Here is a 115,343-nt window from a genome sequence, read left to right on the forward strand (position 1 = left end):
GTCGTAGTCGGCGTCCGCGCCCAGGCTCCGCAACAGTTCCGCGCAGACGTGCGTGTCGATGATGTCCGGGGCGTTGGACAGCTCGACCACGTCCGGTATGAGGAGTGACGCTGCGTAGAGGTGCAGGGCGATGTTCTTGGACCCCTGCACCAGGCATCGGCCGTGCAGCGGCCGGCCGCCGTTTACCAGGAGTCGGTTCATGGCGCTCACCTGATTCTCGAGTCGGCGGGCAGAACGCCGCCGATCTGGTTCCTGGGATAGATCACGGTGCGTGGTCCGATCAGCGTGCCCGGCGACGTAGAGATCAGCGCGGGCAGTTGCGCGTGGTCACCGATCACCGCACCGAACTTCGTGTAGCCGGTCGGCACCGGGTGCCCATCGACGTTCACCGAAATCTCGTCCACGGCAGGCTCCTGGACCGGCCGGTCGACTCTGAGGTTGGTGGTGACGCACGAGCTCCCGATGTTCACGTGGTTGCCGACCACCGAATCGCCGATGAACACCATGTGCGTCGCCTGTGATTCGGACATGACTATTGTTCGGGTTACCTCGGTGCAATGACCGATTTTGCAGCGCGGTCCGATAATGACGTTATCGCGTATATAGGCATGCGATCGGACGACGGAACCAGCGCAGATGAGCGCCGGCCCTTCGATGTAGGCGCCGGCCTCGACAACGGCGCCGCGCTGCACGATCACGTCGCCCTCCACATGCGCGGCGTGGTGCACGGAGCCGCGAATGTCGCGCCGCGCGCGGTCGCCCAGCCAATCCGTCATCGCCTGCTTGATGTGCAGCACGGAAGTGCAACTCTCGAAGAGATCGGCGAAGGGCAGATGCTTGACGTCGAAGTAGTACGAGATCTGGAGCTTCTCGAATACGAGATTCTCGGTAGTGTGTTGAGTCGTTCCAGGTAAATTCCCGCTCACGTGGCGCTCCATGGAGAAGAGGTTCTGCTATGCGGCAGGTCGGACTGGTCGCGGAGGACGGCGTTCTGCTGGACGCTGTGTTGCATGAGCCGGCCGGTGAGCCGAGGGGAATGGTGGTCGCCCTTCACGGCATAACGGGGGACATGGAGGCGCGAGGAAAGTTCCCCCGGCTGGCGGACATTCTCGTGGCGGCAGGCTGCGCAATGCTGAGGTTCTCCTTTCGCGGGCATGGAAGGAGCGGCGGAACGCCGGCGAACGTGACGATCGCGGGGGAGGTCCTGGATCTGCAGGCGGCGCTTGCCTACGTGAGATCCCTGGGCGATCTGCCCTTGTCCCTCGTCGCGACCAGCTTCGGCGCAGTGAGCGCGACACTCTCGTTGCCCGATCTCGAAGGCCGGCTGACCGGACTGGTGCTCTGGTGCCCGGTCCTGGACCTTCGCCACACGTTTCTTGAGCCACAACTGCCGTGGGGACGGGCCAACTTCGGCCCTCAGCAGCAGCAACGCATGCTCGCGGACGGCGAGTTGCTGATTGATGGGAGATTCGCGATCGGACGTGCGTTGTGGGAGGAATTCGCGCTCCGCCGTCCGCTCGATCATCTGTTGAGCAGCTCGGTCCCTGCCCTCATCATCCACGGGGACCAGGACAGCTATGTTTCCTACGAGGTTGCGAGGGCCGCGTCCCGAGGCCGCGCCGCGTGTGAGTTCCGGACCATCTCCGGCGCGGAGCACGGTTTCGACACCCGCGAACGCGAGGATGAGGCGATCCTGGTGACAGCGGACTGGCTGCTGGGAAGGCACAACGCCTCATGAGGCCGGTGCGTCGTCCTGCTCGATCAGGAGGTTGCCCAGGGCCAGGTAACGCAGGCCCGACAGGTCGAAAACCCGCAACGCCTGGGCCGGCGATTCCACGATCGGATAGCCGTGCAGGTTGAAGGAGGTGTTGAGAACGGCGCCGATCCCCGTGCGCTCTTCGAACAGCTTGATGAGCCGGTGGTAGCGGGGGTTCGCCTCGGCCGAGAGGATCTGCGGCCTGCACGTGTGGTCCTGCGGGTGCACGGCGGCTCTCAGCTCGTGAAATTTCTCCTCGTTCAAGGAGAATGCCTGAGCCATGTACTCACCGCCGAACTCCCGCCAGTCGGTGAGGTAGTCGTGCGCTCTCTCACGTAGGACGGTGGGTGCGAAAGGCATCCAGAAGTCCCGCTTCTTGACCATCTGATTGATGATCAGGGTGGCATCCGGGTCACTGGGATTGGCCAGGATGGAGCGGTTTCCCAGGGCCCGCGCGCCGAATTCCATGCGGCCGGCGAAGCGTGCGACGATCTTCTTGTCCGCGAGCAGAGCGGCGCATCGGTCTTCGATGTCGTCGACCTCGTGCACGCGTACGCTCTTGAGGAAGGTGTGCTGGTCGACCGCCGCCGCCACGTCGGCGTCGGTGTACTCGGACCCCAGATACAGGCCGGGAAGCGGGCGGCGGCCGGAATCCGTAGGGGAAGGCGCGGTGTCCGCCGCGACCCAGGCCGCGCCGAGCGAGTTGCTCTCGTCCCCGCCGGAAGGGCAGAAGAAGGCCGAGGTGACCTCGGGCAGCGCGGCGATGCGCTGGTTGATCTTGACATTCATGAAGAGCCCGCCGCCGAAGGCCAGATCGGTGATGCCCAGCGAACGAACGACGTTCGTCACCCACTGCGTGGTGACGCGCTCCGCGAACATCTGCAAGCCGGCCATCACCGTGTCGAAGCGGCGGAAGCGCAGCAGGTCGAGGAGCATCGGAGCCATCTCGGTCACCGGCGGCGTGCCCTGTCGCCTCTTCCAGATCAGTGGCTCGGCCGGGTCCATTTCGAACATGGACTCGAAGAGGGCGCAAATCTCGCTTGCCGCCTTCGTGTTCTCCGCGTAGGGTGCCATGCCCATGAGCTTGTATTCATGCTCAAGTGGTACAAACCCCAGCAAGTACGTCACGTAGCCATAGATGGCCGCGATCGAGTCGTCCCGAGGGACGGCGGCCAAGCGTGTCAGCTTGCCATTGCTGCCGACTGAGACCGAGGCGCACAGGTCGTCTCCATGGCCGTCGCTGGTGAGGACGAGGACCTCTTGGTCGAACGTCCCCCTGGCGAAGTAGGCGGTCGCTGCATGGCAGGTGTGGTGATCGATGAACTGGATCCGCTCCTCGGGATATCCCGCGTCCCGCAGAAACTCCGCTCTCCGGCGCTGCTGCTCCACCGCGCCGCCTCGTGACTCGAGCGCCAGTTGTTCGGCCGGTGCGGTAAATGTGCGACCGAAGACCGTCATGACGTCGGCTGTGGTGTGCAATCCGGGATTGCGGAACTCAAGCGTGCTGAACGCAACTTGATCGATTTCATGCAGCGACGTTCCAGTGAGTTCGAGAATGCGCTGAACTGCCGCCTTGGGAGCTCCTCCGCGATTCTTTTCCCGCGTTAATCGCTCTTCTTGAATAGCGGCAACGACCTGGTCGTCGTCGATTATGCACGCGGACGCAGAATGACCATCGTGCACACCGAGAACCTTCACACTGCTCCTTCGTCGGCTTGACCGTCATGTCAGATCGGACGAGTCCAAACCATATGTACGACAATCCGCAATGTCAAGTGTCCGGCATTCTCGATGAATTGTCACAGAATGCTGCGAACCGAATACGCGCGCATCTGAAATATGGCCATCTTTTCGCGCAGGTTTCGGTCGCCTCCTTTTCGGCTTCCCCTGGTCGCGCCCTCGGAGTGGTGTGAATAAACACGACGGGGTGGTTGCCGTGGGCGATCCTAAACGCCGCGATAGCGGCTGCCAAGGCCGGAGCAGCGCCGGATGAAAGACTCGCGGGTATGCGAGTCTTTGCCTCCGGCGGTGCGTTCGGCGGCTGCGCTGGTGCCGTTCGATCGGCAGGCGTGGAAGGACGTCGGGCTGTAGCGGCCGGTCAGCGGGGTACGACGTGTCGTGCTCGGGCGACGACGCCCTCTGGGAGCCGTACCCTTCACTGGCAGCGCACGGCGGCGACGCAGATGACGAGATCATTCTGGTGGGTGAGCGAAAGGTCGATCGCGCCGACTCCCGCGGCCGCTGCGATGCGGGAGGCTCCACTGTGGAGGAAAACGGAGGGGGCACCCCAGTCGTCGGTAAGGATCTCTATGTCGCGCCATTCCAGGCCTTGGCCGAATCCACGGCCCAGCACTTTGGCGACGGCCTCCTTGCCGCAGAAGCGCCCGGCGAGATACTCGCCGAGCCGGGGCTGACGCATGTGCCGAGCCGCCTGGAGCTCCTTCGCGGAGAACAGCATCCGACGGAAACGCGGGCGCTCCGCGATGCGGTTGAACCGCGAGATGTGAAGAAGGTCGACGCCTATTCTCATGACATACCTCCAGGCATCCGTCCCTGCGGTTGCGGAAGTTCCGTGTCCCGTACGGGAGATGGCATGCGCTTCTGACCAGGTGCTCCGGCGGTGTGCGCAGGATAGTTTAGAAAGGTGCGCGCGATATGCAGCCGCTGGATGTTGCTGGTGCCGTCCATGAACTCGAACCCGGCCACGTCCCTGGTCCATTTCTCCAGCAGCGGATGCTCCAGCAATGACGCCGGCCCGAGAGCCTTCGCCGCCCATCTGGCGGTTCTCATGGCCTGCCGTGTCGCGAGCAGTTTCACGACCGAGGAACGGTGTCCTCGCTCGGTGCCGGCGTCCAAGCCTGCGGCGGCCTGCCAAACGAGGTCCTGGCAAGCCTCATTGGCGGCCTGCACGTGCGACAGGCCGGGGGCTTGCGGACGATGAGCTCGTACGTGGTCGAGGATGCCCGCGGAGGTTCCCATCGCCATCGCGGCCACCTGGATCCGCATGTTGTGAAAGACCTTGATCGCAGCCCAGAGCCCTCGGCGAGTGACGGTCAGATGGTCGCCCAGCAGATCGATGACGGGCACTCCTTCGAGCCGGATCTCGGCCAGGCACGCGCCACGCAGACCGATCATGTCCAGGGATTCCGCCGTCCAGCCTGGTGCCGGTACCTCGACAAGCGCGGCTCTGATGGACAGGAGATGCGGGCCCGTCCTTCCGAAAACCACGCCGATTCGACCGCGGGCGCCGTTGCCGATGTACCGTTTGACCCCGTACAGCTGTCCGTCTTCGATGCGTGTCTCCATCGAGGTGGCGTTGCTCCCGAGGTCCGGCTCGCTCATCGCGAAGAACGTCCAGGTCCTTCCGTCGGCGATCCGCGAGTAGAAGAGGTGACGCTGCGCTTCGGTGCCCAGCAGATCGACGATTAGTCCGGCAACGTCGGGCATCGGGCACGCGAGCAGGCTGCTCGCGTCGCCGCGTGACAGTTCGGTGACGGCTATGACCCACTCGAGCGCCGAATCCGCACGGAAGGTCCAGGAGCCGATGCGGAAAGGCTCACCATACGGGCAGGGCGTGCTCCACTGCCGGATTCGGGAGAAGACCTCCCTCCCGAGGTGAGGCTTCATGTCGTAAGGGTCCCGGTCGATCGGCGGTGCGAGATCGCGTAACTCGGCCGCGGTCTCGGCGCAGACTATGCGCCACGCTTGCAGACGTCGGTCCAGATCGATCACCGAGTCGCTCCCCAGACATTCGCGATCATGGCGGAGACATAGAGGGCGCGGGTAGGCTGATCGGTGATGTAGCCGGCGCCACCGAAGAGCATGATGATCCCTTCATCGAGCTCCGTGATCAGATCGTGGGCTTCATACGGCGCATTCAGCATGGCTCGGGCGAGCTCGATGCCGGCAACAGTGTCGGCGACGCTGCCGGTCACGAGCTGGCGCCGCAGGAGCGGTTCACCAGAGGACTGGCGGTTGCCCAGACGGTGGACGACCGCGTCGAAGGCCCGCCTTGTCGCGCCCAGCCGGGCGGCGGCGAGCCGGGAGCCGAGCTGCTGGTCAGGTGAGCCGGGAGGTGTGTCGCGAAGAAAGACGATCCCTTCTGCGGCGGCCAGCCGATGGTGCACCACCTCACCCACTGCCTGGCCGGCGGGGACCGCTGCACAGCTGCCCGGCCTCGACCCGGCCAACGCCGTCCTCAGCCCTTCGGCCAGCCCTCCTTCGTAGCCACACGTCTCGCAGGCATGAACCGCCATGACGTCTCGCCGACCTGAGTCGTGCCGGAGCATCGGCTAGGCCGTCTTCCTGGCCAGGCACTTATCGACATAATCGGTCAGTGAACCGATGGTGGCGAACACCTCGGCACTGATCTCATCGGGGTCGACCTCGATTCCCACATTGTCCTCCAGGTTCATCAGCAGCTCGAGGAGGCTGGTCGAATCCAGGGCGAGGTCTTCGAACAGTCGCACATCGGGAGAGGGGCTGGCGATCTCGTGACCGAGAAGAGACTCCAGTTCGATCCGGACGGATGCCGATGCCTCACGCATAAGGACTCCTTCTCAATAGAGACCAGGTGCTCGGAGCGATGCTCCGTCGCTGGGCATATCTCACGGTCCAGGGGTTCCTGAACACTCAGGGCTTCACCGAGACGGGGGCGGAACTGATCATTATGGAAGTCTCTGCCGGTGAACCTCGGTGACTGATCAGCTGATCGGCGCTGTCGAGCTTCCACAGCAATCCGTCGAGGCACCGGTCCGCCGGCCACTGGTCCGGCGAGATCATGCCCCACCCGCTGAGCGTCCGCAGAAGGAAGGGGTCAGCGGCATGCCGTTCCCCGTTCACTTCCAGCTCCACCCAGGCGTGCCGCACGGGGTAGGGGCGTGCGATGTAATAGCCGGTGGCGGACCGCAGCGGGATCTCCTGCTGCCGGGCGACCGTGGCGAGATGGAGGCTTCCCAAGTGGCAGTCGGCGAGCCCGGAGTCGGTGAAAAAGGTCAAGTCGGAGCCCAGCGGCTCCGGAAGGATGTGATAAGTCATCTCTCCTGCTGCCTTGACGATTGGTTCGAATACTGACCCCAGGCACAATCGAGTGCCGCTCACGGACGCCTGCACAGAATAACTCTGGGCATTGTGTTTGGTCAGGGAACCGACCGCGAAATCTGCCAGTTTCCGCTTGTCGAAGGCGAATTGGCATTGACCTGGGTGGCCGGGCTCAGAGCATCGAGCTGTGATGCGCACCGACATGACCAGGCGCCCGTGCCGATCCGTCTCCTCAAGGATTCGTGCCCACGAGCGCATTCCCATCCACACGAAACTGGGTAACCGCAGATCGAGGCTGACGTTCTGGAGATCCAGGGAGTCGAACATGCGCTCGCCCGCAACGGAACGGTGAGGTAAGCCCAGGTCCAGGAGCTTCTCCAGGAGGGCGGGCCCGATCCGGTAACCCTTGGTGACCCGGTGATGATTGATCTGGAAATCACGCCATCGATCCGGTACCCGGAGCAGCTTCGCCACCGCCCGTGTGACCTCATCGTCCGCATGGGTCATCGAAACCTCCGTTCTGTCGCCGAGACCCGCACCGCCGCACGTCTGCAATCGCCGAGGCGAAGGCGCCGGTCAGTCCAAGGGCAGGTCTCCCGCGCGGACCGAGCTCCCTTCTGCCATCGCCTGAAGTGCGGACTCCACCCCCGACAGCAGTCTCGTCAACATGTTCCGGCTGAGCAGCCGGGAATTCACGCGGGCCGTGACAAAGATGCGCCCCTCTTCGTCGTAGCCGATCCGGAAAGAGCAGTGACTCGGCATGTAATTCCAACTCGGCAACCATTCGAAAACCGTGTCCTCCATGACCGGTCGATCGTGCGGCTCGAAAACCCGCGCCTCTGTGATGAAGTTGTTGAAGAGAAAACTGGTGACCCGATCATGTATGTCATCGAATCCGCAATCGCGCAGGGAGGCCTGCAGGGAAGAGGGAGGCCAGTAGGCGCTCAGGTAGGCCCGTGGCATATCGGCGTTGATGCTCTGAACCATCTCCGTGAGTGTTCTCGCCGAGGAGCATGGCGCTGCGATGACGCCTCCCTGAGCCAAGGGGCCGGCATATTCGCCGGCTCGGCGGAGGTACCGGTTGGCGAAGACGATCTCCACGGCCGCGTGGCCGTCATGGTCGGTGACGGCGGCGACGGCCGCTGAAACCGCCGCGAGCAGCACGCTTCCCGCAGATGCGTTATGAAGTGTCACCGCGGTCGGCAGGGCCTTCGCCGCTCGGCACGAAGTCATCTTGGCGTGAATGATCGGGGCGTCCTCACCTTTCAGCCGCGGAGCGCCCCACAGATGTGGGCCGGTTCGCCGAAGTGCCTTACTCCACTGGTCGCAGGCGCGCTGGCCCTTGGACCTCGCGAGGCGTGTCTTCTCCAGCTGTACCTGATCGAATGGTTGCCAATACGTCTCGCCGGGGGAGATGTGTTGCCCGTTGACGAACTTCAGGAACGACGTCTCCAAAACCTTAAGCCCTTGGCGGTCGACCGCGAGGTGGGATATGTTGGGAAACACGAATCGTGGCACACCGCGATCGGTGAAGACCGTGAAGGTGAATTGGGGTCCATGCGCGTGGTCGAATACCCTTGCGAGGCTCTCCTGCACCTCACCGTATACTGACTCGCGCCTCTCGCCTGCGATGTCCACTATTTCGACAGGCATTTTGGTCGGCTGGGTCACTTTCTGTGCAGGGCCCTCGGGGGTCTCCTGGAAAACGGTGCGAAGAGTTGCATGCGCGCGTATGAGATTGGCCAATGCGCTCAAAACCGCGGGCATCGTGACTCCCCCGGGAAGTCTCCATTGCAGTCCTACATTGAGCAGGTTCGCATCTTGGCCGAAGCGAACGAGGCCTTGCCACACAGAGTGCTGCCCCCAGGTCTGCGGGAACGAGTAGTCAGCCTCCTGCGGCAGCTCAGAATAGTCGATCTCCACATATTCCGTGTTCTTCTTCATCGACGCGCTCCACTCGTCGGGCGGGAGTGAGTGACCGTACTCGATCCGCGGGCGCGTGGCGCCGAACCTGTATTCTGCGGGCCCTGCCGCTACGCCACTCATTCTTCGGTCAGAGACTCGAGCGCGGTCTCCGTCTCGGGGGTCGAGTCTTATGGAGAATAGGCTGCACCAACCATGCCGCCCCCGCCAAGGGGTGACGCCGGCGCGCGGGCCACGCTGCTCCGTTCCCGGCTTCACGGTGCTCAGGCCTGGGCAGCGCATACAACGCTAGGGTGCGTGTCGACACATCGGCGTGGCGCCCGGCCAGGTTCACGCCGGTGAGTGTGCCGTCCAGCTTGATCAGCTTGTTGCGCTTGATCGGTGCCGGACCTTGGACGACGATGACCGACAGGATCGTTTGTCCGATGTCCACCTCGCGGGCTGTCAACCGCGCCTGAGACCCAGCCTGGTCTGGCGGGTGGAAATCCGCCGCGGCGTCACGTCTCAGTTTTCGTGCTCCGTGACGTCATGGGTGCACCCAGTGGGCTTGACATGCCGCGAACCTCGGTATACCTAACCCCTGCACGTCACCGGGCTGGACCGGGTGCTGTCGGCGCAGCTGGAGCGCTGGCGGCCTGAACACGCGCTGCACGATCCCAGCAAGACCGTGGCCGACCTGGCCGTAGCTCTCGCCCCCGGCGGGGGACTGCCTGGCCGACATCGCCCTGCTGTGCGCCCAGCCCGACCTGTTCGGCCCGGTGGCCTCCGACCCGACCGTCTCCCGCCTGATCGACGGGCTCGCCCGCGACGAGGTCAAAGTGCTCAAGGCCCTGCGCGCGGCCTGGGCCCTCGTCCGCGAACGCGCCTGGGGCCTGGCCGGAATCTTGGCTCGGGCAGCGACGGTGAGCTGATCCCCCCTCGACATCGACGCCACCACCGTCATCGCCCACTCCGACAAACAACACGCCGCCCCAACCTGGAACACACCTTCTGCTTCCACCCCACGAGGGTCTTCGCCGACCGCGCCCCCGGCGGTTCCGGCGAACCGCCGGCCATCCTGCTGCGGCCGGGCAACGCCGGCTCCAATACCGCCGCCGACCACATCGAGGCCACCCGTCTGGCCCTGGCCCAGCTGCCCCGGCACCGCCAGCGGCAGGTGCTCATCCGCACCGACTCCGGCGGCGGCACCCACGAGTTCCTGGCCTGGCTCGTCAAGCCTGGCCGCCGCCTGTCGTACTTGATCGGGTTCACTCTCACCGAAGAGATCCAGCAGGCCATTCTGCGCCTAGGAAAACCGCATGGACGCCCGCCTACGACGCCGACCGGCAGGTACGGCCGGCGCCTGGGTGGCCGAGCTGACCGGACTGCTGGAGTTGTCCGGCTGGCCCAAAGGGATGCGCGTCGTCGCGCGCAAGGAACGCCTGCATCCCGGCGCCCAGCTGTGCTTCACCGACGTCGATGAATGCCGCGTCACCTGCTTCATTACCGATGCCAAGCAAGGTCAGCTCGCCGACCTGGAGTTGCGGCACCGCCGCCGGGCCCGCCGGAGACCGCATCCGCTGCGCCGAGGACACCGGCCTGGCCAACCTGCCGCTGCACCACTTCGCTCGCAACCAGATCTGGTGCGAGCTCGTCGCCTTGGCCTGTGAATTCCTGGCCTGGATGCGGATGCTCGCACTACCGGCACCACCGCCCAAAGCTACGAACCCAAATGCCTGCGCTCGTTCGCCGTGGTCGGCCGGCTGGGGCGCGGCAGTCGGCGGCTACGTCCGCGACTCGCCGCCCGATGACCCTTGGCCCGCGACATCCTCACCGCCCTGACCCGCCTGCAGGCGCCGCCAGCCACACCCTGACCAGCCACAAAAACGACACCACGACCCAGGAAAGGACACCCGCGGGCCCGTGGAACCCCGCCCACCCGACGTGACAGCCGGGCTTACGCGCTGGCCACAGCACGCAATGCAATCCTCAGCCGGGCCGCTCAGCCGACCACATCCTGATCACGAAAGATCGAGGCTAAGACTGCATGATTAGCACCGCTCCCGCGCCCGCAGAACGAGGTCCGTGTTTTCGAACAACGGCTGATCAGAGGGTGAAAGGGTGCCCAAAAGTGGCACGAGAACCTCGGCTGCGATCCATGAACATCCGTTACCTGCGGCGTTGTCAGCAGTTATGTGTTGAGTTAACCTCGACTGGATCAACGAACTGAAGGCACTCCTGAAGGCCGCAACCTGGTGGTCGGCGCAGGATTGTGACGGAGGTGTGCACGGTCAGGTATGTTACTTCGCAGACAATTCCGCGAGCTGCTCATCTATAGCCTGACCCTGAGCGTCCTGTGCGGGATGTCCCCGGAAATGCCATTAAGTTCTGCCGGCTTGCTGCGCTTGGGACGGCGTTGTCGCGCGTCAAGCGAACACTTTGCGTGATGAGAGATTCTCTAAGTCAGATTCTGAAAGGGTCAAGTGGTGCTGGGAAGCCTTGGGCTGGAGAAGAATGCCGACCCCGTGTCGGAAACAGGTTGTGTCAGCTCTCCAGGCTATCCGCCCAATCACTTTAGTCGTGCAACGACACGGGTGGACCGCTCAAGCTGCGACGATGGGCGTCAGGCTGATACTGAACGGGGTGTCCGCGCTGGTCGTGCCACCGCCTTCCTCATTTCTGCGGAGGGAGTGCCCGGCGCGGCGCCTGCGTTATTGTGACCCGGGGAGGACCGATCTCGGGTCCATTGACCGGCTCGAGAGCGCCGAACACCCGAGCCGGACGTCATAGTGACGTCTGCCCTTGTTTTCCTGTCACATGCCTGTCGAACGCGTGTTGGTGCGGCATTGCAGGGGTCATTGATCCGCAACATGAGACATCAGAGGTCAGCGGACTTCGCCTGAAGCAGGCTCACAAAATGGACTGCGGGACGCGTGGATGCGAGGAGAGATTAGTTTGGGTGGACAAGTCGAGAGGTATTTCTCCGAAGGCGAGATCGCGGCCGCCGGGATTCATCCGCTTCCTGTGCGGGAGAACGTCGGTGATCAGTCAGAGGTTAAGTGGATACTCATCGATGAGTTAGTGCCTGGCCACTCTCCGCGACTTGAGGGAGAGGACCCGGGGCATGTGCAGGTTCTCGCGGAGACGCAGGCAGAGTTGCCTCCGATCCTCGTGCACTGGCCGAGCATGCGGGTGATCGACGGAATGCACCGACTGGTTGCCGCGCGGCTCAAGCAAGAACGGACGATCAAGGTCAGATTCTTCGAAGGTGACGAGTGCGAGGCATTCATCGCCGCCGTGAAGGCCAACGTCACCCACGGATTACCGCTCACCGTCGCTGATCGGGAAGCCGCGGCGGTCCAGATCATCGAGATCCACCCTCATGCCTCTGACCGGTCGATCGCCGCGATGGCCGGCCTCGGGCCGCGTAGGGTGGCCGCCCTACGTCAGCGGATGGGTACAGAAGAGGCCCGGTCGCTGGTACGCCTCGGACGTGACGGTCGGCTCCGGCCGTTGAACAGCGCCGACGGCCGGCGCGTGGCCAGCGAGATCATGGCGAAGCGGCCCGACGCCTCATTACGGGAAGTGGCGAAGCTGGCGGGCATCTCCCCGGCGACGGTGCAGGACGTGCGGAGGCGGATGGAGCGTGGAGAAGACCCCGTTCCGGCTAAGCTGCGTACCGAACACGAGGAGCCTCGGCCACACAACGGCACCGGCCATGAGGATTCGCCTTCCGCGCGGAAGAGTCACGTGGATCCTCTTGCCCGAGATTGTGACCGCGGGCCGACGCGGGACCGTGCCTCGATGCTGGAGAGTCTCCGAAAGGATCCATCGCTGCGCCTCAGCGTCAACGGACGTAAGGTGCTGCACTGGCTGTACACGCACACGGCGGGTCCGAGAGGTTGGGAGGACATCGTGCACGAGATCCCCACTCATTCCGCCTATGTTGTCGCTCAAATGGCACGCGACTGTGCGTTCGAATGGTCGGTGTTCGCGCAGCAGCTGGAGCGGCGGCTGCAAACCTCCGAAGAGAGATAGGCGCGCCGCCGAGCCCTTCAGCGGGCGATCGCATGCGGTGCGGGGCCGGACAGCCGGCGGCTTCGCTCCGATGACTGTTCCGGCTCGACCCGCTCAGCTCGGTGAGATGGCCGGACGGGGCGGTCTCCCCTGGGCAGCCTGCAGATCCGGGCGAAGGACGATACGTAGCCCCCGGCAGTGATGGCGGACGACGCCAAGTTCGCCCTTCGCCAACGGCAACGCGCGATTCAGCGTCGAGCCGAAACAGAACGCGGCATATTCCTTGGTGAAGAACCTGGGCGCCAGGCAAGCCAGTGAGAGATCCAGCGTCTTGGTCAAGCCGTCACTGTCCACGACCTCCACCCAGGCATGCCTCTGGGCGCCAAGCCCCGCGACCAGGTAGCCGACTCGCATGTGCGAGTCCCTTTTGATGTCCTTGAGGTGGTCGGCGAGTGCCAAGGAGAGGCCGACGCAATCACCGATGTTCCACCGGGAGGTGTAGGAAACCTCTATGGACAGTTTGGGCGGGGTGTAGTGGTACCGATACCGCTGTAGCGCGTACTGCCATACCTCACCGATCCGGGTGTCCTGGATGGTCGCGTTCGTGCCCTGGCGTGTGATCACTCCATGCCACTCGGCCCGGCCCGCTACGGTGATTCTTTTATCCCATGCGCTGCCACACAGTTCTGGCGCCTCCCAATCGTAGCTCTCGCATGCGGTGGCCTGTGGGCAAGTGGCGCTCATGACGACGTTGAACCACAGCGCGCGGGTTCGATCCGAGTGCACGACAATGCGGCCGAGATGCTTCATCTCGAGCTCCGGCTGGGTGTTGCCCAGACCGGAGTACAAGGCCAGGTTGTACATGTCCCGGGCGTCATAATACGTTCGGCCCTCGACCTGAATGGCACCCGGGATGGAAGCTGGATCAAGACGGGGGCAGCGAAGTATCTGCCGAGTACGATCGAGGTCGATCAGATCGCGATACTCCGGCGGCGTGGGGACCACTTGCCGCCATGCGTGACGCAGGTCCATTTCCAACCTCTCCGGATCATCGGTGGATACGTTGCCTGGGCTCGGTAGTCCATTTCAGCCAGGCGTCATCAGTTGAGCAACACGCGGGTGCTCACCCTATGGGGCTCTTGTCCATGATTCTTGGACGACGGCGAGCAGCGATCCCCGCCCAAATATGTATCATCTCTTGCACCGCGCGCCCCCGCGTGAGCGGTCTGACAACCGTCGGATTCCGTCGAGGGCCCAAGAGCTGTCCATGGGTGCAGTTGTGGGCGAAGAGATTCCCTGTCGATCGTAGGAACGATGCGATCAGTCGCGTTCGGTGATATTCGCGGACGCAGGCCGCCATATGAACAGCTGCCATAGACGATCGGGAACGGTGCCGAAGCCAGGCGGGCCTCCTGTCGATGGCCGTCCCGGGTGAGGAGAGCCAGCCGTGGCCATGGACCTGACTGATGAGCTTGACCGACACATGCGCACCTTGCTGCCGAAGCTCAAGCTCATCCCCGACGAGGCGCGGGCGTTCACGATGTCGATGGACGACGCGATCCGGGGCTACCGCTTCACTCGTGAGCTACTGGAACGCCTGCTGGCTTACGGACTGCCGGCTGCCGGTGGGCCCGACGGGCCGCGCATGGACGATCTGGATCTGCGCAACGTAGCCCTGCGCCTCGGGTTCGGGCCGGTCGCGCTGGCGGCCCGACGGTTCTGGGCGGCCAGCCTCAACCAATCGGGTGGTCAGGCGCGAACCTATGAAATCTTCTATCACGCGACCTGCCCCACGCCCGGCCATGGATCGGTCTGCCGCTACAGATTCGCGCTACCGGGCGGAGGGCACGTCGATTGCGAAATCCCGGCGGACGGCGGCGCCTCGTACAAGACCACGTTTTCCCTCGACACAGAATGGCCGTTGCTTCCCTCAGAAAGCCGGCACATCCTCGAGGTCATGGAGGGACTGGAATTCATGTACCTCCCGGGACCGCTCAAGACCGATCTCGACTTCATCCGGCGGACCGGTCTGTCCGACTGCCGCGGTACGACCGAGTTCCTGGTGCGCGAGGGTCGTCGCCATGGAGTACCGGTGCGGCCATCATTCGGATTCATCGTCGCCCCGCCGTACTCCTCCCGCCACAACTGGGCGGAGTTTCTGGTGGGGGACCGATGGGTGCCGATTGATCCGGTGCTGATCAGGTTGATGGTCGACATGGGGCTGCTTGACGCGCGTGACTGGCCCGGTTTCCGCTCGCCGGGAACAATGCTGGTGCGCATCGGCGATGGACCGACGTGGATAGTCGCGCACGAGGGCGATCCCGTTCCCGCCGAGGTACGGACCAGACGGCTGCGCCGGGACTGATTCCGCACCGTGCGGCCGTTCGACTAGTGCTGCCGAATCAGTCGAACACGATTACCTTCGGGCGGAGCGGTGCACCCTTTTCGTCCGGAGGCGAATACGTGCTTCGAGCCGCGTCGGCGCCTCCCCTAATGGGCTTGGTCTTGCGCTGGCCAAACAGCGCAGAAGGCTGCTTAGGTGGCTGACGTGTTGGAATCGCCCGTCCGTGTAGACCCTGAGCTGCTTTCCCCACACCCGGAGGGCCTGTCTTGGGCGAATTAGGAATGCACACCACCGCTGCTCCCTCCGCGACCGCACGTATGGCTTTCACTCACATGAAACGCCATTTGCCGCCGAAGCAGGCACTCAGCGGCCGGCTGACGGGCAACGGGGCCGTCGAGGTCGGTGCGTCTGGATGCCACGTGGAACTGTCCGACGGGCGGAGCGCGCTCGACTTCGGGTCCTACGCGGTGACGATCCTGGGGCACCGGCACCCCGACGTACTGGAGGCCGTGCACCGCCAGCTCGACCTCATGCCGACAGCCACCCGGCTGCTCACCAACCCGGTGACCGCGGCGGCCGCTGCGGCGCTCGCCGCCTATCTCGGCGGCGCGCTCAACCGCGTCTTCTTCGGAGCGAACGGCGCGGACGCCGTAGAGGCCGCTATCAAGCTCGCGCGCCTGGCGAGTGGACGCGACCGGATCGTGGCGGTGCAAGGAGGCTTCCACGGCAAGTCCCTCGGGGCGCTGGCGCTCACGCACCATGAGCGCTTTCGCGGCGGGCTGCACGACGTGCTGGCACCAGTGGTTCACGTCTCACCGGACGATCCGGACGCCGTGGCGAGGGAGTGCGCCGCAGGGGACGTGGCGGCCCTGGTGTTCGAGCCGTTGCAGGGGGAGAACGGGGTCCGCCCCCTGGACGGTGAGGTGGTGCGCGCGTGGTGTGCGGCAGCGGCCGACCACGACACGTTCGTCGTCGCCGATGAGATCCAGACCGGTCTTCGCCGCTGCGGCGAGCGCTCGCTCGCGCTGGTCACGGGGCTCCCTGTCGACGCCGTCCTGCTGGGGAAGTCGCTGGGAGGCGGCGTGCTGCCGCTGTCGGCCGCTGTGTGTAGCGAGCGCTTGTACGCGCCGTTGCTCGCTGATCCCACCGTTCATTCGACGACGTTCTCCGGGCACCCGCTGGCGTGCGCGGCCCTGCCCGTCGCGCTCGAAGCCATCGAGGCGTCGGCCGTTCAGGGGCGGGTGGTGGCCGCCGCGATGGAACGCGGGCTGGCGCGCATACGGCATGAGCACGCTCACCTCGTCGAGGAGGTGCGGGGGAGAGGCCTGCTATGGGGTCTCGACCTGCCCTCCGAGGATCTCACAGCGAAGCTGATCGTACGGCTCGCGCACGCCGGGCTTCTGGTGTCGCCGTGCATGAGCAGGCCCGCCACGCTGAGACTGATGCCGCCGATGGTGGCGGGCGTCGCCGAGGTCGAACAGGCATTGGAGATCCTCTCGTCGGTCCTGTCCGAACTGCCCGCGCATCCTGGGGCGAAGACCTGAACCGTGCGGCCCGTGCTCAAAGGCGGGCGATCAGGTACGCCGTCCCCAGCGGCCCTCCATGCCGGTCGGCCGGCGGAAGGCCTACATCCAGGAACTGCCCGCGTGACCCGGCGACACGCGGCTGAGGGAAGACAGGGAGTCCTCATGACGGAAAGGATCGGATCGACCGACATCGAATCTCTGGTCATCACGAGATTCAACTGGGACTACGCCGCGAAGCAGCCGAGGCTGCGTGCCCTCTACGAAAAGGGAAAGGCAGCTCAATGGAATGCGGTGACCGACATCGACTGGACGCCGCAGTTGCACTACGGAGCTCCGCTGACGGACAGTCCGTCGACGGGGGCGGCGCAGGCGCGCCGCCCTGACAACTGCCCCGTACCGAGGGAGCTGTGGAACGACTACCGCTGGGAGTACCACGCCTGGATCACCAGCCAGTTCCTCCACGGCGAGCAGGGCGCGCTCCTGGCGACCGCCCGCCTGGTGGAGACCGCCCCTGACCTCGACGACAAGTTCTACGCCGCCAGCCAGGTCACTGACGAGGCGCGGCACGTCGAGGCCTTCTCCATGTACCTTGAGCGGCTCGGGCACGGTTACCCGATCAACCCGGCACTCCACGCGATGCTGTCGAACATCGTGTCCGATAGTCGTTGGGACATCATCTACCTCGGTATGCAGATCATTGTGGAAGGGCTGGCGCTCGCCGTCTTCAGGATGAGCCAGGTCTCGGGGTTCGACCCGATCATCCGGCAGATCACCAGGCTGGTCGCGCGGGACGAGGCCAGGCATGTGGCGTTCGGAGTGCTCGCTCTGGAGGGACTGTCCAACGAGCTGAGCAGCCGGGAGAAGTCCGATCGGGAGGAGTTCATCAAGGAGTCGGCACTGCTCATGTCGCGCCGATTCCGGCTCGAAGAGGTGTGGGAGCGTATGGATATCAATGTGGCGGCCGGGGTGGAGTTCGCGACGACGGATCCGGTGATGTGTGATTTCCGCCGGCTGATGTTCTCGAAAATCATCAGTAGTCTGGCCAAGCTGGAACTGCTCACCGAGGGCGTGCGGGAACACATGGAGCAGTTGTCCCTGCTGCGACGCTCGGTGGGTGGCCGCCGATGACCGATCGGGGCGAGATCGCCTGGCAGCGGTTGATGCGGGACGACATTTGCCGTACCGGGCCATTGAGTGACATCGAGGATTATCTCGCGCAGCCGTCGACGACGGCGATGCTCGACGAGGCGGAACGGCGCGGTGCGTATCCGCGTGCCGTGATCGGTGGCCTCCGCGCTCGGGCCCTGGCCGAGCTGTTCGTGCCGGACCGGGCCAACTGCCTGGAACTGAACACGCTCGACGCGCTCACGGCGCGACGGAGCGGGAGCCTGGCCGTCTCCATCGGAAGCACCGCCTTGGCATTGCTGCCCGTGTACCTGTCGGGCAGCGACGAGCAGTGCGGGTGGGTGGCCCGGCGCCTGCGTGCCGGAGCGTCCGCGGCGATGCTTCTCACCGAGCTGGACCACGGCTCGAACCTGCTGCGCAACGAGGCCGCCGCACGACGTGGCGACGGCGGTTTCACGCTCCAGGGGGAGAAGCATCTCATCAACGGCGGATCAGAGCACGACCTGCTGATGGCGTTCCTGCGTACCCGCCCTGGACCTCCTGCCGAGCAGCGGTTGGCCGGGCTTCGCGATTTCTCCCTCTTCCTGCTGGAACGCGACGCGACCGTCGAGCCGCTGCCCCGGTGGCGGACCATGCCGGTACGGGCGGCGGACATCTCCGGCGTGCGGTTCCGCGACACGTGGGCGCCGGACGACGCAGTGGTCGGGAGACTGGGGGAGGGCTTCGCCATCGTCCAGAAGAGTCTGATGCTGTCGCATGGAGGCGTTGCCGCGTTCGCGTCCGGCGCGGTCTCCGGAGCACTTGAGATCGCGCTGCGCCACGCGAGAACGCGTGATGTGTACGGCGGTCCCATCGTGTCGCTGGGTGCCATCGCCGAGCACCTCGTTCGCATGACAGTCCTTGACGTCGTCATCGCGGCCCTGGCCGTCAAGGCCGCATATGCGAGCAATCGGTTCGGTTCTGGAGCAGGTTATTTTGGCGCGGTCGCCAAGTACGCCTGTTGCCGGCTCGCGGAGGAGGCCGTGGGCGAGGGACGGCACGTCCTGGGGGCACGCGCCTTCCTTGAGTCCCTGCCCTACGCCCGGTTCGTCCGTGACGTGCCGCTGTATGGCGTGTTCGACGGCACCAGTCATGTCATGCTCGACGAGCTCGGCGCGCAGATGATGCGCTTCGCCACCACGGCGCGCACCCGTCCGAGCACGGACGCGCTCCGGAGCGTCTACCTGGCCAAGCCGCAGCCCATCCGTGCGACGCGTCGCACCTGGCGGCCCTACGCCCCCGCTTTGGCCGGTCGGTGCGGCGATCTCGCGTCCGAGTCGGGTAGCGCGCCCGTTGAGGCGCTGGCGGACTTGGCGCTCGCGCTGGACGGAGTGACGCGGGCCGCGCGCGCCACTGGCCGCTGGGCCGCCGAACAAGCCCTCCGGTTCGAGCTGGCGGCCGTGCTGGCCGAGATCGAGGCGCTGCTGGCGGTGTGCGAGCTGGCGTCGCCCGCGTGCCGCGTGACCTTGGGGCTGCCCGACGGGGTGACGGAGACGGATGCCGCCGTTCCCGGCGTCGCTGTGGAGTGGCTCGGCGGCCGGCTGGCAGACCGCCTGCGGGGCCTCAGCCGCGCCGTCGGCTCGCCCGAGGCCGAGAAGGCGGTCGGTGTGTTGTCCACCTACCAGGCTCCGGGCCAGGACAGGGCCCTACTGCGAGAGGCCGTGACGCGGACGGATTAGCCAAGGCCCGGGCTGGCCGGCCGGGGATGGATCAGCCCGAACGCGAGCAGGCCGGCCGGGGCGATCGGGCTTCGGGCTACAGGAAGTCCAGCGCGGCGGCGTCGATGGCGGCCTCGACGGCGCCCATGGCCGGCAGCGTGGCCTCATTCGTGCACACCTTCTCTGTGAGGTACTCGCACAGCTCGCTCACGGTGCCGACCGGAGGAGCCTCGCCCATACTCGCCGGATCCATCATGAAGAGGTCTTCCAGATTGAAGGCGAGCTCCAGCAAACGCATCGAGTCGAACCCCAGGTCCTCCAGAAGCCGGGCGTCGAGGTGAGCGTGCTCGGAAGGCTCCGGTGCGAACATTCCGACCATCCGTTGTACGACATCGTCTACTTTCGGTCGGAGAGCCTCATGGTCGTGACGCGTGCACGCGTGGGTGTCGGACATGCATGGCCTCTCTGCGATTGTCGCTCGTCACTGATGAGCTGACCGTTGCGTGGCGGCAGGCGGTGAGGCGGTCGCGCGGACGCGGGGGCAATGCTCACGTCTTGACCGGACCGACGATCCATCGAGGCGACGTGGGGCCTGCGGCCTTCAGATTATCCCAGTCTGCTCGTCCGGCGAATGATCAGACTCTTGTACGCCCGCAAGCCAGTGCGATGGCGCGCCCGAACGGCATCCCGGTGTTGGGACAGACGTTCGACATGCTCATTGACTGTCTTCACATCCCGTAGGTAGAGACGTACTGACGTGCGCGGTGGCCGCCACGTGGCTGGGGCCGAGGAGGACGAGGGTGGCACTGCTGACATGGTTGGAGAACCCACCGGCTGACCGTGGCATGCGGATCCTCGACCGGGACGGCAGCACGTGGAGCTTCTACTCCTACGCCGACCTGGCCCTGCTGACCAGGCGGGCGGCGAGCCGGTTGCGGGCGGCAGGAGTGTCCGCCGGCGACGTGGTCGTTCTGGTCCGGCGGACCTCGCCCGAGTTCATGGCCGACTTCTTCGCCGCGCTCCTGCTGGGCGCCACACCTTCGCCCGTGGCACAGCCCTCGGTGCTGCGGGACCGGACGGCGTACCTGAACCATCTCGATCGAATCGTCCGGATGGTGTCACCGTCCGCGGTCGCCACCACGGACGATGTGGCGGCGATCATCGAGCCCGTCGTAGGTGCGCATGGATGCGCCGTCGTCACCGACATTCCAGACGACATCGCGCCGTTGGAGACGCGTGCGGCGACACCAGAGATCGGAGTGATCCAGTTCAGTTCGGGGTCTGTAGGACCTCCTCGTGGTGTCGCGGTGCCTTTCGCCTCCCTGCAGTCGAATGTGTCGGCCATGCACACCTGGCTGGAGATCACCGACACCGACTCGTATGCGAGCTGGCTGCCGCTCCACCATGACATGGGGCTGGTCGGCATGTTCCTGCTGCCGATCGAAGGTGTGTCGGATATGTGGCTGATGCAGCCGGAGGACTTCGTGCGGTCGCCGTTGCGCTGGCTCCGGTGTTTCGGGGACAACGGCGCGACGGTGACCGCGATGCCCGCGTTCGGGCTGGCGCACATCGCCGGCCGCGTACGGCAGGACCAGATCACCGAGCTCGACCTCAGCAGATGGCGGGTGGCCGTCGTCGGTGCCGAGCGCATCCATGCCCACGTGGTCCGCCGGTTCCTGGACCTGCTGGCGCCGTGCGGCCTACGGCCCGAGGTGGTCGTCCCGGCGTACGGCATGGCGGAGTCGACCCTTGCTGTCACGGGCAGTCCGTGCGCGGCGGACCTCAGCACCATGACTGTGGACGGGAGAAGGCTGGCGCTCGGCAGCCCCGTCCACGTCGTCACCGGCGAAGGCGAGGGAACGACGCTGGTAGCCTGCGGGGCCCCGATTCGCGGGGTGGAGATGCGAGTGGTGGACGAGGACGGCGGCCCGGTCGCGGAAGGCACGCTCGGTGAGATCGAGGTGCGAGGTGAGTCCCTGGCGGCCGGATATGTGCGAGAGGCCGGCAGCATCGAGAAGTTCGGCGGAGTGCTGAGGACCGGAGACGCCGGCTTCGTGCGAGGCGGGCAGCTGTACGTCGTCGGCCGCCTCGGCGACGGGGTCAAGCGGTACGGCCGGTGGCTCTTCGCCGAGGACGCTGAACAGGTGGCGACCAGGGTCTCGCCACGGCCGCGGCAAACCGTGGCGCTGGTCGGCTCCTTTGAGGGGCGCGACACGGTCGCCGTGCTGGTCGAGGGAGGCATGGAGGCCGGCGCCGAGCACATCGGCCGCACCGTGGCCAGGCACCTGAGCGGCTTGAGGGTGATCGTATTCGTGGTGCCGCGCGGCGTTGTCATGCGGACAACGAGCGGGAAGCCGAGACGCCGGGCCATGTGGGGGCGACTGGTGGAGGGTGCCCTGGCCACGAACCTGGTCTGGGACTCCGACGCGCTCGCCGACGGCGCGCGTGCCTAATCCAGGAGTGACGACAGCGCTGTTCTGTCGATCTTGCCGTTGTGGTTGATCGGCATGTTTGGGAGGACCTCACATCGTTTCGGCACTTTGTACTGCTCCATCTGTGCGCCGAGCTGTTTGAGTACGTCGTAGGCGTCGAGCAGGCCGGACACGAACAGCACGGCCTCTTTCCGGGCCCTGTTGGGGGGAAGCACGGCCGCCATGTCGACTCCCGGAATGCGCAGGCAGGCCGTCTCGATCTCGATGCCGCTCACCCGGAAGCCGTTGGATTTGTAGATGTCGTCACGACGCCCCGAGTAATAGAGATATCCATCGACGTCCACCCGCCCGTAGTCGCCGGTTCTCAGCTCGGGGAGAAGCCCGTCCCTTCTGGGGAAACGTTCGTCGGTCAAACCGGGGCTGCGCCAGTAGCCGGCCATGACGTTCCGCCCTCTGACCGTGATCTCCCCGTAGGTCTCGGGAGGCAGCCGCCGCCCTTGGTCGTCCACTGTGAACACCTCGGTGCCTGGCAGGGCGCGTCCGCACGATCCGGGACGGCGCAGGTCCTCGTCCATCGGCATGATCGTCGCGCGCTTGCACTCCGTGAGGCCGTACATGAGCTGGATGCGGAGCCCGGGCAGGAGTGATCGCAGCCTGGCAGGGACATCTTCCGGCATGGCGGCGCCGGTGTTCGTCAGCAGACGCAGCTTCGGCAGCTCACCGCCGAACCTGTCGAGCATGCGGACCAGGTTCTGGGCCATAGACGGTACGGCCGGTAACACGGTCGCGCTCGATTCTCGCAGGCTGCGTACCAGCACGGGACCGGCCTCGTGCTGTTTTGCCAGGTGGACTGCGGCGCCGCTGAGGGCGGCGAGGAAGAGCTGGTACAACCCGTAGTCGAAGGAGAGCGGAAGACAGACGAAAACGACGTCGCCCGGCCGGTAACACAGCTGGGATTGGATGGCCTGGGCGGCGAAGAGCAACTGGTCGTGGGTCGAGACCACTGCCTTGGGCAGGCTGGTGCTTCCTGAGGTATAGATCAGGCAGACCGGGTCCACGGCCAGGGGCGCCGCCCAGGATCCATCCGTCACTGGCGCGTGGGTCGCCATGACGAGATCGTCGACTCCCACCGCGCGGGCCCCGGCCGCCCGAGCCTGGGTCAGGGCCGCCGGATCGTCGCCGACCAGGAGGAAGGGCTCGGCATCCGACAGGATGTGATCGAGAGCAGGGCCTCGCACCTGTTCGTGCAGGATGATGAACGGCGCCCCGAGGCGGGCGCAGCCGTACAGCAGCGGGACCGTCAGGAGGGACTGGGCGAGCAGGATCGCGACCCTGTCGCCACGCCGCACCCCCTGTTCGTGCAGCCACGTGGCGGCGCCCAGCGCGGCATGATGCAGCTCTCCGTACGTGAGGCGTTGGTCGCCCAGGCCGACGGCCCTGGCATCGCCGTGAACGTGAGCGGCGTTTTCCAGTACATCAAAAAGGCAACTCATGTGCACTCCTCTATGGACGGCTGAACTGCGCCCTCGGCCCGGCAACGCTCGCGCGGGTATTCCCGGTCCGTCCTACCGGACGGCCTGCTCGCTGTGGTATTTCATGATGAGGACGATGTCCGGTGCTCGTCACAGGTCATTATGACGTGGTGACGGTATTTCGCTGTCTTCCGAGAATCGGTTCTTTGCGGCCAGGAGGCTGTGATGGAGATTCCTTATCACGATCTGGTGCTGGAGTTCGGGACGCCCACGTACGTGTATGAGGGTTCCCGCATGACCAGGACGCTTGCTCATGTTCGAAATGTCCTGCATCCTCGTCTGGAGGTCTTCTACTCGCTGAAGGCTAATCCAAATATCAGCGTGTTCGCGCTGCTGCACGCGAACGGGGCGCGGGCCGAGGTTTCGTCTCTCGGCGAGCTGAGAACGGTTCTCGCCGCCGGTGCGGTACCCGAGGACATCATTTTTCTGGGCCCCGGAAAGAGCGATGACGAACTCGCCGCATGTATATCGGCCAATATCTACGCCATTGTCTGCGAGGCCTTCGACGAACTCGACCGGATCGAGCGCCTGGCTGGCGAGCGCGGCGTGCGGCAAAGGGTGCTCCTGCGGATCAACCCGGCCTCGTCCGCCCCGGGCGCGCGATTGGCGATGGGCGGGAAACCGAGGCAGTTCGGCATCGACGAGAAGGCGCTGCTGGCCGAGCCGGGGCTCGCCAACCGGTTCCGGCACGCCGACCTGGCCGGGGTCCAGGTTTACTGCGGCTCGAGGATCCTGGACTGGCAGGCGATCGCAGCCAACACCCGCTATGCGCTCGACCTGGCCGAGGAGGTCGCCGCCGCCACGGGAATACGCCTGGATGCCGTGGACATCGGCGGTGGGTTTGGCGTGCCGTACTTCGAAGGCGAGCACGCACTCGATCTGGATGCGCTGGCGGAGGTCATGAACCCGGCGATCGAGAGGTTCGCCCGCAACCACCCCGACACCAGGATGATCCTGGAGATGGGGCGGTTCCTGGTCGCCGCCGCTGGCGTATACCTCGTCCGGGTGCGCTCGGTGAAGGAATCCCACGGGCAGAGTTTCGTGATCACCGATGGGGGAACCCACCATCATCTGCCCGCCGTGGGCATCGGCTCCATCGCGAGAAGGAACTTCCCCATCAGGCTCTTGGAGGACGCGGCCGGGCCCGATGAAGTCTGCCAGGTCGCGGGCCTCCTCTGTACGCCCAACGATCTGCTCGGCAGGAATGTCCTGCTGCCGAAGCCCCGCATCGGTGACGTCCTCGGCATCTTCCAGTCAGGGGCGTACGGGCTCTCCGCGTCCCCTGGCCTGTTCATCAGCCACGGCTTCCCCGCCGAGGTGCTCGTCCACGAGGGGAGGTCTTACCTCGTACGCGAGAGAGACGACCCGGATGACCTGCTCCGCAAGCAACGTCACCACAATTTCCAGTAGGGCGGCCGGTGCCGACCAGGGGCTCGACCGCTGCGACCGTCCGCGGGACCAGGCGAGGGCCAGTTCACGAACTGTCGTTCGTCATGCTCACCGGCAGGGTTCCCCTCGGGGAATGGTGGCCGGTGAGGATATCCGCCAGCGCATCGACAGAAGGCAGGGACGCCGAGTAGGCGCAGAGGGCGGTGCCGAGGTCGGGTGACAGGTGTGTGATGTCGAAGGGCTCGGCGAGAGAGACATGAATGATCGGGACATTGAGGCCCGCGAGGGCCGACACGAGCTCGCGCTGCCCGAAGCGTTCCCCTATCCAGGCGCGTTCCGTCATCGCGATGATCAAGTCGGTAGGCTCGACGTTCCGCGTCAAGCGCTTGACGTCGTCGAGGGACGGCAGGTGATGCAGGTCGGTAGGAGCCGAGGGGTGGCCGGCGGAAGCCAGTTTGTCGGCCAATCGTTTCGCGACGAGGAAGGCCGGGCTGTCGCAGGTGGCGATCACCCGCACGCGCGTGTATCGACCAGCATGTAGGGGGAGTAGCCCGGCGTCGTCTTTGATCAACGTGACGGAAGCATGTCCGATCGTCCGGGCGATCGTTGTGTGCTCGGGAACGGCCACCGCCTCTGAAATGCCTGCCAGGTCTACCGGTGCGCCACCCAGAATGCGTCGGCGTGCCTTCACCCGGAGAATCCGCAGTACCGATTCGTGCAGACGGTCCTCGCCGATCTCTCCCGATTCGACCGCTCGGAGAACGGCATCGTACGCGTTCGGAAGGTTGGACGGCCGCATCAGCAGATCGGCGCCGGCCTGGAACGCCTCCACGACATGAGATTGATCCGCCGAGTCGATGGCACCCATGTCCAGGGCGTCCGTGATGATCAGCCCTGAGTAGTTCAGTTCGCTCCGCAGTATGTCGGTGAGTATGCGTCGCGAGAGCGTCGCGGGCCGTCCACGGGGGTCCAGGGCGGGAACGGATATATGGGCGGTCATGATGGCATCGACACCTACTCGGATGGCATCGAGGAAAGGAGGTAGATCCCACCTGCTCCAGTCGTGGTCCCGCTGGATCGTGGGTAGCGACGTATGGGAGTCGATATCGGTTGCTCCGTGCCCCGGAAAGTGCTTGGCTACCGCCGAAACATACTGCTGCAGGCCCAAGGTGTTTGCGGCGGCGAACGCGCCGACGCGAGCCGGGTCGCTCCCGAACGAACGAGTGCCTATGACCGCGTTGTTCGAGTCGGCCAGGACATCGCACACCGGAGCGTAGATCTGGTTGATCCCGACCCGCTTGAGCTCTTTTCCGACAACGCGGCCGACGGCATGTGCATGCTGCGGGTCTTCGGTCGCTCCCAGGGCCAGCGCTCCCGGAAACTGGGTGAACGCCGTCCCCAGCCGATCCACCCGGCCATTCTCTTGGTCGATCGCGATGAAGAGCTCGGTCGGTGTCTCACGCTGGATGTCATTCGACAGCCGGGCGATTTGATGAGGGTTCACCAGATTTACCGCCCATTTATAATAGATTACACCTCCCAAGTGGTAGGTCGATATTAGCTCTCGCGCATCTTGCACGCCGAAATCCGCTAGATTCCTCTGCGCCGCCCATGGTGGAACGTGCATGGACGTGTGACCGTGCACGTGCGACATGAACAGTTGCCCGACCTTCTCCCTGAGGCTTAGATCGGCCAGCCAGGTCAAGGCTTGGGTCTCCGCGGCCGCGGCATTCGCCTGTTGCATGTTGAGCCTTTCGTGAACCCATGAAAAGAGCTTCTGCGCGGGGAGACTGCGACCGAGAACGAGCCCGCGCCGACCAGCTGGCCGGTGTCGCGGCGGCATACCGGCTGGGGCGGAGCAACCGGCCGGTGGACGCGGTCGCTCACGACCACGGTCATTCACGGTCATTCGGTCAAGCTCTGGACCAGCAGCGAGTCGATGACCGACCACAATCCGGCCGGCGTCGCGAACATGCTCGCGGTCAGCATGTGGTCGGGAACCGCCACTCCGAACGTCTCCTCCAGGTCCAGTAGCAGGCTAACCGCTGCCAAGGAGTCCACACCGTGGTCGGCGAGGCTGAGGTCGGGAGAGATCGGCTCGCCGGGGCGAAGGGGGGCCAGATAGGTGCGCAGTGTCTCCTCGAAGGGAACGGGCCACGTGTGCTCGGTCATGCGAACACCTTCCTTGTCCAAACCGGATATCTCCCACGGGGATACGGATCAGCCGCACACGCTGAGGACGCGTCGTCGCGTGTGCTTATGGCGCCCAGGACAGCGGCCCGGCGCCGTCGAGCAGAGTCAGCGCGCCGATGGCGGTCAGCAGCCGGTCATTGGAGTAATTGAGGCTCGCCGAGCGCAGATCCCTGAAGTGTCGTTCCAGAGGTACGGGCGCATCCCGCTGGTACCCGATCATTGCCCCGCCCAGCTGCACGAGGCGGTCCACCGCCGAGAACGTCAGCTCTGCACAGGCGACCTTCAAGGTGTCCAGCCGGATATGCAGCGGACGGTCGTTCAGAGGAGCCCCTGCGAGCCGACGCCGCAGCACCTCGTCGCGCATGTGAAGGAGATACGCGCCCGACAGTTCCAGGTCGATACGAGCGCGGGCGAGCCGGTGCCGGACCAGGTCGCTGTCCGTGGAGATGCCACGCGGGCGCTGCCCTGACCGGATTAGTGCGACCAGCGCGTCCAGCGCCTCCCGGGCGGCGCCGAGCCAGCAGGACGACCAGGCCAGGTGCCCTGCCGGAATCATGCTGTCGATCGCGACCTCCCGGAATCCGCCGGGTGGTCCGATCACCTGATGGCCGGCGGCGACGCCGGACAGTTGCATGCCGACGCTGCGTGTGGCGCGCATGCCCATCGCGTCCCAGCCCCGGACGACCTGGGCGTCGACCTGAGCACGATCGAGGTGGATCAGGCTCACGCGATTCGACGGTACGTCCGGGCCAGCCCGCATGGTGATCAGGAAGCCGTCGGCGTACTCGCCGCCCGTCACCACCGGTGCGCTACGCCGTACCAGCAGGTTCTCGTCCTCGGCTAGGAGCGCTGAGTGCGCGCTCAGCAAATGGCCGCCCTTGGCCGGCTCAGTAGTGACCGACGCGAGATAGTAGCCTTCCCGCGCTATACGAGACAGGAGTTCCGCGCGTAGCCGTTCACCGGCGTGCCGTACGACGGCGTCGACCTGTTGGCAATGCATGGCCCAGATCATCGCGGTGGACAGGCAACCGCTGGCGAGGAGCGCCGCTACATCGACCAGATCGCCGAGATCGCCGCCCATGCCACCGTGCTCGGCCGGAACCAGCAGCCCGAAGAGGCCGGATGCGCGCAGCGCCTGCACGCTTTCGTGCGGAAACGCGGCCTCGGCGTCCGCCTTCGCCGCGTGCTGCGCGAGCACGGGAACCAGCTCGGTCGCGATCGCGATGGCCTTTGTCATGTCAGCTCCGTTTCAGTGTCAGCAGCGGTGATTTCGACTCGTGTGACAGCCGGAGCCGGGTAGCGGAGACGACCTTCATTCCATGTGGCATCACCTCAGCTGGGGCCGGGCGGCCGGACGCCGTGGACGCGGACGGGACGTCGCCCGGGCCGGGCGTAGCGCTTGGCGCATCCGCCGGGACCGATCCGCGTCTCGGCGGGAAACCCGCGTCAGCGGAGCTCAACTGATGCTGAGGTTCGCGGGAAGGTCGGCGCGCTCCCTGAGAACGTGAGGCGTGGATCCCTGGACAGTGCAGAAGAACAGCGCCTCGCGAGCCCAGCGCTGGGCTGGATGGTCACGCGTCATTCCAGCGGCGCCGCAGACGCTGAGGTAGGTCAACGCGATCTCGTTCAGCAACCAAAGGGCACTGTTCTTCAGCTTGATCTTCTCGGAGATCTCCTCATCGGGACGTGAGTGATCCACCAAGTGATACGCCCTGCTCCGAATGTGCTCAACCTGGCCGACAAGGCGATCTGCTGTCTCGCGGACGCGCGGCTGCCCGCGCTCGACGCCGCGATCTCGCAATGCGGCGAGGATCGCCCGGGCGATGCCGAACACAGCGGGACTGGCGTTGATCAGGCGCAGGGCGTCAGGCCTGCGCCATGCGTCCATGCCGACGGCTTCGATCACGTTCGCTTCTTCCACGAATGCGCCATCCAGTCGCAGGCTCACGGTACGCGTACCACCCATGGCCGCCAGTGGCAGATCGGCGGATGCTCGTAGACAATCCTGCTCTTCTGCGTTCATCACCAGGAAGACCACTCTGCCGTCGTGGGTGTGAGCACCGACCACCATGATGTCATTGAGTCCCCACCCGCTATACCAGTCGGTCTTTCCGGTGATTCGCCAGCCCTCCTTCTCCGGCACCGCGACAAGGGCCGGTCGCCTGGGTCGCCGAAGATGTGACACGGCCGCTCCCGCGATGACCGAGCCGGAGCACATCTTCCCCAGTATCTGCTTCTTCAGGGCATCGTTGGGGGATTCCGCGATCATCCGCATCGCCGGGAAATGCTGCCCGGCGGTCAGCCAGGTCGACGCGCATGCACCGGCGAGAATCTCCATGAACTCACGCATGACTGTCGCAGGAACGTCCGCCCCTCCGAAAGCCGTTGGGCCGCTCAGCCCGAAGGCGCCGATCTCGGCGAGTGTTGTGAGGTGCGACGGAGGGACTGTTCCTTGGTCGACCAGCTGGGCATTCGGTATGAGTACCTGGTTTGCGACCTGCGTGATCGCGGCGATGAAAGGATTCTCGCGGCACTCTTCCGCGGGGGGCAGCGGCCACGACGTCACATCCATCTCAATTGCCTTCCTGGAATTCCTGGTCTCGCGCCGGGCTGGCTTGGGAGGCGACAACGCCCATATAATGCATGATCTCTTCGTGGTTGGTCGAGAGTACTGCGTTCAAGGCGCCGGTCTTGTAATAGAGGTCGATTCTCGTCTTCTTCGGCACCGAGGACACTTCCCGCCCGGCCCGCAGTTCGGCAAGCAGTGCGGGAACGTCGAAATCGAGGTCAATGCCTGCTCTGACGTAGTGATCGACGCCGTGGAGACGCACTATGGGCAGATCAGGGCCACGGGCGGTGTCAACAAAACTAGGGTTCGTCGGGCATACGGGCCGGGTGAGGAGATCATAGCGGAACACCTCGTCCAACAGTGGTCTGAACGTGGCGGGAATCAATGGCATCAGCCCGGCACGCCACCATTTCTCGAGTGCTCGTGTGCCGTCAGGGTCGACGAAGAGGTACGCGATGGCTGCGGCGTAGGCCGGCGCACCGCCACCATGTGCACGCCGAGCCATGTCGCGCAAGGGCAGCACCGCGTCATCATCGCTTTTCTCGACCCAGGTGCAGATATTGTTGAGCACTTGCGACTGCGTTATGCCCGCCAGGTGTCTGAGCGGCGCCCAGATATGGCGCAGAACGGCATTCTCGGCGATGACACGAGCCCAGAAGAGGAAGCGTAGCATCTGCTGGTTCTCGTCGAACGTGAGATGCCGGTGGGCTAGGACGTACTCGAAGTCGTCGCTGTCGCCGCGAATCGAAATGATGCCGAGCTCCTCCTTCTTCTTGCTGAATCCGGTGTTCGGCAGGAGCATGAGCGGATAGACGGCGATGCGTGATACGACTTCCGAGAGCTCGTCATAGCCTCGGAGAAATGAGTCGACGGTCTCACCCGGCAGGCCCCAGATCAGCTCCGCATAGCAGTCCAAGCCTTCGTTCTGCAGCCAGGCGGCCAGGTCCTTCCACTTGTTGAGTTTCATGTTCTTACGGTCCATCAGCCGCAGCGCCTCTTGATCGAGCGACTGGAGCGCCATGGTGAAGGAGCTCTTCAGGCCGGCGTCCTTCATCGTGCGGACGATGTCGTAGAACAGGGCGGATTTGTTCTTCGCCCACGAGGTCTCGAAGGCTTTTGGGAAGCCGTACGCCTCTTTGACCTCCAGGAGATCCTGGACGAACTCCATGTCGATGGGCAGCATGCCGAAGTTGGCGTCGCAGGCCACGATCGTATGGACGCCAAGCTTCGCGAAGAGCTCTATCTCGGCGCGGAGCCGTTCTCGGGAGAAGGCTCGGACACGCTGACCTATCGCGCCTCCCCAATAACAGAACGAGCATTTGTACGGGCATCCGCGATTGGTCTCGAGGAGTGCCACGTCGTATCGAAAGTGTCCGGCCGCGTCGATCATGTCGATCGCCCCCGTGAGATACGGGGACGGGATGACGTCGAGCTGGTCCAGCGGAGGACGCGAGGCATTGGTGACGGCCGAACCGTCTTCTCCTCTCCAGGAGATTCCCGCGATCTCTGGCAGCGACTCGGCCCAGGTCCCGGCTGTTCTCGCCCTGAGGAGCTCTCGGAAGGTTATTTCTCCCTCCCCGTTCACGACGATGTCGACGTCCGGACACAGGCGAAACACCCGTACCGCCTGCTGGGACACGTGCGTACCGCCGAAAACGACCAGACCTCCGGGATTGAGCCGTTTGTAAACGGTCGCCAGCGCACTGAACGCAGAGAAGTTCCACCCGAACACCGAAAAGGCAATGACATCGGGGATCTCCTGGCGGAAGAGCTTGAACGCCATCTCGGTATGCGTCACTTTTCCGCGAAAATTGTGAATCTCTATCTCTGTGGCTGCGCAGATTGTTTCGTCTGCCATGGCCGAGGCCTTGAGGTATCCGGCTGCCAGAGGGACGGATTCAAGAGGCATGTCCCATACGCCCTGCTGCACTATGGCAACGCTCAACTTACTGTCCGGCATCAGTCGCTCACCATATTCTTCGCGTATGTGTGTCCGACCCTGCTCTCGGGTCTCCGCGCGGGAACAGGCGGTCGATGGGCCGGCCAATTGGCGCAGACTGACCTTCGAGACGGCCTGGATACCCTCTGCACGCGGGCCTGGAGAATGTGCGGCAGAGATCCGCTGCGTGACGGCCTCTATTAAGCGTTACCGTTCAAGTGAGAATCGGCCGCAGTTGAACGAGTCGCCGACTGCAATCTGATCTCTAGGCTGATCTTGTGACAGCAGCATGGTAGTCGAATTCGCCAGTGGGCCGCAGGTTTGCGAGTCGCGCACTCAGTGCATTCGCCAAGCCGCCGAACGTTTTCGGCTGCGCGGCCCGGCCGCGCAGCTCATCGGTCACTGGTCATGGCGACAGGGGCGCTTCGTTGCTGGCGAACTTCGACCTCTGCGACGAGCCCCGGCCTGGCTCGGAACGTCTCGGCAGATCCCTTGCCATAGAGTTCGAGAAGAAACTGTTCCTCGTGCCGGCTGAGAAGAACCAGGTCCGGCTGTTCGGCAAAACCGCGATGAACTTCGTCGGCGCTCAGCGGCGTATCATCGTGAGGACGCCAGTGGGCGAGCAGGAGAATGCCGCCCTCTATGAGACTGTCGACGGTTTTGGCGACGAATTCTCGGTAATCGCTGGGCTCGAAATAGCAGAGTGTTTCCAAGACTGCGATGAGATCAAACTTCTCATCCGGCCAGTCACGGGGTAGCACCAATCTGGCGAAATCCACTTGTCCAAGCTGATTTCTGTCCTGTGCCTGTGCGTACCGTCTGCGAGCATGCTGCAGGGCCGATCCGGAGAAATCTGCAGCAAGCACTCTCTTGCATCGCCGTGCGAATTCGAGTGTGTGCACCCCTGTTGCGCAGCCGGGCTCGAAAGCGTTGTCGTATCGCTGATCCGGTAGCATTGCGAGTGTAATTCTGCGTTTCCGTTCCTCATACCATCTGGATTCGAAGAGGAACGGGTCGGATGCTGCTTTGTAGCGCTCTTCGAAGTAGTCAATGCCGAATGTCAATGTGACTCCCTGTCGGGCTTGGAGCAGGCGCTCCGTGAGCACACGGCACCCTGGAAAGGGCGGCATCGGGTCCCCAACGGCATGACACCGCGCCGGGGCTTCGTAAGAAGTTACCTGGAAGGCTGATCCTTGGAAAGTCGCTTGACGTCTCCGGGCTCATTGGCCGGCGGTTGTAGGGCGTGCCGGCATGCAGTACGCTTGCGGCCCGCCTGAAAGGTTGGTCTGCGGGCAGAATAAGCCGACTCCTGGGGGATCAACATGAGAGATGTGGCGCTTACGTTCGACGTTGAGCACCCGGATCAGCCGAATGGCGACCCGCTCATCGTGAATGCCACCCTTGACCGCCTCCATGAAGCGGCGATACAGGCCTCCTTCTTCATTCAGGGCTCGTGGGCTGCCGCGTACCCAGAAATAGCCCGTCGTATCGCGAACGAGGGGCATCTCATCGGTCTGCACTCCCAGTGGCACACTGCCTATACCTATCTCACCGACGACGGCATAGACGCGGACCTTTCTCGCGGCCACAAGATCGTCAAGAATGTTACCGGCCGAGATCCACTGCCTTGGTTCCGGTTGCCGTTCGGCCGTGGCGCGGACGATGCACATGTGCTCGCGCTTCTGGCTGAGTCCGGGTTCAGAAGTGTTTACTGGAATGTTGACCCCGTGGACTGGGACTGTACGGCGACGGCCGCCGAGGTCTGTCATGCCATGGCGGCCGGCACGCGCGAGGTGGAGGGCCCTGCGGTGATCGTTTGTCACTCTTGGTCGCAGCTGACCATGGCGGCATTACCTTCGTTCATCAAGGATGCGCGAGAAGAATGTCAGTTCGTGACCCTTGATCAATTGCCGGCCGAGGCCGTTTCTCTGCTGGGTCCCACATCAGTATGGAGCCGAGCAGGTGCACAGAGTCCATTCGTGGGCTGAGTGATCCAGCCTCCGAGTCCACGTGGCGTTCTATCGCGCACTGGGCTCAGGACTCGGCTCATGGACATCGGGGATGCGGAGTCGGTGCCGGGTCATATGGCAAGGCGGAGCGGAAATGGGCATGATTCGATGGCGTACAACTGAGGCAACGCGGCAGTTGGACAGGGTCGCGCAGACCTCGGTTTCACCGGCAACGGCCCGGTGAACGACGATCGTGAGGTGGTCAGTCCACCTCGCGAGTGCCCCGGCGGGCACTCGTTTCCGGGCGCCCGCCCGCCTGCCGGAGCTCCTCTGACCGCTACCCGGCTGCGGCGCGCAGGAGCGCCTCATCACTGAAAAACCATCGAACGGCATATCGACCGCACCGTCGCCGCCGCCCATTCTCGGGCGCGCAGCTTGACGCGTCGCATCCACAAACCCCAGGCCAGATGGGCATTCGGCAAGATTCGGGATCGCCTGCGATGCAGTCCAGGCGCACCCCGTCGGTGTGGGCATCGCGCAGCAGGTCGATGGCCGGCTCGCCCTTGGTCGCGACTGTCAGCTCCAATGGGAGAGCCGTCGTCCCCTTTTTCTCCTCCTCGGACTCCTCCAGGGCTCCCACGGTCAAGCCGGCTCGCCAGGCGGCGGCATCCAGGCGGGTGACGGTGAAGCGCGGATGGCGCGCACCGCGTTCAGGGTGTCCCACGTGGCGCGATTCAACAGGCGCTGGGTGGCGTCAGGGCTGGGGTCGCCGACCCTCTCGGGCGATGGTCCAGCCGTTACGTTTAGGCAGGTCGGACATCACAGCCCGGACCTACTTGCTGGCCTGCAACCGCAGCTCGACCCTGACGAACATCGACGCCAGCGCGTCCGTCGTGCTCGATATCCCGGGAGCCCCTGGAGGAGCGGACGATCTGCACCGCACGCGCCCTGGAGGCGGTCTTCACGGTGCGGATGTAGGCCACCCGACCACCCTAGAGCCATGATTTAGTGCGCAAGTTTTCCCCACCTCGGTGACGAACACCCAGGTCAGCGAGTCGCACTGCCGATCAGCCCCGGTTCGTGACCCAAGTCAGGTCCCAACGACATCACCAACGCCGAACCCGTCCAGTACCCCGGGAGGGGGATCTCTTCACCCGCCAACCGTTCACCAGCGATGGCGCCATCCCGTTCACCCCGAATGACGTGCAACAACCTCGCCGATCCCACGATCGCGCCCAGCCTGCTGGAGCACGCCAACGATTGAGTGCTGGCCGACCGCGCCTACGGCGGCACCGCGCTGGCTCAGCGCTTGCACGAGCAGGGACTGCACCTGTTCGCCCCGCCCCTGGCCAAGACGGCCGCGGACCGCCCGCCGCGCAGGAGAGTCGGCAAACGCCGCCTTCGAGACCGTCATCGGCCAGCCGACCTCGCGCTACCACCTCAGACAGGTCTGGGCCAGGGACGCCTGGCACCTGTGGTCACGCTGGTTACGCAAGATCCTCAGCCACACCACCGCGATCCTGCTGTGTCAACGCACCGGCCTACCGCCACTGCGATTCGCCGAACTCGTCACTTGCTAACCCGCACACTGGGTCAGCTAGGCGCGGCCGAGTGTCGCGGGGAACCCCCGCTGCAGGCGATCGGTCATATCGCCGGACCAGCGAAGGGTCTCCCCGTTCTTCGCCCGGGCACTCGACACCCACTCCTCGCCGGCGTGGGTATCCAGGCCGAGATCGTGCACGATCTTGGTCCCGAAGAGCTCGTCCGTGTGGTGGAGCACCCAGGCGACCGGGGCGAAGAGCACGTGTGTCTCGATCACGTCACCCAGCCGCCCTGCCAGGGAGCGCCTGTACAACGACCAGTAACGGACGATGTCCGCGAACTGGCTGAGGTTCACGTCCTTGCCCAACGAGGTTCTTTCGAACCAGGCTTCACGGAAGAGGTGAAGGGCAGCGAATAGGAAGCTGTGCACGTGCGACAGCGCGGGTACGGTGACGGAGTCTTCACCCATGCCGATGCGCGCCTGCCGTACCTCGCTCAGGACCTCCTCCAGCGGAATCGTCCACTGGCTCTCCCACCAGGTGAGACTATGCGCGAGATCGACGGCGATGTAGGGGAGAGCGTCGTCCGGCCCCGGACGCATCAGGTGGGGGGAGTGGTCGGGGGACAGCTTGTACATGAGGAGGTCCGCCCTCGGCATGTCCACGAGGTGGCCGTCAAGGTCGGAGAAGGTGCGGTTCTGCTGGTAGCCGAGCCCGGCGAGGGCTTCGGCGGCCTTCTGCGCGTCCCTGAGGCTCATCATGGCATCGATGTCGTTCAGCTCGCGTGTCTCGGGCGCCTCGTACAGCTCCGTCTGGAAGACGATCCCCTTGGTGAACGCGAAGGTGACACCGGCGGCGCGCAGTGCCGCCGCGACCCGCCCCGCCTCGGCCGTGAGATGGCGGGCACGATGTTTGCTGAGGCGCCGCTGGCCCTCCATCAGTCCCGACATACGCCGGGGCGGCTCGTCTTCGAGGCCGTTCTCGATGAGCCAGCGCGACAGTGCGGGAACGAGCCGGTTACGGCTCGCCAACTCGAGAAGCCGTGGATAGTCGACACCCGTGGCCAATTGATCCGAAGGTGGATCATCTTCGGCGGTGACCGCATTGCCCACTGCCACCCGGAGAAGGATTCTCCATTCCCGATCCGACATCTCCTGTGCCTCCATTTCGTGGCCAAACCTTCCCGTCGTAGCGTGGTGGCAACTCTGATATGAAGATCGACAATATTCCACAGCATACCCATGAGAGGTAGTCGGCAGGCGCTGGAATGCGAGCCTCGCCCAACCTCGATTACTCGCAACGTGGCTCTCCCAAGTAACGAGTGTGGTGTGCGAGGCCGACATGCGGATTCATTCTGTGTATAAAACCCTATGCCTGTGCACCCCGGTAGTACGCAACCATGTCCCTGGGCGCCATGCTCTTGTCCGAACGCCGTCCAAGGAAATAGGAACACGCGGCGGAGTCGTTTTGCAGCGCCTGGGCACGAATCGGTCCAGGTACGTGAACACTGGTTTCGTGAACCGTCTGGTCGTACTGCCAGCCGGGTTGCTACGCAGCATGCCGCAAAGGAAGAAATCGGTGTTCCGGACCGCCTGCAATCCTGGTCCGCCTATGGGACCCGAGTCTATCTGGGTGAAGTTCCGGAAGAGCCGGCGACGACCGCTCTCGGTGAACCTGCAGAAGTCATACGCACCTTCATGGACCTGCTGCATAAAGGGCGTCTCAGCATAGACGACGCCGTCCAGGCGAAGCACCCTGTGGATCTCGGAGACGACGAGCCAGGGATCCGGGACATGCTCCAGCACGGCCTGTGCTATGACCGCATCGACACTGCCGTCAGGCAACGAAATCTCATGCGCGTCGGCGACGAACTGCGTGAGCTCACTCGCTTTCACGTCGTGGATTCAGGCTAAGGCAGGGGGTAGAGCCCTCTGTGGAAGCACATACGCGGGTCAAGTTGCGCTGCGGAACCGTTGACAGTTATCGGTTGATCTTTCAGTATGTCAGGCGATGTACCACGATCTGTCGGGGAGTCGGTCTTGTGACGCTCCGTTATCCCACCGTACGAAAGCTGGAAAAGGTTGGTTTTGCGTATCCACTCTTACTCGTGAGAAGAGAGTGAGGAGGTGGTGTCCCGTCTCCGGATACAGCTCTTGAACATGGGCGTGGGACGGTTTACGGGCGACCTCCGTCAACAGTGTGCAGGCTGCGAACCGCACTGCATGGACATGGAACGCGAACCGCTCGATCGAACTCGCTGTGGATGAGCGACTGCCTGATCGGACATGCCGACACGACAGTATTGTATGAGAAGCCAGCTATTTCGCCGGGTTCTCGTCCCGCATCGCCACGGGAAGAATCAACGGCGCCCATAACCATCTCGCGAGTAAGCGACAGGGAAGCAGACATGGGTCTATGGAACGCGCTGCCGATCGAATTGGAGAACCGGCTCAACGCCAAGATGTTCGACGGCCGGCTGATTCACTTCCATCTCCAATTTGTGGAGCCGCTCCGGCGTGCCAGGGAAGTCTCCTGCACCTTGGACACGTCCGGGTTCGTCGACCTGCCGCCGCGCACCGACGACCAGATACGCATAGTGCCAGTCAGAACTGCCCTGGCCGACCTGCGGAACGCCCCCGATCCTGGGTTCGATCTCGAGCCGTTCCTCCGGGCGCCGTCATATCTGGAGGTCGCCTCAGACTTCCCCGTGGCCGTACTGGAGCTCCGAGACGGAGCGCTGCGGATGAACACGTGCCACCCCGCCGGAGCGGAGAAGATCGAAGCGATCGAGGCGGCTCTCGGCCTCCTGTCCGAGGTCGGTCTGGCGTTCCTAGTGGAGCTGGCCGTAGGGGTGGTGAACGTCGGCGGAGTCTCCGCCGCGCCCCTGCCGGCGTACGTGATCCGGGTCGACGTGAGCGGTTCGCAGTCCCACGACGCCGCACGGCTCGTCGAAGCGGCTGCGGAGCAGCTCGCGTGGGTCTGGATCGACGAGGAGACACGGCTAGAGACCTCGCTGCCGGCCGACCGCAGTGATCCGAGGCTGATGTTTCTCGCCACGCTGTACGCCGAATGCGTCGTGAGCGAGTTGCACCAGCGACTCGACGACAGGGGGTGGCTGCCGAGCGCTCAGCGCGAGGCGTGGCAGGCGTGGATATGGCGGCACCGCCGGACGGTGCCCAACCTCCTCCAGTTGCTGGACGAGGTGCCGGGTGTGCCGCTGACCAAGGAGCTGGCATGCATTTGGACACCCGGCTGGAGACGCTCGGCGTTCATCTACGACTCCCCGTTCGACCACATCAAGGAACTCCCGCTACCGCACAGCCACGGTTCGCCTGTGGCCACATTCCTCAAATTGAGGGACCGGGATATCTTCGCATCCCTTTTCGAGGGCCAATAACGGCACCACCTCTGCTGATTTCCTGTATACGCCCACAGACGGTTGGCGATCCTGACCGCCCATGATCGCCTCCGTGGAACCGGCCGGCATCGTCGGCCGTGTTGGCGCTATTGAACAGCAATGTGACAGAAAGGCCACAGACGTGACTGCAAGGACAAGACTGGAGCAACTCGGCCTGCTCTTGGCGGCAGGGCTGACAAACATCCAAGCCCGAGAGCTGTTCGAGGCGGCGGCGGGTTTTAAAATGTCCCGGATCAACCTGTTCGACCATGAGTTGCCGGCGGTGATCAAGTTCTGTGACGAGCAACGCCTCAGCTACGAGCTGTCAGACTACCGCGTGCTCGAGTTCATGTCGGAGGAAGGCAAAGGGCATTTCTCCAACATGGGAACTCGGACAGACGATCCGGCCGGCCTTCGCTACTGCTACGTCAGCCGGGATCCCGAGGAGTCAAGGCGGGGCAAAGAGGCCGAGCGTGCGGAGGACTTCGGGCCCTGGGAGATGGGGGAGCTGCTCCGCGTACCGAAGTGCTGCACTGATTTCTTCGTGCGCAACAAGCAGGAGGCGATCGACAGGTATTCGGACGACTACGCTCTGATCACCTCACGTGAGACTGGCTCGCCGGGCCCCTTCGACTTCAGGCTCAACTACCAGGCGCAGTACTTCGGCTACAGTCTTTTCACGTACTTCCTATGCAACTGGCGCTGCGAGGAGTCCATCCGGCGTTCCGAGGCGATCCTGGAGATCGTCGGCGACGTGTCACCTTCTTGGCGGCGCACCTTCGAGCGCAACCTCGCGTCCGTGATCGTCTACGAGAATCTGGTCGCCGTGCACCGTGTGCACGGTGAGTTCGTCGGCGGGCGCGAGCTGGCTTTCTACCCGCACGACCTGCGATCCACCTCGTCCACCCCGCTCCGCGAGTTCCTGCTCAGGGAACGGCGGTTGCGCTGGGAACAGGACGGTTCGTTGCGCTTCACGGCGGGCGGAGGCGCGGCGCTGCTAGCCGCCGACGAGACCAGAGTCATCCCCTTTACGGCGGAAACGAGTTCCGCTGATGTCTGACGCAGCTCTGAGACCGGCCTTTCTCGCGTTGGAGGGACCCGACGGCGCCGGCAAGTCGTCCATCCGCAACATTCTCCACGCCGAGCTCGTCCGCCGCGGTCATGGCTGCATCATCGTTGGTCAGCACGCATGGCTGGACGTGGCGACGGCGAGAATCATGATCAACGCACGCGAGCAGCGTTTCCAGTACCCCTCAGGCGAGCTCGTCGACGCATACTTCCTGGACAAGAACCTTCACGCGACGCAGACAATCCGCCCCGCGCTCGAACACGCCTCCGTGATCGCCGACAGGTCCTTCCTCAGCGACGCTGTTTACCAGGAGGTCCTGTACGGAATTAACGCGGAGTCAACTCTGCGGCGTTACCACGAGAACGGCGCGTTACTGCCCGAGCTCATCATCTGGATAGAGGTGGACAGCGAGGAGGCATACCGGCGGGTCATCGCGCGGGGCGGGCAGGCGCGTCACTATGAGCGGCCTGCGCCACTCCGCGAGATCAGCCGGGTCTATCAGCGTGTTCTCATCGATCACGCGCCTCCCTGGCTCCCCCCGGTGATCAAGTATGTTAACGAGCGCCACGGTGACTGGAGGAGCGTTGTGAAGCGGGACCTGCTTCCTCAGGTGTGCGACGCGCTCGCAAGTCGGCAGGGGGGCGGTCGTACCCGTTAGGGAGCCCGTGGCGAGTCCTTAGGCATCCCGGTCGGGCGTCCACGGAAAAGGCCGGATTTGATTTTCCTGGATTCTTGGATCCGTCGGAGCGCTTCGCGCCCGGTAAAGTTCTCTGAATGCTTTTTGGCATGGCCGTTTCTGTCCCAATGCCGTGAGGGCAAATGCCGAAATGGTGGCGAAATTCGACTTGAGAAGCTCGAAAATGTATGGCAGTGTGAACGGCGATAAGGATAATTCGAGCGGGAGAGGAGGGAAGAGATGAACGGGGATGTCGACTTCGATCGCTTCGTCGAGGCCGTCAAGGCCGCCGGGCTCGCCAGTGAGCACGGTGTGGATGTGATCAAAAACTGGGAGTCGGTGCCGCTGACCCACTCCTCAGGCGTTACGCCCAAGGACTGGGAGCGCGTCCAGGAGACGCTTAATGGTGGCCCTCAGTAAAAGGTCATAGGGATTGGCCGTCCGTGGCGTTCGCATACTCCGCGGGCGGCCAAGTCTCGACTTGTGAAGAGTATCGCCTAAAAAGCAGGGGGTTGCGGTGCGGAAGCAGAACGTCAAGCAGCTTAGCCTTCCAGGGCCGGGTAATGCGCTCTCGGTGATACTCAAGCTTCCTGGCGAAACGTGCAACATTAATTGTTTTTATTGCTACGAGAAGCGAAAGCCTTATCCGGAAGCCGTCCAGCTTCAGCCCGAGATGCTCCGGCGGTTCCTCGGCCTGTGCGGGCAACGGCCGCTCAGAATCGAGTTGCACGGCGGTGAGCCGCTGATGCTGCGGCGCGAGCTGATGGCGGAACTGCTCGCCGAGTTGCGCGCCTACCCCGGGACGGTTTCGCTCGCGATCCAGACCAACGGGATCCTGCTCAACGACGCGTGGATCGAGTTCTTCAAGCGGGAGTGGCCGGACATCGAGATCGGAGTCAGTCTCGACGGCCCAACGGAGATCAACGATGCGTACCGGGTGGACTACCGTGACCGGGGCACCGCCGGTCGGGTGGAGGCCACACTGCGCCGCCTGAACGCGCACGGGCTCAGGATCGGGGTGATCGCCGTCGTCGCCAGGCGGTCCCTAGGACACGCCCGCGAGCTGATCTCCTACTTCGGTGGCTTCCCGGCGATCCGCTTCCTGAAGCTGGTCCCCTGCCTGGACTACAACGTGACAACCGAGATGCTCGCGCCCGCCGATCGCAAGGAGAATCTGCTCACCCTGAATCCCAGTGGGCGCGGCGCCCCGGACTGGGCCACCAGCCCGAAAGAGTACGCGGACTTCATCAACGAGGCCTTCGACGTGTGGCGCGAGGACGGATTCCGGCACTTCGTGCTCGAACCGGTGTACAGCGCCATGCGCGGCCTCCTGGGCGACGCCCCGTCGTTCTGCCACTTCTCCGATACCAAGTGCGCGTGGGTGTTGACGCTCTACCCCGATGGGCGCCTGGGTAGTTGCGACGAGTTGAGGATGCCGGAGGCGGAACACGCCAAGATCGGCGAGCTAGAGGACATTGATGAGGTGCTGCGCATGCAGCGCAATCCCGCGCTGGGCCACCGCCTGAACGCCTTGTACGGCAAGTGCAGCACCTGTGACTACCAGGACACCTGCCGGGGTGGCTGCCTCGCCACTCGCCTGCAGTTCCTCGGAACGGCCTACGACGACGAGTACTGCATGCAGCGCATTCAGATCATCGAGCACGTGGCATCGGCGCTCCGGCTGGACCCAGTAGGAGGCGGGACTCCGGGAACGCGCACCCCGGACGCGGTGACACGGAAATCCCAGTGGGAGGACTAGAACGCCATGACTGTTTCGAAAGAGGAGACGCAACGCGCCAAGGCCACGGGGGTGACCCGAACCCGGCTGCTGGAGTCTCTGGAACCCCGGCTGCTGGAGCGCAGACGGATGGCCGGCGGCAGGCTGAGGGAATCGCTCGCGGCGCTGGTCCCGCTGGTCCCAGGCGCCGACGTCCGGCGGGTCTTCGGCGGCCTTGAGCCGGAGAGCAGGAAGGGTTTCGCGCTGCTGCACCACATGGCCGAGGAGGTCCGTGAGGCGACGGCCTCGCGAGACGCCGAGCGGCTCGTCCAGGGCTTCCAGATCCCGGCCGCAGGTGAGGGAAGCCCCGCCGAGCTGGACACGGAGGCCGGACCCGTAAGGTTCGTGGACGGGGCCCTGTGCCACTCAGCGTTTTCGGCCGAGAGCGGCACGACCACGACCTGGCTGTCCGCGGAGGCGCTCCGGTCGCCCGCGCCGATCTCGGCGGAGTTCGCGAGGGACGCCTGCGCCGCGGTGTGGCGCACCGGGTTCGGCGCTTATCTCCAGCACGGGCTATCAGCGGTGGTCCTTCGCGGCCACTTCGACGAAACGGGGACCCTCTTCAGCTACAGCATGGCGAAGTTCCCGTACACCATCTTCCTGGACTGGTCGGACGACCCCTTCATCTTCGGCGAGTGCCTGCTGCACGAAAGCGCGCACTGTTGGCTGAACGACGCGTTCCTCGCGTTCGAGGAGCCGCTCTCCACCGAGCCGTTCGGCCCCTCCCCATGGAAGGACGGCGTCATGCGGCCGGCCTTCGGGCTCATCCACGCCGCGCACGCCTTCTCCATCCTCACGAGCTACTTCCGGGACGTGAAGGACGACCCCTCCGTCTCCAGCGAAACCCGGGAGTACTGCGCTGTGCGCGAGAAGGTGGAGCGGGCACGCCTGCGCTCGGCCGAGGTGACGGTGACCCGGGCGCTGGATCAGATGCGCGCGCAGGAACTGGCCGAGGTGGTGCGGTTTGAGATGTCCTATGCGATCAATGGGTAGCGCGTCTCGCGGATCTCGGTATGTGGACAGCGGATGTGGCAGTGAACCGATATAGCTCAAGCATTCGCGAGACACCCATCGAGGAGTTCCTGCCGCTGGCGCTAAGACGCGCGACCGAGCTCGGAATGACCAGGGTCACCGACATCACCTGGCTCGACAGGATTGGCCTGCCGGTGTTCGTCAGCGTCAGGCCCGACGCCCAGGAGGGCTCGCTCTGCGTCAACGCGGGCAAAGGACTGCATCCCGATGAGGCGCTGATCGGCGCCATCATGGAGGCGGTCGAGTTCGCCCTGGCGGAGTATGGGCGCGCTACGGCGGTCTCCACCGTGTGGGCTACGGCCCACGACCTGCTCGACGGGCGCCGGACGGCCGTGCTGGATCTTTGCCCCCGGATGGGCGTGACGTTCGACCTGGCGCGGCCGATGTTCTGCGCCGAGGCCGAGGAGATCGTGGGCGGCAAGTCCTACCTGGTGCCTGCCGAACTCGTCTTCATGCCCGCGCCTCCCGAGTCGCTGGCGAACCTCTGCTTCGGTTCTAACACCAACGGTCTGGCCAGCGGGACGACCAGACAGGAGGCGGTGGCGCACGGCCTCGCCGAGGTGATCGAGCGAGACATCCGGTCGTTCCAGCGGGTGCTGGACGACGCGTGGGCGGTGCGGATCACCACGCTGCCCGAGGAGGCGGCGCTCCTGGCGCGGGAAATCCACGCCGCGGATCTGGAGCTCTACCTCACCTACCAGCCCAACCCCTTCGAGATGCCGTATTTCGCTGCGGTCATCGCCGAGCCGTCGCAGAAGCACCCGGCGTATCTGAACGCTGGCTACGGGTGCCACCCCGACGCCAGTATCGCCGCGGTCCGGGCGATCGCCGAGGCGGTGCAGACCCGCCTGCAGATGATTCACGGAGGGCGCGACGACTTCATCGAGTACTACGAGGGATTCGCGCGGTTCACTGACGAGCAGCTCAACATGATCACGCGGCGTCACCTGCAGCTACTGCGTCGGCCGGCCGTCGTCAAGGACTTCGGCGATCTGCCGGGGGCGAGCCGGGTCGTGCCCGACGTCGCCACCTGCATGGACATGATGATCGACGCGCTGGCCGCCAACGGTATGAAAGAGATCTGCGTGGTGCCGTATACGGAGGCTGGCGACCCCGTCCAGGTCTGCCGGGTGATCGTGCCCCAGTGCGAGCTGTACTTCGAGGGGAAGACCGGGCGGGTGGGCCGCAGGCTCGCCGACTTCGCCTCGCGCACCCAAGCCACGGTGGCCAGGACGGCCGGATCAGGAGTGAGCCGGTGAGGCCAGGAACACTGCTTGTAAACCCGCCACTGTGGAACGCCTACGCCCCGCACCTAGCGGTGCCGCTGCTCCTGGGCGTCCTGCGGTCTAGGGACTGGCCGGCGCGAGGGCTGGACCTGGGCATCGAGTGTATGGACTTCCTCCTTTCCGAGACGGGCCTGACACTGCTGGCCGAGCGCCTTGAGAGGCGGGCGCAGAAGCCCAGCGACAGGCGCGCCCGTCGGGGAGCGCTGCTCGCCCCCAGCGCGATCGGCGAGATCGAGAAGGCGAAGGCGGTGCTTCGGTCTTTTGAAGGGCTGGAGGATGCCGAGCTCTACGCCGCGGCCCAGGTGACCCTGCGCAACGCGATGTGGTGCGTGTCGGCGGCCTTCGACGGCCTGCGGTTCGACCTGACCGCCAACGACCTCTACTACTCGGCCAGGTCCGCCGCCTCGGTGTTGGAGGCCACTACCGACCCCGAACGCAATGTGTACCGGTGGGCGATGGACCACCTCGACCTGGACGACGTTATCGACGACCCCGGGCTCGGCCTGGTCGGCGTGTCCGTCTCTGCCGACACTCAGCTCGTCGCGGCGATGACCTTCGCCCGCATGGTCAAGCAGTGCCGCCCCGACATGCACGTCGTGATGGGCGGTAACTTCACCACCCGGATGGTCACCCGGTGGGAGGAGCGTCATCCCTTCTTCGACTACGTCGACTCCTTCATTCTGTACGAGGGGGAGGAGGCCCTGCCTGCGCTCTGCGAGGAGCTGTTCGAGAACGGCCGCAGGCCGGTTCCCGGCCTGGTCAGGGCGGGCAGAGACGGACTGACGCGCACGCCGCCCCAAGACATCGACGTGTCGGCGGTCCCCTTCCCCGACTACTCCGACTCGCCGCTGGACAAGTACTTCGCACCCGGACCCATCCTCCCCACCTACGCGTCGCGGAGTTGCGCGTGGAACTGCGCCTTCTGCGCCATCCCCTTCGCAAGCAACAAGTTCCGGATGCGGAGCGGGGAGCGGGTGGCCGACGAGATGGATGCCCTGTCCGAGCGTTACGGGACGCAGTATTTCTACCTGGTGGACGAGATCATCACCCTGCGGAGTTTCCAGGAGGTCGGCAGGGAATTGCTGACGCGTGGCCGGGAGTACCTTTGGTACGGGGAGACCCGCTTCTTCGGCGGGTTGGACAAGGAGATGGCCCAGGGAATGCACGACGCGGGCTGCCGTCGCCTGAGCCTGGGAATGGAGTCCTACAACCAGCGCGTGCTCGACCTGATGGGCAAGGGGACGCAGCTGGAGTGGATAGAGCCGAACCTGGACGCCCTGCTGTCGGCGGGTATCCCCGTCCACCTGTTCTGCATCGTTGGCTTCCCGGGTGAGACACGGGACGAGGCGGAACGCACCGTCGCCTTCGCCACGGAGACTTGTCGGAGGGCGACGTCCGACTACGGGGTGGACCACACGACGTGGGCGGCGGCGCCGTTTGTGCTCGACCTGCACTCCCCGATAGGCCGTGATCCCATGCGCTTCGGTGTTGTCCTGATGAAGCCTCCGCCCGAGGAGGACCTGGCGCTCACCACGAACTACCGGGTCCTCAACGGCGTCAGCCAGGAGGAGAGCTGGACGATCGCCCGCCGGGCGGACAACACGGAGGCTGTGCCGGACCCGGGAGACACGTTCTGGTTTGACCCTCCGGTAAGGCACTACGTCGAGGAGCGCCTGTTCCTGCGCACCTGCCTGGGCCTCGGCCCGGAGCAGGACCCCGAGCGGCCGGTGCGGGCGTGGCGGGGGCCGGACGTGCCCGTGGCGCTGGACGACGGGGTTACCTGCCGCTGGTTCGACTCCTCGCCGATGTCCGGCCGCCCTGCGCTCGTCCTGTACTCGCCCGCCGCGGACGCCGTGCTGGAGTTTCCCGGCCTGGCCGAAAGCGCTGCCAACGTGCTGCGTCGTCACTCCAGCGTGGCGGAGAAGGCCGCTGGCCTGGCCGGCGACGACGAGCAGCGCGTGCTGTTGCTGGAGACGCTCGGCGCGGCTGATCGCCTCGGGTTCTTCCGCGGCGGCTCCGCCGCCGAGACCGAGTTGGTCGCGTGTGAGTTCCGCCAGGAGATCGGCGTGTCGGGCCACTTCGACCTCGAAGGGAACACCGGCAGGCTCCGCAGCGAGCCTCTCGGGCGCACCGTGACCGTCGGTGCACGGTCCTACGGCGCGTATCTGCTGTGCAGGGACGGCTGCCGGGCCACCGACAGCCGCACGGCCAAGCTGGGATTCGACCCGGAAAACCCCCTGGAGTTCGTGGAAACCTTGCGTCCGCTCATCGCGCATGGGCTCGTGTACGCCACACCCGCTTGATCTCGCGCAACTCGATCGTTGAAGGGAGAACAGCATGAAGTACCGATCACTCGGGCGCTCCGGGATGAAGGTGAGCACTCTCTGCGTCGGCGGCCAGTATTTCGGTCGTGCGGGCGTGACCGGGAACGACGAGGCGGAACGGATCATCGGCACCGCCCTGGACGCCGGTGTGAACTTCATCGACACGGCCGATGTCTACGGCGCGTCCGAAGAGATCATCGGTGATTGTCTCAAGCGAAGCGGACGCCGGGACGACGTCGTGATTGGGACAAAATTTGGCGTCAAGGGTATGGGCTCGGACCCGAACTCCAAGGGCGGCTCCCGCCGGTGGATGATCCGGGCCGTCGAGGGCAGCCTGCGGAGACTGCAGACTGACTATATCGACCTGTACCAGTACTATCGGCCGGACAAGGCGACCGACATTGACGAGACGCTCTCGGCGCTCAGCGACCTGGTCAGCTCGGGCAAGGTACGGGTCGTTGGGTGCTCCACCTTCCCGCCGGAGATGATCGTGGAGGCGCAGTGGTCCTCACAGAGGGACGGCTACGTGCGGTTCCGCTCGGAGCAGTCGCCGTACTCGATCTTCGCCCGTGCCGGTGAGGCGCACCAGTTCGCCACCTGTGAGCGGTACGGCATGGGCGTCATCGCCTGGGGCGCGCTCAACGGTGGCTGGCTGAGCGGCGGCTACCGGCCCGGTCGCCCGTTCCCCGCCCTCTCGCGGGCCGCCCGCAACGGCGTGGACCCTGAGCATCCCGGAGTGCGCCGCAAGCTGGAGCTCGTCGCGGAGCTGACCAAGCTGGCTGACGAGAACGGGCTGAGCCTGCCAGCCATAGCCGTCGCCTTCGTCCTCGAGCACCCGGCCGTCTCCTCGGCGATCGTCGGCGCCCGCACGGTCGAGCAGTTCCAGCAGGTGCTCGCCGGCGCCGACGTACGACTGAGCCCGGCCGTACTGGACCGCATCGACGAGCTCGTACCAGCGGGCACGAACGTGGACGCCTCCCCCGGCGCCTCACTGAGCTCCAACCGCGGAGACATGGGCTTCACGGCCGAGCCGATCCGTGAAGTCTCGCTGCGCCGCCGGCCCCGGTTCTAGGACTCGACGTGGAAACACTGCTTTCCAATCCGGCGCAGGCGGGCGCCGCATTCATGCGGGGCGGTATCTCGGCCGTCTTTCCCGGGAGGGCGCCGCTGGCGTCGCTGTCAGTGCCGGAGGCGGCGGCCCTGGCGCCGATGCCGTACCACGATCCGGTATTCAGCGAGCGGATGCTGCGGTTGCACCTCGACACGACGACGGACGAAGCGTCGCGACGGCCGGAGCTCGTCGCGGCGCACCTCGATCTCCTGGCGCCCTTCCTGCTCTCGAGCGCAAGGCTGGAGGTGCTGCACCCCGCATGCGGGCCCGGCCTCATCGCGGAGGCCATGGTGCGCGCCGGGTGGGAAGTCAAACGCTATGTGGGGGTCGATATCGGGCCGGCCACCGTTCGCCACGCCCGTGACCATGCTCCGCCTGGATTCGACTACCGGCACGGTGATGCACGGGACCTGGAGCAGCTGGTCCCGGAACGGGACTTCGGGCTCGCGATGCTGACCTACGAGACCCTGAATCTCTTCGCCCACGCCGACCTGCGCGAACTCCTGGCCCGCGTGGGCGACATGCTCGTGGACGGAGGAATCTTCGTCGCCGAATGCAGGGGCCCGCTCGCCGGCACGATCGACCAACGCAGGGTGCACCGTTACCCGAAGGGTTCGCTGTTCGCCGACGGGCCGCACGTCATTCTCGACGAATGGGCGACGATAGGCAGTCCTCCTACCGTTGTCGTACGGCGGATGACAGTTCTCGGAAGCTCGCGGGAACGGCCCGAGGTATATCATTCGGTAATCTGGTCGTATTCTATCGGGGAACTCAGCGGAATGTTCGAAGAGGCAGGCTTCGATATCGTTGACGTGCTTGCCGTTCCAGAGGCGGCCAGTGACGTTCCGGACGCGGTCGGCAATGTATTCGTTGTGGGCAGACGGCGTAATCGTCCGGCGTAGGCGAGGGAGGCCGTGGAATCGGCTCCCGGTGAAAACCCTTGAGCAAGAGGAAGGCGTATGCTGGAGAAAGCCGTTGTGCAGAAAGTGGTCTGCTACATCGTCCGGGACGATCGCCTGCTTGTGTTCAGGCACGTGGACTACAGCTACGAGGAAGTCGGGATCCAGGTGCCTGCGGGCACCGTCCGTCCCGGTGAGGCTCCTGACGCGGCGGCACTGCGGGAGGCTTGCGAGGAGACCGGGCTGTCCGGCTTCACGATCGTGCGCAAGCTGGGCGAAGTCGAGTACGACATCACGCCCGAACGTTTCGAGATTCAGCACCGCCACGTTTTTCAGCTCAGACTGGACGGTCCCGCGCCAGAGCGGTGGCCAAGCCAGGAGGACCACGACGGCCAGGGCGAGCCGACAAGGTTCGAATGTTTCTGGATTCCGTTGGAGCACGGGCACGTGCTCCAGTCGGGCCAAGGCGCGCTTGTGGGTCTCTTGGCGATCTGACGGATCCTGGCTGGGGGTCGTCCGCGCGGGCGGCCCCGGCCGGGACCGGCGGTCCGATATTTCTATTCGGAGGGATTGGGCGGAAAATGAAAGTACGTCGGGAGGCCACCCGAGACGCTTGCCGAGAAACGCTGGACCTGGCAGTCAGCGACCACAGGAAGGCTTTGCGGGACAAGCTGCTCTCGTCGCTGGACGCCGCGCTGCCGGGGTGGCGGGAGAGTCGCATGCTCACCGTCCCTGCCGCGGTGGAGGACGCCTTGCTGGTCCACACCCTCTACGAATGCGGATGGGCGGGCCGCGAATCGGACGTCCGGCGCGCGCGCGACGCGTTCCAGGTATGGCGAACACGACCGGATGCGGAGTCGGTCCTGGACCTCGGCGACCGCTCGGTGGCGGTTGTGGGCGCCGGGTCGTGTCGGCGTACCGATGACCGCAACCACGGCTCTCCCGTTTACTCGGTCACCGGAGACTGCCTGGCGGCGCCTTCACCTGTGAGCGCTCGGTTCGTGGGGGAGGCGCTCGGGTATGTGGAGGACAGCGGGCTGGGCGCCTACCTCGACCACGGGCTTGGCGTGGTCGTGCTGGTGACCCACAGGGAGTTCGACGGGATGCTCGAAAGTTACAGCCTGTCGAGCTTCCCCGGCACCATGTGGGTGGACCACTCCGACGACGCCCTACGCCTGGGCGAGGTGCTCCTGCACGAGAGCGGCCATACCTGGCTCAACCTTTGTCTCGCTGCGCTGGATGAGCGGCTGCCCGCCGAGCCCCTGTGGCACTCCCCGTGGAAGGACACACCGCGCCCGGCGTTCGGAATCCTCCACGCGGCGCTGTCCTTCTCTCTCCTCATCCAGTACTTCCGGCACTACAGCGGCGAGCACGCGCCCGACGAACGCATGCGGCGCTACTGCGCCTTCCGCGCCCGGGTCGAGGCGGGGCGCATGGGGGACACGGTCGAATCGGTGCAGGCCGCCGCTGGGCTCCTGCGTTCTCCTGAGCTGAGGGACACCATCATGGGGGAGGTGTGGCGTGCCGTCGGCTCCCACGCACACTAGCGCAAGCACTCCGCGGTGCATCGTCTACGCGGGCCCCAGTCTGTACGGCGTGCCGTCCGACCTGCTCCAGCGGCCGGACGTGACGCTCGACTGGCGGCCACCGCCCGACCGCGGCGTCATCGAGCGTCTGGTGGCGGAGGAGCCGCCGGGAACCCTGGCCCTCGTGGACGGTCTGTTCCACCAGACCCTGGCCGTCGGCCACGCCGAGCTGCGCCTGGCCCTTGAACGCGGCTGGACGGTGTGGGGCCTCGCCTCGCTCGGCGCGATCCGCGCCTGCGAGATGGCCCCCCTGGGGATGCGTGGATTTGGGCGGGTCGCCTTGATGTACGCAGAGAAAGGACTGGAGGACGACGAAGTGGCACTGCTCCACACTGAGGAGCCGCCGCACCAGCCGCTCACCCTTCCCATGGTGCAGATCCGCGAGATCGTCCGACACCTGGTGGCCGAGCGCGCGCTTCCGGCTGGCGCCGCGGCAGCCATACTCGCCGATCTCAAGCGGCGCTGGTACGGGGAACGCTCGCCAGAGCTCCTTTTCACCCTCCTGGCGGATCACGGCCTGCAACAGGAGCGGGTCAGGGCCCTCACCGAGCCGATCGAGCGCTTCAACATCAAGGCGCAGGACCTCATCGGGTTCCTGCGGCTTCCGGCAGCTGAGATGTGTCCCGCGGCCGGAGATCCCTCACGCGGGGCCGTTTCCACCGCAACCAGAGGAGCCCGCCACTCATGACCGGCCCCCAGCCGCTCGGCACGATTGAGAGAGAGTACCGATGGCTGTCGGAGCGGATAGACCTGCCCGGGGAGGTCGGAGACTTCCTCGCTGTCCGCGCGGAGCACCGGTGTATCACCGACACCTACTTCGACACTCCGGACTTCCGGCTTCACCACATGGGCTCACGGCTGCGCATCCGCATTCAGCCCCCCAAGCGGTTCGTGACGTTCAAGGGCGGCTCGACGACCGGATCCCCCGACGGCTACCGGGTCCGCCCCGAGCTCGAGGTCGCGGCTGATGGCGACATTGAAGGCACGGAACCCTTCCTGATCGCCAGGAGACTGGTGGACGGTGAGCTGACGGAGATCGGGACGATCACGAACAACCGTTACGCCGTCACCTACACAGGCCCGTCGGAGCAGGAGGTGGAGATAGCGGTGGACGACGTGGACTACGGGGTCGGCGCCCGGGAGTGGCGGCTTGAGGCCGAGGGACCGGAACCGGCCGTGCATTTGGCAGCCCGAGCGCTCACCGCGATGTTCCCCTTTCTGCGCCCGGCGCCGTTCGGGAAAGTCCAGGAGATGCTGATCCGGCGCGGCAGGGTGACCTGCTGACCGCGCACCACCTTCTTTCACTGGGGGAGCGTCATTCGTGTTGGCACCATGGCGTGCGCTCATTGCCGAGCGACTGCGTCTGCTCGCTCTGCTGCGCCAGGCCGGTCCGCTGAACGCGGCCCGGCTCGGGTTCTGGCACCTCGTGGCCGCGGTGATCCCCGCGCTGACGGCGCTGTGTACGGGCTGGCTGGTGCGGGAGGTAGTGGTGTCGGTCCAGGAGCAGGCGGGCCTGGAGCCGCTGTGGATGCCGCTGACGGTCCTGGTGGTGCTCTTCGCCGGCACCAATGTGGCCGACTCCGGCGTCGAGATCGCGGGTCTCGGTACGGCCCGGCGCCTCGACCACCACGTCCGCCGGAGGCTGCGCGACATCGCGACGGGCCCGCGTGGGATCGCCCACCTTGAGACGACCGCCTTCCAGGACGACCTGACCTTGGTGTCTGACCTGGGCCCGGGGCAGCGCAGGTCCATCGGGGCGGCTGCGGTGGGTCAGGTTTTGCTGACCTCACGCCTGTTCAGTGCTCTGGTCTCGGCGGCGGTCGTGGCCCGCTTCAGCCTCGTGCTTGCGGTGCTTCTCCTAGTGGCGTGCCTGATAGTCCGAGCGAGGGTCCGTAGGCAGTGGCTGGAACTGGCCGCCCTGTTCGCGCAGCACGCGCCCTTCGAGCGTCGGGTGGACTACTGGTCCAACGTGCTGGGCGACGCGGGCGCGGCCAAGGAGGTCCGGCAGTTCGGGATCGGCGACTGGCTCGTGGAGCGGCGGCACCAGACCGCGCTGGCTCGGCTGTCGCACATCTGGGCCGGGCGCGGATCCATCCTGCGGCGGCAGGGTACCGCCGTCACCGCGGCTTTCGGCTGCGGTGTCGCCGTACTGCTGTGGCCGGGGCTGGCGGCGGCCTTGGGGCTCATCGGGCCCGGTGAGCTGGTCACCTATATCGTGGCCGGATGGTCCATGCTCGCCATCAGCGCCATGGGGCGCGAACCCTTCGACATAGAGATCGGGGCGGTGGCGCTGAGGGCGTTCGACAGGCTTATGGGGGAGCACAGGCCAACCGGCGGGCCTAGCGTCGGGCCGCCCTCCACGGAAGCGCCGCATGTGCGGTTCGAGGGGGTGACGTTCACCTACCCTGCCTGCGATCGTCCGGTCCTGCATGAGCTGGACCTGGAGATCCGGCCGGGCGAGGTGCTCGCCCTCGTGGGACACAACGGCGCGGGCAAGACGACGCTGATGAAACTGCTGGCCGGGCTCTACTCGCCCACCGAGGGCAGGATAACCGTGGACGGAGTGGATCTCGAGGGCATCGATGCTGGCCACTGGCGCCGCCGGCTCACCGCCATGTTCCAGGACTTCGTGCGCTATCCCGTCAGCGTGCGGGACAACATCGTCCTCTCTGCGCCCGAGGGAGATGACGATCCCGCCGCCGCCGAGCGGGCGGTGGAGGTCGCCGCGCGGAAGTCGGGGGCCGCCGAGCTGATCTCAAAGCTTCCCGCGGGGCTGGAGACGTCGCTGTGGCGGGGCACCAGTGGTGGGGTGAACCTATCCGGCGGAGAGTGGCAGAAGATCGCCATAGCCCGGGCACTCTACGCCGTCGAGCGGGGTAGGAAGCTCCTTGTCCTGGACGAGCCGACGGCCCACCTGGACGTGAGCGCGGAAGCCGCCTTCTTCGACCGGGTCGTAGACGCCGCGAAAGGCGCCTCCGTGGTCCTGATCTCCCACCGGCTGTCCACCCTCCGACGGGCCGACCGGATCCTCCTGCTCTCCGAGGGCCGGGTGACCGAGGCGGGCGGCCACGACGAGCTGATGGCCATGGACGGGGAGTACGCGAGGCTGTTCCGTCTCCAGGCCGCGCGGTTCGACTACGAGGAGACGGGCGCATGAGACGGCGTGCCGGGGCCTTCGCACATGTGGCAAGGCTGACCCTGCGATCCAACCGCGGGGTCGCGGTTCTCATCATGGTGATCGTTGCCGCGCAGGCGACCACGGTCGGCGTGGTGGCAATGGCCCAGCGATGGATCGTCGACGGCGTAGGGCTCGGCGTCACCTGGGGCCTGGTCGGTGCCGCCCTGCTCGGCGCGGTCGCCCACGCGGCGGGCGCGGCGGGCAACCGCATCCAGAGCAACCTGCGTATCGATCTCGCAGAGAGAGTAGATCTGCTGCTCGCCCGCGAGGTGCTCGGCCTGTCGGGGCGCATTCCCACGATTGAGCACCTGGAGCGCCCCCAGTACCTGGACAGGCTCGTCATCTTGCGCGCGGGTGCCCGCAGTCTAGCCGCGTCGTGCTGGTCTGCGACCGAGATGGCAGCCGCCTTCGTCAGCCTGGGGCTGAGCCTGTGGCTGCTGGCCACCGTCCACCCCGCGCTCACGCTGCTCGCCCTGCTCGGAGTGCCGCCCCTGCTGTTCGCCCAGCGCGGCCGACGTCTGGTACGCGCCGCGCTGGACGCGAACGCGGAGGCCATGCGCAGGGAGTGGGAGATACACGCCCTCTGCGTCCAGCCCGAACCGGCCAAGGAGGTGCGGATCGCGGGCAACGCGGAGCGGCTCGGCGACCTGGCCGACGGGCTCTGGAACGAGATGTCGCGCAGAGAGACCCGGGCACGCGTACGTGGTGCGATGTGGCAGCTCGCTGGCTGGGCCTGCTTCGGCCTGGGCTTCGCCGCCGCGACCGTCCTCGTCACCCGACTGGCCATCTCGAACGCGGCCGGCCTGGGCGACATCGTGCTGGTGGTTTCGCTCGCCGTCCGATTGCGCGGGCAGATCGATTTGGCCGTGGACAGCGTTAACGAGGTGGCCGAGGCGGGCAACGTCGCCGAGCACTACCTGTGGCTCCGCGACTACGCCGCCGCGCACCCTGACGGCGACCGGCCCGCGCCCGCGCGTCTTACGAGCGGGATCAGGCTCAGCGGGGTCTCGTTCAGATACCCCGGCGCGGAGAGTGACGTCCTGACCGGCGTCACCTTGGACATCCCTGCGGGCTCCACGGTCGCCCTGGTGGGCGTCAACGGAGCGGGCAAGAGCACCTTGGTCAAGCTGCTCACGGGGATGTACGAGCCGACTGAGGGCCACATCGAGGTGGACGGAGAGCCGCTGCCGGCCATGGCGCGCCACGGCTGGTTCGCGGTGAACTCGGGCGTCTTCCAGGACTTCGCCAAATTCCAGCTCACTGCGGGGGAGGTCGTCGGCCTGGGCGAGCTGTCGAGGCTGGATGACCGGCAGGCCATCACGTCCGCCGTGGAGCACGCCGACGCCGCCCCGGTGGTGGCCTCGCTCGCGAACGGACTGAACACGCAGCTCGGCCGTACCTTCGGCGGCGCCGAGCTCTCACATGGCCAGTGGCAGAGACTCGCCCTGGCCCGCAGCCTGATGCGGGAGCGGCCCCTGCTCCTGGTACTGGATGAGCCGACCGCGGCCCTGGACCCGCAGGCCGAACACGACCTGTTCGAGCGTTTCGTCGCCGCGTCCCGCGACGCAGGGTCCCACTACGGCACCGTGACGCTGCTGGTGTCGCACCGCCTGTCCACGGTACACATGGCCGACCACATCGTCATGGTCGGCGGCGGCCGGATCATCGAGCAGGGGAGCCACGACGAGCTGATGGCCAGGGACGGAGACTACGCGGGCCTCTACCGTGTGCAGGCGGGAGGATATACGACGTGAGGGCACCTCGTGAGCGGCTCAGCGCCCCGCCGTACGATGAGGTCGTCAGTGATTGAACCGGCGAGGTTGCTGACGCTCTAAGTGGAGGTTTTCAGGTCAACGGCACGCCCATCATGAAGGGCGAATCCGCGCTGCTGTCGTACCCGTCGGCCAACAGGGACGAGGAGGTCTTCGCCGAACCGTTCCGCTTCGACGTCGGCCGCGACCCCAACGGGCACCTGGCCTTCGGCTTCGGCATCCACTACTGCCTGCGCGCCGCGCTCGCCCGCATGGAGATCCGCGCGCGGAACTGACCCAGCGGGTCAGGACCGGCGACAGCCATGCCGTCGCGGAGCTGTATGAGCGGCACCACGCGGCCGTCCTCGCCTTCGCCCGCCGTCTGTCCCCGGATCCGCAGGCCGCCGAGGACCTGGCCAGCGAGGCGTTCACCCGAACCTTACGGACCGTCCGCACGGGTGCGGGCGGTCCGTCCGGTGGGTGGCGTCCCTATCTGTATGCCGTGGTGCGTAACACGGCGGCCGAGTGGGCGCGGACCGACCAGCGTCTGGTCCTGATGGGCGAGTTCAGGGCTGAGGAGTTCGCCGATCTGCTCGTGACAGAGCCCGAGGTTTCCGACGACCTCGTCGTCCGGGACTTCCGCTCGCTGCCGCCGCGCTGGCAGACCGTGCTGTGGCACACCCTGATCGAGGAGGAGGAGCCCGAGCGGGTCGCACGGATCCTCGGCATCACTCCCGGAAATGTGAGCGTGCTGGCCTTCCGCGCACGCGAAGGGCTGCGTAAGGCCTACCTGGCCGCTCATGTTGGGGCCGGCTCGCCCGAGTGCCAAAGTTTCGCCGACCGGATGGCGACGGTTGTCCGCAAGCCCAGCGGTCGCATTCCCCGGGCGCTGCGTGCGCATCTCGACGTCTGCCCAAGCTGCGCACGGGCATTCGCCGAGCTGCGCGACCTCAACTCCACACTGCGGGCCGCGCTGCCGATCGTGCTGCTGCCGCTCGCCGTAGGGAAGGCCACCGCATCGAAGGGGGCCGCCATCGGGATGTCGGGCTGGGCGGTCCCGGTGACCGCTGCGGTAGCGGTGGTCGCCGCTACCGCAGCAGCCGTCTTGACCCTGCCGCCGGATCCCCAGCTCCCAGCGGCATCACCCCCGCAGGCGTCCGCCGGGTCGACGTGGAGGGCGGTACCGTCATCCACACCCACACCGAAGTCCACCTCCAAGCAGAAAGACACTCTGAAGCCGACCGCGGACTCCACGGTCAGGACGGCCCCGCGCACGCGGATCACCGACGTGGACCGATGCACCGGGCGGGCAGGCGGCCAGGTCACGGCGCGGTCGTGCACCACCCCACGCCATCCCCGGAAGACCGCCACAGCCCCGCCCGGGCCCACGACATCGGACATCGACCCGGTCACCACGAGCGCCCTGCGCAACGTCGGCACCCGACTCTGCCTCGACGTCCCCGAGGGCAGCCGCAACAACGTCGGGCAGATCCGGGTCTACAGCTGTAACGGCACGAGCGCCCAGCTGTGGACCAGAACGCCCTCCGGGCAGATCACCGTCTACGACGGCCAGAAGTGCCTGGATGCCCTGGAGCAGGGCAAGACCGACGGCACCGCGGTCGGCATCCGCGACTGCCAGGGAGGAGACAACCAGAGGTGGCAGGCGGTCTAGCGAGGTCGCGGCCGGGGGCCTGTACCGCGCCGGGAGGTCGTCTTCGCGCCCATCCGGCGCGTCGCTCGTGAGAGCATGCCCGTGCCGCTGCCCCGCTCGTAGCGGGGCAGCGGCTTATGAGGGGTGTTCGGTTGTCAGCCGCTGATGACCGAGATCATCTTGTCGGCGTCGCGGGTGAGCACCTGGCGTACGTCGGCACGCGGGACGAGCTTCCCGTCCGCGACGAGTTTCTTGAATTCGGCGAGGAGCCGCACCGCTGTTTCGTCCTTGCCGGAGGCCTCGGCCTTACGGGCCTGGGTCAGTTTCCTCGTCAGCTTGTCGTGCGCGCCCGCCGACAGCCAACTGGTGGCCCGGAACCGGTCGAGCAGGTTCTGCATGTCCCGAAGCGAGGTGGTGACGTTGAACCGCACCGACGTGGTCACAGCGTTGCCGGCGTTGTCCGTTGACGTCACTGCGACCGTGTGCTTGGCCAGCGCCTGGGTGAACAGCGGCAGCACCGAGCCCGAGGTGTGCGGGGCGCCGTCGAGGGTGCCGGTCGTGGTGCGGACGCCCGAGGTGGCGTCCACGGCCTCCCAGGTGATCACCACGTCCTGGGAATCGCCGTACACCTCGTCGTCGGCCACGCCCGATACAAGGAGGATGGGCTTGGTGCCGTCGATCTTCAGCACCGCGGCCTTCTCCTCCTCGCGATTGCCCGCCGTGTCGGTCGTGCGGTAGCGCAGTTCGTGCTCACCGTCACCGTCGACCACCACGGGCGTTCCTGCGTAGGCCTTCCAGCCGCCGCCGTCGAGCGAGTACTCGATGAGCTTGACGCCGGAGTGGGCGTCCTGCGCGGCCAGCTCGACCGGGACCGAGTCCTTGCTCCATCCGCTCTCGTTCGGCGGGGCGAACGAGGCGGTGGTCTGCGGAGCGGTCGTGTCGATCTTGAGTGCGAGAGAGCGGGCCTGCTCGACGTTGCCCGCGCCGTCCCGCGAGCGGTACTCGAGGGTGCGCGCCCCGTCACCGCTCACCGTGAACGGCATGCTGTACGCGGTCCAGGCTCCGCCGTCGACGCGGTACTCGGTGGCGGCCACGCCGCTGCCGTTCTCCTCGTCCACCGCGGTCAGGGTGACCTCGACGGGAGCGGCGGTGTACCAGCCGTCCTTGCCGTTCGGCTCGGCCGGGTTCTGCTTCGCCGTGGTGGTCGGCGCGGTCTGGTCGGCCGGGCCACCGCCGACCTTGGTGAGGCGGAAGGTCTGGTTCGGCGTGGCCGAGCAGTTCCATTGGATCACCGCGGCGCCGTCGGCCTGGGAGACGCCGTTGATGTCGACGCACAGCCCGGTCTTGGCGGAGACGATCTGGAAGAGTCCTTCGCCGCCGCCGGTCGGAACCACGGTGAAGTACTGGTTGGGCGCGTCCCCGCTGCCACCGGTGTGGCAGGTCCACTGGACCAGCTGGGTGCCGGGTGTGGCCGTGCCGCCCGGAATGTCGGCACACTTGCCGCTGCCGACGTTCTTGAGCTGGTAGCCGCCGGGTGCGGTCATCAGTTCCCACCGCTGGATGGGGTCTTCGGCGGCGCCCATCTGGACGAGCTTGGCGTTGTCCGCGGTCGACGCGTTCTCAGTGGTCACGTTCTTGCCGCTGTGCTGGGCGGTGACCTTGTAGACGCCCGGCTCGATCGCGGGAGGCGGAGCCTCGCCCACGAACTGGACGGCGTCCAGGTCGAAGGCGTTGTTGGCGGAGTTCTTGAACACCACGTAGAGCGTCGAGGTGGTCGCGTTCGCCGCCACTGGGACGGTCTGGGTCTGCTGGTAGTTGTTCCAGCCCCCGGTGTTGGGCACGGCGGCGCTGGCCAGTAGCCGGCCGGTGGGGGACTCGGCGCGCAGCTCGATCAGCCCGCCGCCGGTCGGGCTGGACAGGCGGTAGTTCACGCCCTTGACGGCGTGCAGGTTCATCGGGGTGAACGAGATCCAGTCGTTGTTGCTGATGTCGCCGATGCGCTTGCCGCTCTCGGCCCCCGGTTCGTCGATGACCCGTACGCCGGCCTGGGCGTCGAAGAACTCGGCCTGCTTGCGCAGCGGCTGCAGGACTGCCTTGGCACGGCCGGTGAGCGGCATTTCCTGCGAGCCGTCGGTGTAGTGGGCGTTGAGGACATAGAACAGGTTGGCGCCGTCGGGGTGGCCGCCGAGGTCGCCGGTGTTGACGACGCCCTCGCAGCCGGGGATCTCCACGGTCTCGTGCTCGTGGTCGTCATGGCCGAGCGCCGGGTTGACGAAGACCTTGGCGCAGTCGATCTCGCCGTCCTCGGGGTCGGTGACCTTGATCTTGTACGGCACGTCCTGGCCGAATTGGATCGGCGTGCCGTTCAGCGGGGTCTCGATGGTCACCGTGGGCCGGCTGTTGCCGGCGGTGATCTCGATGTTGGCGAAGCCCTCCTTGCCGGTGCTGTCGGTGATCTTGAGCTGGGCGGTGAACCGGCCTGGGGTCTCGTACACGTGGGTGGCCTTGACCTGGGTGGAGTCGACGGTGCCGTCACCGTCGAAGTCCCAGGCGTAGGTGAGGGAATCGCCGTCGGGGTCGTAGCTGCCGGAGGCGTCGAACTCGACGGTCAGCGGGGTGACGCCGTCGACCCGCGAGGAGGTGGCCTTCGCCACCGGCGAGCGGGCGCCGGCCGCATAGTCGATCCGGTAGAGGCCGGAGTCGTTGTTGCCGCCGCCGAAGTCGGTGCCCCACTCCAGCAGGTACATCGCGCCGTCCGGGCCGAAGGTCATGTCCATCGGCTTGAGGAAGGGCGTGGTCCCCAGGAAGCTGTTGATCTTGAGGACTTGGTCGTTGGAGTCGAGGTGGATCTCCTTGATGTAGTGGCGCGACCACTCGTAGAAGAAGTTCACGCCGTCGAAGTAGGGCGGGAACTTGGTCTTCGAGGGATTGTCCGCGTCGTAGCGGTAGACGGGGCCGCTCATCGGCGCCGAGCCGCCCGAGCCGAGCTCGGGGAAGGACGGGGAGGCGCTGTAGCCGTACCACATGATCGGCTTCTCGATCGGCGGCAGCTCGGTCAGGCCGGTGTTGTTCGGTGACTCGTTGACGGGGGCGGCGCAGTTGAACTTGGCGCCGATCTCCTTGGTGTCCGGGTTGTACGGCGCGTACGCCTGGTTGTCACCGTGGCAGAACGGCCAGCCGAAGTTGCCCGGCTTCTTGATGACGTCGTATTCCACCAGGCCCTCGGGGCCACGGTCGGTGGTGGGGCCGCCCCGGTCCGGACCGTAGTCGGCCACGTGCAGGTAACCCGTCTTGGCGTCGACGGTGAACCGGAAGGGGTTGCGGAAGCCCATGGCATAGATCTCGGGACGGGTCTTCGCGGTGCCCGGCGGGAAGAGGTTGCCCTCGGGAACGTCGTAGCCGCCGTCGGCCTTCGGCTTGATCCGCAGGATCTTACCGCGCAGGTCGTTGGTGTTGCCCGCGGTGCGGGCGGCGTCCAGCATGTGCTGACCGGGCCGCCAGTCGAGCGGCGCGTAGCCCTGCCAGTCGGGCGACAGGTTCGGAGGGACGTCGTCGCCGACGCTCAGGTAGAGGCTGCCGTCAGGGCCGAACTCGACCGCGCCGCCGGTGTGGCCTGGCTCGGGATAGGTCCGAGCGCGATAGGCGGGAATTTCGATGATCTTCTTCTCGGTGCTCAGGTCGATGGTGTCGCCCTGCACGGTGAACCGGGACAGCCGGTTGACGTCCTGGGCACTGTCGGCAGGCGACCAGTAGACATAGATCCACCCGTTCTGAGCGAATTTCGGGTCGAGCTCCATGCCGACCAGGCCGTCCTCGCCGCCGGTGTAGACGTTGAGGGTGGCGGCGGTGACGGTCATGTGGGTGTCGGGCTTGTAGATCTTCACCTCGCCCTGGCGCTGGACGTAGAACACCCGCCCGTCGGGGGCGACGTCCAGCTCCATCGGGTTGCTGGTGTTGTCGTCCAGGGCGACCTTCTCGAAGCTGCTCCATACGGTGCCGCCGCAGTCGCCCGGCTGGGCGCCGGCCGCCCACTCGACGCCGCCGAGAACGTGCTCGCGGAACTCCGGCTCGGCATAGGCCGCCGACTCGTGTCCCATGGCGGTGGCCCACACCCGGGCGCCTTCGGCCTGGCGGCACCAGGAGATCGGGTGGTCAGGACCCATGGCGGAGGGGCCGGGGTTGTAGGTCGTCTCGTCGGCGGCGACCAGGACGTGCACGTTGCCGCGCGGGTTGGGCGCGAAGTTGTACCACTCCTCCGCGCGCTGCCACCGCTGCGGGAGTTTCTTGGTGGAGGGGTGCACGCGGTCGACGACCTTGGCCAGCCCTTGGAGCGTGCCGGGCGAGTGCGCCGGCATGTGGGCGCCGCCGTTGATCAGCTCGTCCCACCAGGGGAACTCGTTTTCGATGCCCATGTCGAGCGCGTTGTGGACGGCCACGACGCCCTTGCCCGACCGGACGAACTTCTGCAGCGCCTGCCGCTGGGCGTCGTTCTCCCAGACCATGCCGGAGTTCTGCATCATGATCAGGACGTCGAACGTGGCCAGGTCGGTGTCGTTGAACACCGAGGAGTCGGCGCTCTGCACCACCTCGAAGTCATGGGCCGCGGCCAGCTCGTTCACCATCTGGATGCCGGCCGGGATGGAGGCGTGCACGTATCCCGCTGCCTTGGTGAACAGCAGGGCGCGGAAGCCGTGGAGGGTGGCACTGGTCGCGTGGGCGGGAGCCGGCGCCAGCGCGAGCGCCAGCAACAAGGCTGGGAGTAAGAGGGCAGTGAGAAATCGTCGCATGGCGAATCTCCTGGGGGGGGTGGCGACACCTCGGAACGAGGTGTGAAGGAACGCTGCCGGGAAGGCGCGCGCCACTGGGGGCGCACGCCGATGGGCGGTCAGGGGGTGCGCAGGTGAGCTGGAGTCGGACGGCGAGCAGGCGTCGGGGGCGCGAAGGTGATCCGGTGTCGGATGGGCGAGCGGGGTCAGAGGGTGCGCAGGTAGGCGAGGCCGTCCACGGCGAGCGCGTCCTGGCTCTGCGCGAGGGGCCGCCAGATGGAGGCCGCGGTGGCGATGGTCTGGTTGTGCGCGGTGAAGGACTCGATGACGAGCGGCCCGTCATAGCCGGCGTCGTGCAGGGCCCGGGTGAAGCCGGGCCAGTCGAAGCGGTCGGCGCCTGGGGTGCCGCGGTCGGTGCCGCACACCTGCACGTGCGCGATCCGGCCGGCCGCGGCCCGGGCCGCCTGGGCGGGGTCTTTCTCCTCGATGTTCATGTGGTAGGTGTCGAGTGCCAGGTGGCAGTCTTCGGGCAGCGCCTCCAGTGCTTGTTCGACGGTGTTGATGAGGCTGGTCTCGTATCGGTTGAGCGGTTCGACCGCGAGCTTGATCCCGCGCTCGGCCGCGTGGTCCAGGACGGGCCGCAGGTTTTCGCGCAGTTCGGCGTAGGCGGCGCGGCGCTCGTCGGGTGACAGCCGCCAGGTGCGGCCGACGGAGGTGTAGGCCGGCCCCCCGATCACGGGGGAGCCGACGGTCGCTGCCGCGTCGACGCAGTGCCGCAGATAGTCCTGGGTGTCGCGGACGGTTTGTGGGGAGGCGGCCACGAGCTCGCGCCCGGGCGGCATGACCAGCACCACGGAGGCGGCCAGCCCGTGCTCGGCCAGCACCGTCGCGGCCTTGTCCGGGTTCCAGTCGCCGGGCTGCTCGACGGGCAGTTCGATGACGTCGAAGCCCCACCCGGCGATGCGGGGCGCGAGCCGGGCCAGGTCGTGGTCGGTCAGCGGGGAGACCCAGACCCAGGTGTTCACGCCGATGGAGAACAATGGCATCCCTCTTCGTCGTCGAATGGGCGCAAGGAGCCGGTCAGCTCTTCGCCGTGGGTTCTCGCGAGGAACCGGTCAGCTCTTCTTCCCGCCCCAGTTCTCGGGGAACCCGGGCAGGGTTTCGCAGCCGCACAGCGCGTAGTGCAGCGGCGGCATGTTGGGCTTGAGGTAGGTCGACAGGTTCTCCGAGGTGACCTTCGGCTGCGGCAGGTTCCACATCTTGGGCACTTCCTCGCCCTTGAGGATCTTCAGTGCGGCGATGATCGGGGTGCGCCACTGGTAGGTCGGATAGGTGGGCGCGACGGCGGTGAGGCCCGCATCCTTCCACTTCTGCAGGAAGTCCTGCTGGTCCTCGCCGTTGATCGGCGGCACCGGCACGCCGGCGTCCTCGAACGCCTCGATCGCGGCCACCGCCGTGGCGCCGGCGTCCATCCAGACGCCGTCGATCTTGCCGTACCGCTGGATGTAGTCGCTGACGATGCTCTTGGTCTTGGCGGCGTCGCCGTCGGTGAACTCCACCCCCGCCACCTGGACCTTGCTCTTGTCGAACACCACCTTGGCCGCCGACCAGCGGGTCTCCAGCACGTCCACGCCGGGCAGGATGCGCAGCGCCAGCACCTTCCCGCCGGCCGGCACCTTCTCGACCAGGAACTCGGCGGCGTCGGCGCCGAAGGCGTAGCCGCCGATCGGCTTGATGAACGTCACCGGGCAGTCGGTCTGCACGCCCCGGTCGAACACGATCACCGGCACCTTCGCGCAGGCGGCCGTCACGGCCGGGGTGAGCGTGGCCGTGGTGTTCGGCGAGACGATCAGCGCGTCGCAGCCCTTGGCCTGCAGCTCGGCGATGTCGGAGATCTGCTTGTCGTCCTTGCCCTCGGCATCCAGCGCGGTGAACTTGGTGATCTCCTTGTGCAGGCCGGCCTCGGCCTGCATCGTCTTCCAGCCGACCTGGCGCCAGGGGTTGTTGACCGCGGCGTTGGAGAAGCACAGGTGGTATGGCCCGTCCTTCTTGTACTTGGCCGTGCCGGTCATCTGCGGGGCGATGGCCTGCTCCCACGGCTTGTCGGTGGGACCCTGCGGGGTCTGGGTGCGCATGGCCAGCTGGGCGTCGAAGTCCGCCTGCACGAAGAACTTCGACTGCGCGCCCGTGCCCGACCCTTGAGCGCTCGTGGCGGGAGCCGCGGACTGGGTGGTGGACGCCGGCTTGTCGGTGGTACAGCCAGCGAGGACCAGCGCGGCGAATACCGCGGCTGTGGCCTTATGACGCGGCATGTGCGTCTCCTCTTCGGGGGGTGAACTTCCGGGGAAGTCGGATGGCTCCCGCCGCGACCGCGGCGATGATGATGACGCCCTGCACGGTGAACTCCAGCGCTCCGGAGATCCCATACAGGTTGAGCAGCGTGAACAGCGCCTCCAGGGTGAAGGCGCCGGCCATGGCGGCCAGCACGGAGCCGCGCCCGCCGCCGAGCACCACGCCGCCGAGCACGACCGCGGTGATGGCCGAGAACTCCAGCCCCTGACCCACCTGCGCCGAGACCCCGGCGAAACCGCCGAGCAGGATCGCCGCGACGGCGGCGGCCAGACCGGACAGCATGAAGGCGAAGATCTTGGCCCGGTCGACCCGGACCCCGGACAGGGCCGCGGCACGCTCGTTGTCGCCGGTGGCCATCAGCGTTTTGCCGAAATCGGCGCGCATGAGCCAGATCGCCGCCGCCCCCATGGCCAGCAGGATCAGCACCGACCACGGCACCGGCCCGAGACCGCCGCGGCCGAAGGCCCGAAAGCCCTCCGACAGGGCGCCGCGCGGCGCGCCGCCGGTCCACAAGAACACCGCTCCGGACAGGATGAGCAGCATGCCGAGCGTCACGATGAACGACGGCACCCGCAGCTTGGTGGTGACCACGCCGTTGACCAGCCCGACCAGCAGCCCGGCGACGATCAGCAGGGCGATGACCGGCCAGGTCGCCGCATCGTCGCCGTCGATGAGCCGCGCGGCGATCACCACTTCGGCCGTCACCAGCGAGCCGACCGACAGGTCGAACTCGCCGCAGACGATGACGAAATACTGTCCCGCCGCCAGGATCACCAGCGGCGCGGCCCGTTTGAGGAACGCCAGGAACCCGGCGGGCTCCAGGAAGAGAGGGTTGGCGACCGCGATCGCGGCCAGCAGCACCAGCAGGACCACGAGGATGGGAAGTGCCCGCTTCATGCCGACCGTCCCTTGATACGCCGGGCGTAGACGGCCACCGCGATGACGATGACCACGCCGCGGACCACGTCCTTGACGAAAGAGTTGACCTCAAGCTGGTTGAAGATGGTGTCCAGGACGGCCAGCAGCAGGACCCCGCCCACCGTCCCGGCGACGCCGCCCTTGCCGCCGGCCAGCGCGGTCCCGCCGAGCACGACCGCGGCGATGGACTCCAGGTCGTAGCCGCCATCGGTGCCGACCGTGGGCGCGCCGGCGCCGAGCCGGCTGGCCAGCAGCAGACCCGCGACGCCGGCGCAGACGGAGCAGAGCACATGCGTGAGCACGATGACCCGGCCCGTGCGGATCCCGGACAGCCGGGCGACCTCCTCGTTGCCGCCGACGGCGTAGATGCGGTAGCCCAGCCGGGTCCTGCTCAGCAGGAACCAGGCCACGACGGCCACGCCCGCCCACAGCAGGGCGGAGACGGGGATCGGCCCGATCCGGGAGTAGCCGAGGATCTGGAACGACTCGGGCACCTTACCGGCCGGGCCGTCGTACAGATGGTCGACCACGCCCCTGATAATGAGGGCGACGCCGAGTGTGGCGATGAAGGCGTGCACCCGGAGCCTGGTGATGACCAGCCCATTGACCAGCCCCACCAGCGCGCTGACGGCCAGCACCGCGGCGATGGCCGGCACGATGTTGCCGTCCTGGCCCGCCATGATCTCCGCCGCGATCAGCGAGGTCAGGCTGATCAGGTACGCCACGGACAAATCGAGCGACCCGGCCAGGATCGCCAGCGTCTGCCCGACCGCCACGATGCCGAGAGCCGCCGAACGCTGCTGGATCCCGACGACGCTCTCCATGGTCAGGAACTGGCCGCCGTCGAGCGCGACGAGGACCCAGCCGACCGCGACCAGGCCGAACAGCGCCAGGAACACCACGTGCGTGGGCTCACGTAACCGGGCCGCCAGGCCACCGTGCGCCTCGCCGCCGAGGGCGGGACGGCGACTGCGTGACAGGGTGTCCATTCAGGCCACCTCTCCCGCGGCCAGGCGCATGACGGCCTCCTCCGAGGCCCCGGCCGGCAGCGCCCCCGCGACGCGGCCATCGCGCAGGACGACGACGCGGTCACTCATGCCGATGAGCTCGGGCAGCTCAGAAGAGATCATCATGATGGCCATGCCGTCATCGGCGAGCTCGCGCATCAGGTCATGGATGGCGGCCTTGGCGCCGACGTCGACGCCCCTGGTCGGTTCGTCGAACAGCAGCACGCGCGGCGCCATCGTCATCCATTTGGCGAGCACGACTTTCTGCTGGTTGCCTCCGGACAGGTAGCGGACCTCCTGTTCCTGGCGCGCAGGCGACAGGCGTACCCGTTCGAGCAGGCCGGCGACGCCGTCGCGGCCCTTGGCGCCCACCGCGCGGGCCACCAGCAGGGCGTTGTCACGCACGGACTGGCGCAGCGCGAGCCCTTCGGCCTTGCGGTCCTCGCTCACCAGCCCGATGCCCATGGCCACGCCCTCCCGGACCGAGCGGGGGCGCGACGGGGTCATCTCACCCGTGGTGAACGGCTCCGCACCGAAGATCGCTTTGGCGAGTTCCGACCGGCCGGCTCCCTGCAGGCCCGCGATGCCGACGATCTGCCCGGCCCGCAGCTCCAGATCGATGTCGCGCAGCTTGTGATTACCCGCTCGGTGCAGGCTGAGCCGTACCTCACCGGTCGCGGTCGAGCGGGGCGGGAAGTAGGTGCCGAGATCGCGGCCCACCATCAGGCGGATCAGCTCGTCGGAGGACACCTCGCCGATCGGGACCGTCGTGACGAGCTTGCCGTCCTTGAGCACGGTGACCCGGTCGGCCAGGTCGAACACCTCGCGCAGACGGTGGGAGATGTACACGACGGCGACGCCACGCTCCCGCAGCCGCCCGATCAGCCGGTAGAGCAGCTCGACCTCGTGCTCGGCGAGCGCCGCGCTGGGCTCGTCCATGACGACGAGCCGGGCGTTCACCGACAGCGCCTTGACAATCTCCACGACCTGCTGCTGGGCCACCGACAAGCGCCTGACCGCGTCGCGCGGGCCGAAGGAGTGCTCGCCGAGCTCATCGAGAAGCCGCGCGGTCGCCTCCTCCATGGCGGCCCGATCCACCAGGCCGCGCCGGACGGGCTCGCGCCCGAGGAAGACGTTCTCGGCGACGGTGCGCTCGGGCAGCAGGTTGAACTCCTGGTAGATGATCGCGATACCGGAGCGCTGCGCCTCGATCGGATGGCCGAAGAAGACGGGGTGACCGTCGATCTCGATCGTGCCCTCGTCCGGCGGGTGAACGCCGCAGATGATTTTCATCAGGGTGGACTTTCCGGCGCCGTTCTCGCCGACGACGGCGTGCACCTCGCCGGCCGCCACGTCCAGGTCCACTCCGGACAGCACCCGTACGCCCAGGAAACTCTTGCCGATGCCACGCATGCTCAGCACTCAATCCACCCCCCGGTCCGCGCCGAGGTCAGGACGGCCTCGCAGATGGCGGCGGCTCGGGCGCCGTCCGCGAACACCGGCAACCCGTCACGATGCTCGTCACGGAGCGCGGCGTAGGTGTCGGCGACGAAGGCGTCGAAGCAGTCATGGTAGCCCTGAGGGTGTCCGGCCGGGAGCGGCGAATACGGCTGGGCCGCCTCGGAAAGGATCGCCGGGTCGCGCAGGAGCGTCCGCGATCCGCTGCGGTCGCCGACCCAGAGAAGCTCGGGCTGTTCCTGGTCGAACGCGAGGCTCGCCTCGGTGCCTGAGATCTCCAGGAACAGGCGGTTCTTGCGGCCCGGGGAGACCTGGCTCGTGGCCAGCGTGCCGACGGCCCCTGAGGCGGTGCGGAACTGGACGGTCGCCACGTCCTCCGTCACGACGGGCGCGTTGGTCGCCCGGCTGGACTGGACGATGGCGGTCTGCGCGCAGACGCTGACGATGCGGTCGGCGGTGACGAACTCCGCCAGGTCGCACCAGTGGGAGCCGATGTCGGCGAATGTCCGGCTGGGCCCGCCGAGCTCGGGGTCCACCCGCCAGTTGTCGTCGTCCGGGCGGAGCAGCCAATCCTGCAGATAGCTTCCCTGGATCAAGCTGATCCTGCCGATGTCACCGCGGGCGACCCGTTCCCGCGCCTCCCGCACCATGGCGTGGAAGCGGTACACGAACGGCACCGTCGCGACCAGTCCCGCCTCGGCCGCCCGGCCCGCCATGAGCGCGGCGGTCATCGCGTCGCCGGCCAGCGGTTTCTCGCAGACGACGGCCAGCCCGGCCGACAGCGCTTTGAGGACGAATGGGGCGTGGAGATGGTTGGGGGTGCAGATATGCACCAGATCGATCTCGCCCGACTCGATGAGCTCGTCGGCCGAGGCGAAGACCCTGGCAGCACCCAGTCCAGCCTCCTGCGCCTTCTCTAATCGCGATCCGGCCACCCCGGCGATCGTTGCCCCGGCCATGCGCGCGGCGCGGGCATGCACCCGGCCCATGAAACCGGTGCCGACGATCCCTACACGCGGAGCATCATCCGGTTTCCGGCTTATGTCCCTCATGTTGCCGGATGCTAGATCGCACTTATGCCGACGGTCAAGCAAAAGTTGAAGCGTAAATGGCATAATGGCGCATGAGGGATCATAGGAAGTGTGCATCTCTCGACGAAATGGAGCGCTTGTTGACTGAGAGCATGCTGACCGGCACAAGCAGCCCGGCGGCCGGAGCGGGGGCTCTGCTCTCGCTCCTGCGCGACGGGCGGGCCCGCACCCGCGCTGAGCTGGTCGAGCTCACCGGCCTGGCGCGGTCCACGGTGTCCCTCCGCCTCGACGCCTTGCTGAGTCAGCGCTGGGTGGTGCCGGCCGACGACGTGATCTCCTCTGGCGGCCGTCCGGCGACGGCGTTCGCCTTCAACAAGAGTGCGCGGATCGTACTCGCGGCTGACCTGGGTGCGACGCACGCCAGGCTCGCCGTGACCGACCTGGCGGCCACGATGCTGGCCGAGCAGGAAGTGGAGATGCCCATCGCCCGCGGTCCGGAGGCCGTGTTGACCTGGCTCGTGGGCGCCTTCCGCGAGCTCCTCACCGAATGCGACCGCCGTCTCGCCGACGTGTGCGGAGTCGGCGTCGGCCTGCCGGGTCCGGTGGAGCATGACACCGGCAAGCCGGTCAACCCGCCGATCATGCCCGGCTGGGACGGTTTTCCCGTGCCTGACTGGCTCGGCGCTCGACTTGGTGTCCCTGTGCTGGTCGACAATGACGTGAACATGATGGCGCTGGGTGAATACTGGGCCGGGCGGTCCGGGGCCGAGCACCTCATCTACGTCAAGATCGGCACCGGCATCGGCTGTGGCATCATCAGCGGCCGCAGCCTGCACCGCGGTGCGCAAGGTGCGGCGGGGGACATCGGCCACATCCGGGTGCCCTCGTCCGAGGAGAACGTGGTGTGCCGCTGTGGCAACGTCGGCTGCCTGGAGGCCGTGGCGGGCGGCGCGGCGCTGGCCGCACGCCTCCACGCGGCAGGCCACGAGACCGCCGACAGCCGCGACGTCGTACGCCTGGTGCGTGCGGGCAACACCGAGGCCATCCAGCTGGTCCGGCAGGCAGGCCGGGAGGTCGGCGTCGTCCTGGCCTCCATTGTGAACTTCTTCAACCCAGCCGTGATCTTGATCGGCGGTGACCTCGCGGGAGCGGGCGAGCACCTGCTCGCCGGGCTTCGAGAGGTGATTTACAGCAGGTCCCTGCCCCTCGCCACCCAGCATCTGAGCATTCGTGTCAGCGAGCTCGGCGACCGGGCGGGGGTGGTCGGCGCGGCGGTGATGATGATCGAGCACATGCTGTCGCCGGAGGCCGTGGACCAGGCGTTGTCGGCCTGAGCGAACCAGTTAGGGCGAGAGTCGGCAGACTTATGCTTGACCGTCGATAAAAGGACTCTTACGATCCGCGTAATCCCATACCGGTATGTCACCTCCATACCGGTATACGCGGAATGAACAGGAGCTCCTATGCGCAAGGTCGGTGTCTGGTTCGTCGGAGCACGCGGATCCGTGGCGACCACCGCGACCATCGGTGCCGCCGCGGTCAGGGCGGGCGCTTTACCGGCCCAGGGATGCGTCACCGAGTCTCCGGACTTTCCCGGAGGTCTGGTTCCGATCGCCGGCCTGCTCTTCGGCGGCCACGACATCACTGAAGTCCCCTTACGCAAGCGCGCCGAACAGCTGAGCAAGGCGGGAGTGGTGCCGGCGGGCCTGCCCGGACTGCTCGACCAGGATCTCGACGCCGCCGACGCGGAGATCAGACCGGGTCATGTTCCCGGCGACAACACCCAGGCGACAGCCGCGGCCCGCCTGGCCGACGACATCGCCGACTTCCGCGACCGGCACCGGCTCGCCCGGGTGGTCGTCGTCAACGTCTCGTCCACCGAGCCTCCCGCCGCCCCACGCCCGGAGTTCCAGAGTCTGGCCGACCTCGAAGAGCGGCTCGCCGCGGGCGATGAGGTGCTGCCGACGAGCTCCCTCTACGCCTACGCCGCGTTCCGCGCCGGCTGCGGCTACGTGGAGTTCACCCCCTCCACCGGGCCCACCCTGCCGGCCTTGGCCGAGCTCGCGGAGTTGCGGTCCGTCCCGTATGCCGGGCGCGATGGGAAGACCGGCGAGACCCTGGTCAAGAGCGCCCTGGCGCCCATGTTCGCGCAGAGGTCGCTGCGGGTCCGCTCGTGGTCCGGGCTCAACCTGCTCGGCGGGGGAGACGGCGCCACCCTCGCCGACCCGGCGGCCCGGGCGAGCAAGGCGCTCTCGAAGGACCGGGCCGTCGCCGGGATCCTCGGCACGCCCGTCGAAGGAGAGACGCACATTGACTACGTCGAGGATCTCGGGGAGTGGAAGACCGCCTGGGATCATGTGACCTTCGAGGGCTTCCTCGGCGTGCGCATGAGCCTCCAGTTCACCTGGCAGGGTTGCGACTCGGCGCTCGCCGCGCCGCTCGTCCTGGATCTGGCCCGGCTGGTGGCTCGCGCGCACGAGCGCGGGCGGTACGGCGTGCTGGCAGACCTCGGCTTCTTCTTCAAGGACCCGCTGGGCACGGACGAGCATGCGCTCGCCGTCCAGTACTCCCGGCTGCGCGCGTTCGCCGCGGACCTGGCCGGGGATGCCTCGTGAAGGCGCTGCTCGAACTGGTCCGTGCCCCCGCCGCGCTGTCGGTGCCGGGGGACATGATGGCCGGGGCCGCCGCCGCCGGGCGGAGCTCTGCGCCTGGCCTAGCCCTCACCTCGGTGCTCATCTACTGGGCGGGCATGGCGCTGAACGACTGGGCCGATCGCGAGGCCGACGCCGTCGAACGGCCGGAACGCCCCATCCCCTCGGGCCGGGTACGCCCGGGCACCGCGCTCGGCATCGCGACCGGGCTGACCGGCGCGGGTCTGATCGTCGCCGCGGCGTCCGGCGGTCGCCGCGCCCTGGGAGCGGCCGGGTTACTGGCCGGTGCCGCGTGGGCGTACGACCTGGGACTCAAACGGACCCCGCTGGGACCGGCCACGATGGCGAGTTGCCGCGCACTGGACGTGCTGCTCGGCGCGGGCCCACAGGTCAGGGCCGCCGCCCCGATGGCGTTGGCGATCGGCGCCCACACCTACGGGATCAGCATCCTCGGCAGAGCCGAAGTGGCCGGGGCGACGGTGAAGACAGTGCGCGGCGCGCTCGCCGCCAGCACCGCTGCGGCCGGGCTGGCGGCCGCGGGTGCGTTACTCGGCGCGCTGCCCGCTGGCAGGTGGCTCGCGGCCCGGATGGCCACGTCATGACCCCGATCGGCGTGAAGGCTCCGGCCCTGAACTGGGCCTATTGCACCAACGGATTTGCCGGCCATCGACTCCACGAGGCTCTCGCCATCCTGTCCGAGCTGGGCTACACGGGTGCCGCCATCACCCTGGATCATGGCCATCTGGACCCCTACGCCCCCGGATTGACCGCCGAGGTGAACCGCATCGCGGGTCTGCTCGACCGGCTCGGCCTGAACGCGGTCATCGAGACGGGCGGTCGCTACACCCTGGACCCCCGGCGCAAGCACCATCCCACCCTCATCAGCGACGGCGCCGAGCGCCGCGTCGGATTCCTGAGCCAGGCCATGCGGATCGCCGCTGACCTGGGCGCTCCCGTGGTGCACCTGTGGAGCGGGGTCAAGCCCGAGGACGTGCCCGAGGAGACGGCGTGGGCCCGGCTGGCGCGCCAGTGCGAAGGACTCCTCTCCACGGCCGACCGCCTCGGCATCACGCTCGGATTCGAGCCCGAACCCGGAATGCTCGTGGAGGACCTGGCCGGATTCGAGCGGCTGCGGGCCATGCTCGGCGGTCACCCTCGCTTCGGGCTCACCCTCGACATCGGGCACTGCCGCTGCCTGGAGCCGGACGATCCGCCCGCCTGCGTACGGCGGGCGCTGCCGTATCTCGTGCATGTGCAGATCGAGGACATGCGCCGAGGCGTCCACGAGCACCTGGAGTTCGGCGAGGGCGAGATCGACTTCCCGCCGGTGCTCGCCGCGCTGGCCGGCTATCGGGGGCAGGTGGCCGTGGAACTCGCCCGGCACTCTCATGCGGCGCCGCAGGTCGCCCGCCGGTCGATCGATTTCCTCAGGACGGCGAGTCAGGAAGGAAGGAGGCAGTATGGGCGAGATGGAGCCGCGGGCGGAGGAGTGGCCGGCGCGGGCGCTTGACGATCCTGGCGGCCCTGCCCGAGCTCGGCCTCGGCGCGGCGGCGATCCCGCTGGTCGAGGACGCGTTGCGGACCAACGACGCGCGGCTGGTGGCCGCGGCCCTGGGGCCTTACGGCGCGCAGCGGCTCGACGACCACGCCTTCCGCCAGGGCGTGCTCAAGTGCGTCTTCATGGAGATCCCGCTGGCTTCCATCGCCGGGCTCGACCGGCGGACCGACGTCGAGCCGACCCGCATGCTGTCGGACTTCGCGACGGAGCGGCGGGCGGCCGGACGCCCGGTTCCCCACGACATCCTGGAGAGGATCTGATGCGCATCTTCGACCCGCACATCCACATGACCTCCCGGACCACGGACGACTACCAGCGGATGTGCGACGCCGGGGTACGCGCCGTGGTCGAACCCGCCTTCTGGCTGGGCCAGCCGCGGACCAGCGTCGGGAGCTTTCTCGACTACTTCGACGCGCTCCTCGGCTGGGAGCCGTACCGCGCCGCGCAGTACGGCATCCACCACCACTGCGCCCTCGCGCTCAATCCCAGGGAGGCGAACGACCGCGCTGCGCCGAGGTGCTCACCGAACTGCCGCGATACCTGCTGAAGGACTCCGTCGTCGCAGTCGCGCGTACAGGTCGCGCAGGCCGCCCGACGCCGCCGGCGAACGCGCTGAAGGGTGTGGAACCACCTTCCAGGCCAACGGCGCGCAGGGCATAGATCTGGGGCTGCAACGGGCAGCCCGACCAGCAGTGGACCACCGTCACTTGACGGCTCCTCCGGTGATGCCGGAGATGATCCGTCTCTGGGCGACGACGAAGACGACGACCAGCGGCAGGCTCATGAGCACGACGTAGGCGAAAACGAGGTTCCAGTTGTTCTGATACAGGTTGCTGCTCGCCACCGAGTACAGGTTCAGGGGAAGTGTCGAGTACGTCCCTCCGCCGAGCACGAAGAAGGCGTAGAAGACGTCGTTCCAGATGTAGAGGCAGATGAGGATCGTGGCGGTCGCGATGACCGGGCGCAGCAGCGGCAGGACGACCTTGATGAAGATGCCGAGCGGCCGTGCGCCGTCCATGCGGGCCGCTTCCTCCACCTCGACCGGTATGGTCCGCACGAAACCGGTGACGAAGAAGATCACCAGCGACATGTACATGCCCATGTAGACCAGCATCATGCCGATCGGCGTGCTGGCCAGGTGGAGTTGCCGGAGCAGCAGCACGATCGTGACGACGGCCGGAGGCAGGATGATCCCGCTGATCGCAGCCGAGTAGAGCACGGCCATGACGCGCCCGGTCCGCCGAGCCAGCACCCATGAGGCCAGCGAGCCGAAGATCAGCACCCCGGCGACGGACGGCACCATGACCAGCAGGCTGCCGAACAGCGCCCACAGCATATGGCCCTGTGAGAACGCCTGGGAGTAGTTGTCCCACAGGTGCCACACCCGCGGGAGGGACAGGTCGGGCAGGTTCGCCTCGCCTTGCGACTTGGCGGAGGTCACCAGGGCCAGCCAGAGCGGGATCCCGATGACGACGGCGGCCAGGACGATGACGACGGCAGGGTGAACGAGGCGGGACCAGCCCCGGGTGGAGTTCCTCACAGGACGCGCTCCCTCTTGCGCAGGTAGCCGATGACAGGGAAGGCCAGCAGAGCGACCAGGAGAAGGAGGGCGAGGCTCATCGTGGTCGCCTGGGCGAACAGGCCGTTGCCGTAGACGCGGAAGATGTAGATGTCGAGCACCTCGGTCTGCTGTGCGGGCCCTCCTCCCGTGGTCGCCAGGATCGTGTCGAACCCGTTGAAGGAGCCCAGCAGCGCGGTCGCGACGTTGAAGGTCACCGCGGGGGCGATCAGCGGGAACCGGATGGATAGGAAGGTCCGCCACCTGCCGGCGCCGTCGATCCTGGCCGCCTCGAGCACGTCGGCCGGGATCGTCTTGAGACCGGCGAGGAAGATCACCATCGCCAGCCCCATCCACTTCCAGGAGTTCACGAAGGCCACCGTCACCACCGTCCACGTGGTGCTGCCGAGCCAGGGGATCGTCACCTGCTGGCCGATGAGAGCGCCGAGGAGCCCGTTGAGCGGACCGTCGGGCTTGAGGAGCGCCTGGAAGGTGTACCCCACCGCCAGGGCGGACATCAGCACCGGGATGAAGAAGACGACCCTGGCGAACCGGTTGATCCGGGTGTCGCGCTCCAGGAGCAGGGCGAGCCCCAGCCCGAACCCCGTCTGCATGATCGCCACCAGGACCGCGTAGACGATGGTGATCCGCAGTGACGACAGCAGGGCGCCGTTGGACAGCACCGCCTTGACGTTCGCCAGCCCCACGGGGCGGATGTCGTCATGGAAGGCAGACCAGTCCGTGAAGGCGTAGACGAAGTTGAAGACGGTCGGCAGGAAGAAGAACACGGCCAGCACGGCGAACGCCGGAGCGAGGAACGAGCTCGGGTACAACACCGCTCGCCGCGGCGAGCGACCGGAAGCGGCCGAAAGAGAAGGGATCATGGCGATCCTGCATGCCTCTCAGTGTGGTGGGGGGCGGGAGGGGCTCCGTGCCCCCGCCGCCGTCAGAAGCCCTGGATCCCGAGTGCCTGGGCGAGCTGGGCGAACTGCGACTGTGTAGTGGAGGTCACCTGTTCGGGGGTCATGGTCCCGTTGACCATGTTCGCCAGGTTCACGTAGAAGTCCGGGTTCACCGCGGCGTTCTGCTGCATCGAGCCGGCCGCGTCGTCCAGCGCGGCCGTGGCCTGCTTCACGGCCTCCGGCACCCCGGCGGGAGTCGGTACGGCAGGCTCGATCGACACGGTGCCGGCGGACTTCACGTAGTCGGGGTAGTAGGTCTCCAGCCAGAACCGCAGGAACTGCCGGGCGCCCGCCTCCCGCTTCGGATCTCCGGTCTTGAAGGCGACCAGGGCGTTGTCACCGCCGGGCACCGACGTGGCGATGTTGCCGTCCTTGGAGATCGGGAACCAGCCGATCTCCCGGTCTATGGTCGCCGTGTCCGCCGTCGACTGCATCAGCGACGCGAACGAGGTGAGCTGCAGCACCATCGCCGCCTCGCCCTTGAGCAGGGCCGGGCCGGACTCGGTGTACTTGGAGGTCTTGTCGTCCTGGTTGAACAGACCCTGCTTCACCATGTCCTGGAACTGCCGGACGGCGCCGAGGATCTCCGGATCGGTGAACTTCTCCTTGTTCTGGCTGACCCGCTCCCACAGGCCCTTCTTCGACGCCTCGGCCAGCAGGACCTGCGGCCACCACTGGGTGGGCCACTGGTCGCCGGCGGCGCCGAAGAACGGCGCCACCCCCTTCGCCTTGATCTTCTGGGCGTCGGCGAGCAACTCGCTGAAGTTCTTGGGCGGGCTCGTGATCCCCGCCTTCTGGAACACCGACTTGTTGTAGAAGACACCGAGAACGGAGGGGACGTTGACGAAGGCCGCGTAGTGATGCCCGTTCACCACGCCCAGCTTCTGGATGGCCGGCGTCTGCCTGGCCAGCCACGGCGCGCCGTCCAGGCTCTGCAGGTCGGTGGAGGGCTTGAGCAGCGCGAGCATGCTGCCGGTCGGCTGCCAGGTGGCGAGGTCCGGTTTGGCGCCCGTGGCCAGCTTGGTCGGCGCGTTGGTCTCGTAGACGTCGGGAATGACGACCTTGGTGATCTTCGCTCCGGTCTTGGCCTCGAACGACTTGATGACGTTGTCGGCCATCGCGGCGGTCTGCGTCGACATCCACAGGGTGAGGGTCACCCCCTGCAGGCCGGCGCCCGGGTCAGGCCAGGCCGTGGTGACCGGCCCGGCTGGGGCTGAGGACGTCCCGGGGTTGCCCGCCGAGCAGCCGGCCAGCAGCAGAGCCCCGCACGTGGCGGCGGCCGCCGCGCGGGAAAGGCCTCGCGTCTTCATGGATTCTCCTGGTGTGTGGTGGGAGGTGAGGGCTGCCACGCTGAACGGGATCAGTGCTCCGGCCGCAGGCGGAGCAGGCGTGCGGACGGTCCGGGTACGGCGGGACGGACCGTGAGCCGCGCGGTGGAGGCGTCCCATCGGTGCTGCCAGCCGGGCAGCGTCGCCGGGTACTCGGTCTCCACCCGCAGCCGGCGGCCGCGCAGGCCGGGCAGGTCCACCTGGATGTCGTGCGGCCCGCCGTCGCGTTGCCATACGGCCAGGCGCACCGTGTCACCGGTGCGCAGGCCCAGCGCGACGACATCGTCGGACCAGGCGGGCAGCCCCAGCGGCCAGAACGGCTCGGCCGCGGCGACCTCGGCCCTGATCCGCTTGTGCACGGCAACCCCGTCCGCGACGAGCTCCCGCTCGGCCCGGCTCATCTTGTCGAGATGTCCCGACAGGTAGAGCCGCCCGGCCAGACCGTTGATCATGGTGAAGGCCAGAGCCTCCGGGGGCATCCCCGGCTGCGGGTAGGCCCAGTTGCCTGCCTGCTCGGGGAGCATCGTGGCGGGCGCGGCCGCCGCGATGGCGGCGTAGAGCCGCCAGTCCTGCTGGTCGGAGGTGGACTGGAGCTGGAGGCGGGAGAGCATCGCGTAGTCGGCCCGCATGGCTCCCGAGGCGCAGTTCTCGAAGATCACCTCCGGGTGGCGCCCGAGCAGGTCGTCCAGCCACTCCAGGTGGGCGCGGTTGTGCTCGAGCAGTCCCTCTCCCGGCTGGAGCGCGCCCCGGTCGGTGCCCGGCCCCGGGGTGACGTTGTAGTCGAGCTTGAAGAATCCGGTGCCGTAGTCGTGCACGAGGCGATCGACCACCTCGTCGAGATGCTTCCTGGCGGAGGGGTGGCGCAGGTCGAGGAAGTACCGGCCGTGCTCCACGACCCGCTCGCCGTTCCGGCTCAGGAACGCCTCGTCGGGCAGCATTGCGGCGACAGGGCTGCGCACCCCGACGACCTCCGGCTCCAGCCACAGGCCGGGGCGCATGCCCCTGGCCCTGATGTGGTCGAAGACCCGGGCGAGCCCGCCGTCCGGGAAGCGGCCGGTCGAGGGGCGCCACTCGCCGACGCTGTCCCACCACTTCCCGCCGTCGTCGTACCAGCCCGCGTCGACGCAGAAGTACTCGGCGCCGCTCTCCGCGGCGGCGTCGATGAGAGGCAGCAGGCGCTCGGTGGTCGGGTCGCCCATGAGGGTGTTCATGTAGTCGTTGAAGATGACCGGCAGCGCGTCGCCTGTGGGATGCGCGCGGCGGATCGCCCTCCGCTGCCGGGTGAGGGCGGCCAGCGCTCCCTGGCAACCCTCGTCGGACACGGCGACGGACACGGGGACAGCGACGAAGCTCTCCCCCGGGAGCAGCCGGGTGCTCCACTGGTGGTCGAGGTCGGTGGGGCCGCTCAGCACGAGGGAGACGGCGTTCGCCCCGTCACGGCGGCGGTCCAACTCCCAGCGCCAGGCGCCGTTGTGCTCGATCTGCCAGCCCCATGCCCGGCCGGTGCGGGCGCTCGCCAGGACACCGGTCGGCAGGTATTCGCCCGAGGACCAGGTGCTCTTGCTCACCGCGACGAGCGCGCCCCGGCCGTCGTGCCGGTGCAGTTCGCTGTTGATGTCCGCCAGCCCGTCCGGCCCGGACAACGGGATGGCCGCCCACCTGCCCTCTGCGCACCAGTCGGCGCGCGCCCGCCACAGGACCAGGTCGCCGTCGTCCGCCGTCTCGGGCAGCGCGCCGGAGGCGAAGGACGACACCATCTGCAGAACCCGGGGCGCCGGTCCGGTGTTCGTGACCTCGGTCCAGGTCTGCAGGGCCGGGACATCCGTCCTGGCGCGAAGGACACTGGTCGCCTCCAGCCCGGTCACCTCGTCACGCTGTCTCACCCGCAGTTCCCGCCAGTCGCCGTCCGCCCGCTCGACGGCGTCCACGAACCGGAGCCGCGATCCGGCGGCGGTGTCAGTGAACCGGGTGTTGGACAGTCCCCGGCCTTCCCCCAGAACCATCAGCTCGACCAGCGGCTGCGCCCGGAACGGGGGCACGGCGCTCGGTGCGGGCGACGCGGTCGCGAGCCTCGCGATGCGGGCCGGAGCGTCTTCGGGCCGCTCGAGTACCAGGTCGAGTGAGCCGGGACGCCACTGGATGGTTCTGCTCGTCATCACGTTCCTTAAGCCGGACATACGGTGCGGTTCAGCCATGAAAGCGTTTATCAAGCAATGTGACAAGGGGACCACCGGAAATGCGCTGATAACGCTTTCAACACGAGAGTGTCATGAAGGAACATGACCACGCGTGCGCGGTCCAAGGGTTCCTAGGCCGAGGTCAGCGGGCGGGCGGAGCGGTGCTCTTGCGCACGACCAGGCGCGGGGTCGACCGCGGCGTCGCGACCGGCACCCCTGCCAGCCTGCCGAGCAGGAAGTCGACCGCCATGCGCCCGAGTTCGGCGAAGTCCTGGCTCATCGTGGTCAGCGAAGGAGTCCAGATCTCGGCCAGCGGATGGTCGTCGAAGCCGACGACGCTGACGTCCTCGGGGACCCGCGAGCCCTCGTCCTGCAAGGCCTTGATCACGCCGAAGGCGACCTCATCGTTGCCGCACAGCACCGCGGTGACGTCGCCGCGCCTGGCCAGGCGCGCGCCGGCCTGGAGGCCCGAGCGCGGGGTCCCGTCACTCTCCACGATCTCCGGAACCGGGGCTCCCGCCGCCTCCAGCGCCTCCCGCCAGCCCAGCAGCCGCCCGCTCGGCCGGCCGGAGGCAGGTATCCCCACGTGGTGCACGGTGCGGTGGCCCAGTCCGAGCAGGTAGTTCGTCGCATCCCGCGCGCCGGCGTGGTCGTCGAACAGGGCCCGCGGGACGCTCCTGCCCTGCCCGGCGGAGGACACCGCCGCCACGGGGACCGTGTCGGGCAGTGCCGCCAGCGCCCGGCTGCCCTGGATGTCGAACTCGAGCACGATCATCCCGGCGAGCGGCTGGTCGAGCGCGAGGTCCACGGCCACCCGCGCCGACTCCTCGTCGTCGCCGTCCAGCATCGTCAGGGCGACCACCAGGCCGACCGCGCGGGCGGCTTCCTCGATCCCCCGGATCGCGCTGGCATAACCGTACCGGGTGGTGTCGCTGGTCAGCACGCTGATGATGGAGCGCCGGCCAGTCGCCAGGGCGCGCGCCGCGGCGTTGGGGCGGTATCCCAGCTCCTGGATCGCGCGCAGGACCTGCCTGCGCTTGTCGGCGCTCACCGGCGCGGACCCGCTCAGCACCCGAGACACCGTGGGGACGGACACGCCGGCGACCCTCGCCACGTCCGCGAGGACGGGAGGGCGGGTGTGCGGGCGGCGGGTCACACCGGTAAGCGTACATACCAGGAGGCGAAGGCCTGGACGGGCGGCTCCTGCGGCCGGGCTCGGTGGGCTGCTGCTGGTCGGGGCTGCTGGTGGGCACTCTGCCCGCACGGTCCGCATCCACCGCTCGGCATAGCGGTTCGCCCGCCGCGTCAGCGGCGGCGTCCTCGCCACCGTCACGCCCTCGCCGGTGAGGACTTCGTCGAAGACGGCGGTGAACTTGGTGTCTCGATCGCGGATGACGAAACGGTAGGAGCTGATCCGGTCGCCGAAGTCCATGGGCAGGTTGCGGGCCGTCTGTGCCGTCCAGGCGCCGGTCGGGTGTGCTGAGCATGCGTCCGGTGGGGGAGCGGTCGTCGCCTGGCAGCCCCAGGCAGAGGACGAGCGGGGACAGGTCATCGAGGTGCACGCCGACCGCGGCCCAGGCCGAGCGGCGGGCGTCCGCGCCGCCTTCGCCCGCGTGCGGCAGAGGAGAGGCGCCAGGAAACCGCGGACCGGGCGTTACCAGACGGTCTGTACGGGTCCGTCAAGCTGTGGTGGGCGGGTTCGCACCAGGTCGGTCAGGGCGGTGCCGGTCTCGCGGGTGATGGGGCCGGTGGGTTCGAGGCCGAGGCGGTGCGCGAGATCGGCTGACTGGAGGTGGGCGGTGGCCTCCACCAGGAGTGCGTACATATCGCAGGCGGTGCGGGCGCGCCGCCAGGCCGTCACCAGCACGGCGGCGGCGATCGGCAGGCCGGGCCACCACAGGGCGGCGACGGCGAGGTAGAGCAGGCCCCATCCGGCCAGCGTGGTGGCGCGGGTGAGGGTCTCGCGGGCGGCGATGATCTCCGTGCGGGTGGTGTCCGGGGCGGTGAGCCAGAGGTACGGCCAGACCGTGGCGAGGTCGAGGCCGAGGTCGCGGTTGAGCCGGACGGTGGCGTCGTTGAGCCGGTCGCCCATCCAGGTGGGGCGCGTGGGCGGTTCGGCGGCGATCCGCAAGATCTTCCGGTGGGCGAGTTCGCGCGGGGACGGCAGCGGGCTGGAGAGCGCCGGTCCGGGGCGAGCCGGTATCGGCGGGTTCGCGGCGAGCCGAGCTCGGACATGGGCGGCCGCGGCCTTCTCGCGGGTCTCGTGATAGTTCGATACCGCCTCTGTCCAGCGGCGGTGCCGGCCGCGGGTGCGAAGCGCGGCGAGTTGGCGGAGCGGGGGCGGCCAGCCGGCCCAGTCGGCGGCCAGCCAGAGGCGTTCGACCAGGCTGCCAAGGCTCTGGGCGGTCAGGCCGGCGGTGGCCGCGGCCAGCAGGTACGCGCCGAGGAGGGCGAGTCCCGCCGCCGAGGCGGCATCCGCGTCCACTGTTTCGAGACGGTCGGTCACACGGCGGGCGTCGAACGGGTGGGCATGCCCCAGCGCGTGGGCGGCGGCGAGGGCGGCGACGTACAGCAGGCCCGGCAGGACGAGCAGCGTGAACCAGCGGTCGGCGATCTTCTTGCCGAGCTCGGCGAGCAGTCCGCCCATCTGTTACGGCAACCGTTCGAGCAGCATCGAGGTCTCGTCGATCTCGCACGTGGGCGCGGCCGAAGCACCGGGCTCTGGCCACTGGTAGCGGGCGCAGCGGCGGTGCGGGCACGTGTACAGGGTCTCGGGAGGGGCAGCGGCGGTGATGCCGGCCAGGCGGACGGAGCGAGCGGAGCCGCCGTACACGCCGAGCACGTCCCCGCCTGCCAGCAAGGCCTCGTGCAGGTCGTCGAGAGGCCGTGTGACGTCGCTGCCGTCGCGGATCGCGGCCAGGAGCCGGTCGAGAGGCGCCCGGTCGCCGAGGTGGTCGAGTTGGGCACGCAGGTCGGGAAGGTTGCCGCACACGTACGCGATGGCGGCGCTGACACGCTCAGATAACCCAGCCATTCCGCCCCTCTTGGAACACCACTGTGGAGCCGTACCGAAAGTTAGCATCAGGCATGCGCGAACAGTACCTCGCCGCCGTGCGGGCGCACCTGGAGCGGGTCACCGCGACGAAGGATCTGTCCGCGGTCGTTCACCCGAGTGTGCCGGGCGACCTCCAGCGGCTGGCGGGCCTGCTGCGCGACGGCGACGGCGACACCGAAGCGCGGCTCGCGCTCGGCTGGCTGCACTACTACCGCTATCTCGCCTTGCCCGAAGGACCGGACCGGGACGAGTTGCGGTCGGCCGTCACCGCCCTGCTCGACTGCTTCGTCGTCGGCGTCGAACCCCTGCCCGACCAGCTCCTTCCCATCCTGGCAGACCTCGCGACCTCCTTCGGCGACCAGGTGCTGCGGCACGCGATCGCCTCGAGCGACCCCGACGCCGCGGAGGCCGCCGTCGAGTTGTGGCAGCGCATCACGCTCGCGGCGAGCGACGACGACCCCGAGTGGGAGACGTACTCGTCGAACCTGGGGCTGGCTCTGCGGATCCGATACGACCTGACGGGCCGGCGCGAGGACCTCGACCTGGCCGTCGACATCTTCCGCCATGCTGCCGGCAACGTCCCCGCTGATCACCCCCATCGACCGGAACACCTCAACCGGCTCGGCCGCGCGCTACAGGACCGATCGGCGTCTGCCGAAGATCTGGACGGCGCCGTCGCCGCAGGTCGCGAAGCCGTCGAGCTCGCGCCGCCCGACCACCCCAACCGGCATGCCTACCTCGGTAACCTCGGCAACGCCTGGCGCGCCCGATACGGACTTACGCAGACGCCCGGGGATCTGGACGCGGCGATCGGCACCATCCGGCAAGCCGTACAGGCCGCCCCGGCCCCGGGCCCGGATCGAGCGGGTTACCTGTCCATTCTCGGAGCCCTCCTGGCCACGCGCTACGAACGCTTCCTGCGGCGTGCGGATCTCGACGCGGCTGCCGAGGCGTTGCGCGAGTCGGCCGACACCGGGCCGGATGACGCGTCGCGGCACTACAACCTGGGCGTGGTCCTGTATCGGAGGTTCGAGCGGTCAGGAGAACGGGCCGACCTCGACGGCGCCGTGGACGCCTATCGCCGGGCGACCGACCTCGTCCCCGGCCGGGGCGGATGGCTGAACAACCTCGGCGCCGCGCTGCGGATCCGGTTCGACCGTACGGGAAACTTGGCGGATCTGGAGGCCGCCGTGCGGGCCGGGCGGCAGGCCGCCGAGTTGGAGCCCGTCGATCCGGTGGCGCTGACCAACCTCAGCGTTACGTTGATGACGAGCTTCCGCCGCACCGGGAAGCGCACAGATCTCGACGACGCCGTTGACGTGGCCGACCAGGCCGTGGCCGCCATGCCGCCTGACCTGCCTGGCCGGGCCGGCATCTTGAACAACCTCTGCTTGGCCCTGGTGACACGCGCCGAGCGGACCGGATCCGCCGAGGACCTCGCGCGGGCCGTCACCACGGCGCGGCAAGCCGTCGCCGCCTCACCGCCCGAGGATCCCGACAGGCCGAACCGGCTGGGCAATCTCATGAGCGCCTTGCGCCTGCGATTCGAGCGCACCGGCGACATGGAGGACATCGATGAGGCCGTACGCGCCGGTCAGACCGCCGTGAATGCCGTACGCGAAGACGACGGCGCTCGCGGCGAGCACTTGAGCAATCTCGGCGGCACGCTGCAGCGGCGCTTCGAGCGCACGTCCCGGATGAGCGACTTGGACGCGGCCATCGACGCCGCACGGCGTGCCGTCGAGGTGACCCCCGACGATCACCCCGCCCGGGCCCGGTACCTGGCGAACCTGGGAGTCGCGTGGCACAAGCGGTTCGACGTCACGCGCGCGCCACGCGACGTGGAGACCGCCATTGACGCCCTCCGGCGGGCCATCGAGGCCACGCCCGCGGATCACCCGGAACGGTCCGGCCAGCTGTCGAACCTCGGCAACGCGCTGCGGGCCGCCGACCGGATCGACGACGCCGTCACCGCGTTGCGGGAAGCCGTGGCTCTCACCCCGGTCGATCAGCCGGACCACCCCGGATACCTGTCCAACCTGGGGCATGCGCTGGCGGTGCGGTACTGGCGCACCGGATCAGGAGCGGAGGAGGCGTTGGCGGCCTACCAGGAGGTCGTCGATGATCCGCTCGCCATGCCCGCCATGCGGATCAGAGCCGCCCGGCTCGCCGCCGAGTTGGCCCGCGACCAGTGGCCGGGTCTCGCGGCGGATCTGCTGGAGACGGCGGTCCGCCTGTTGCCGGAGGTCACGCCCCGGCGCCTGCACCGCCGCGATCGCCTGTACCACCTCAGCCTGTTCCGCGGCCTGGCCGACGACGCGGCCGCCCTCGCCTTGGAAGCCGGCGAGCGGACGGGCGATGGGCCGGCGGCCGCGGTGCGGGCCTTGCGGCTGCTGGAGGCTGGGCGGGCGGTGCTGCTCGGACAGTTGCTGGAGACCCGAGGCGACCTGTCCGACCTCGAACGCGACCACCCTTCCCTCGCCGACCGATTCGCCCGTTTACGCGGCGAACTGGACGCCGATCACCTCACCAGGGACGACCGGGTCCGGCTGACGAGCGAGTTCACGGCGCTGGTGGGGGAGATCCGCAGCCGTGACGGCTTCAGGACGTTCATGGCGCCGCCGGAGCCGGAGGACCTGATCGCGGAGGCGAGGTCGGGACCCGTCGTCGTGTTCACCATCAGCAGCTACCGTAGCGACGCCCTCATCCTCACCGGCAGCGGCATCACCTGCCTCCCGCTGCCGCTGCTGGCCGCGAACGCGGTCATCCAGCAGTTCCATACGTTTACCGACGCCTTGAACGAGTCCGCTGACCGGGAGGCGGGCTGGCAGGACCGGGTGGCGGCACAGGACACCCTGCACGAGGTGCTGGAGTGGCTGTGGGACGCCGCCGCCGGGCCAGTGCTGGACGTGCTGGGCCTTGACCGCCTGTCCGGCGCCGATCTGCCGAGGGTGTGGTGGGTCACCGGCGGCATGCTCGGCACGCTCCCCCTGCACGCCGCAGGCCACCACCGCGGCGGCGGGCCGTCGGTCATGGACAGGGTCGTCTCCTCCTACACCCCGACCATCGGAGCACTGCGACACGCCCGCCGCTCCACCAAACCGGGCGTCGGCCGGACGCTGATCGTGGCCATGCCGGAAACGCCGGACCAGGATCCGCTGCCCAACGCCGCCGTCGAGGCCGAGCGGCTCCACGAGCGGATGCCGGACGCGCTGTCACTGACCGGCACTGCGACCAGGGCACAGGTGCTGGCGGCGTTGCCGGAGTGCACGATCGCGCACTTCGCCTGCCACGGCGTGAGCGACCTCGCCGACCCCTCCGAAAGCAGGCTGCTGCTGCGCGACCACGACAGCGCGCCGCTCACCGTCTCCAGCCTGGCCTCCGTCAACCTGGAGCGGGCAGAGCTGGCGTACCTGTCGGCGTGCTCCACGGCACTCATGTCAGTGGTCACGCTCGGCTCGGTCGAGCTCGACCCGGCCTTGCGGGCCGAGCTGCCCGACCTCGCCGCCGCCGTGTTGGCCGTCAACCAGAACGCCGATCTGGTCGACGAGGCCATCCATCTCTCCTCGGCCTTCCAGCTCGCCGGGTTCCGGCATGTCGTCAGCACCCTTTGGGAAATTGACGACGCGGCGGCCGTGCAACTCGCAGACGACTTCTACGCCGGGTTGCGCGGTGATGCCGGGAGTTCGGCGCGTGCTTTGCACGACGCCGTGCGGGCACTGCGCGACAGGCGCCCGCGCCTGCCCTCCCTCTGGGCCTCTTACCTGCACGCGGGAGCGTAGCCGATCATGAGAGCTTTCTGGTGGTCTCTCTTCCGTGCTGAACAGGGCGCGCCGGCCGTCCGCGAGATGGCGGCACGCCAACCCGTCGCCGTCAGGGTGTCGTGCAACCGGCGCAGATCCCGCATGCGGGTCTCGTACGTCGCCTCGACCACCATGCGCAGCAGCCCGCATCGGGCTCCGGCGAACAGCACCGCCGGCGCCAGCATGCCGAGCGCCGGCGACCGCCGCCATTCCGTGCCCGAGTAGACCACCACCAGGCTGGACAAGGGTGGGACTGGTGCGGCCGGTGCCTGTTGTAGTGGATCAGGTACTCGTGGAGCAGGACGGCCAGGTGGTGTTCGTTGAGGATCAGGATGCGGTCCAGGAGTTCGTGGCGCAGGGTGCCGATGACGCGCTCGCAGACGGCGTTCATCCTCGGCGTTCGCGGCGGCGTTGTGCGGTCACCCAGGTCCATGGCGAGGTTGCGGGCCTGCTGCACCGTCCACGCTCCGGTCGGGTGCGGGGTCACTCCGGCCAGGTGCAGTCGCCGGATCGATACCCGCCGCGTGCCTTTGCTTACGCGCTACAAGATTGCGGTGCCAGCGCAAGATTGTCGCCGCTGTGCCATGAACGGGTATGAAGCGCACCTCTACCAGCTCCCGCCCGAGATGGACGACGGCTGGAGCCCGCACTCCAGCGGCTCACAGTTGGTCGGCCAGCCGCCGGGCCGCGACCTGTACGATGTCCCACGCGGTGGCGAACGGCGGCGCGTAGGACAAGTCAGACCAGGCTAAGTCGTCAACGGTCGCGCCGTGCCACAACGCGGTGGCAACGGTGTCGATACGTTTGCCGGCGCCACGCCCGCCAACGATCTGCGCGCCCATCAGCCGATGATCCGACCGCGCTGCCAGCAACTTCACCGCGACCGGGTCGGCTTCGCTCATGTAGCCGCTGGCCGTGCTGCCTTCGGTGACCAGGGAGGTCACCTCGATGCCTGCGGCGGCTGCCTCACGCTCATTCAGGCCGGTGCGGGCGATCTCCAAGTAGGTCGGGCCCTCAGCGAATCGGGTGATCGCAGTGCCCAGCACGCCGCCGAACCGCAGCGCGCCTGGTGTGACGAGGTTGGTGCCGACGATCCGGCCCTGTTTGTTGGCATGGGTGCCGAGCGGCATGTAGGTCCACGTGCCGGTGAGCCGATGCCGGGTCTCGCAGCAATCACCGGCCGCCCAGATCCCGTCGGCCAGGCTCCCGTCCGGCTCGGGTCGCAAACCGCCAGTTGGGCCGCTCGGCAACTTGTCGAGGTCAAGGTAACCGGTGTTCGGCGTGACCCCCAGCGCCAGCACGACCAAGTCCGCCGGATAGCGCTCGCCTTCTGCGGTGTACACGCCACGCACTCGTCCGTCCGCCACGTCCAGCCGCACGACCGGTGAGCCGACCACGACCCGGACTCCCGCCTCGTGCATCCCCTTCTCGATCCGAGCGGACAGGTCCGGGTCCAGGGAACTCATCACCCGAGTCCGGGTGATCACGGTGACCTCGCAGCCACGCCTCCTGGCGGCCTCGGCCATCTCGACGCCGATGTAGCCGCCGCCGGCGACGACCACCCGGCCACTGCCCTTGGGCAGTCTCATGAGCAGGTCCAACCAGGCAGCGCCGTCGGTGAGCGTTTTGACCGGCGCGACGCCGGCATACCGTTGCCCTGTGCCGGGGTGGACGGCCCAGTCCGGCACCACGGCCGACGCACCGGTCGCGATCACCAGCTCGTCGTAGCCCAACACCTGCTCACCGTCGGCATCCCGGTAGGTGACGGTGCGGGCCTGTCGGTCGATCCCGGTCGCGGTGGCGCCGAGCCGCAGGTCGATCCCGGCTGCCCGGTGCTCCTCGGCGGTGCGGGCCACCAGGACGTTGCCACTGGACACGTCTCCGGCGACCCAGTAGGGGATGCCACAGGCGGAGTACGACGTATCGCCGGTCGCCTCCAGCGCGGTCACAGCCAGCTTGGTCCCGGCCGCCCGGATCGCCTGGTGCGCCGCACTCATCCCTGCTGCATCGGCTCCAATGACCAGCAGACGGGTGGCGCTCACCGGGTCACGTCAATCGAGGGCATGGTTTGGAGCCTATCCAGCTCCGGACGGAGGCGGAGCCCTCGAGAGAAGCAGTGTGCTGACCTGCGGCGATGTCTACCGGGGAGCCTGCGCCGTTGGCCGTGGCGATCGGCTCGCCGACCGGGAGATCAGCCTGGTGTGCTGTTCGCGCTCGCTGGCGAGTCGTGGAGCCCACACAGGTTCTCCACCCGAAGCGGACGCGGGCTCCTCGCGGTAGAAGATGTCGATGTCGACCTCTTCACCGCCCATGACCACTGTGTCCCACGCGTCGCTGATGACCAGGATGCGCAGAGTCTCAGCCGACAGCCGGCCGAGGTGGGCACGCAGGGCGGCGTCGTCGGGCAGGCCGGAGACGCGCTGCGACAGGCGGCCCCGGACGATCCCGAGCCGGTTCATCAGTGTGTCGATGTCCGCCGCGACCTGCGCGTCGGAACTCGGAGCGGCCTGCGCGCCGGCGCAGCCCTTGGCGATGTTGTCCTTGATGGCACGGGTGACGCCGTCCTTGTCGGTAGCGACCATCGCCTGCCAGGCACGGCTCTTGTGCCGGTACTGGAGCATCGCCATGGCTGCCTCGTGGCGGATGAAGTCCGCGTCGCGGAAGGCCCGCCCGCGCCAGGCCTGGCTGAGCGACCGGGCCAGGGAGATGGCCGAGGCCAGCCCGCTGTTGAGCCCGCGCCCCGGCCAGAAGTGGATGGCGTTGGCGGCGTCGCCGAGCAGGAAGCCGTAGGTGCCCGGAGTGGCGGACGTAGGGGCGTGCAGGCGCGCGGTGAAGCGCGGCCGCTGCACCATGTCGAGCCGGAAGGCGGTGACGGCGCTGAGGTTGTACTCGGCCACGCCGAACATCGCCAGCCCTTCCTTCACCCGCCGCCACAGGGCGGACCCTTTGATCAGGGCGGGCAGGAACAAGGTGCCGTGAGTGGAGCAGTGGAAGTCTCCGTCGTCGGTGCGGCCCATCATGCACGGGCTGGCGGCGACACACTCCTCGAACACGCGACGGACGGGATCGATGCCGATGACCTCCTCGGCCTCCTCGTCGGTGAGTCGCATGTTGAGGAAACCCTCGCCGCCCAGGGCGTTGAGCAGGTAGCGGTTCTGGGCCACGGTCAGCAGGACCGACATGGCGTCAGGCAGGTCGGACTTGACGCGTAAGCCCAGCACGACATCCTGCAGGTGCCTGCCGTTCAGGGAGTAGATCGAGCTGTCGGCGATGCCGAACTTGCCGGTGAAATGCTCCCGCGTGCGCGAACGGCCACCCTCGCAGATGGCTAGCACATGATCCTGCTTCGCGCTGTCGCCATGCTCGTCGGGATCGAAGCGCGTGGGGACGAGCCGGATGCGGTCGGACTTCTCGCCGGCCATCTCCAGGAGCGTGTCCTCGATGTAGGCGATGCGGAGGTTACGCGGGGCTTGTCCTCGGATGGAGTCGGGGCCGGGCGGCCACATCTCGGAGTACGCCCCGGGCTTGAACAGCCGAGCCTGCACCGGGCCGGGGAGGTTCAGGTACTGGCGGCTCTGAACCGTGACGACCTGCTGGCGCCGTACATTTCCCTGGTCTTGCCCTTTCCACGCGACCTGAGCACCATCCTGGGTCCAGCGGCCGTCGTAAACAGTGACGACGACCCGTGATCCCATGAGGTGCTCCAGGAGGAGCGCGAAGCTCAGCCCGACAGGCCCACCGCCGGAGACGGTCACCCGGAGTACCGGCCCCGGATCGACCGATGGGGCGGATCCCTTCCCCTGCGGCAGCGGGGACGCGCCGTAGACCGTCGCGACGTCGTCGGAGGGCAGGAAGCGGAACTGCTCGTCGCCGATCGTGATCAGGTCGCCCGGTTGGAGCACCTGTGAGGTGACGCGCCTGCCGTTGACCAGCGTTCCGTTTCGGCTTCCCAGGTCGTACAGGATGTAACGCCCTGCCTCGTGGCGTATCTCGGCGTGGCGGCGCGAAGCTCGCTCGCTGGAGAGCACCACGCCGCAGTCTTGCCTGCGGCCGAAGGTGGTCGGCGTGTCACCGAGCGGGAAGTGGCGGTCGGTGAGGGGGCCGTCGTGTCCGACGATGGAAGGGGGCATGATGCCTTCCTTATCGTGACAGGAGATCTAGCCATCGATGAGTCCAAGTCCATCATGTGCGACCAGAAGCAGCCGTGTAAGTGGGAAGTACGCACATCGGGAAGGCGGCACCGTCGAGAACGCCGACCTACGCCTGCACAACTGCAACTCCCACACCTGCAGCGGCACCGACAGCGCCGGCATCGTCGCCCATCGCATCACCACCCCATGGACGGTGGACACCCTGACCTGGAGCAACCAGCCCTCGGTCACCGTCAGCGGGCAGGTGGGCAATAAGGGCGCCTACAGCGCGACCATCCCCTGTCCCGAAGGCGAGGGCGAACTCTACTACTCCATCGAGCAGATGGTTCAGGCCTGGATGGACGGCGAACCGGGCGAAGGCGTCCGGCTCATCTCGCCCACCGAAACCGTCGCGCAGAACTGGCGTCACTACCGCTCCGACGAATACGGCGGTTACGACACGTACCCGATCACCCCCCGCGGCCCTGTCCTCATCATCAAGTACACGCCTCCTCAGACCGAGGACGTTTTCGCCGTTCATGACCCCTCGGAACTCGACGAAGACGCCACGTATGAGAACGAGATCGCCAACAAGGTAGTGCCCAAGCGGTTGGGGTTTGCCCTGTTCGTGCGGACACGCCGGGCGAGATACCACTGCGGCCAGCGTGATCCCTTCAGACTTTGTGATCGTGGCTGAGCGGGTTCGTGTACGCGAGATCGATGATGACGAGGGCAACCGGCTGCTGCGGATCGTGCGGCGGGGCTCCGGCTCGGTGGTGACCTGGCGGCGGGCGCAGATGGTGCTGTGGTCGGCGCAGGGCATGACCATCCAGAAGGTGGCGGAATTGGCGTTCACCAGCGAGGACCGGGTCCGTGATGTGATCCACAACTTCAACGCCGACGGGTTCGACTCGCTGTATCCCCGGTACAAGGGCGGTCGGCAGCCGAAGTTCACCCTGCCGCAGCGCGTGGAGATCAAGAAGATCGCCAAGTCCCAACCCGCCGAGCACGGCCTGCCGTTTTCCCGGTGGAGCCTGGCCAAGCTGGCCGATTTCCTGGTCGCCGAGGGGGTGGTCGACGACATCAGCCATGAGGGCCTGCGCGAGCTTCTCCGTGCAGAGGGTGTCTCATTTCAAGCCATAAAGACCTGGAAGTCCTCCGCTGATCCGGACTACGCGGTCAAGAAGGCCCGGATCGAGCACCTGTACGCGATCGTCGACGGTCAGGTGTTACCCGAGGACGGCGACCCTGCCGTGATCTTCTGCGTGGACGAATTCGGGCCGCTTTACCTGCAACCCCGCCCCGGCCGCCAGCGGACCGACGTCGGCGGCAAGGGCAAGGACCCCGATCGTGCGCCCCGGCCGCGGATGCGCGCCACCTACACCCGCACCCAGGGCGTCCGGCACCTGTTCGCCGCCCTGGGCCTGGGCAAGGACAAGATGTACGGACACGTCAAGAAGCGCAAGCGGCGCGGAGAGTTCCTGGAGTTCTGCCGCTACCTGCGCAGCCTCTACCCACTCGACGTCCGGATCGCGATCATCTGCGACAACTTCAGCCCGCACCTGACCACCAAGAAGGACAAGCGGGTCGGACAGTGGGCCAAGGCGAACAACGTCGAGATCGCCTACACGCCCACCAACCCCTCGTGGATGAACCGCATCGAGGCCCAGTTCACCGCGCTGCGGGAGTTCACCCTCAACGGCACCGACCATGCCAGCCATCGCGAGCAGAGCAGCATGATTCGCCGTTATATTGCCTGGCGCAACCGCCACACCGACAACCCCCGACTACGACGGATCGTCAACAGAGCGAACGTGGCCTGACACGAACGCCTCATTCCGGCACAGTCTGACGGTCGTGCTGGCTACTGTTTTCGGCATGCCGGAGTCTTTCGATCAACTGTCCTTTGACGCTGGTGACGGCCTCCCGCCAGCATCTCGCGATGAGATGGTGCCGGGATTGCGCTACATCGCCGGCTGGCTTACTCCCGACGCCTGCGCGTCGTTGCTTTCATTCATCGACGCCGCCGAGTGGTCGACACAACTGCGACGACGAGTGCAACACTACGGTCACCGCTACGACTACGGCCGCCGAAGTGTGGCGAGGAATCCCTTGGTCGCCGCCGCTCCACCGATCCCGGCATGGGCCCAACAGCAGGCCATGCGCCTGGTCCGCGAAGGAATCATGGACAGTGAAGCAAACCAAGTGATCATCAACGAGTACCAGCCGGGACAAGGCATCAGCCCACACGTCGACTGCGTGCCCTGCTTTGGCCCGGTCGTCGCCGCGATCTCCCTGGGCTCCGCTTGCCTCATGGACTTCACCCATCCTGCAGACGGTATGAAGGTGGCGATGTCTCTCGCCCCAGGCAGCCTGTGTGTCATGTCAGGACCTGCCCGATACACCTGGCGTCACAGCATTGCCGCGCGCAAGAGCGACCCCACTGCGGCAGGCCGCATCCCGCGCACGCGGCGCGTGTCAGTAACCTTCCGCACGGTCAACGATCCGCTGTTGTAACCGGACTCTAGGACTCCTGTCGACCAAGGCCCATAACAGGGCAAACGTGAGGTTCCCCCAGTAGCACGGCCACCCGAGGTGAGGTCACTCAGTGGTGTCTGAGGGCCGGTAGAGGCTCTCGAACGTGACGGGACTGTGCATCTCGATGCCGGAATGGCGTCGGTAGGGATTGTACCGGCATTCAATCCATTCGAAGATGGCGTTAGCGAGTTCGTCGCGTGTTTTCCAGATTCTGGTGCCGAGAAGTTCGAGCTGCATTGTTCCTCAGAACGACTCCATCATCGCATTGTCATAGCAGTCACCAACCGTTCCCATCGATCCGAGCAGGCCGGCATCTCGCAAACGCTTGCCGAAGACCCAAGACGTGTATTGCGTACCGTGATCGGAACGCAGAATGGTCGAGCGCGCGTCCGGTTTTCGCCGGGCCACGGCCATCGCTAACGCGTTCACCACCAGGTCGGTATTCTGACGAGCGTCGATGGACGAGCCGATGTTCCGGCGCGAATAGGCGTCCATCACGGCGGCGCAATATGGCTTTCCTTCGCCGGTGGGATGCCCGGTGATGTCGGTCAGCCACAGCCGATCGGGCGCCTCGACGTCGAAGCCGCGTTGCACCAGGTCCTCCTCGGTAGCCTGGTTGACCAGGTTGCGGCGGCCCTTGCGCCGGTACACGCCCTGCAGGCCGGCCTCGCGCATGAGCCTCTCCACGCGCTTGCGGTTGACCTTCTCGCCCAGCCCGAGCGTGAGCTCGGCATGCACCCGCGGCGAGCCGTAACTGCCACGCGAGTCCGCGTGTACCTGACGGATTATTTTGGTGAGTTCTTCGTTGCGGAGCGCACGTGGCGGCTCGGGCCGACCGAGCCGGTCGTAATATCCCGATGTCGACACCCGGAGTACTCGGCAGGCCACCGCGACCGGAATGTGGTCATCGGCAAGCTCACGGACCAGCGAGTGGATTACTTTGGGAGGACACTGCCGACGACCAAGCCGGCCAATTGCGGGAACACCAGCTCCGCAAGATCCTTTACGTCACACCAGCGTCACGCTGACACAGCACGGCGAGATAGCCATGTACCGACACGAGCTATCACGTTCCGTCACCACCGAATGTGAGCCAGAGCCACTGACTGGACACACCCGTTGTGGATGCGTTCTACGGCTGAGCAACGGCGGCCAGGTTCACCACGCGGACGCCGCCGCCCTCCGTCCAGAAAATGACACCGCTACCTGACGACCACTGCCTGCCACCCGACGGCAGCTGGGCGCCCTCGAAGGTCACGGTCGTCCGCGTGCGGGCGTCGTAGATTTCGCCGGAGCCGGTGAAGAACCGATCCCGATACGGGTAGTCGCGCAGCCCTCGATGGACGTCGTTCCAGCTGCCGTCGCTGCGCTGGACAACGGTGTCGTCTCCGCGCGTCCCGGTACACCAGGTCGGCCCGCAGCGCAGGCCCTCGACGCCTGCTGCGGGGCGAACCTTGATAGTGCCTCCCGTCTGCAGGTTGACGACTTTGGTCGGATTCGTACGCACGTCCAGAGGCTCGTCTGTCGCCCACGGCCACTCCACGAGCTGCAGCCCCTTGGATCCGGGCACCCGTTCGGGGACTCCGCCGTCGATCCTCATCCGCCAGAGCCCGTCCAGCGGTGCTGACCAGACGATGTCCTGGCCGGCGAGCGCCATGCGATCGACGTTCTCTCCCGGGATCGGCCCGACCTTCCTCGCCTGCCCACCGGCCCGCAAGGGAGCGACCCAGGCCTGCCCGTCGGCGAGCCAGACCACTCGCTCGCGGCCGATGGCCAGATGCCGCGGCGCCTGCCTGAGAGCGGCGACGGTTCGTGAACGCTTGGAGGCGGCGTTGTAGACCTCGAGGGTTCCTCGCTCGCCCCAGGCCAGCACCTCTGTGGCGCTGATCGCCGCCAGCGGCCTGGAGCGCGCGGGCATGGTGAACACCGCCTGCGGCCACAGCCGTTCGACCGCGTTTCCCTCCGGCTGCGCCAGCCTTGGTTCCGCCGTGTCCACGACGACTTGCGGTGCAGGCCAGGCGGCCATCGCGCCCCATCCGAGGGCCGCCGCGCAGACCGCCGCGAGCGCCCCCTTCGCCTTCCTGCGCCTCCGGCGTCGTCTCTTGGCCATCACGCCGGGCAGTACGTCCTGGTTCTCGGCTCGATCGGCGATGGTACGCAACGCCTGAGCCAGTTCTTTTTCGGTTGTCATCTCCACCTCCCCGTGAGTGCGTCCGCGCGGACGCGGAGTGTGGCGAGCGCACGCGAGACCTGGCTGCGAACGGTCGCCTGCGAGATGCCGAGCCTCGCCGCGATCTCCTCATCGGCGAGATCCTCGTAGTAGCGCAGGACCAGCACCGCGCGCTGTCTGGCCGGTAAGGCCCGCAGGCGCTGCCAGATCTCGCCGAGCTCGTGTTCGTCCTCGTGGACCGGAGAGGGAACCTCCGCCGTGAGGTGCTCCAGCCGTCGCCTGCGCCACCAGCTCACATGCTGCCGGGCCATGATCGTCCGAACGTATCCCTCGGGGTCGTCCTTGCTGCGTACACGCCGCCACGAGGAGCTCAGCTTGAGCAGAGCCTCCTGGACCAGGTCGGCCGCGTCGTCGGCGCTGCCGGTCAGCACCAAGCCGTAGCGCAGCAGCGCATGGCTCCTGGCGCGGACAAACTCCTCGAACTCCACCTTCCAGGGACGCACGGGCCGACATCCTTGTTGCAAAAACCTTTTTGGGGTCGGAGCCACGCACTGACCGCGCGGCAGCAGGCCGAGCCGGTACCTATGCATGCCACCGGTAACTATCACCACCGAGTGGTCTACGCGCCCGCCCTGTTCGGCGCGCAGACCACTTCGCATATCCGTGCAGACGACTTCGGAAACCGAGAGCCGTGTTCGCCGACGTGAGCTGGGTCAGCGGGTCGGCGTGGCTGGTATGCGCGAGCAACCGATGCACCACTTCCGGGTCGACCAACGTGCCTGACAAGATCATCGCGCTCCGACCTGTGAGGAGATGCGAAGAACCCTGGATAACGTCGGTTGGGTGGGGGAAGGCGGCCACGGTCATCGGGTGGCTCTTCTGCCGGCAGGGTGTCCAGGAGGCGCTGGCCTGTCCTTGCGGGCAGGTGACCTGCCGACGCTCCCAGCCGATGGTGAAGGCGGTGCGGTCGTAGCCGTTGCGGGTGCGGGCCTGGACGGAGTTATCTGTCCGCAACGGCGCGACCAGGTTGATCTGGTGCTGCTCACGGGCGGCGACGATGAGTTCGGCGGAGGAGTGGCCCGCATCCAGGTAGTGCTCGGCGGGGAGGAGGCCGCGTCGGGCCAGATGCCGGTGGATGGTCTCGGTCACCGCCGTGTCGGGCACGGTGGCGTCGGTGGTGGCCACGTTCGTGATCAAGTTCGGCGGCGTCTTGCCGGTGCCGCTGGTACACCCTGGTCAACGAGCTGGTGGAGGGCGCTGACGAGAAGGTGCTGACCGAGACCATCGCCCGCTACGGCCGCGTCGATCTCCTTTGTATTGATGAACTCGGCTATATGGAGCTTGATCCGCGCGGGCCAACGCCGCCACCGTCGCCGGCTGACCATTTTCTTGTTCTTCCTCGGCAAAGCACCTGGTCCGCCACTGAGAGCAGCGGGTCAAGATGCGGCGGCCGCAGGCGAAGCAGAGGACGAACGATCTTGACGCGGGACGAGCAGCGGCCATCATCCTCGCCCCGAGAAAGAGCAGCGGCACGGTAGACGAGCGAGTCCAGCCACAGCTCAGCTGAGCGTCGCCAGAGGCGTGGCCTTGCTCAAGGCCTGCCGGCGTTGGCAGCCAGGAACGACAGCGCCGTCGGCAGAACGTCGGTCGACCTGTCCCAGCAGCCCTTGTGATCTGCGTCGGAGATGGACAAGAAGTTTGCGCCTGAGCGCTCGGCGAAGGCCCGCATCGGCTCGTGCCAAGGGTCGGCCGTGCCCGCGTACAGCAGCATCGGCACGCCGGAACCGGCGAGTTCCCGCTGGAGTCCAGGCTCGCGGGAGAACGCCTCATAATTGGCGCGGAAACCGGCAGGATCACCCGCCTCGATCAGGGCGGCCTGATAGGGATCGGCAGCGGCGCCTTGCTTCATCAACTGGTACGCATCGGTGTCGGCAGGCAGGCCGAGCAGGCGCAGCGTAGGACCGACCACGGAGCGGAAACCGTCGACAGGATCAAAACCACCGGCCACCAGACAGGTCAGGCGGTCAGGCGCATGCGCGGCGACCGCGTACCCCGTCATGGCGCCGAGCGAGTACCCCCACAACGCGGCCCGTTCGACGCCGACCTCGTCCAGCACCGCCGTGACAGAGTCCACCCGCCGTTCAAGCGAATAGTCCTCGGCCCGGTGCGGGGCGTCGCTACCACCCAGGCCGAGCGGGTCGACGGCGATTACGGTGTAGGTGGACGTGAGTGCGGACGTGTAGCCGCTATGCGCCCAATGCGCCCCGTCCTGGAACATGCCCGGATGAAGCACCACCGCGGGGCCATCGCCGGAGACCTCGTAGGAAATCTTGAAACCGTTGCTGCGCGCGATGGGCACGGGTTGTTTCCCTCAGCTGTTCACGAAGATCCTGCGGCTGCACGCAGGATCGTTACGATTGATAACGGGATCAATCGTGACGCATGCCTAGAAGGCTTTGGAAGAAGGCACTTTCTTGTCGCAACGGAACACCGCGGTAACAAACCAGCTCACGCCCGCGACGACGGCACCCGCCCCTGACGATTGCCCGCTGCCTGAGGTCCTGGGCTTGATCGGCGGAAAGTGGAGCGCTCAGGTACTGGTCGAACTGGGCAACGGTCCACGCCGCTTCACCCAGCTGGAGCGCGCGATCACGGGCATCAGCCGGCGCATGCTGACCGTGAGCTTGCGCGATCTCGAACGCAACGGGCTCGTCACCCGAACCGTGTACCCGGATTCCCCGCCGCGAGTGGAGTACGCCACTACTCCATTGATCGAAGCCATACGCGAGCCCCTGGAAGCACTCACGGACTGGGCCCGTCTCGCAGCCCCTGCCATCACCGCGGCCCGCCGGGCCTACGACAGCTCGGCCGATTCACAGCCCTGATGCGCTGACCTACGTTCGCTATCTGCAGGCCCGACCCGGCGCCTACCGTTGAACGGGTCGGTCGCCAAGGCCGGGCTGAACAAGAGCATCCTCGACGCGGGTCCGGGGTGTTCCTCGCGATCCTCACGCACAAGGCTGAAAGCGCCGATCGGGACCGATCACCCGCCGTTGGCTGCGAGCCCGCCCCAGTCCCCGAAGCGTATGTACAGAGACCGGGGCGGATCGGCGTGCGGCTTGCCAGGGCGCCACGGGCAGGAGACTGTCACCCCGCCTTGTAGCCATGGATCGCGAGTGCGGTCTAGATCAGGGGGCAGCTGTCGCGATACTGCGAGATGCCGTCCCGGTTGGTCAGCGGGCAGAGGAATTGGCTGTAGCGGGCGTCGTCGTCGATGAATATCTTCATCCACGGGATCATGGTGCGCGCGAGGGTGGTGCTCGGCTGCCCGATGTAGTTGTGGCCGGCGCCGGCGATCTCGATGTAGGCCCTCTCCGTTGTCGCCGGGATGGTGTTGTACAGGGTGGTCAGGCGCGGTGGGGGCACCAAGGTGTCGTTCTGCATCGCGTAGATGAGAGTTGGCACCCGGTCACTGGAGAGGTTCCCCGAAGGCAGATGGGGCGCGTTCCCGATGGCTGCCTGGAGTGAAGGACGCCGCAGGGCGGCGTCGAGAGCTCCGCCCCCGCCCATGGAGTGTCCGGCTACCGCCAGCCGGGTGGCGTCGACCCGCCCGCGTACGGTACTGCGTTGGGTCAGGTAGTCCAGCGCTGCCAGGAGCTGCGTGCCACGGCTGGTGGGGCTGTCGTTGAGGTTGTTGGTCTCGATTCCGAAGACGACGAAACCCCGAGAGGCCAACCGCGGTCCCAGCCAGGCGATGCCCGGCCAGGTGCCATTGAGGCCGGGCGAGATGGCCATCGCGCCGAAGGTGCCCTGGTCGGTAGCCGTCGGGTAGTAGATGGTCCCGCCGCCGAAGCCGTTCCCGCGCGAAACCCCGACTGATGCTGTCGCGAAGGGGCCGGTGGGGGCCGCAATGCTGGCGGCCGTCGGATCGGGGCCCCGCTGGTGGGGGTTCTCCGCGGCGGACGCGGCGCGGGTCGTCGCCGTAGGGGCGAGGACGCTGAGGACGATCGCAGTCCCGGCAAGGGTTTTACGGGGTAACCACGCGCGCGGCTTCCGACGCGTACGCGCTGCTCTCTCTTGTTGTGGCATGTTGTCCTCCTCGATGGACCGGTGCGTGGGTTCAGCAGGCAGACAGCGAGGGCGAGGAGCGTATGGTGGTGGGCCCTTGCCAGGTGCCACCGCGTGGAGACTGGCGTGTCGCGGCTCAGCCGGGCGTTGCCGCGGTGAAGGTGAACGAACCGGAGGGGACGTTGTAGACGGCGTAGGCGCCGTCCATACGCTGGAACGCGGTCCGGTGCGGTGCTGCGACCAGGCGCCGCTCCTTTGCCGGTACCCAGACTTCGGCCGTGGTGTTCGGTGGCACCTCGACCGTCAACTTGAACGTTCGCTGCCCGCGGCTCCATTCGGACCGCACCACCCCCTGCGGCGTGGTGTAGCTGCCTTTGACGTAGGTGAGATCCCCGACCGGCTTGGGTTGGATGATGAGGTCGCGGTAGGCGGTCGAGCCGTCTGCCTCGCGGATGCCGGCCAGGCCGGCGTGGAACCACTCCTCGATCTGGGCGAGGATCATGTGGTTCTTGGACGATCCCCGGTCCCAGCGCTCCCCGATCGTGGTCATGCCGCCCGGGTTGGCGCTGGTGGACTGCATGAAGTAGCCGTAGCCGGGCTGGTCGTCCTGCTGCAGGACCTCCCACAGGACGTCGTCGCGGCCGCCGGCGGCCAGGACACGGACGATCGGGCCCATGCCGATGGTGCCGCCGCTGAAGTGCGGTCCTTCGCCGTTCGGGTGGTAGGCGCGGACGAGTTCGACGAGGGCGTCGAGGACGGCCTGGCGTTCTCCGTCCGGGACGAGGCCGGCGTCGAGGGCCAGCGCCTGGGCCGTCTGGGTGGCGCCGGCGGTCCCGGCGTCGCCGTCGGTGGTGTAGCGGCGGAGCTGCTGGTTGTAGAAGTGGGCGTTGAAGGCGTTCTTGATGTCGGCGGCCAGCGTCCGGTAACGGGCGGCGTCGTCGGCGTGGCCGGTCAGGTCGGCCATCTTCGCCAGCTTGGTGATCATGACGTAGTAGCCCCACGTGCCGGTGATGCGGCCTGAGGTCTCGTCGGCGGCCACCCAGTCGGCCAGGGCGGCGTCCACGATGTGCGCGTCGGCGCCGGTGCCGGCCTTCTGGCGCTGGATGTAGTCGGCGAACAGGACCATCTGCTCGTAGTAGCGGGCCATGGTCTCGGTGTCGCCGTACAGCTCGTACAGCATCGCCGGGACGAGGATGATGGCGTCGCCCCAGTTGATCTCGTCACCGAAGCGGCCGCTGTAGCCCCAGTCGTAGACGGGCGTCTTCAAGGCCACGTTGCCGCGCATCGGGGTGCCGGCGACGGACTGGCCTTCGACGAGGTGCCGCATGGTGGTCTTCAGGTACGCGCCCAGGTCGTGGTTACGGTGGATGGCGCCCATCGGCATCGTGTAGTCGGCCGGGTAGGACAGCTTTTCCCGCCCGGGGCAGTCGGTGAAGACCGACATGATGTTGGAGGCGAAGGAGTAGCGGGCCATCGTGTGGATGCGGTTGATCCGGGCGTCGGAGGTGGTCACCTGGCCCGCGACGGGGGTGTCGGCCTGGAGCCGGATACCCTTGATGAGATCCTTGCCGGGAGTGTAGCCCTCGGGCAGGCCGGTGACCTGGATCCACTGCATGCCGAAGTAGTTGAAGTCGGGGTGCCAGCTCTCGCCGCCGGGCAGGCCGGCGGTGGTGTAGGTGTTGAACAGGTCGCGGCCCCGGTTGCCGCCGCCGCCCATCAGGGAGGCCTGGTCCACGGTGCCGTCGGGGGCCAGGGACTCGGCGGGGGACATGCGGATGGTGATCCCGGCGGGCAGGCGGCCCTTGAGGTTGAGTTGGGGCCAGCCGGTGATGTTCTGGCCCAGGTCGAACACCCAGACGCCCGGCGCTGGGTTGGTCAGGGAGACCGGGGTGAAGGTCTCGACGGCTTTGACCGGTTCGGCCGCGCGGGCGACGAGCTTGGTGGCCAGGTTCGGCGGGGGTGCGATGCCGGCATCCGTCCAGGCCATGAGGGTGCCGTCGCGGCGCTTGGCCGTGGGGGAGAGGTCGGCGCCGGGAGAGTCCCAGCCGGGTTGCTCCCGGCGGGCGTCATGGTCGGAACCGGAGTACCAGGCGTCGGTGACCAGGGGGCCCAGGGCGGTGCGCCAGCTCCGGTCGGAGACGATGACGTCCGGCGAGCCGTCGGTGTAGGTGATCTCCAGGCGGGCGATCAGGCGGGGCGTCACCGCGGCGCCGGCGCTGGCGTCGCTCGCGGCGATGTTGTTGCCTGAGCCGGTCACGGTCGCGCCCGCAGGGTGCGGCTTGTCCAGCGCGGGGGTGAAGGTGATGCCGGTGCTGCCGATCGCCGTGATCGTGCGGGACTCGAGGTTGTCGCCGCCGTCGCCGGTGTCGATGCTGATGGTGCCGCCGACGTGGTAGCCGGTGACGCTGTTCGGCGTGACGGTGGTGGCGCCGGGCGCGGTGCCGGCGGTCAGGGTGCCGCTGCCCTTGAGCTGGCTCTGCCACCAGGAGTAGGGCGCCGTCCGGCCGACGGCCGGATTGGTGACGCTGCGCCGTACGTAGGCGGGGCCGTTGCCGAGCCGTACGCCCAGGGTGTTGGCGCCGGCGCGCAGGTCGTCGGTGACGTCGTAGGTGCGGTACTCGCTGGAGAGCTGGTAGTTGGCGTTGCCGGGGGCGAGCACCTCGTCGCTGAGCGTGCGGCCGTTGAGGGTCGGCAGGTGCAGTCCGATGCCGGAGAGGTAGAGGCGGGCGCTCGCCACGCGTTTGCGGCGGTCGAGGTCGAACGCGCGGGCGAAGATCGGCATGGGCTGGTTCTCGGCGCGGCCGGGGTACTCGATCCAGCGTGCCTGCCCCCAGTCGCTCTGCTGGAGCAGGCCCATCTCCCAGGACGAGGGCCTGCTCCAGTCCGAGGGCTGCTCGTTCGCGTCCCAGACGCGCACGTGCCAGCCGACCTTCTGCCGCGAGGCCAGAGGCTGTCCGCCGTAGCGGACGCCGGACTGGATGGCCGAGCCCACCTTGCCGGAGTCCCACAGCAGTCGCCCGCGCCTGAGATCGCTCTCGCTCGCGGCCACCTGGATCTGGTACGCGGTCTGCGCGTCGGCCGGGCAGGCGACCCGGGAGCCGGGCCGCCGGCACGGATGGCCGGCGGCTTGCCGGGAGGGGGTCATCCGCCACGCCAGCAGCGGGGCGAGGCTGTCGATGCCGAGGGGCTGATCGTGCCGGCCGTCCACGCGCAGGTCCACGACCTCGACGTGGGGTTGCCTGCCGGCCGCCGCCGCTGGAGGGGTGAGGGGCTGTGCGAGGACGAGGGTGAACGTCACTCCCAGCCCTGCCAGGACGCGTATCCGGCGACGTAATGAGGACACAAGTCACTCCCTTCCGCGCATGGCGCACCCATGGAAAAGATCGAGCGCCGGCTGTGTCGGCGGCGTTCGTCGCCGCGAGAGCTGATCTGGGCTGTCCGGGCGATCGGGGGACCGGCGGCGAGGATGAGGCTCGGGTCGCCGAGGGTCAGCGCGGTGTGGACAGGATGTCGTCACGAGGCTGGGCCACGGCATACTCCTCTCGCGATAAAACGATTTAAGCACCCCGGTCGATGTCGCCAACGTAAGCGCTCTGACATAAGGCGTCAAGAGTAAATTTGAGTAACGATTCTCAGAGTTACACCACGTCAATGGATCACAACTGAAGCTGTTTGGGTAACGATATCCATCGTGATCATGCCGCTGGCGCTGAGGGCCGGATCGCAGGCCGGAGGCCAGCACTCGCTCTTCTCGAAGGCCATCCCACGCGTCAACCACAGGCACGATCTCCAGCAGGCGCGGGCGACGGTTCAGCTCTGGCGGGACAGCCAGGTGGTGGGGCGGCGGCGGATCTGGTCGATGGAGGTGAGTGCCGCGCCGATGACGGCCGCGTCCGGGCCGAGCAGGGTGGGGCGGACGGTGACCGGCGACCAGGAGGCGGTCACCACCCGGCGGTCGATCTCGGCGCGCACCGAGTCGATCAGCCACGACGACAGCAGCGCGAAACTGCCGCCGAGCAGGACGGTGCCGACGTCGAGCACGTTGACCGCGCCGGACAGCGCGATGCCGAGCGCGCTCCCGGCCCGGTCGAGCGCGGCCAGCGCGGCGGGGTCGTCGGCCTCGGCGCGGGTGGTGATGACGGAGTCGGGGTTGATCCCCTCGAAAGTGCCACCGGCTCGTCCGGGGACGACGCCGGGCGGGACGGCGCTTTCGAGGGCGTCCGTCCGGTTGGTTGCTCCTGGCAGCGCGCCGAGGATGGCGCCGGTGCTGGCGTAGGTTTCCAGGCAGCCGCGCGACCCGCAGGCACACGTGGCGCCCTCCGACTCGACGGTCACGTGCCCCAGCTCGCCGCTCCAGCCACGTGCCCCCCGCATCAGGGTGCCGTTCAGCACGATCCCGGCGCCGATGCCGAGTCCTCCCGACACGTACAGGAAACTCCCCAGGGGGTCGTCCCCGGCATACAGCTCGCCCAGCGCGGCCAGGTTGGCCTCGTTGTCCACCGCGCACGGCACGCCCAGGTCGGCCAGGAACGTTCCGGCGTCGACGTCGCGCCAGCCCAGCGCGGGCGCGATGCGCACCACCCCGCCGTCGACGGGTCCGGGTACGGCCAGCGTCGCGGTGATCACGGTCAGCTCCTTGACCCTGACCGCCTCGATCGCCTCGCGCCCCATACGGGTCAGCTCGCCCAGCACCGCCCCGGCATCACGCCCGGTGTACGGCATGGGCGCGAACGTCAGATGCCGCACCGTGCCGGTGAGGTCCACGACGCAGGCGGCCAGCCCGTCGGCGCGGATGTCCAGGCCCAGCCCGGCGGGTCCCTGGTCGGACAGGGTCAGGCCCACCCGGGGACGGCCCGCGCGACCGTTGTGGGTGACACCCTTCTCGGTGATGAGCCGCCCGGCGAGGAGTTCCTCGGTGATACGGGTGATCGTTGGCCGGGTCAGCCCGGTCGCGGTGGCCAGTTCGGTGCGCGAGATCGGGCTGCCCGCGCCGAGGATGCGCTGGAGGACCACCTCGAGGTTGAGATCGCGCAGATCCTCCTGCCGGACAGCGCTGTCGGGCGGCCGCGGCCCGTTCTGCCGGAAGGCCGTCATGCCACCGGCAACGAGTGGAAGCCCGGTGTGCCGTCGAGCACCGGCCGATCCGCTGCGGGGAGCCCGTGGTCCGCCACGCCGTCGGTCGCCACGCCGTCGGTCGCCGCGCCGTCGGTCGCCGCGCCGTCGGTCGCCGCGCCGTCGGTCGCCGCGCCGTCGGTCGCCGCGCCGCTGGCCGCCGCGCCGCTGGCCGCCGCGCCGCTGGCCGCCGCGCCGCTGGCCGCCGCGCCGCTGGTCGCCGCGCCGCGTCCGTTTTCCGCTACCAGTTCGGCCGCCGAATCGGCGTTCAGCGCGCCGTCGGCGATCAGGGTCACCACGTGGCGGGCGATCTCCTCACCCGGCTGCAGCACCAGGGGCGCGTCCCAGGCCACGCTCGAACCCACCCCGAGGTAGTCGCGGGCCCGCACGAACCACCGGTCGCGGGCGGTGTCGGCGTCGCCGGGCGCGAACACCATCGTCCAGTCGGCCACCGCCACCGCCACCCACTCGGCGCTGTGCCCGTGCACCGGCTCGACGCCCGTCCCCGCCGGGCTCAGCACCGTCGCGCCCGGCACCGCCGGGCCGCGCCAGAAGAAGCCGCCGTACCCCGCGCCCACCCGCCCGCTGGCAGCTGGGCTGCGCACCTCCAGCGGCCGGTCGGTGACATTGGCCAGCCTGCTGCGCACCGACAGCGACCACACGCTGCCCGATACCTGCTCGCAGCCGATCACGCGCCGCTCACGCAGCAGCATCCGCTCGTCCGGGCCGAGCCAGCGCAGGCTGTGCGCCAGCTCGCCGCCTCCGCGCCGTTCCCAGCGCTCGTGCCGCTGGGAGCCGTGGTTGTCCAGCCAGGCCGGGCCATGGCCGGAGACGAAGGTGCGCCCGCCCCAGAAGTTGACCCCGTGGATGTCGGGGTAGGCCACGCCGATGCCGAACTGGTGCGGGTGCGAGACCGGGACCGCGTCGGTGACGGTACGGCCGGCCAGCGTGCGCACCGGGTGCAGGAACGGACGAGGCGAGCTGGAGGCGGGTGCTTCCGGCTGCCAGACGTAGATGGCCACCTCACGCCCGTCGAGCCGCAACACTTCCGCCGACATCTCGCCGCCTTCTGGTACTCGGGAGTTCTGAGCGTAGCCCCGGGACGATGCCGCCACGAGCACGCCAGGCGTCATCACGCGGACATGCCCGGGATCGGCTCGAGCTCGTCCAGCCGTACGGCGCGGCCGGTGCGCAACGACTCGTTGCCCGCCACCCCGACCAGCACGCCGGCCGCCCCATCGGCGAACCCGGCCTGGCGGCGCAACGGGTCACCAGAGGGTCCGCCGAAGACGTCGCGCAGCAACATCGCGTCCCCGCCGCCGTGGCCGCCGGCCCCGTCGGGGATGGGAACCTCGACGGCGGGTTCCCAGTGCCGCTGCAGCAACAGGCGCGAACCGCGGGTGCGGTGCCCGCTGCCGGCGGGGCCGCTCCTGGAGCCCTCGGGCTCGGTCCTCGGGTCGGGCTCGCCCTCGCGGTGGGCGACCGAGCCGCGTGTCGTACCGGAATCCGGGTTGGCCGTGGCCGCGCCGATGGTCGCCAAGGCGTCCGTCGGGGAGACGTGGGGCCGTTCCACCACGTCGAGCTCGATCCGCCCCGCCGTACCGTTGATCGCGACCCGGTAGCCCTCCCACGGGCAGTGCGCGTGCAGGCTGTACGACATCGACGCCCCGCCTCGGTAGCCGACGACGACGTTGAGGTTGTCCTCGATGGTGATGCCGTCGGAGAAGACGTCGCGGTCGCGGATGTAGCCGTCGAGGTGTTCGCCGGCGCCGTACAGCTCGCGGAGTTTCTCGTCGGAGGCCAGGTCCAGGGTGAACGGGTCGCCCGCGACCGGCCCCCGGTCCGGCCGCGGTCCCAGGCCGCGGCGCGCGGCGTTGGCGGGGCCGTAGAAGCGCAGCCCGCCGCGGGCGAAGACGACCTCGGGCCGGTCGTGCAGCCACCAGTTGACCAGGTCGAAGTGGTGGGTGGCCTTGTGTACCAGCAGCCCGCCGGAGGCGGACTTGTCGCGGTGCCAGCGGCGGAAGTAGTCGGCGCCGTGCACGGTGTCCAGACACCACTCGAAGGTGACCGAGGTGACCTCGCCGATTTCGCCGTCGGCGATCAGCTGCCTGATGAGACTGTTGCGTGGCGAATACCGGTAGTTGAAGGTGACCGTCAGCTCCGCCGTACCCTCGACCAGGGCCGAGCCGATCTCCCGCAACCCCTCCAGGTCGGTGGTCATGGGCTTCTCCACGACCACGTCCACGCCCGCGCGCAGCGCGCGGCTGACGTAGCCGGCGTGCGTGAAGTCGGGCGAGGTGACCACCACCACGTCCGACCCCTCCAGCACCCGGTCGTAGTCGTCAGGGGCGTAGTGCGGCAGCGGGGCGCCCGCGACCCGGTCGTAGTAGGCCATGCGCACCTCGTTGGTGTCGCAGAAGGCCACCGGACGGCCGAGGTCGGCGTAGGGGCCGAGCAGGGCGTCCAGGTACATCCGGGCGCGTGAGCCGGTCCCGACGAAGGCGTAGCGTCTCATTTCAGTCCTGTGGTGGCGATGCCCTTGACCAGGTACTTCTGGCCGGCGATGAAGAACCCGATGACCGGGGCGAGGGAGACGAACGACATGGCGAACATCTGCCCCCACTGCGACTGGCCCTCGGAGTCGATGAACTGCCTCAGCGCCAGCGGGACGGTGTACAGCTCCTGCTCGGTCAGGTAGAGCAGCGGGCTGAAGAACTCGTTCCACGTCGAGATGAACGTGAAGATCGCCGTGGTCGCGAAGGCAGGCTTGCACAGCGGCAGGATGACGCTCCAGAAGATCCGGAACGTGCCCGCGCCGTCGATGCGGGCCGCCTCGTCCAGCTCCCTGGGCAGCGAGCGGATGAACTGCACCATGAGGAAGATGTAGAAGGCGCTGGTGGCCAGGAAGTTGGGGACGATCAGCGGGTAGTAGGTGTTGAGCCAGCCCAGCTTGGCGAAGACGATGTACTGCGGCACCAGCAGCACGTGACCCGGAAGCATCATCGTGCCGAGCGTCAGCGCGAAGAAGAGCTTGCGGCCACGGAAGTTGAGCCGGGCGAAGGCGTAGGCGGCCAGCGAGCACGACAGCAGGTTGCCCAGGATGCTCAGCACGACGATGACGACCGAGTTGACCAGGTAGAGGTCGAAGGGGAACTGCAGGGCCGTCCAGCCCCCGGCGTAGTTGGAGAGGTCCCACTCGGCGGGCCAGAGCGACAGATCCTTGAAGACGATCCCGGTCGGCTTGAGCGAGCTGGACACCAGCCACAGCAACGGGTAGAGCATGACGATGCTCGCCAGGCAGAGCAGCAGGTGTTTGGTGAAGCGTCTGCGGCGGCTGTTGCCGATGCGCTCGATGTAGCTCTCGTCAGTTGTCATAGTGCACCCACCGCTTGGCCATGAGGAAGTTGAGGCCGGTGAACGCCGCGATGATGATCAGCAGCATCCAGGCCATCGCCGAGGCGTAGCCCATGTGGAACTGCTCGAACCCCTGCTTGTAGAGGTAGAGGTTGTAGAACATCGTGGAGTTGGCCGGCCCGCCCTTGCCGCCGCTGAAGATGAACCCCTGGGTGAAGGTCTGGAAGGAGGAGATCAGCGACTGGATCAGGTTGAAGAAGATGATCGGGCTGAGCAGCGGCAGCGTGATCTTGCGGAACTGCTGCCACTTGGTCGCCCCGTCGATGGCGGCGGCCTCGTAGTACATCGCCGGGATCTGCTTCAGGCCGGCCAGGAAGATCACCATGGGGGAGCCGAACGTCCAGATGTGCAGGATGATCAGCGTGGTGAGGGCGTAGTCCGGATCGGAGGTCCATCCGATCTTCTCGACGCCGAAGAAGCCGAGGAAGGCGTTGACGATGCCGTTGAGGCCGAAGATGTAGCGCCACAGCAGCACCAGTGCCACGCTGCCGCCCAGCAGCGAGGGCAGATAGAAGATCGCCCGGTAGACCGGCAGGCCCCGCACGCCCCGGTTGAGGAGCATGGCGACGCCCAGCGCGGCGGCCAGCGAGAGGGGCACCGAGACGAAGGTGTAGACGAACGTGACCTTGACCGACTGCCACCAGGTGTCGTCGGAGAACATCTCGGCGAAGTTCTCCAGGCCGATCCAGTTCGGGACGTTCAGCAGGTTGTAGTCGGTGAAGGCCAGGTAGAGCGAGGCGAAGAACGGGATGATCGTGAAGGCCATCCCGAGGAACCAGGGCAGGATGAACAGGTAGCCCGACCGGTCCTGAGGTGGTTTCGCCGCCTTGCGTGGCGAAACGGGTGCCCCGGACACGGCCAGGTCCTCCACAGGCGCGAGCGTCACTGCGACAGCGCCTTCGTCGCCGCCTCGATGACCTTTTTGGCGGCCTCGGCCGGGGTCAGTCGCCCGTGCTCGACCTCGGGGGCGACCGCGGTGAGTTCGTCCTGGATGCCGCTGGCGCCCTTGGGGTAGGGCGGCACGGCGACCAGTGTCTGCTTCTGCAGGCCGATCAGGTAGTCGGTGGCCACCTGGTCGTCCTTCTCCATCGTCGGCTTGATCGCGTCGGCGACGACGGTGCTGGCGGGCACGCCGCGGGTGGTGCCCATGGCCTTGTTGGCCTCCACGTCGTTGATGAGGAAGTTGAGCAGCCGCAGCGCCTCCTTCGGGTGCTTGGAGGAGGCTGCGATCGACCACAGCGCCGGGGTGCCGATGTTCGTGCCGCGCCGCTTGGCGGTGGCCTCGCCGGGGATGCCCAGCAGCACCAGGTTGCCGCCGGCGACCTTGTTGTAGCCGAGGAGACCGTTGCTCGGGATGATCTGCGAGGCGACGGAGCCCTTGGCGATGTAGGACTGGTCGGGCGAGGAGCCGGTCGTCTCGACGAATCCGGCGGGCGGGAAGCCGCCCTCCTTGCGCATGTCCTCGAACATCTGGAACCACGCGGTGAGCGTGGCCTCGCTGACCCCGAACTTGCCGTCGGCGGTGAAGAGGTCCTCGCCCTGCTGGGAGACGTAGACGACCAGGTTGGCCAGGGTCGCCGGGTCCACCAGGGTGCCGTAGACCTTCTTACCGCTCTTGTCGGTGACCTCCTTGGCGAACTTGGCCAGGTCCTGCCAGGTCCAGGTGGCGCCGTCGGGGATGGTCACGCCGTACTGGTCGGTGATCGTCTTGTTGACGATGAAGCCGATCGCGTTGAGCCCCGAGGGGATGCCGTAGACGGCGTCGCCGACCTTGGTGAGGTTCACCGCGGCCTGGCTGAGGTTGGCGGTGTCCACGATGCCGGGGTGGTCATTGAGATTGAGCAGCGACTTGCGGTCGGCGTACTCCCGCAAGCTGTCCATCCGCATCATCATCAGGTCCGGCGGATTGCCGGCGGCGAAGCGCGTGGCCAGCTTGTCCTTGTAGGGGCCGCTGTCCTGGTACTCGGTCTTGATGGTGATGCCCGGGTTGGCTTTCATGAACAGGTCGAGCGCGGCCTGGGTCTTCTGGGCTCGGAAAGCGTCGCCCCACCAGACCATGTTCAGCTCGATTTTGCCGGAGGCCGCCTCGCTGCCGCCGCCTCCGAAGCCACGGCCACAGGCGGCCACGGCAAGACCGAGCCCGGTCAGGCCGGCGGTGCGCAGCATGTCTCTTCTGGAAATCATCAGTCGTCTTGCCCTTCGCACGGGGGGTTGCGAGGAGGCTACGGCGAGGTTTCGGGTTACGTCAATCGGTGAAACAAATATTAAGGAAAGCCATTGACAGTAATTCCGGGGCATTCCTACAGTGAGGGCACCTCGCCCCCAGAACCCCGGCCGTGCGAAGACCACCACGGCGGGGTCTCCTCAGGAAAGCGAACCCCCCGTGACCCTTGCGCGTCATGCCGCCATGGCGGCTGCCACCCTGATCCTGCTCGCCGCCACCGCGACCCCGGCCTCAGCCGCCGGCTACATAGGCGGCGGCTACCACATCGTCAACGCCGAGACCGGCAGGTGCCTGGACATCAAGCTCCGGGAACGGCCCTGCCGCGGCCAGGACGCCGAGATCCGCCTGCAAGCCGCGGCGGGCGGTCAGGTGCGCCTGGTCAACGGCGCCAACCGCGGCTCCACCAAGATCACCCTGACCTACGCGGGCGACGGCAAGTACCAGATCGCCGACCGGCTCTGGACGTTCCGCCCGGTGGGCGGGCCGCGCCACTGGTCCGACCAGGCCGACGGCTTCGCCGCGGGCACCACCGGGGGCCAGGGCGGCCAGGTCGTCACCGTGACCACCCAGGAGGAGCTGAACACCTACGTCACGGCCGCCGAGCCGTACGTCATCAAGGTCGCCGGGGCGATCGAGATCAGCCCGAAGGGCACCGAGCTCAAAGTGGCCTCCAACAAGACCATCGTCGGGGTCGGTACGGCAGGAGAGATCGTCGGCGGCGGCTTTTTCCTCGGCGCCACGACGAGCAACGTGATCATCCGGAACCTGACGATCCGCGACACCCTCATGCCCGAGGACGACCCGGACGACAAGGACTTCGACTACGACGCCATCCAGATCGATTCCGCGACGAAGGTCTGGATCGACCACAACCGGCTCGCCCGGATGAACGACGGCCTGCTCGACAGCCGCAAGGACGCCACCGACATCACGGTGTCGTGGAACCAGTTCCTGGAGAACAACAAGACCCTCGGCATCGGCTGGACGGCCAACCTCATCACGCGGATGACTCTGCACCACAACTGGTTCGCCCGCACGAATCAGCGCAATCCCAGCGGCGGCAACTTGCTCAACATGCACATGTACAGCAACTACCTGCATGACATCAGGTCGTACGGCAACTGGGCGCGTGGCGAGACCAAGGCCGTGATCGAGCACAGCCTCTTCCACGACGTGGCCGACCCCTACTTCGTCGACCCCGCCGGCGAGCTGGTCCAGCGGGGCAACGTCGTCACCGGCACGAGCTCCTGGCGCGACGGCCTCATCAAGGAGCAGGGGACCGCCTTCGACCCGACGGCCTTCTACTCCTACACCCTCGACCCCGCCACCGCCCTTCCCGAGGTGCTGGCCGCCTTCTCCGGCCCGCAGGACTCGATCGGCAGGTAAGGCGACGACGTCACCGCCGCCCAACTGATCGTCTGCTCCGGCTTCACCCAGTCCTGGGCCCTGATCTGCCAGGTGCCGCGCGAGCGCGGGATCGCCGCCGTGGCGGTCGAGGACCCCTCGGCGCCCAGGTTCCGTGATGCGGCCCTCGGCATCGCACGGCACCGGCCTGCGAGTGGACGTGCTCGCCACCACGTCGGCAGGAGCGGTTCTGGTGACACCCGCCCACCAGTACCCGCTGGGCATGCCGATGTCTCCTGCCCGCCGTACCGAGCTCGTCCGCTGGGCCCGCAAGCGCGGCGCGTACGTCGTGGAGGACGACTACGACGGAGAGTTCCGCTCCGACCGCCAGCCGGTCGGAGCGCTGCAGCAGATGGACCCCGAGCACGTGGTGTACGCGGGGACGGCCGGCAAGTCCCTGGCGCCTGGGCTGGCCGGCCTGCCCACGCCCGCTCATGGATGATCTGGTCGCCGCCAAGACCGCCATGGACCGGGGAGAAGGCGTGATGGACCAGCTCACCCTCGCCGAGCATCACCAGCGGTGGCTTCGACGCGCATGTGCGCCGCATGCGTACGACGTACCGGCGCCGCCGCATCGAGCTCGCCCAGATGCTGGCCGCCTGTTCCCTCGTTCCACGCCTGGCCGGTGTCGCCGCCGGACTCCATGCCCTCGTCCTCCTGCCGGAAGAGATGGACGCGGAGCAGACGCTTCGGCGCGCCGCCCGGGCGGGGTTGGCGCTTCGTACGCTCACCGAGTTCCGGCACCTCGCCACGGGGCCCCAGGCATTGGTCGTGGGGTATGGGGCCCCCGCCGACCATGCCTTCCGCCCGGCTCTGACGGCCCTGGCCAGGCTGCTTGACGGGCCGGAGTGATCTTCTGACAGTCCCGCTTCTCCGAGCAACTGCAGCGTCTGGAATGAGCTGGTGTTCCGTCAAGAGGATCCTCAGCCGCAACACTCGAGGGTGTGAACGGAGCGACATCAAAGCTTCAGCGGCTCAAGGCGCGTTCTGATCATGGATCTCGCCATGAACGGTGTCCGGCGCCATGGCCTGGATACGGGCCTCCTCGACCTGCCGCATGATGCGGTGGGCCCCGCACGCCTCGGCGGTGGCGTACGCCTCTGCCGCCAGCGCCACCGCGTCGTCCCGTCGTCCTTGCGCGGTGGCGATGTAGATCAGCCCTACCTGGTTGGCGGCGACAGCGGCCGGCAGCCCGAGCTCCCGGCACAGCCGTACCGATGCCTCCAAATGCTCCCGGGCGGCGTCCAGCCGGCCCGCGGCATGGTCCGCGATCCCCAGGTGCCGGAGCACTTCCCACTGGGTGTGTCGGTCGCCTGCCGCAGTGGCCAAGTCGTACGACTGCTCAAGGAGAGGAATGGCACGGTCGGGGTCGCTCCGTACGACCTGGTGGAAACAGCCCTCCCAGAACACCGCATCCGCCTCGCCCGCCGCATCGCCCAGCGTCCGGTACAGGTGTGTCGCACGCTCGAACAGCGCCAGCTCACGCGGGTCCTCGCGCCGGTCATCGAGGAACCGCGCGTGCAAGATCCGTCCCCGGGCCAGAGCGAGATCGGCTTCGACCTTGTCCAGCTCCCGCTCCGCCGCGGCCGGCTCACCGACATCGCCGACGAAGACGGCGTGCTCGCAGGACGGCTTGGCCTTCTCGATGGGTCCCTCCATGCCTGCCCCGCTCATCTCGGTGATGCCCCTCGTCGCGGTCCATGAGACCGTACGCCGGCGATCTCAACAAGCTCTCAGACCCATCCAACCTTCGATGGCACGAACTCAAGGCCGTGACCGCGACGCCGGAGGTACGCATCTCGCGGGCCAGAGTCGGCACAGCTGTCCCCTCGAAGGTGTGCCGGACGGATCAGCGGTGTGCGCGCAGCGCGGCCAGCACCCATGCGAAGGCCGGGACCGCCGGCGGGGACGGCTTCTGGCCCTTGAGGATGCTCAGGAGCTGCCAGTACCGCTCCACTCGGGGCTCGGCGACCAGGTCCAACCACGCGATCAGGGCGGCGGTCTCGTCGGCGGGAAGGCCGTCAGGGATGATCCGCTCCAGGATCAGGCGCGCCCCGGCCGACTCCGGCGCGATTCCGCGCGACAGAGCGGCACCCGCGTGCTCCAGGACCAAGGGCCGGAGAGTCAGGCCGTACTCCAGGCGGTTGTCGTCCTCGCCGCTGAGAACCATCCCCCGGACCGTCTGCTGGAAGCTGCCGTCACCCACCAGTTCGGCCAGTTCCACCCAGGCGTCGATCTGTTCGGAGGCAGGGTCGTCGGGGAGGTCCGGCGGCAGGTCGCGCATCCAGCCCGCGACCAGCGCCGCGTCCTCGTCGACGACGCCGGCGAACGCGCGGTCGACGAAATCATCGATGATCTGCCGGCGTTCCCGTGCCGACAGCCGGGCTAGCGCGTTGATCAATGCGACCTCCTTGGTCGAGCTGTCACGGTTGGCGAGAACGCGCAGGACGGACCGGCGTACCTTCAGGGTGCGGATCTCGGCGTCGAGCGCCTTGACGTGCAGGTCCGCGACTTCGCTCAGCGTGGCCCGCTGCTCCAGCACCTGCTGGATGGCGTCGAGCCCGAGCCCGAGCTCGCGAAGCGTCCGGACCAGGTCCAGCCGCGCGACCGCCTCCGCGTCATAGAGCCGGTACCCGCCCCCTGACCTCTGGGCCGGGGGGACGACGCCGCAATCGGACCAGAAGCGGATCGTGCGCGCCTGCAGCCCCGTGCGCTGGGCCAGCTGCCCGATCGTGTAAAGACCCGGTACGTCGTTCATGGTTCGAATCTGCACCTTCCACCCGGTGGAATCTCAAGCGGTTTGCCGGAGATTCTCGCCGTGGAGCAGCCGTTGACGGGGCGTGAACGGCTGCGCCGGTCCCGGTCGAGCATGTTCACCGGGACCGGCCTGATCGTGGGGGAGTCAGGCTCGCACGCGGGCTCCGGTGGACGTGGAGGCTTCGTCGAGGTGCTGGAGGGCGAGTTGCGCGGCGCTGATTCCGACCTCGGCAAGCAGTCCCGGCGCGGCGGATTGGTCTGTGGCCACGGTGAGGTCGCGGCCGCGCACCGCGGCGCGCCGACCGGGCCAGGACTCGTCGAGAAGATGCTGCGCGCGGCGTTCGGCGTCGGCTTTTCGCTCGCCTGGGGCGCAGGCGGCGGAGATCTGGAGGAGTTCGTGTCCGGGCGGGGCCAAGGTGGGGTCGGCGAGGCTGTAGCGGGCGGCGTAGATCCGGTCGTCGACGTCCAGGACCCGGAACCAGTCCGGGCCGCCGTCGGCCCGCCGCGGGCGCCTCGGCGGGCAGTGTCGCATCGCCGCCCCGTTCGAGGCCGTGTGGGAGGTCATCGCGGACCTGGAACACGCCACCCCCGCTACGAACCCGGCGTCGCGCACGTGCGCGTCATCGAGCAGCGCGGCGAGTTCCTGCGCCTGCTGGTGCGGGACACCGCCGGTCGCGAGGGACGCCAGGCTCCGGCCGGGCTGGTGCCTGATGCGATCCGCCACGATCGTCATCGCCTTCGCCGCCCGCGGCCTGGGCGGCGAGACCCTGCTGGCGCATCTTGAGCACCGGCGCGAGCAACCCCGGAGCCCGGCCGAAGCGAGCCGGACCACCGCCGCGCCGCCCTCGCGAAAATCGACCAGGAGCTCCACACCATCGAAGGGCTCGCCACCCACCAGGGGCGCTAGCGTCACGCGCCGCCGAGCGTCCGCGACCGCCGATTCGACACCTCCGCCGGCCTTCTCCTTGAATCGCCTGCGTGGCGATGGCTGTACGGGGGGTGAGTCCGGCCCGATGAAGATGCGGCGCGACCCGCCGGCCGCTAAAGTTCGCGATCAACGACTGTGTTGCCGCGCCTGCGCCGTACCCCCGCCCCCTCATGCGCCCGGCAGCACGTCGGCAGTTGCCAGAGCGACGACCAGAGGACGTGGGTGGCCAGCCAGAGCAGAGGACGGCCGGGCTGGCTTCATGTCGGCGCGCTCGAAGATCGCGTCCGCAGGGCATGGGGTCCGGCCACGTTCCCTCCTGCCGAAACCCTGCTGGCGATCATGACGTTGTCCGCGGTCCCGCGCGCCTTGGGCACGCGGCTGGCCGCTCATCTGGACGGCGGGATCGTCGTGGGGCCCGGGGCCGTGCCGGACTTACCGGGCTTCGAGCATTTACGGGGCATCCCGCTGCCCGTTCAGCAGGGCGGGTGGGAGCGCAGCGCCGGCGTGTACGACCCGAGGCGGCGCATGATCGGGGTGGGCAGCGTGCCGTCGCCGTCGGCGAGCGTGGCGGGCCATGAGCTGGGGCACGCGGCCGACGACATGGACGGCATGCCGTCCAGGACCGCGTTCTGGACGGCCCTGCACGCCGCGAGCGCCGAACGCCTCGCCCCGCCCTACCGGGCGGCGGTCACCGAGCTGTACGCCGAAGCCTTCGCCTGCGTGCTGGTCCGGCGGGCCCGGCGGCTCATCCAGCTGTTCGGCGACGAACAGGCGGCCCAGCAGGCCTATGCCTGGTTCGCCGGGCGGTACGGGATCGGCTGAGCAGCACCCCTGCCGACGGCACACCGGGCCGCTATGCTGGGCAGAGAACCGTGGTAGATGGGACGGAGGGGATCAAGCACATGACCGCGATCATGCTGGCCGGCGGCGTCCTTCGCGTCCCGACCTCCACCGTGCTGCCCGACGGCACCCGCATCGACGGCACCAGGGACATCACGCCCGATTCCCCTGACTACCACGACTGGCTGCCGCACGCGATCGACGAGGAAGCCTCCTGGCACGGCGACCGTGATGACGAGGACATCCTGCGGCGCTGGCGGGCAGCGGCCAGCGCCTGATCAGCCACAGATGCCCTGCGGGACCGCAGGCGGGACCGTGACGGCCGTCGCAGGCGGTGCATCGGCCGCGCGGAGGGAAGCCGGCGAGGCCCGCTCACCGGAACGTCGCATGGGTGCCGCGCACGAGCGAGAGCAGCGCGATCAGCCGGGCTGCAGTCGCCGTGCAAG

Annotated in this window: 95 protein-coding genes and 4 pseudogenes (1 of these 99 running past the window's edge); 44 read left to right on the forward strand and 55 right to left on the reverse strand. The window is 67.4% G+C overall.

The features are described 5' to 3' along the window. Together H4W80_RS02545 and H4W80_RS02550 are read right to left on the reverse strand one after the other, a co-directional pair. Positions 1-201: the start of a UDP-N-acetylglucosamine 1-carboxyvinyltransferase gene (locus tag H4W80_RS02545; protein WP_192783567.1), read on the reverse strand. The gene continues 1,071 nt to the left of window position 1, outside the view; 201 of the gene's 1,272 nt are visible here — the first part of the coding sequence; it begins with the start codon at positions 199-201; its stop codon lies off the left edge, out of view. Positions 202-206: 5 nt separating this feature from the next. After that, positions 207-938 carry an LbetaH domain-containing protein gene (locus H4W80_RS02550; protein WP_192783568.1) on the reverse strand — a complete coding sequence of 244 codons (732 nt, stop codon included), beginning with the start codon at positions 936-938 and terminating at the stop codon, positions 207-209. A gap of 17 nt (positions 939-955) precedes the next feature. Here H4W80_RS02550 and H4W80_RS02555 point away from each other — a divergent pair, with 17 nt between their 5' ends. Beyond that, positions 956-1,738, forward strand: coding sequence for an alpha/beta hydrolase (locus H4W80_RS02555; protein WP_192783569.1), 783 nt, complete (start codon positions 956-958; stop codon positions 1,736-1,738). Here H4W80_RS02555 and H4W80_RS63325 read toward each other — a convergent pair. The 7 genes from H4W80_RS63325 to H4W80_RS02590 all read right to left on the reverse strand — a co-directional run bounded on the left by H4W80_RS63325 (position 1,733) and on the right by H4W80_RS02590 (position 8,740). Further along, positions 1,733-3,454, reverse strand: a complete 1,722-nt coding sequence (locus H4W80_RS63325; protein WP_192783570.1) for a carbamoyltransferase C-terminal domain-containing protein — start codon at positions 3,452-3,454, stop codon at positions 1,733-1,735. The two genes, H4W80_RS02555 and H4W80_RS63325, sit on opposite strands and share 6 nt — an antisense overlap. A 457-nt stretch (positions 3,455-3,911) precedes the next feature. Further along, complete coding sequence (gene acpS / locus H4W80_RS02565; protein WP_192783571.1) at positions 3,912-4,286, reverse strand: holo-ACP synthase; 375 nt, start codon at positions 4,284-4,286, stop codon at positions 3,912-3,914. Then, positions 4,283-5,488 (reverse strand): acyl-CoA dehydrogenase family protein, encoded by a 1,206-nt coding sequence (locus H4W80_RS02570; protein ID WP_192783572.1) that lies wholly within the window; start codon positions 5,486-5,488, stop codon positions 4,283-4,285. The genes acpS and H4W80_RS02570 overlap by 4 nt, the downstream gene beginning before the upstream one ends. Next, positions 5,485-5,883, reverse strand: coding sequence for an acyl-CoA dehydrogenase family protein (locus tag H4W80_RS02575; protein ID WP_192783573.1), 399 nt, complete (start codon positions 5,881-5,883; stop codon positions 5,485-5,487). Before H4W80_RS02575 ends, H4W80_RS02570 begins: the two co-directional genes overlap by 4 nt. Before the next feature lie 165 nt (positions 5,884-6,048). Continuing rightward, entirely contained in the window at positions 6,049-6,303 is a 255-nt protein-coding gene (locus H4W80_RS02580; RefSeq protein ID WP_192783574.1) for an acyl carrier protein, read from the reverse strand. A gap of 85 nt (positions 6,304-6,388) precedes the next feature. Next, positions 6,389-7,303: a hypothetical protein gene (locus tag H4W80_RS02585; RefSeq protein WP_192783575.1), complete on the reverse strand. Its 915-nt coding sequence runs from the start codon at positions 7,301-7,303 to the stop codon at positions 6,389-6,391. A gap of 69 nt (positions 7,304-7,372) precedes the next feature. Beyond that, positions 7,373-8,740 carry a condensation domain-containing protein gene (locus H4W80_RS02590; RefSeq protein WP_192783576.1) on the reverse strand — a complete coding sequence of 456 codons (1,368 nt, stop codon included), beginning with the start codon at positions 8,738-8,740 and terminating at the stop codon, positions 7,373-7,375. A 559-nt stretch (positions 8,741-9,299) separates the two neighbouring features. On the opposite strand from H4W80_RS02590, the pseudogene H4W80_RS02595 reads away from it, so the two are divergent. Both H4W80_RS02595 and H4W80_RS02605 read left to right on the forward strand, forming a co-directional pair. Next, positions 9,300-10,572 (forward strand): annotated as a pseudogene (locus H4W80_RS02595) (IS1380 family transposase); the annotation flags it as partial. A gap of 1,252 nt (positions 10,573-11,824) precedes the next feature. Further along, the gene (locus tag H4W80_RS02605; protein ID WP_318786670.1) at positions 11,825-12,736 is read left to right on the forward strand and encodes a streptomycin biosynthesis protein; all 912 of its coding nucleotides are present in this window, start codon (positions 11,825-11,827) and stop codon (positions 12,734-12,736) included. A gap of 93 nt (positions 12,737-12,829) precedes the next feature. Here the strand turns inward: H4W80_RS02605 and H4W80_RS02610 are convergent, their stop codons facing one another. Beyond that, entirely contained in the window at positions 12,830-13,747 is a 918-nt protein-coding gene (locus H4W80_RS02610; protein ID WP_192783580.1) for a hypothetical protein, read from the reverse strand. A 421-nt stretch (positions 13,748-14,168) separates the two neighbouring features. On the opposite strand from H4W80_RS02610, the gene H4W80_RS02615 reads away from it, so the two are divergent. From H4W80_RS02615 to H4W80_RS02630, 4 genes are all read left to right on the forward strand, one after another. Then, positions 14,169-15,080, forward strand: a complete 912-nt coding sequence (locus tag H4W80_RS02615) for a transglutaminase-like domain-containing protein (RefSeq protein ID WP_225964413.1) — start codon at positions 14,169-14,171, stop codon at positions 15,078-15,080. A gap of 311 nt (positions 15,081-15,391) precedes the next feature. Next, positions 15,392-16,603, forward strand: coding sequence for an aspartate aminotransferase family protein (locus H4W80_RS02620; protein WP_225964414.1), 1,212 nt, complete (start codon positions 15,392-15,394; stop codon positions 16,601-16,603). Positions 16,604-16,747: 144 nt separating this feature from the next. After that, the gene (locus H4W80_RS02625; protein ID WP_192783583.1) at positions 16,748-17,713 is read left to right on the forward strand and encodes a ferritin-like domain-containing protein; all 966 of its coding nucleotides are present in this window, start codon (positions 16,748-16,750) and stop codon (positions 17,711-17,713) included. Continuing rightward, positions 17,710-19,428 (forward strand): acyl-CoA dehydrogenase family protein, encoded by a 1,719-nt coding sequence (locus tag H4W80_RS02630; protein WP_192783584.1) that lies wholly within the window; start codon positions 17,710-17,712, stop codon positions 19,426-19,428. The genes H4W80_RS02625 and H4W80_RS02630 overlap by 4 nt, the downstream gene beginning before the upstream one ends. A 76-nt stretch (positions 19,429-19,504) precedes the next feature. Here the strand turns inward: H4W80_RS02630 and H4W80_RS02635 are convergent, their stop codons facing one another. Then, positions 19,505-19,861 carry an acyl carrier protein gene (locus tag H4W80_RS02635; RefSeq protein WP_192783585.1) on the reverse strand — a complete coding sequence of 119 codons (357 nt, stop codon included), beginning with the start codon at positions 19,859-19,861 and terminating at the stop codon, positions 19,505-19,507. 346 nt (positions 19,862-20,207) lie between these two features. Between H4W80_RS02635 and H4W80_RS02640 the strand changes: the two genes are divergently transcribed. Further along, on the forward strand, positions 20,208-21,860 hold the full coding sequence (locus H4W80_RS02640) for an AMP-binding protein (protein WP_192783586.1): 1,653 nt from the start codon (positions 20,208-20,210) through the stop codon (positions 21,858-21,860). On the opposite strand, the gene H4W80_RS02645 is transcribed toward H4W80_RS02640, so the two are convergent. Continuing rightward, positions 21,857-23,332, reverse strand: coding sequence for a class I adenylate-forming enzyme family protein (locus tag H4W80_RS02645; RefSeq protein WP_192793227.1), 1,476 nt, complete (start codon positions 23,330-23,332; stop codon positions 21,857-21,859). The genes H4W80_RS02640 and H4W80_RS02645 overlap by 4 nt on opposite strands. A 204-nt stretch (positions 23,333-23,536) precedes the next feature. On the opposite strand from H4W80_RS02645, the gene H4W80_RS02650 reads away from it, so the two are divergent. After that, a complete protein-coding gene (locus H4W80_RS02650; RefSeq protein ID WP_192783587.1) occupies positions 23,537-24,781 on the forward strand; it encodes a type III PLP-dependent enzyme in 1,245 nt (414 codons plus the stop codon). Positions 24,782-24,845: 64 nt separating this feature from the next. Here H4W80_RS02650 and H4W80_RS02655 read toward each other — a convergent pair whose 3' ends face one another. The 6 genes from H4W80_RS02655 to H4W80_RS02680 all read right to left on the reverse strand — a co-directional run bounded on the left by H4W80_RS02655 (position 24,846) and on the right by H4W80_RS02680 (position 32,525). Continuing rightward, on the reverse strand, positions 24,846-26,504 hold the full coding sequence (locus H4W80_RS02655; RefSeq protein WP_192783588.1) for a glycoside hydrolase family 3 protein: 1,659 nt from the start codon (positions 26,502-26,504) through the stop codon (positions 24,846-24,848). Between the two features lie 161 nt (positions 26,505-26,665). Continuing rightward, positions 26,666-26,932 carry an acyl carrier protein gene (locus tag H4W80_RS02660; RefSeq protein WP_192783589.1) on the reverse strand — a complete coding sequence of 89 codons (267 nt, stop codon included), beginning with the start codon at positions 26,930-26,932 and terminating at the stop codon, positions 26,666-26,668. 85 nt (positions 26,933-27,017) lie between these two features. Next, positions 27,018-28,190, reverse strand: coding sequence for an acyl-CoA dehydrogenase family protein (locus H4W80_RS02665; RefSeq protein WP_192783590.1), 1,173 nt, complete (start codon positions 28,188-28,190; stop codon positions 27,018-27,020). A 219-nt stretch (positions 28,191-28,409) separates the two neighbouring features. Further along, positions 28,410-29,525: an acyl-CoA dehydrogenase family protein gene (locus H4W80_RS02670; protein ID WP_192783591.1), complete on the reverse strand. Its 1,116-nt coding sequence runs from the start codon at positions 29,523-29,525 to the stop codon at positions 28,410-28,412. Between the two features lies 1 nt (position 29,526). After that, positions 29,527-31,482, reverse strand: a complete 1,956-nt coding sequence (locus tag H4W80_RS02675; RefSeq protein ID WP_192783592.1) for a KedN5 family methylcobalamin-dependent radical SAM C-methyltransferase — start codon at positions 31,480-31,482, stop codon at positions 29,527-29,529. Between the two features lie 371 nt (positions 31,483-31,853). Beyond that, a complete protein-coding gene (locus H4W80_RS02680) occupies positions 31,854-32,525 on the reverse strand; it encodes a class I SAM-dependent DNA methyltransferase (protein WP_192783593.1) in 672 nt (223 codons plus the stop codon). A gap of 267 nt (positions 32,526-32,792) precedes the next feature. On the opposite strand from H4W80_RS02680, the gene H4W80_RS02685 reads away from it, so the two are divergent. Next, positions 32,793-33,449 carry a polysaccharide deacetylase family protein gene (locus H4W80_RS02685; RefSeq protein ID WP_192783594.1) on the forward strand — a complete coding sequence of 219 codons (657 nt, stop codon included), beginning with the start codon at positions 32,793-32,795 and terminating at the stop codon, positions 33,447-33,449. Between the two features lie 1,558 nt (positions 33,450-35,007). Here the strand turns inward: H4W80_RS02685 and H4W80_RS02690 are convergent. Together H4W80_RS02690 and H4W80_RS64350 are read right to left on the reverse strand one after the other, a co-directional pair. After that, positions 35,008-36,117 (reverse strand): nucleotidyltransferase family protein, encoded by a 1,110-nt coding sequence (locus H4W80_RS02690; RefSeq protein WP_192783595.1) that lies wholly within the window; start codon positions 36,115-36,117, stop codon positions 35,008-35,010. A gap of 183 nt (positions 36,118-36,300) precedes the next feature. Further along, positions 36,301-36,846, reverse strand: a complete 546-nt coding sequence (locus H4W80_RS64350; protein ID WP_378526386.1) for a class I SAM-dependent methyltransferase — start codon at positions 36,844-36,846, stop codon at positions 36,301-36,303. Positions 36,847-37,358: 512 nt separating this feature from the next. Between H4W80_RS64350 and H4W80_RS02700 the strand changes: the two genes are divergently transcribed. The 18 genes and pseudogenes from H4W80_RS02700 (at position 37,359) to H4W80_RS02785 (ending at position 56,709) form a co-directional block, all read left to right on the forward strand. After that, entirely contained in the window at positions 37,359-38,348 is a 990-nt protein-coding gene (locus H4W80_RS02700) for a hypothetical protein (protein WP_192783596.1), read from the forward strand. 61 nt (positions 38,349-38,409) lie between these two features. Then, positions 38,410-39,408 carry a hypothetical protein gene (locus H4W80_RS02705; RefSeq protein ID WP_192783597.1) on the forward strand — a complete coding sequence of 333 codons (999 nt, stop codon included), beginning with the start codon at positions 38,410-38,412 and terminating at the stop codon, positions 39,406-39,408. Beyond that, positions 39,401-40,075, forward strand: coding sequence for a dTMP kinase (locus tag H4W80_RS02710; RefSeq protein WP_192783598.1), 675 nt, complete (start codon positions 39,401-39,403; stop codon positions 40,073-40,075). The genes H4W80_RS02705 and H4W80_RS02710 overlap by 8 nt, the downstream gene beginning before the upstream one ends. A gap of 258 nt (positions 40,076-40,333) precedes the next feature. Then, positions 40,334-40,513, forward strand: a complete 180-nt coding sequence (locus H4W80_RS02715) for a hypothetical protein (RefSeq protein WP_192783599.1) — start codon at positions 40,334-40,336, stop codon at positions 40,511-40,513. 97 nt (positions 40,514-40,610) lie between these two features. Next, entirely contained in the window at positions 40,611-41,852 is a 1,242-nt protein-coding gene (locus tag H4W80_RS63330; RefSeq protein WP_192783600.1) for a radical SAM/SPASM domain-containing protein, read from the forward strand. Positions 41,853-41,858: 6 nt separating this feature from the next. Next, entirely contained in the window at positions 41,859-42,863 is a 1,005-nt protein-coding gene (locus tag H4W80_RS02725; RefSeq protein WP_192783601.1) for an aKG-HExxH-type peptide beta-hydroxylase, read from the forward strand. 125 nt (positions 42,864-42,988) lie between these two features. Further along, complete coding sequence (locus tag H4W80_RS02730) at positions 42,989-44,161, forward strand: YcaO-like family protein (protein ID WP_192783602.1); 1,173 nt, start codon at positions 42,989-42,991, stop codon at positions 44,159-44,161. Between the two features lie 131 nt (positions 44,162-44,292). After that, positions 44,293-46,491: a B12-binding domain-containing radical SAM protein gene (locus H4W80_RS02735; RefSeq protein WP_192783603.1), complete on the forward strand. Its 2,199-nt coding sequence runs from the start codon at positions 44,293-44,295 to the stop codon at positions 46,489-46,491. A 34-nt stretch (positions 46,492-46,525) separates the two neighbouring features. Next, a complete protein-coding gene (locus H4W80_RS02740) occupies positions 46,526-47,584 on the forward strand; it encodes an aldo/keto reductase (protein ID WP_192783604.1) in 1,059 nt (352 codons plus the stop codon). An 8-nt stretch (positions 47,585-47,592) separates the two neighbouring features. Beyond that, the gene (locus tag H4W80_RS02745; protein WP_192783605.1) at positions 47,593-48,525 is read left to right on the forward strand and encodes a class I SAM-dependent methyltransferase; all 933 of its coding nucleotides are present in this window, start codon (positions 47,593-47,595) and stop codon (positions 48,523-48,525) included. 57 nt (positions 48,526-48,582) lie between these two features. Beyond that, on the forward strand, positions 48,583-49,017 hold the full coding sequence (locus H4W80_RS02750) for an NUDIX hydrolase (RefSeq protein WP_192783606.1): 435 nt from the start codon (positions 48,583-48,585) through the stop codon (positions 49,015-49,017). A 164-nt stretch (positions 49,018-49,181) separates the two neighbouring features. Continuing rightward, the gene (locus H4W80_RS02755) at positions 49,182-50,069 is read left to right on the forward strand and encodes an aKG-HExxH-type peptide beta-hydroxylase (protein WP_192783607.1); all 888 of its coding nucleotides are present in this window, start codon (positions 49,182-49,184) and stop codon (positions 50,067-50,069) included. Positions 50,070-50,118: 49 nt separating this feature from the next. Further along, positions 50,119-50,796, forward strand: a complete 678-nt coding sequence (locus H4W80_RS02760; protein ID WP_192783608.1) for a TfuA-like protein — start codon at positions 50,119-50,121, stop codon at positions 50,794-50,796. Beyond that, positions 50,793-51,392, forward strand: a complete 600-nt coding sequence (locus tag H4W80_RS02765; protein WP_192783609.1) for a CYTH domain-containing protein — start codon at positions 50,793-50,795, stop codon at positions 51,390-51,392. The genes H4W80_RS02760 and H4W80_RS02765 overlap by 4 nt, the downstream gene beginning before the upstream one ends. A 37-nt stretch (positions 51,393-51,429) precedes the next feature. Then, positions 51,430-53,265 (forward strand): ABC transporter ATP-binding protein, encoded by a 1,836-nt coding sequence (locus H4W80_RS02770; RefSeq protein WP_192783610.1) that lies wholly within the window; start codon positions 51,430-51,432, stop codon positions 53,263-53,265. Positions 53,266-53,339: 74 nt separating this feature from the next. Next, positions 53,340-55,040: an ABC transporter ATP-binding protein gene (locus tag H4W80_RS02775; RefSeq protein WP_192783611.1), complete on the forward strand. Its 1,701-nt coding sequence runs from the start codon at positions 53,340-53,342 to the stop codon at positions 55,038-55,040. A 104-nt stretch (positions 55,041-55,144) separates the two neighbouring features. Beyond that, a pseudogene (locus H4W80_RS02780) lies at positions 55,145-55,333 on the forward strand (cytochrome P450); the annotation flags it as partial. Continuing rightward, positions 55,330-56,709, forward strand: coding sequence for a sigma-70 family RNA polymerase sigma factor (locus H4W80_RS02785; RefSeq protein WP_264086055.1), 1,380 nt, complete (start codon positions 55,330-55,332; stop codon positions 56,707-56,709). The pseudogene H4W80_RS02780 and the gene H4W80_RS02785, both read left to right, overlap by 4 nt. Before the next feature lie 134 nt (positions 56,710-56,843). On the opposite strand, the gene H4W80_RS02790 is transcribed toward H4W80_RS02785, so the two are convergent. From H4W80_RS02790 to H4W80_RS02820, 7 genes are all read right to left on the reverse strand, one after another. Continuing rightward, a complete protein-coding gene (locus tag H4W80_RS02790) occupies positions 56,844-61,475 on the reverse strand; it encodes a ThuA domain-containing protein (protein WP_192783613.1) in 4,632 nt (1,543 codons plus the stop codon). Between the two features lie 185 nt (positions 61,476-61,660). Continuing rightward, positions 61,661-62,494: a sugar phosphate isomerase/epimerase family protein gene (locus H4W80_RS02795; RefSeq protein WP_225964422.1), complete on the reverse strand. Its 834-nt coding sequence runs from the start codon at positions 62,492-62,494 to the stop codon at positions 61,661-61,663. A gap of 75 nt (positions 62,495-62,569) precedes the next feature. Beyond that, the gene (locus H4W80_RS02800; protein WP_192783615.1) at positions 62,570-63,766 is read right to left on the reverse strand and encodes an ABC transporter substrate-binding protein; all 1,197 of its coding nucleotides are present in this window, start codon (positions 63,764-63,766) and stop codon (positions 62,570-62,572) included. Beyond that, positions 63,753-64,703 (reverse strand): ABC transporter permease, encoded by a 951-nt coding sequence (locus H4W80_RS02805; RefSeq protein ID WP_192783616.1) that lies wholly within the window; start codon positions 64,701-64,703, stop codon positions 63,753-63,755. Before H4W80_RS02805 ends, H4W80_RS02800 begins: the two co-directional genes overlap by 14 nt. Then, a complete protein-coding gene (locus tag H4W80_RS02810) occupies positions 64,700-65,713 on the reverse strand; it encodes an ABC transporter permease (RefSeq protein WP_192783617.1) in 1,014 nt (337 codons plus the stop codon). The genes H4W80_RS02805 and H4W80_RS02810 overlap by 4 nt, the downstream gene beginning before the upstream one ends. Continuing rightward, complete coding sequence (locus H4W80_RS02815) at positions 65,714-67,144, reverse strand: sugar ABC transporter ATP-binding protein (RefSeq protein ID WP_192793229.1); 1,431 nt, start codon at positions 67,142-67,144, stop codon at positions 65,714-65,716. 2 nt (positions 67,145-67,146) lie between these two features. Next, positions 67,147-68,241, reverse strand: a complete 1,095-nt coding sequence (locus H4W80_RS02820; protein WP_192783618.1) for a Gfo/Idh/MocA family protein — start codon at positions 68,239-68,241, stop codon at positions 67,147-67,149. 119 nt (positions 68,242-68,360) lie between these two features. Between H4W80_RS02820 and H4W80_RS02825 the strand changes: the two genes are divergently transcribed. The 6 genes and pseudogenes from H4W80_RS02825 to H4W80_RS02845 all read left to right on the forward strand — a co-directional run. Further along, positions 68,361-69,554 carry an ROK family protein gene (locus H4W80_RS02825; RefSeq protein ID WP_378526116.1) on the forward strand — a complete coding sequence of 398 codons (1,194 nt, stop codon included), beginning with the start codon at positions 68,361-68,363 and terminating at the stop codon, positions 69,552-69,554. A 129-nt stretch (positions 69,555-69,683) separates the two neighbouring features. Next, positions 69,684-70,835, forward strand: coding sequence for an inositol-3-phosphate synthase (locus H4W80_RS02830; RefSeq protein WP_192783620.1), 1,152 nt, complete (start codon positions 69,684-69,686; stop codon positions 70,833-70,835). Then, positions 70,832-71,473, forward strand: a complete 642-nt coding sequence (locus tag H4W80_RS02835) for an SCO3242 family prenyltransferase (RefSeq protein WP_318786671.1) — start codon at positions 70,832-70,834, stop codon at positions 71,471-71,473. The genes H4W80_RS02830 and H4W80_RS02835 overlap by 4 nt, the downstream gene beginning before the upstream one ends. Further along, complete coding sequence (locus H4W80_RS60110; RefSeq protein WP_225963205.1) at positions 71,470-72,381, forward strand: sugar phosphate isomerase/epimerase family protein; 912 nt, start codon at positions 71,470-71,472, stop codon at positions 72,379-72,381. Before H4W80_RS02835 ends, H4W80_RS60110 begins: the two co-directional genes overlap by 4 nt. Then, on the forward strand, positions 72,378-72,689 hold the full coding sequence (locus H4W80_RS60115) for an EboA domain-containing protein (protein ID WP_225963206.1): 312 nt from the start codon (positions 72,378-72,380) through the stop codon (positions 72,687-72,689). Before H4W80_RS60110 ends, H4W80_RS60115 begins: the two co-directional genes overlap by 4 nt. Beyond that, a pseudogene (locus tag H4W80_RS02845) lies at positions 72,689-73,008 on the forward strand (TatD family hydrolase); the annotation flags it as partial. The gene H4W80_RS60115 and the pseudogene H4W80_RS02845, both read left to right, overlap by 1 nt. Positions 73,009-73,132: 124 nt before the next feature. On the opposite strand, the gene H4W80_RS02850 reads toward H4W80_RS02845, so the two are convergent. The 7 genes from H4W80_RS02850 to H4W80_RS02880 all read right to left on the reverse strand — a co-directional run bounded on the left by H4W80_RS02850 (position 73,133) and on the right by H4W80_RS02880 (position 81,488). Next, positions 73,133-73,969 (reverse strand): carbohydrate ABC transporter permease, encoded by an 837-nt coding sequence (locus H4W80_RS02850; protein WP_192783621.1) that lies wholly within the window; start codon positions 73,967-73,969, stop codon positions 73,133-73,135. Continuing rightward, entirely contained in the window at positions 73,966-74,823 is an 858-nt protein-coding gene (locus H4W80_RS02855) for a carbohydrate ABC transporter permease (RefSeq protein ID WP_318786672.1), read from the reverse strand. Before H4W80_RS02855 ends, H4W80_RS02850 begins: the two co-directional genes overlap by 4 nt. Positions 74,824-74,933: 110 nt before the next feature. Then, positions 74,934-76,259, reverse strand: a complete 1,326-nt coding sequence (locus H4W80_RS02860; protein WP_192783623.1) for an ABC transporter substrate-binding protein — start codon at positions 76,257-76,259, stop codon at positions 74,934-74,936. Positions 76,260-76,309: 50 nt separating this feature from the next. After that, positions 76,310-78,433: a glycoside hydrolase family 36 protein gene (locus tag H4W80_RS02865; RefSeq protein ID WP_192783624.1), complete on the reverse strand. Its 2,124-nt coding sequence runs from the start codon at positions 78,431-78,433 to the stop codon at positions 76,310-76,312. 163 nt (positions 78,434-78,596) lie between these two features. Beyond that, complete coding sequence (locus tag H4W80_RS02870; RefSeq protein WP_318786673.1) at positions 78,597-79,610, reverse strand: LacI family DNA-binding transcriptional regulator; 1,014 nt, start codon at positions 79,608-79,610, stop codon at positions 78,597-78,599. A gap of 498 nt (positions 79,611-80,108) precedes the next feature. Continuing rightward, positions 80,109-81,101 (reverse strand): hypothetical protein, encoded by a 993-nt coding sequence (locus H4W80_RS02875; RefSeq protein WP_192783625.1) that lies wholly within the window; start codon positions 81,099-81,101, stop codon positions 80,109-80,111. A 3-nt stretch (positions 81,102-81,104) separates the two neighbouring features. Beyond that, positions 81,105-81,488: a hypothetical protein gene (locus H4W80_RS02880; protein WP_192783626.1), complete on the reverse strand. Its 384-nt coding sequence runs from the start codon at positions 81,486-81,488 to the stop codon at positions 81,105-81,107. 53 nt (positions 81,489-81,541) lie between these two features. Here H4W80_RS02880 and H4W80_RS02885 point away from each other — a divergent pair, with 53 nt between their 5' ends. Beyond that, a complete protein-coding gene (locus tag H4W80_RS02885; protein WP_192783627.1) occupies positions 81,542-85,291 on the forward strand; it encodes a CHAT domain-containing tetratricopeptide repeat protein in 3,750 nt (1,249 codons plus the stop codon). Here the strand turns inward: H4W80_RS02885 and H4W80_RS60120 are convergent. The 4 genes and pseudogenes from H4W80_RS60120 to H4W80_RS02900 all read right to left on the reverse strand — a co-directional run bounded on the left by H4W80_RS60120 (position 85,270) and on the right by H4W80_RS02900 (position 89,442). After that, complete coding sequence (locus H4W80_RS60120) at positions 85,270-85,557, reverse strand: hypothetical protein (protein WP_225966523.1); 288 nt, start codon at positions 85,555-85,557, stop codon at positions 85,270-85,272. The genes H4W80_RS02885 and H4W80_RS60120 overlap by 22 nt on opposite strands. Before the next feature lie 14 nt (positions 85,558-85,571). Beyond that, positions 85,572-85,745, reverse strand: a pseudogene (locus tag H4W80_RS64355) (integrase core domain-containing protein); the annotation flags it as partial. A gap of 226 nt (positions 85,746-85,971) precedes the next feature. After that, positions 85,972-87,354: an FAD-dependent oxidoreductase gene (locus H4W80_RS02895; protein ID WP_192783628.1), complete on the reverse strand. Its 1,383-nt coding sequence runs from the start codon at positions 87,352-87,354 to the stop codon at positions 85,972-85,974. Positions 87,355-87,450: 96 nt separating this feature from the next. Beyond that, on the reverse strand, positions 87,451-89,442 hold the full coding sequence (locus tag H4W80_RS02900) for an FHA domain-containing protein (RefSeq protein WP_192783629.1): 1,992 nt from the start codon (positions 89,440-89,442) through the stop codon (positions 87,451-87,453). A 37-nt stretch (positions 89,443-89,479) separates the two neighbouring features. Between H4W80_RS02900 and H4W80_RS02905 the strand changes: the two genes are divergently transcribed. From H4W80_RS02905 to H4W80_RS02915, 3 genes are read left to right on the forward strand one after another with little or no spacing between them, the layout of a single operon-like run. Further along, a complete protein-coding gene (locus H4W80_RS02905; RefSeq protein WP_192783630.1) occupies positions 89,480-90,139 on the forward strand; it encodes a DNRLRE domain-containing protein in 660 nt (219 codons plus the stop codon). Continuing rightward, positions 90,132-91,265: an IS630 family transposase gene (locus H4W80_RS02910; RefSeq protein WP_192783631.1), complete on the forward strand. Its 1,134-nt coding sequence runs from the start codon at positions 90,132-90,134 to the stop codon at positions 91,263-91,265. Before H4W80_RS02905 ends, H4W80_RS02910 begins: the two co-directional genes overlap by 8 nt. A 55-nt stretch (positions 91,266-91,320) precedes the next feature. Next, positions 91,321-91,959, forward strand: a complete 639-nt coding sequence (locus H4W80_RS02915; protein WP_192783632.1) for an alpha-ketoglutarate-dependent dioxygenase AlkB — start codon at positions 91,321-91,323, stop codon at positions 91,957-91,959. Positions 91,960-92,043: 84 nt separating this feature from the next. Here H4W80_RS02915 and H4W80_RS64360 read toward each other — a convergent pair whose 3' ends face one another. From H4W80_RS64360 to H4W80_RS02945, 6 genes are all read right to left on the reverse strand, one after another. Beyond that, positions 92,044-92,217 carry an IS3 family transposase gene (locus H4W80_RS64360; RefSeq protein WP_192783633.1) on the reverse strand — a complete coding sequence of 58 codons (174 nt, stop codon included), beginning with the start codon at positions 92,215-92,217 and terminating at the stop codon, positions 92,044-92,046. 6 nt (positions 92,218-92,223) lie between these two features. Beyond that, the gene (locus H4W80_RS02925) at positions 92,224-92,955 is read right to left on the reverse strand and encodes an IS3 family transposase (protein WP_192793234.1); all 732 of its coding nucleotides are present in this window, start codon (positions 92,953-92,955) and stop codon (positions 92,224-92,226) included. Between the two features lie 157 nt (positions 92,956-93,112). After that, positions 93,113-94,171, reverse strand: a complete 1,059-nt coding sequence (locus H4W80_RS02930; RefSeq protein ID WP_192783634.1) for a hypothetical protein — start codon at positions 94,169-94,171, stop codon at positions 93,113-93,115. Beyond that, the gene (locus tag H4W80_RS02935; RefSeq protein WP_318786674.1) at positions 94,168-94,653 is read right to left on the reverse strand and encodes a SigE family RNA polymerase sigma factor; all 486 of its coding nucleotides are present in this window, start codon (positions 94,651-94,653) and stop codon (positions 94,168-94,170) included. The genes H4W80_RS02930 and H4W80_RS02935 overlap by 4 nt, the downstream gene beginning before the upstream one ends. Before the next feature lie 79 nt (positions 94,654-94,732). Further along, complete coding sequence (locus H4W80_RS02940) at positions 94,733-95,335, reverse strand: hypothetical protein (protein ID WP_192783636.1); 603 nt, start codon at positions 95,333-95,335, stop codon at positions 94,733-94,735. Between the two features lie 406 nt (positions 95,336-95,741). Further along, positions 95,742-96,509 (reverse strand): alpha/beta fold hydrolase, encoded by a 768-nt coding sequence (locus H4W80_RS02945; protein WP_192783637.1) that lies wholly within the window; start codon positions 96,507-96,509, stop codon positions 95,742-95,744. Positions 96,510-96,624: 115 nt separating this feature from the next. Here H4W80_RS02945 and H4W80_RS02950 point away from each other — a divergent pair, with 115 nt between their 5' ends. Continuing rightward, positions 96,625-97,035 carry a winged helix-turn-helix transcriptional regulator gene (locus H4W80_RS02950; protein WP_192783638.1) on the forward strand — a complete coding sequence of 137 codons (411 nt, stop codon included), beginning with the start codon at positions 96,625-96,627 and terminating at the stop codon, positions 97,033-97,035. 298 nt (positions 97,036-97,333) lie between these two features. Here H4W80_RS02950 and H4W80_RS02955 read toward each other — a convergent pair whose 3' ends face one another. From H4W80_RS02955 to H4W80_RS02990, 8 genes are all read right to left on the reverse strand, one after another. After that, the gene (locus H4W80_RS02955; protein ID WP_465263727.1) at positions 97,334-98,239 is read right to left on the reverse strand and encodes a dienelactone hydrolase family protein; all 906 of its coding nucleotides are present in this window, start codon (positions 98,237-98,239) and stop codon (positions 97,334-97,336) included. A gap of 115 nt (positions 98,240-98,354) precedes the next feature. Next, on the reverse strand, positions 98,355-101,561 hold the full coding sequence (locus H4W80_RS02960; protein WP_318786675.1) for a family 78 glycoside hydrolase catalytic domain: 3,207 nt from the start codon (positions 101,559-101,561) through the stop codon (positions 98,355-98,357). A gap of 467 nt (positions 101,562-102,028) precedes the next feature. Then, positions 102,029-103,312, reverse strand: coding sequence for an ROK family transcriptional regulator (locus H4W80_RS02965; RefSeq protein WP_192783639.1), 1,284 nt, complete (start codon positions 103,310-103,312; stop codon positions 102,029-102,031). Then, positions 103,309-104,388 carry a DUF6807 domain-containing protein gene (locus H4W80_RS02970; protein ID WP_192783640.1) on the reverse strand — a complete coding sequence of 360 codons (1,080 nt, stop codon included), beginning with the start codon at positions 104,386-104,388 and terminating at the stop codon, positions 103,309-103,311. Before H4W80_RS02970 ends, H4W80_RS02965 begins: the two co-directional genes overlap by 4 nt. Positions 104,389-104,462: 74 nt before the next feature. Next, positions 104,463-105,845, reverse strand: coding sequence for a Gfo/Idh/MocA family protein (locus H4W80_RS02975; protein WP_192783641.1), 1,383 nt, complete (start codon positions 105,843-105,845; stop codon positions 104,463-104,465). Continuing rightward, a complete protein-coding gene (locus H4W80_RS02980; protein ID WP_192783642.1) occupies positions 105,842-106,705 on the reverse strand; it encodes a carbohydrate ABC transporter permease in 864 nt (287 codons plus the stop codon). The genes H4W80_RS02975 and H4W80_RS02980 overlap by 4 nt, the downstream gene beginning before the upstream one ends. Further along, positions 106,695-107,630: a carbohydrate ABC transporter permease gene (locus H4W80_RS02985; protein ID WP_378525994.1), complete on the reverse strand. Its 936-nt coding sequence runs from the start codon at positions 107,628-107,630 to the stop codon at positions 106,695-106,697. Before H4W80_RS02985 ends, H4W80_RS02980 begins: the two co-directional genes overlap by 11 nt. Continuing rightward, positions 107,627-108,928, reverse strand: coding sequence for an ABC transporter substrate-binding protein (locus H4W80_RS02990; RefSeq protein WP_192783643.1), 1,302 nt, complete (start codon positions 108,926-108,928; stop codon positions 107,627-107,629). Before H4W80_RS02990 ends, H4W80_RS02985 begins: the two co-directional genes overlap by 4 nt. Positions 108,929-109,151: 223 nt before the next feature. On the opposite strand from H4W80_RS02990, the gene H4W80_RS02995 reads away from it, so the two are divergent. The 3 genes from H4W80_RS02995 to H4W80_RS03005 all read left to right on the forward strand — a co-directional run bounded on the left by H4W80_RS02995 (position 109,152) and on the right by H4W80_RS03005 (position 111,224). Continuing rightward, a complete protein-coding gene (locus tag H4W80_RS02995) occupies positions 109,152-110,354 on the forward strand; it encodes a pectate lyase family protein (RefSeq protein WP_192783644.1) in 1,203 nt (400 codons plus the stop codon). 136 nt (positions 110,355-110,490) lie between these two features. Beyond that, the gene (locus tag H4W80_RS03000) at positions 110,491-110,814 is read left to right on the forward strand and encodes a hypothetical protein (protein WP_192783645.1); all 324 of its coding nucleotides are present in this window, start codon (positions 110,491-110,493) and stop codon (positions 110,812-110,814) included. A 104-nt stretch (positions 110,815-110,918) separates the two neighbouring features. Next, complete coding sequence (locus H4W80_RS03005) at positions 110,919-111,224, forward strand: aminotransferase-like domain-containing protein (protein WP_192783646.1); 306 nt, start codon at positions 110,919-110,921, stop codon at positions 111,222-111,224. Between the two features lie 123 nt (positions 111,225-111,347). Here the strand turns inward: H4W80_RS03005 and H4W80_RS03010 are convergent, their stop codons facing one another. The 3 genes from H4W80_RS03010 to H4W80_RS03020 all read right to left on the reverse strand — a co-directional run bounded on the left by H4W80_RS03010 (position 111,348) and on the right by H4W80_RS03020 (position 113,862). Then, positions 111,348-112,031, reverse strand: a complete 684-nt coding sequence (locus H4W80_RS03010; RefSeq protein ID WP_225963209.1) for a tetratricopeptide repeat protein — start codon at positions 112,029-112,031, stop codon at positions 111,348-111,350. A gap of 190 nt (positions 112,032-112,221) precedes the next feature. Beyond that, on the reverse strand, positions 112,222-113,130 hold the full coding sequence (locus H4W80_RS03015) for a helix-turn-helix domain-containing protein (RefSeq protein WP_192783648.1): 909 nt from the start codon (positions 113,128-113,130) through the stop codon (positions 112,222-112,224). Positions 113,131-113,274: 144 nt separating this feature from the next. Next, entirely contained in the window at positions 113,275-113,862 is a 588-nt protein-coding gene (locus tag H4W80_RS03020; RefSeq protein ID WP_192783649.1) for a hypothetical protein, read from the reverse strand. A gap of 534 nt (positions 113,863-114,396) precedes the next feature. Between H4W80_RS03020 and H4W80_RS03025 the strand changes: the two genes are divergently transcribed. Both H4W80_RS03025 and H4W80_RS03030 read left to right on the forward strand, forming a co-directional pair. Next, a complete protein-coding gene (locus H4W80_RS03025) occupies positions 114,397-114,879 on the forward strand; it encodes a hypothetical protein (RefSeq protein WP_192783650.1) in 483 nt (160 codons plus the stop codon). 80 nt (positions 114,880-114,959) lie between these two features. Further along, a complete protein-coding gene (locus tag H4W80_RS03030) occupies positions 114,960-115,175 on the forward strand; it encodes a hypothetical protein (protein ID WP_192783651.1) in 216 nt (71 codons plus the stop codon). Positions 115,176-115,343 lie beyond the last annotated feature (168 nt).

The sequence above is a fragment of the Nonomuraea angiospora genome (assembly GCF_014873145.1).
Lineage (GTDB): Bacteria > Actinomycetota > Actinomycetes > Streptosporangiales > Streptosporangiaceae > Nonomuraea > Nonomuraea angiospora.

Coding starts and splice junctions, on each gene's coding strand:
- H4W80_RS02550 (WP_192783568.1), bottom strand. CDS start 938: ATGGAGCGCCACGTGAGCGGGAATTTACCTGGAACGACTCAACACACT.
- H4W80_RS02555 (WP_192783569.1), top strand. CDS start 956: ATGCGGCAGGTCGGACTGGTCGCGGAGGACGGCGTTCTGCTGGACGCT.
- acpS (WP_192783571.1), bottom strand. CDS start 4,286: ATGAGAATAGGCGTCGACCTTCTTCACATCTCGCGGTTCAACCGCATC.
- H4W80_RS02580 (WP_192783574.1), bottom strand. CDS start 6,303: ATGCGTGAGGCATCGGCATCCGTCCGGATCGAACTGGAGTCTCTTCTC.
- H4W80_RS02585 (WP_192783575.1), bottom strand. CDS start 7,303: ATGACCCATGCGGACGATGAGGTCACACGGGCGGTGGCGAAGCTGCTC.
- H4W80_RS02590 (WP_192783576.1), bottom strand. CDS start 8,740: ATGAAGAAGAACACGGAATATGTGGAGATCGACTATTCTGAGCTGCCG.
- H4W80_RS02610 (WP_192783580.1), bottom strand. CDS start 13,747: ATGGACCTGCGTCACGCATGGCGGCAAGTGGTCCCCACGCCGCCGGAG.
- H4W80_RS02615 (WP_225964413.1), top strand. CDS start 14,169: ATGGACCTGACTGATGAGCTTGACCGACACATGCGCACCTTGCTGCCG.
- H4W80_RS02620 (WP_225964414.1), top strand. CDS start 15,392: ATGAAACGCCATTTGCCGCCGAAGCAGGCACTCAGCGGCCGGCTGACG.
- H4W80_RS02625 (WP_192783583.1), top strand. CDS start 16,748: ATGACGGAAAGGATCGGATCGACCGACATCGAATCTCTGGTCATCACG.
- H4W80_RS02630 (WP_192783584.1), top strand. CDS start 17,710: ATGACCGATCGGGGCGAGATCGCCTGGCAGCGGTTGATGCGGGACGAC.
- H4W80_RS02635 (WP_192783585.1), bottom strand. CDS start 19,861: ATGTCCGACACCCACGCGTGCACGCGTCACGACCATGAGGCTCTCCGA.
- H4W80_RS02645 (WP_192793227.1), bottom strand. CDS start 23,332: ATGAGTTGCCTTTTTGATGTACTGGAAAACGCCGCTCACGTTCACGGC.
- H4W80_RS02650 (WP_192783587.1), top strand. CDS start 23,537: ATGGAGATTCCTTATCACGATCTGGTGCTGGAGTTCGGGACGCCCACG.
- H4W80_RS02655 (WP_192783588.1), bottom strand. CDS start 26,504: ATGCAACAGGCGAATGCCGCGGCCGCGGAGACCCAAGCCTTGACCTGG.
- H4W80_RS02660 (WP_192783589.1), bottom strand. CDS start 26,932: ATGACCGAGCACACGTGGCCCGTTCCCTTCGAGGAGACACTGCGCACC.
- H4W80_RS02665 (WP_192783590.1), bottom strand. CDS start 28,190: ATGACAAAGGCCATCGCGATCGCGACCGAGCTGGTTCCCGTGCTCGCG.
- H4W80_RS02670 (WP_192783591.1), bottom strand. CDS start 29,525: ATGGATGTGACGTCGTGGCCGCTGCCCCCCGCGGAAGAGTGCCGCGAG.
- H4W80_RS02675 (WP_192783592.1), bottom strand. CDS start 31,482: ATGCCGGACAGTAAGTTGAGCGTTGCCATAGTGCAGCAGGGCGTATGG.
- H4W80_RS02690 (WP_192783595.1), bottom strand. CDS start 36,117: ATGGAGGCACAGGAGATGTCGGATCGGGAATGGAGAATCCTTCTCCGG.
- H4W80_RS02700 (WP_192783596.1), top strand. CDS start 37,359: ATGGGTCTATGGAACGCGCTGCCGATCGAATTGGAGAACCGGCTCAAC.
- H4W80_RS02705 (WP_192783597.1), top strand. CDS start 38,410: ATGATCGCCTCCGTGGAACCGGCCGGCATCGTCGGCCGTGTTGGCGCT.
- H4W80_RS02710 (WP_192783598.1), top strand. CDS start 39,401: ATGTCTGACGCAGCTCTGAGACCGGCCTTTCTCGCGTTGGAGGGACCC.
- H4W80_RS02715 (WP_192783599.1), top strand. CDS start 40,334: ATGAACGGGGATGTCGACTTCGATCGCTTCGTCGAGGCCGTCAAGGCC.
- H4W80_RS02725 (WP_192783601.1), top strand. CDS start 41,859: ATGACTGTTTCGAAAGAGGAGACGCAACGCGCCAAGGCCACGGGGGTG.
- H4W80_RS02730 (WP_192783602.1), top strand. CDS start 42,989: ATGACCAGGGTCACCGACATCACCTGGCTCGACAGGATTGGCCTGCCG.
- H4W80_RS02735 (WP_192783603.1), top strand. CDS start 44,293: ATGGACTTCCTCCTTTCCGAGACGGGCCTGACACTGCTGGCCGAGCGC.
- H4W80_RS02740 (WP_192783604.1), top strand. CDS start 46,526: ATGAAGTACCGATCACTCGGGCGCTCCGGGATGAAGGTGAGCACTCTC.
- H4W80_RS02750 (WP_192783606.1), top strand. CDS start 48,583: ATGCTGGAGAAAGCCGTTGTGCAGAAAGTGGTCTGCTACATCGTCCGG.
- H4W80_RS02765 (WP_192783609.1), top strand. CDS start 50,793: ATGACCGGCCCCCAGCCGCTCGGCACGATTGAGAGAGAGTACCGATGG.
- H4W80_RS02775 (WP_192783611.1), top strand. CDS start 53,340: ATGGTGATCGTTGCCGCGCAGGCGACCACGGTCGGCGTGGTGGCAATG.
- H4W80_RS02790 (WP_192783613.1), bottom strand. CDS start 61,475: ATGCGACGATTTCTCACTGCCCTCTTACTCCCAGCCTTGTTGCTGGCG.
- H4W80_RS02800 (WP_192783615.1), bottom strand. CDS start 63,766: ATGCCGCGTCATAAGGCCACAGCCGCGGTATTCGCCGCGCTGGTCCTC.
- H4W80_RS02805 (WP_192783616.1), bottom strand. CDS start 64,703: ATGAAGCGGGCACTTCCCATCCTCGTGGTCCTGCTGGTGCTGCTGGCC.
- H4W80_RS02810 (WP_192783617.1), bottom strand. CDS start 65,713: ATGGACACCCTGTCACGCAGTCGCCGTCCCGCCCTCGGCGGCGAGGCG.
- H4W80_RS02815 (WP_192793229.1), bottom strand. CDS start 67,144: ATGCGTGGCATCGGCAAGAGTTTCCTGGGCGTACGGGTGCTGTCCGGA.
- H4W80_RS02820 (WP_192783618.1), bottom strand. CDS start 68,241: ATGAGGGACATAAGCCGGAAACCGGATGATGCTCCGCGTGTAGGGATC.
- H4W80_RS02830 (WP_192783620.1), top strand. CDS start 69,684: ATGCGCAAGGTCGGTGTCTGGTTCGTCGGAGCACGCGGATCCGTGGCG.
- H4W80_RS60110 (WP_225963205.1), top strand. CDS start 71,470: ATGACCCCGATCGGCGTGAAGGCTCCGGCCCTGAACTGGGCCTATTGC.
- H4W80_RS02860 (WP_192783623.1), bottom strand. CDS start 76,259: ATGAAGACGCGAGGCCTTTCCCGCGCGGCGGCCGCCGCCACGTGCGGG.
- H4W80_RS02865 (WP_192783624.1), bottom strand. CDS start 78,433: ATGACGAGCAGAACCATCCAGTGGCGTCCCGGCTCACTCGACCTGGTA.
- H4W80_RS02875 (WP_192783625.1), bottom strand. CDS start 81,101: ATGGGCGGACTGCTCGCCGAGCTCGGCAAGAAGATCGCCGACCGCTGG.
- H4W80_RS02880 (WP_192783626.1), bottom strand. CDS start 81,488: ATGGCTGGGTTATCTGAGCGTGTCAGCGCCGCCATCGCGTACGTGTGC.
- H4W80_RS02885 (WP_192783627.1), top strand. CDS start 81,542: ATGCGCGAACAGTACCTCGCCGCCGTGCGGGCGCACCTGGAGCGGGTC.
- H4W80_RS02900 (WP_192783629.1), bottom strand. CDS start 89,442: ATGCCCCCTTCCATCGTCGGACACGACGGCCCCCTCACCGACCGCCAC.
- H4W80_RS02905 (WP_192783630.1), top strand. CDS start 89,480: ATGAGTCCAAGTCCATCATGTGCGACCAGAAGCAGCCGTGTAAGTGGG.
- H4W80_RS02915 (WP_192783632.1), top strand. CDS start 91,321: ATGCCGGAGTCTTTCGATCAACTGTCCTTTGACGCTGGTGACGGCCTC.
- H4W80_RS64360 (WP_192783633.1), bottom strand. CDS start 92,217: ATGCAGCTCGAACTTCTCGGCACCAGAATCTGGAAAACACGCGACGAA.
- H4W80_RS02930 (WP_192783634.1), bottom strand. CDS start 94,171: ATGACAACCGAAAAAGAACTGGCTCAGGCGTTGCGTACCATCGCCGAT.
- H4W80_RS02955 (WP_465263727.1), bottom strand. CDS start 98,239: ATGCCACAACAAGAGAGAGCAGCGCGTACGCGTCGGAAGCCGCGCGCG.
- H4W80_RS02965 (WP_192783639.1), bottom strand. CDS start 103,312: ATGACGGCCTTCCGGCAGAACGGGCCGCGGCCGCCCGACAGCGCTGTC.
- H4W80_RS02970 (WP_192783640.1), bottom strand. CDS start 104,388: ATGTCGGCGGAAGTGTTGCGGCTCGACGGGCGTGAGGTGGCCATCTAC.
- H4W80_RS02975 (WP_192783641.1), bottom strand. CDS start 105,845: ATGAGACGCTACGCCTTCGTCGGGACCGGCTCACGCGCCCGGATGTAC.
- H4W80_RS02980 (WP_192783642.1), bottom strand. CDS start 106,705: ATGACAACTGACGAGAGCTACATCGAGCGCATCGGCAACAGCCGCCGC.
- H4W80_RS02990 (WP_192783643.1), bottom strand. CDS start 108,928: ATGATTTCCAGAAGAGACATGCTGCGCACCGCCGGCCTGACCGGGCTC.
- H4W80_RS02995 (WP_192783644.1), top strand. CDS start 109,152: ATGGCGGCTGCCACCCTGATCCTGCTCGCCGCCACCGCGACCCCGGCC.
- H4W80_RS03000 (WP_192783645.1), top strand. CDS start 110,491: ATGCGGCCCTCGGCATCGCACGGCACCGGCCTGCGAGTGGACGTGCTC.
- H4W80_RS03005 (WP_192783646.1), top strand. CDS start 110,919: ATGCGTACGACGTACCGGCGCCGCCGCATCGAGCTCGCCCAGATGCTG.
- H4W80_RS03010 (WP_225963209.1), bottom strand. CDS start 112,031: ATGGAGGGACCCATCGAGAAGGCCAAGCCGTCCTGCGAGCACGCCGTC.
- H4W80_RS03015 (WP_192783648.1), bottom strand. CDS start 113,130: ATGAACGACGTACCGGGTCTTTACACGATCGGGCAGCTGGCCCAGCGC.
- H4W80_RS03020 (WP_192783649.1), bottom strand. CDS start 113,862: ATGACGATCGTGGCGGATCGCATCAGGCACCAGCCCGGCCGGAGCCTG.
- H4W80_RS03025 (WP_192783650.1), top strand. CDS start 114,397: ATGACGTTGTCCGCGGTCCCGCGCGCCTTGGGCACGCGGCTGGCCGCT.
- H4W80_RS03030 (WP_192783651.1), top strand. CDS start 114,960: ATGACCGCGATCATGCTGGCCGGCGGCGTCCTTCGCGTCCCGACCTCC.